This is a genomic window from Azospirillum thermophilum (assembly GCF_003130795.1).
Lineage (GTDB): Bacteria > Pseudomonadota > Alphaproteobacteria > Azospirillales > Azospirillaceae > Azospirillum > Azospirillum thermophilum.
Genome location: NZ_CP029352.1, coordinates 1,113,946 through 1,226,536 on the forward strand (window position 1 = coordinate 1,113,946; position 112,591 = coordinate 1,226,536).

The following is a 112,591-nucleotide window of genomic DNA, read 5'->3' on the forward strand; positions in this document are numbered from 1 at the left end:
CGCAGCCTCCAGCGCCCCCTGGGCGGAACCGAGACGGCATAGCTGGCCGGGTCCATCACCAGCGGCACCGCGGCGGTCAGGCTGATCCGGCCGGAGTTGGTGGTGGTCGCGGCATCGCCGTCGACCGACAGGCGGCGGTCGCGCCACTGCGCCCGGACGGTGGCGTTGACTCCGGGAACGCCGGCGCGGGACGCCTCCTGCGCGTGCAGGCCGGCGACGCGCAGCGTGGCGTCCGCCTGGGGGTTGCGCACGGTGCCGCCCAGCGTCGCCTGGGCGTTCAGCGTGCCGTCGAGCCGCAGCGCCGGGCTGGCGAGCCGCGCCAGCGCCATCGGCACCTGATCGAGGCGGATCTCCCCCCTCAGCCGCTCGCCGGTGAGGCCGAGGTCGGCGGCGAGCCGGGCGCCGCCGCTGACGATCTGCAGCCCGGCGACCTCGTAGCGGCGGTCGCCGAGGGTGATGGTGGCGGGGCCGGTGGCGCGGAAGGTCTCGTCCTGGTAGCGGCCCTGGAACCGCTCGATGCGGATGCGGGTGAGCGATGCGTCGCCGCTCAGGGTGCCGGCGAGGTCGAGCGCCAGCGGGCTCTGCCCGGCCCCGGTGGCGGCGGCCTGGAAGCCCGCCCTGGCAAGGCTGCCGTCCAGGCTGGCGGTGACGCCGGCCAGCGCGTTGCCGGCGGCGGAGCCGTCCGCCAGTTCCAGCCGCGCCTTGCCCGAGGGGGTGCCCAGCGCGTCGGCGACGTCGGCGCTCGCGGTCAGGCGGCGGGCGGTCAGCAGCGGTCCGCCCTCCCCCTCCACCCGCAGGTTGGTGGCGTCGGCGCTCAGGCTGGCGGCCTGCCTGCCGCCGCGGCCGTCGAGCGACACGGTGAAGCCGGCAGCGCCGTCGAGCGGCAGGCCCGCCAGCTCCGACAGGCCCTTCAGGTCGGGCAGCGCGCCCTCCAGCCGGCCGGTCGCCAGCAGCGTGTCGAGCGCCACCGTCACGGCACCGGTCACCCGGTTGCCGCCGCTGGCGACCGCGAGGTCGGAGAGACGGAGCGTGTTCCGCCCGTCGAGCGCGTAGGCGCCGTCCAGCGACAGGCCGGCGCCGGCCATCTGGGTGCGGGCGCGCAGGCGGCCGGTCGGGGCGGCCGGCAGCTTGGCGGCGGTGACGGTCACCTCGGTGGCGCCGAAGCGGCGGTCGGCGACGGCGAGGTCGCGGCCGGTCAGCGTGGCCTCCGCCTCCAGCCCGTCGAGCGGACCGCGAGCCGTGGTGTCGAGCGGACCGCGAGCCGTGGCGTCGAGGGCGAGCGAGCCCGCCATCGGCGTGCCGACCGCCTCGCCCACCGGGTCGAGCTTCGCGATCTCCAGCCTGGATCTGGCATCGACCCGGCCGCCGGCCAGCGCGGCGCTGGCGGTGAGGCGGCCGTTGCGGCCGTCGACCTCCAGGCGGTCGAGCCGCATCGCCCCGTCCGGCGCCATGGCGGCGACCGCCTTCAGCGTCGCGCGGTCGCCCAGCACGGCATCGGCCGGGGTGCCGGTGGACAGGTCGCGCGCCTCGCCCGACAGTTCGGCCGAGAGCGCGCCGTCGCCCCCCGGCGCACCGGCCCCTTCAGCGACAAGGCACCGCCCAGCGGCCGGCCGGCCAGGGCGGAGAGTTTGGACAGGTCGTCGGCGACCAGCGACAGCGCCAGATCGGCCGTCTGTCCCCAGCCGCCGACCTGCCCCTCGGCGCCGGCCTTCGCCCCGGCGGCGTCGAGCGCCAGCCGGCCGATCCGGACGTCGCCCTTGCCGGTGTCCATGCGGCTGCGCAGTTCCAGCCTCACCTCCGGCCCGGCGACCGGGGAGAGGGCGGCATCGCCGGCCGCCACGTCGCGCAGGACGGCGGTGAGCGCCACGGCGAGGTCGTCGAGCGTGCCCTCGACCGATCCGCTCGCCATCCCCTCGCGCCAGGACAGGCCGGAGGTCATGCCGTGGAGCGCGGAGTCCGGGCCGGCGGCGGCCTCCCAGGTCAGGGCGAGCCTCTTGTGGTCGGCGGAGACGGTCCCGGTCAGCGAGGCGGTGCCGGCGGCGGCGCGCAGGGCGACCGGGCGCAGCGCCAGCCCGCCGTCCGGCGCGACGACGACCGTGGCGTTCAGCGCCGGGTCCGGCCCGACCAGCGCCGCGGAGGACCCGGCGAGCACCGCCGGCAGGTCGCCCCCGGCGGTCAGGGTGACGGCATGGCCATCCGCGATGCGGCGGACGGCGGCGTCGGCGGTCAGCCTGCCGCGCCCCTGCGCCTCGGCCACCAGGGCGCCCTTCCAGTCGTCGAGCGGTCCGGCGCCGTCGAGCGTCACCGTCACCGGCGGCAGGCCGGGGATGGAGAGCGTGCGGGCGATCACCCCGCCCTCCGGCTCCGACGCCTTGAGGTCGAGGTCGAGCCTGTTCCTCGCCGGGTCGAAGGCCGCGGCCAGCACCGCCTGCCCCGGCTTGTCGTCGATGCGGTCGACGCGCAGGTGGCTGTCGAGCCCGCCGCCGCCGCGCTCCAGCCGGGCGTCGCCGCCGATCCGCAGCACCGCCGGCTCGCCGAGCAGCGCCTCGCCCAGCCGCAGCTCGTCCACCGCCAGCCGCCTGACCTCGATCCCGACCGGAAGCTGGGGAAGCAGGGAGGCCGACTGTCGCTCGTCCGCCGGCTCCGGCTGCGGCGGCCGGGTGCCGACCGGCGCGCGCACCACCTCGATCCTCGCGGCCTCCAGCGCCTCCAGCGAGACGCGGCGGGCCAGCAGGGCGCCGGGCGACAGGCGGATGTGCAGCCCCTGCAGCGACAGCCAGCGGCCCTGGCTGTCGGCGACCTCGGCGCTGGCGACGGTGAGGTCGAAGGGGATGCCGCCCTCGATCGCGCCGAGGGTGAGCGTCATGTCCGGCCCGGACGCCGCCCCCTCGATGGTGGAGGCGAGCCACTGGCGCCCGCCGGCGCTCTGCAGCCAGGCATAGCCGGCGGCAACGCCCGCCAGCAGCAGGACGACGAGCCCCGCCAGACCGATCAACCCGTACCGTACCGCCTTCACGCCAACGTCCTTTCCCAGCCTCGCATCCCTGTTCAACCGGCATACCGCCCGACCCTCCCGCCCGAATAGGGCGAAAGGATGGTCAGAAGGCCTGCCCCAGGCTGAGGTAGAGCTGCCAGCGGGCATCGCCGCCGGCCGCGTTCAGCGGCACGCCGACATCGACCCGCAGCGGGCCGAAGTCGGTGTAGTAGCGCAGGCCGACGCCGGTGCCGACCCGCAGCGGCTCGCTGAAGTCGGGAAAGGCGCGGTCGTAGACGGTGCCGGCATCGACGAAGGGCACGACGCCGATGCTGTCCGTCACCTTGATGCGCAGCTCCGCCCCGATCTCGAACAGCGACCGGCCGCCGGAGGGGTCGTCGAAGCGGTCGCGCGGCCCGGCCTTCTGGAAGCCGTAGCCGCGCACCGAGCCGCCGCCGCCGGCATAGAAGCGGTGGTCCGGCGGGATCTGGTCGAGCGTCGCCCCGACGATGCTGCCGAGCCCGATCCGGCCGGCAGCGACATAGCGCCCGTCGCCGGCGATGTCGTGGTAGACCGAGCCGTTCAGCAGGGTCGAGGTGAAGGGCCGGTCGGTGTCGCCGCCGGCCGGGAACCAGGGCGTCACCTGGGCCGAAAGGCGATAGCCCCTGGTCGGGTTCAGCAGGTCGTCGGTGCCGTTCCAGGCGGCGGCCAGCGGCACGCCGACGAAGGCGGTCTGGTAGGTCCGCTCCTGCGTGCGCACCCTTCCCCGCTCGCCGCTGACGCCGTAGGACAGCGTCAGCCGGTCGGTCGCCTGCCATTCCAGCGATCCGCTGAGAACGGTCGCCACCCGGTCGTAGGCCGGCGGCTGGTCGGACACCACCTGGAAGTTCAGGACCAGCGACTGCTTCAGCAGCAGGAAGTCCGGCTTGCGGAAATTCACGTTGAAGCGCAGGTCCGGCAGGTTGTCGGCCGTCGAGGCCTTGCCGCCGGAGGAGCCGGCCACCCGCCCGACATCGACGCCGACGCGGAGCTGCTCCGCCCCGCCGAACAGGTTGCGGTGGCCCCAGTAGGCGTTGGCGCCGATGCCCTCCTCGGTCGAATAGGTGACGCCGGCGCCGATGAATCGCCGCTTGCGCTCGACCACGTTGACCTCCACCGGGGTGACGCCGTCGGGGCCGGGCTGGTCGGCCAGCCGCACGCGCACCGTGTCGAACACCTCCAGCTTCGCGATGTCCTGGCGGGCCTTGTCGGTCTGGGCCGGGACATAGACCTCGCCCGGCTTCCAGGGCAGCCGGCCGCGGACCAGATCCTCGTCCACCCCCTCCAGCCCGGTGATCCGCGTCTCGCCGTAGCGCACCAGCGGGCCGGGATCGACCGTGTAGGCGACGTCCATCGTGCGGTCGGAGTGGTCGACCACCACCCGCCGGTCCGGCACCTTGGCGTAGCCGTAGCCGCGCTGGACCAGCCGGCCGACCAAGGCCCCCTCGGCGTCGAGGACGAGCTGGCCGCGCGCCGGCTCTCCGGCCTTCAGCCCGAACTCCGCCGGGTCGATGGCGTCGCCCGGCAGCGGCGCCCCGCCGGCGGTGGCGGCGGTGACCGTCTTGATGCGGTAGAGCGGCCCCGGCTCCACCGCGACCGTCACCTTGACCGGCTGGGCATCGGCCGGCCGGGCGTCGCCGTCGATGCGGATGTCGAGCCGGGCATCGTAGTAGCCGGCGGAGCGCAGCGCCGCCTGCAGCCGGTCGCGGTCCGACTCGGCGCGGCGCTCCAGCCCGATCAGCGAGGGCGGCGGATCGTCCTTCAGCTCCACCAGCGAGGAGCTGGCCCGCAGCAGATCGTTCAGGTCGCCCTCGACGCCGGTCAGCTCGACCTCGTAGGGCAGGCGGCCGGCGGCCGGCTCTTCCCCGGCCTGGGCGTCGGGCGCGGCCGGGGGAGCGGCGGGCGGGGCCGTGGCGTCCTGCGCGAAGCCGGCCGCCGCCGGCACGGCGAGCAGCGCTGCGGCGATCAGGGCGGACGGCAGAAGGGGAGCGGAGGCGGAACGGTTCATCGAACCAATAGGTAGACCGCGGCGCTGCCGAAGCAAAAGGACTTGCAACGCTGCCACGACGGAATTTCGCACTAGACCGGACGGCCAGTGCTTGCCTTTCCGGCGAGGATCATTATATTGCGCCGCAACAGTTTCCCCGACGAGCCCTCCGAACTCCCTTCGGCGGGCCTTTTGTTGTGCGTTTGGCAGTCGCTGCGCGAGCGGGTCGGGGGTGCCATTGCGAGACCAAGGCTCCATGAATCTCCGAAACGTCGCCATCATCGCTCACGTCGACCACGGCAAGACCACGCTGGTCGACCAGCTCCTCAAGCAGTCCGGCTCCTTCCGCGAGAACCAGCAGGTCGCGGAACGCGCCATGGACTCCAACGACCTGGAGCGCGAGCGCGGCATCACCATCCTCGCCAAGTGCACGTCGGTCCTGTGGAACGACCTGCGCATCAACATCGTCGACACCCCCGGCCACGCCGACTTCGGCGGCGAGGTCGAGCGCATCCTGACCATGGTCGACGGCGTGGTCCTGCTGTGCGACGCGGCCGAGGGCCCGCTGCCGCAGACCAAGTTCGTCCTGGGCAAGGCGCTGAAGCTGGGCCTGCGCCCGATCGTCGTCATCAACAAGGTCGACCGCTCCGACGCCCGTCCGCACGAGGTGCATGACGAGGTGTTCGACCTGTTCGCCTCGCTGGACGCCAGCAACGAGCAGCTCGACTTCCCGACCCTGTTCGCCTCGGGCCGCAACGGCTGGGCGACCACGGACCTGGAGAACGGCGCCCGCGAGACGCTGACCCCGCTGTTCGAGCTGATCCGCGACCACGTCCCGGCGCCCAGGGTGGAGGAGGACGCCCCCTTCCGCATGCTGGCCACCACGCTGGAGGCGAACCCGTATCTGGGCCGCATCCTGACCGGCCGCATCCAGTCGGGCACGGTGAAGCCCAACATGGCGATCAAGTCGCTGACCCGCGACGGCAAGCTGATCGAGCAGGGCCGCATCACCAAGGTGCTGGCCTTCCGCGGCCTGGAGCGCGTTCCGGTGGACGAGGCGGTGGCGGGCGACATCGTCGCGCTGGCCGGCCTGACCCAGACCACCGTCGCCGACACCATCTGCGTGCCGGAAGTGAACGAGGCGCTGCCCGCCCAGCCGATCGACCCGCCGACGCTGGCGATGACCTTCTCGGTCAACGACAGCCCGCTGGCCGGCCGCGAGGGCGACAAGGTCACCAGCCGCATGATCCGCGACCGTCTCTACCGCGAGACGGAAGGCAACGTGGCGCTGCGCGTCACCGACACGGAGGGCGGCGACGCCTTCGAGGTGGCCGGCCGCGGCGAACTGCAGCTCGGCATCCTGATCGAGACGATGCGCCGCGAGGGCTTCGAGCTGTCGATCAGCCGTCCGCGCGTCCTGTTCAAGACCGATCCCCTGAACGGCCAGCGCCTGGAGCCGATCGAGGAGGTCGTCATCGACGTCGACGAGGAGTTCTCGGGCACGGTCGTCCAGAAGATGGCCGAGCGCAAGGGCGAGATGATCGAGATGCGGCCGAGCGGCGGCGACAAGACCCGCATCGTCTTCCATGCCCCGTCGCGCGGCCTGATCGGTTATCAGAGCGAGTTCCTGACCGACACCCGCGGCACCGGCATCATGAACCGGCTGTTCCACGGCTATGCCCCCTACAAGGGTCCCATCGCCGCCCGGCGCACCGGCGTCCTGATCTCCAACAGCGACGGCACCGCGGTGGCCTATGCGCTGTGGAACCTTGAGGACCGCGGGCCGATGCTGATCGACCCGGGCGTCCCGGTCTATCAGGGCATGATCGTCGGCGAGCACACCCGCGGCAACGACCTCGAGGTCAACGTCATCAAGGGCAAGCAGCTCACCAACATCCGCACCACCAGCAAGGACGAGGCGGTCCGCCTGACCCCGCCGATCCAGATGACGCTGGAGAAGGCGCTGTCCTACATCTCCGACGACGAGCTGGTGGAGGTGACGCCCAAGTCGATCCGCCTGCGCAAGCGCTACCTCGACCCGAACGAGCGCAAGCGCCACCAGCGCGCGGCCGAGGCGAGCTGACCCTTGCCTGCCCCGACAGGCCGGTAATACCCTGCAAGCCCCCCGCCCCGACCGGGACGGGGGGCTTGCTTCATTTCCGGACCAGCGCTCCCCGCGTTCCAAGGACCCAGATGGCGACGACCACCGACGACCGAGGCTCCCGTCCCCTTGCGGCCCTGCGCGGCCTGCTGCCGGGCTTCGGGCCGGCCGGCGGGGCGGCGCTGCTGCTGGCGCTGCTGATCGCCGCCCCCATCGTCGCCGTCTTCGCGCAGTCGGTGGCCGACACCGGCGGGCTGTGGCGGCACATGGCGGACACGGTCCTGACGGATTACGTGGTCAACACGCTGATCCTGCTGGGCATCGTCGGCTGCGTCACGCTGGTGGCCGGGGTTGCCGCCGCCTGGACGGTGACGATGCACGCCTTCCCCGGACGCGGCGTGCTGCAATGGGTGCTGCTGCTGCCTCTGGCCATGCCGGCCTATGTGCTGGCCTACACCTACACCGATTTCCTGCAGTTCGCCGGCCCGCTGCAGAGCTGGCTGCGGGCGCTGACCGGATGGCGGCACGGCGACTACTGGTTCCCCGACGTGCAGACCGCCTGGGGGGCCGGCTTCGTCCTGTCCTTCGTGCTCTACCCCTATGTCTACGTGCTGGCCCGCGCCGCCTTCCTGTCGCAGTCGGTCTGCGTGCTGGAGGCGAGCCGGACGCTCGGCTGCACCCCTTCGGGGCCTTCCGGCGGGTCGCCCTGCCGCTCGCCCGGCCTGCGCTGGCCGCCGGGGTCGGCTATGCGCTGATGGAGACGCTGGCCGATTTCGGCGCGGTGCGCTACTTCGGCATCGACACCTTCACGGTCGGCATCTACCGCACCTGGTTCGCGCTGGGCAGCCCGGTGGCCGCCGCCCAGCTCGCCGCGGCGCTGCTGCTGTTCGTCCTGCTGGTGATGGGGCTGGAGCGGCTGTCGCGCGGGCGCATGCGCTTCCACCAGACGACCAACCGCTACCGCAGCCTGCCGGCGCCGCGGCTGTCGCGCCGGGGCACGGCGGTGGCCTGGGGCGTCTGCCTGACCCCGCCGCTGTTCGGCTTCTTCCTGCCGGCCGGGATCCTGCTGTGGATGATCGGCCGCGGCGGCACCGAGATCACCGCCGCCCGCTTCCTGGAGCTGACCGCCAACACCGTCCTGCTGGGGGTCTGCGGCGCGGTGCTGGTGGTGGGGACCGCCCTGCTGGTGATCCATGGCGTGCGCCACGACCGCAGCCGCATGGCGGCCCAGGCGGTCAAGCTCGCCTCGCTCGGCTATGCCACGCCGGGCACGGTGATCGCGGTCGGCATCCTGATCGTCATGGGAGCGGCCAACCAGTGGCTCGGCCTGTCGGCCGGCGCGCTGCTCGGCGGCACCATCCTCGGCATCCTCTACGGCTACCTGATCCGCTTCTTCGTGGTGGCCTACGGGCCGCTGGAGGCCGGCTTCGCCAAGATCAGTCCCAATCTGGAAGGGGCGGCGCGCTCGCTCGGCCACAGCCCGCTGCAGGTGCTGCGCCGGGTGCATCTGCCGCTGCTGCGCCCCAGCCTGCTGAGCGCCGCCATGCTGGTCTTCGTCGACGTGGCGAAGGAGCTGCCGGCGACGATGATCCTGCGCCCGTTCAACTTCGACACGCTGGCGATCGAAGCCTTCCGCATGGCCTCGACCGAGCGGCTGGACGACGCCGCCCTGCCCGCCCTGGTCATCGTTCTCGCCGGCCTGCTGCCGGTGATCTACCTCAGCCGGACCATCGCCGCGTCGCGGCCGGGGCAGCGGTGACGCGGCGGTCACAAAAGTACCGGTCCGCATCGCATTTATTCTAAATCGCTTTTAATGCCGCGCGGCATCCTGACCGCTGGACAGATCCCGATGCGATTGATATTCACTCTCCCTATCAGTGAGAACAATTCGCATTCCCAGGAGTCCATTGATGCCCGTGACGAAGATCGCCGCCGGCCTGACCTTCACCGTGGCCGCCCTGCTGTCGGCCAGTGCCGCCGCGCAGGAGGTGAATGTCTACAACTCGCGCCACTACAATACCGACCGGGTGATCTACGAGGAGTTCACCAAGGCGACGGGCATCAAGGTCAACATCATCGAGGGCAACCACGACGAGCTGATCCAGCGCATGAAGTCGGAAGGGGCCAACAGCCCGGCCGACCTGTTCATCACCGTGGACGCCGGCCGTCTGGCCGCCGCGGCCAAGGAAGGCCTGCTGGCCCCGGTGACGTCGCCCGCCCTGGCGGCGGTCCCGGCCACCCTGCGCGCCCCGGACGGCGCCTGGTACGGCCTGTCCAGCCGCGCCCGCGTCATCGTCTATGCCCGCGACCGGGTGAAGCCGGAGCAGGTCAAGGACTATGAGGATCTCGCCAAGCCGGAGTGGAAGGGCAAGGTCCTGACCCGCAGCGGCACCCACCCCTACAGCCTGGCGCTGACCGCCTCGATGATCGAGGCGCAGGGCGAGGAGAAGACGGAAGCCTGGGTGAAGGGCCTCGTCGCCAATCTGGCCCGCCCGCCGAAGGGCGGCGACACCGACCAGATCAAGGCGGTCGCCGCCGGCGAGGGCGACCTCGCCATCGCCAACACCTACTACGTCGGCAAGCTGATGGTCTCCGAGAAGCCGGAGGACCGGGCGGTGGCCGAGAAGATCGGCGTGATCTTCCCCAACCAGGGCAACCGCGGCACCCACGTCAACCTCAGCGGCGCCGGCGTCGTCAAGACCGCCCCGCACCCGGAGGCCGCCCGCAAGCTGCTGGAGCATCTGCTGAGCCCCGAGGCGCAGCGCGTCTTCGCCGACGGCAACATGGAGTTCCCGGTCAACCCGGCCGTGAAGCCCCACCCGAAGCTCGTCGAGCTGGGCAGCTTCAAGCAGGCCGAGGTGAACGCCGCCTCCTTCGCGCAGTATACCCCGGCCGCCCTGCGCATCATGGACCGCGCCGGCTGGAAGTGACCGCCGGCTGAGACCGGAGCCCGCCCCCGGTGCCGCCTCGGCGCGCCGGGGGTTGCGCTTTGGAGGGGCCTGCCCCCAAATGGACCGTGCCAGAACGGGTGAACGATGACCACTCCCCCTGCCTCCCCGACCACGACCGGCCGCGTCTCCATCACCGACGTTTCGCACCATTACGGCCGCCATCAGGTGCTGGCCGGCGTGTCGCTGACGGTCGAGCCGCAGGAGGTGGTGTGCATCCTGGGACCGTCCGGCTGCGGCAAATCCACGCTGCTGCGCCTGGTGAGCGGGCTGGAGACCCTGCAGGCGGGCAGCATCGCCGTGGGGGACACCCTGCTGGCGGAGGCGGGGTACGGGCTGCCGCCGGAGCGCCGGCCGGTCGGCATGATGTTCCAGGACTTCGCCCTGTTCCCCCACCTGACGGTCGCCGGCAACATCGAGTTCGGCCAGCAGCACCGTCCGCGCGCCGAGCGGCGCCGGCGGACGGAAGAACTGCTGGCGATGGTCAACCTGTCGGACTATGCCGGCAGCTATCCGCACATGCTCTCGGGCGGGCAGCAGCAGCGCGTGGCGCTGGCCCGCGCCATGGCGCGCGACCCGGCGGTTCTGCTGCTGGACGAGCCCTTCTCGGCGCTCGACGAGCAGCTTCGCCGCTCGGTGCGCGAGGAGGTGGTGCGGCTGATCCGCGCCACCGGCGTCGCCACCCTGGTGGTCACCCACGACCCCGAGGAGGCGATGGAGATCGGCAGCCGCGTGGTGGTGATGGCGGACGGCCGCGTCGTGCAGGCCGATACGCCGCGGCAGCTCTACCGCAACCCGGCCAACAGCTTCGTCGCGCGGCTGTTCGGCGAGGTGAACCGCTTCGAGGCGACGGTGGACGGCGGCGAGCTCGCCACCCCTTTCGGCCGCATCCCGGCGCCGGCGCTCTCCTCCGGCACCCGGGTCGAGGTCGCCTGCCGGATCGAGGATCTGGAGCTGGCGCCCGCCAAGCGCGCGCCGGACGGGCTGCGCGTCCGGGTGCGGCACGCCAACTTCCTCGGGGCCTCCACCCGCGTCTGCCTCGACGCCCTCGGCCCGGCGGGGGAGCCGGCGGGCGGCTTCCGGTCGGAGATCCACGCCCGGCTGCCGGGCCTCGTCGAGGTCACCCCCGGCGAGGAGCTGGTCGCCCGCGTCGAGCCGCGCCGGCTGATGGTGTTCCCGGCGGCATGAAGGCGGGGTTGAGCGGAGCCGCCGGCCGTGGCGCCTCGCCCAATGGCAGCGACGGCGCCACGAACCGTGTGTTCAGGTCACGAAGGATGTCTGCCTGAAGGTCGAGCAGATAGCCGGCTCCATCCAGACGGCGGTGGACGTCGAACCGCGCCATCAATAAGGGCGATGCCCCCCGGCATAATCGGGATCAAGGGCAGACGGGATCGCAGGTCCGAAACGAAACGGGCCGGGAGTCGCCCCCCGGCCCTTGCCCGCGGCGCGACCGGTCAGTCGCGTCCGCTCTCGCGCTTGATCTCCGGCCGCTCGCCCATCTCGTCCCATTTCTCCTGCACGGGCTTGTCCGGGTTGCCGGAGGCCTTGCCGGTGTCCTCGATGAGTTCCTCCTCGATCCGCTGGGCGGCGTCGGAGGGGGCGTCGTCCTTGCGGCCGGCGGACATCACTCGTTCCCCCGCAGGACGTCCTTCACCTTGCCCGCCACCTTGTCGACCTTGCCCTCGGCCTTGTCGGCGCGGCCGGAGTTCTTCATCTCCTGGTCGCCGGTCAGGTCGCCGGCCTGCTTCTTGATCTCGCCCTTCAGCTCCTTGCCGGCGCCGGTGATGCGATCGCTGTTCATGTTTCCCTCCTCTTCGTCCGTGAAGCCGGACTGAGGAGACCAACAGCCCGGACCGCGAAGAGTTACGGCCACGGTCCGGCAAGGGCGGCCCGCAGCTGGCCGGCCAGCGCGTCGCGCTCCGCCGGGTCGTAGGGGGCGGCATGGCCGGAGCCCCAGACCGGGCCGGGCCAGGCGGGGTCGCCGCGGGTGCGGCCGATGACGTGGACATGGAGCTGCGGCACCATGTTGCCGAGCGCCCCGACATTCAGCTTGTCGGGGGAGAACAGCCGCTCCACCGCCTCCGACGCCCGGGCGATCTCCTCGATCAGCGTCGCCCGCTCGGCGGCGGGCAGGCGGTGGATCTCCGTCAGGCCGGGGCGCATCGGCACCAGGATCAGCCAGGGCCACACGCGGTTGTCCATCAGGAGCACGCGGCACAGTCCCAGATCCGTCACAGGAACCGTATCGGCGGCAAGCCGTTCATGCAGGCGGAACATGCTTTGTCTCTTTCGCTGGGAGGGGGGAAGGCGGGATAAGCCGTATGGCTGCCCGGTCAAAGGCGGCACTGGTTACCGGCTGTCGGAAGTAGTATAGATCTTCGGCGCGATCCTTGCCGGATGGGTTGGTGCGTCCTGCGAACGACTGCACCGGCGAGGATTGCTCCATGTCGCGACGGGGCGGGCCTTTCCGCAAGCGGCGCGACCGGGGATTGAACGTCCAGGCAGCGGGTTTTTGAAGGGTTCGGTTCGGTCCGAGGGTTCAGGTCGGGGCGGCGATGCCGTCCGCCTGCGCTTCGGGCCTGATCGTGCGGGGTTGGGCCGGCGGGGAAGGAGCCCCGGCGGCCGCAGAGGTGGCGGGAAGCGAGAAGGACACTCATGCGCAAGTCGGCGATCCTGGTGCTGTTCCTGGTGATCCTGGGCAATGTGGGGGCCTGGGCGCTGTTCAACCGCCCGGTGTCCGAGCGGTCCTGGGCGGGGGCGGTCAACGGCGTGTCCTACACCCCTTCCACCCGAACAAGAGCCCGTCGAAGGGCGACAAGGCCTCGGCCGAGGACATCGAGAAGGACATGGCCGCGCTCGACGGCTCGGTGAAGGGGGTCCGCACCTATTCGACCACCGACGGGTCCGAGCTGGTCGCCCCCATCGCCAGGAAGTACGGGCTGCCCGTGACGGCCGGCGCCTGGATCGCCGGCAAACCCGAGATCGACGAGCCGGAAATCTCCGGCCTGATCAAGCTGGCCCGCGCCAACGCCAACGTGAAGCGCGTGCTGGTCGGCAACGAGGCCATCCTGCGCACCGACGTGACCGTCCCGCAGGCCATCGACTACATCAGGCGCGTCAAGAAGAAGGTCAACGTCCCGGTCTCCACCGCCGAGCCGTGGCACGTCTGGCTGGCGCATCCCGAGCTGGTGGAGGCGGTGGACTTCATCGCCGTGCACCTGCTGCCCTACTGGGAAGGGCTGCCGATCGACCAGTCGGTCGACTACGCGATGCTGCGCTACAACGAGCTGAAGACGAAGTATCCCGGCAAGCACATCCTGATCTCGGAAATCGGCTGGCCGGCCGACGGGCCGTGGCGCCGCGGGGCGGAGGCGAGCCAGGTCAACCAGGCGAAGTTCATCCGCAACTTCCTGAACGTCGCGGCGCAGAACAAGCTCGACTACTTCATCATGGAGGCCTTCGACCAGCCCTGGAAGCGCGAGATCGAGGGCACGGCGGGCACGAGCTGGGGCCTGTGGGACGCCAACCGCAACCCGAAGTTCCCGATGATCGGCGGCGTGCAGGAGCTGCGCAACTGGCCGATCATGTGCGGCACCGCCATCGCGCTGGGCTTCCTGCCGCTGGTCTTCTTCCTGTGGCGGCGCGACGACCTGAAGATGGGCGGCCAGCTCTTCTACGGCGCGCTGATCCAGGCGGTGGCCTCGGTGCTGGTCCTGACGGTCAGCGCCGCCTCGGCCGCCGGCCTCGCCGTCACGACCGAGATCGCCTGGGGCCTGCTGATCTTCTGCCAGCTCGTGCTGTTCGCCGTGATGCTGATCGACGGGCTGGAACTGACCGAGGTGGTCTGGCAGGCGCGCTTCAAGCGGCGCTTCCAGCCCTGCTCCGCCGCGCCCGGCCCCAACGCGGCCAAGGTGTCGATCCATGTGCCCTGCTACAACGAGCCGCCGCACATGGTCATCCAGACGCTGGACGCGCTGGCCCGGCTCGACTATCCGAACTACGAGGTGCTGCTGCTCGACAACAACACCAGGGATCCGGAGGTCTGGAAGCCGGTCGAGGCCTATTGCAGGCAGCTCGGGCCCAGGTTCCGCTTCTTCCACCTGGACAACTGGCCGGGCTTCAAGGCCGGCGCGCTGAACTTCGGCCTCGCCCAGACGGCTCCGGACGCCGAGCACATCGCGGTCATCGACAGCGACTACCAGGTCCATCCCGACTGGCTGAAGGCGACCATCCCGCACTTCGACCGGCCGGAGGTCGGCTTCGTCCAGTCGCCGCAGGACTATCGCGAGTGGGACCACGACCTGTTCCAGCGGATGATCAACTGGGAATATGCCGGCTTCTTCCACATCGGCATGATCCAGCGCAACGAGCGCAACGCGATCATCCAGCACGGCACCATGACCATCATCCGCAAGTCGGCGCTGGAGAAGGTCGGCCGCTGGGGCGAGTGGTGCATCACCGAGGACGCCGACCTCGGCCTGCGCCTGTTCGAGCATGGCTATGAGGCCGTCTACATGCCGGAGAGCTACGGCAAGGGCCTCGTCCCCGACAGCTTCTCCGCCTACAAGACGCAGCGCTTCCGCTGGGCCTACGGCGCGGTGCAGATCCTGAAGCACCACTGGCGCGACCTGCTGCCGACCGGCAAGCGGCTGACCGCCGGGCAGAAGTACCATTTCGTGACCGGCTGGCTGCCCTGGTTCGCCGACGCCGCCCACATGATCTTCGGCATCGCCGGCATCCTGTGGTCGGTCGGCCTGCTGGCCTTCCCGAAATATTTCGAGTTCCCGCCCAACGCCTTCATGATCCCGACGCTGAGCGTCTTCGCCTTCAAGGTCGGCGCCAGCCTGTGGCTCTACGAGGCGCGGGTGAAGTGCGGCTTCTGGGACAAGGTCGGCGCCGCCATCGCCGGCATGGCGCTGACCCATACGGTGGGCCGCGCCATGTGGCTCGGCATCTTCACCTCCGGCCGCCCCTTCGTCCGCACGCCGAAGTGCGAGAACCAGCCGGCGCTGATGCAGGCCTTCCTGATGGCGCGCGAGGAACTGGTCCTGCTGGTGTCGCTGTGGGGGGCCGCGACCGCCATCGTCATGGTCTTCGGCCATGAGAACCGCGACGCCTTCATGTGGTCGGGCCTGCTGGTGGTGCAGTCGCTGCCCTACCTGTCGGCCTTCATCACGGCGCTGATCAACGTCTTCCCCAACCTGAACCTGGGCAACCGCCGGCCCCAGCCGGCCGGCGACCAGACCGCCGGCGACAAGGCGGCGGGCGGCACGGTGGGCGCCGGGGCGGACTGATCCGCCCCTTCCCACCCCGCAGAAAACGCAAAAGCGGCGCCGGAGACTTTCCGGCGCCGCTTTCGTTCGTGAGGCGGCAGGCGGTCAGGCGACCGACAGCGTCACGTCGATGTTGCCGCGGGTGGCGTGCGAGTAGGGGCACACGATGTGGGCCTTCTGCACCAGCTCCTCCGCCTTCGCCCGGTCGACGCCCGGCAGCGCGATGGTGAGCGCGACCTCCAGCCCGAAGCCGGTGCCGTCGTCGCGCGGACCGATGCCGACCGCGGCGGAGACCGAGGCGTCGGCCGGGATGGTCGCCTTCTCCTTGCCGGCGACGAACTTCAGGGCGCCGAGGAAGCAGGCGGAATAGCCGGCGGCGAAGAGCTGTTCCGGATTGGTGCCGTCGCCGTTGCCGCCGAGCTCCTTCGGCGGGTTCAGCCGGACCGACAGCTTGCCGTCGTCGCTGGAGGCGCTGCCGTCACGCCCGCCGGTCGCCGTCGCCTTGGCGGTGTAGAGAATGGCCATGGTTCTTTCCCTCCTGTTCGGCCGCCGCAGCGGTCCGCTGTGTTCGTGGCGCCATATATCGCACGCTATTTGATAGCGCGCAATATGTTTTTGCGCGAGCAACCTGGATTCCTGATATGGTGGGTTTGCCGGTGTTCTGCCGACCGCATGCGGGCCGGCGCCCCGTGCCGTTTTCCTGGATGCTCCAATGACCGAACCGTCCGATCGTTCCCTCTCCCTCGACGCCCAGCTCTGCTTCGCCCTGCATTCGGCGACGCTCGCCTTCAACCGGCGCTACAAGCCGCTGCTGGACGAGCTTGGCCTGACCTATCCGCAATATCTCGTGATGCTGGTCCTGTGGGAGCGGGACGGGGTGACGGTCACCGAGATCGGCAGCCGGCTGTTCCTCGATTCCGCGACGCTGACCCCCCTGCTGAAGCGGCTGGAGGCCGCCGGGATGGTCACCCGCGAGCGCGACCCCGAGGACGAGCGGCGGGTGCGCATCCGGCTGACCGCCCAAGGGCGCAGCCTGCGGGAGCGGGCGCGGTGCATTCCGCACGGCATGGCGGCGGCGACCGGCCTGTCGCTCGACGACCTCGTCCGGCTGCGCGACGAGCTGGTGCGGCTGCGCGACGCCATGGGCACCTGAGCGGCGGCGACCGGCCGTACAGGACCGTATCGTATACGACTGTTCTTGACTCGCGGACGGTCTCTGCCACACTCGAAGGTGGGCACGTACCCCTTCCGCGCGGAGGCCGGCCATGGCGGACAGCATCGTCAGGCGACCCGAGATGCGACCGGAATTCCAGGTCCGCACCGCAGCCGGTGTGGAGCGGACCGGCAATGCGACCGACAACCGCAAGCAGCGCAACCCCCGCCAGGACCGCCGCAACCAGCAGCCGCCCAATCCCGCCCGCCGCCGCGTCTACGACCTGCTGTTCGATGAGGTCGACCGGATCGACGACCTGCAGCCGCAACAGCGGGCGCGGATCAAGGACAATCTGCGCGCCCAGCTCACCGCCCGCAAACCGCCGGACGAGGCGACGGCCCCTCCCCCGGCCGAGCAGGACGAAGGGGCGCTGGCCGATGCGCTTCTCCGGAACCCCCAGTCGGTCCCGGTCGATCACGACCATATCGTCGGGCTCGCCGCCCCGACCCATGGGGAGCTGCCGCCCGACCTCGCGGCGGAGAACGCCCAACTGGCGCAGCAACTCCGCGACTGCCTGTCGCGCCATACCGAACGCGCCCGGCGGGTGGCGGTCTACCTGCACCTGCTGCTGAGCATCGACGGCGCCTTCCGCCCCCACACGATCCTCGACGTGTAGCGCCGCTCCTGGCCGGATTTCATAGGCGAGGCAATACCTTAGGTTGGTTGTCCGCACAGGCTTGCGCTGTCACGATGCGCCGCGACGGCGTAACCCGCGACGGTGCAGCATGGATCCCATTCTCCAGTCCCTGACGACCCTGCCATCCTACCTGCTGTTCACGGTGACGATGCTGGGGTTCCTGCTGCTGTTCATCGCCGCCTATACCGCCGTGACGCCCTACCGCGAGCTGGCGCTGGTCCGGCAGGGGAACACGACGGCGGCGGTCAGCCTGGGCGGCGCCATGATCGGCTTCGCCCTGCCGCTGATGAGCGTCGCGTCCCACACCACCAGCCTGCTCGACCTGGCGGTCTGGGGGTGATCGCGCTGGTGTCGCAGATCGTCGCCTACGTCATCGTGTCGCGCGTCCTGCTGCCGGGCTTCCGCGCCGGGGTGGAGGCGGACCGCATCGCCTACGGCGTGCTGCTGGGCAGCCTGTCGGTGGCGGTGGGGCTGCTGAACTATGGCTCCCTGACCTATTGAGCGGAAAGGACAGCCGGCGATGAAGCGTTCCCGAACCGTGGCCGCCCTGCTGCTGGGTGGCGTCAGCCCCCTGCTGGTCTCCTGCGGCGACGATGCGCCGGAGGAGGCGAAGGTCTATCCCTCCGTCGAGGTCTGCGCCCGGGACCTGCCGGCCGAGGACTGCACCCGGGCCTTCGCCGCCGCAGCCGACGCCCACCGGCAGGACGTCCCCCGCTTCGCCTCCCTCGACGCCTGCGAGGCGGAGATGGGTGAGGGCGCCTGCCAGCGGCAGGCCGACGGCCGCAGCCTGCTCGGCGGGGTCTTCGTCCCGGCCATGGTCGGCTTCATGGTCGGCCGCAGCCTCTCCGGCAGCTTCGCCCAGCCCGTCTATTTCGACCGCCAGGGCTTCGCCCGCAGCGGCGCGGACCGCATCGGGCAACTGCCGCCGCGGCGGGAGGATGATCGCGGCAGCGGGTCGTCCGGCGGTTCAGCGGGCGGAACCAGCTCCGCCTACTATCGCGGCTGGGCCAACAGCGGCCGGCCGATGACCATCACCACCGCAGGCACCACCGCAGGCACCACCGCAGGCAGCACGGCGGGACGCAGCGCCGGCTTCGGCTCGACCGGCTCCGCCCGCGGCTTCTCGGGAAGCTGACGCGATGGACCGCGTCGTCACCACGCCGCGGCCGGACTGGCAGTCCCGGCTGGAGGAGATCGGCTTTCCCTTCCACACCGACGCGGACGGCACGCTCTATTGGGACGAGAGCGCCTATTGGCGCTTCTCCCTCGCCGAGATCGAAACGCTGGAGGACGCGGCGGAAGAGGTCTACCGGCTGTGCGAGCAGGCGGTCGGCCATGTCGTCGCCAACCGCCTTTACGACGCGGTCGGCCTTCCGCCGGAGGCCGCCCCGGCGGTGGAGGCGAGCTGGGCCGGCCGCGACGACCGCGACATGGCGCTCTACGCCCGCTTCGACTTCGCCTGGGACGGCACGGGCGGCCCGCCGAAAATGCTGGAGCTGAACGCCGAAACGCCGACCTCGCTCTATGAGTCGGCGGTGGCGCAATGGTGCTGGCTTCAGGACCGCTTCCCGGAGGCCGACCAGTTCAACAGCCTGGAGGAGGCGCTGGTCGCCCGCTGGGAGCGGCGGCGGGATGCCTGCCCCACCCTCGCCGCCGGGCAGGAGGCGGTGCATTTCGCCTGCCTGATGCCGCACCCCGAGGACGAGGCGACCATCGCCTACCTGCAGACCCTGGCGCTGAAGGCCGGGCTGACCACCAAGGCCATCCCGATCCAGTCGATCCGCTATCACGACGCCACCGGCGGGTTCCTCGACGAGTCCGGCCAGCCGATCCGCCACCTGATGAAGCTCTACCCCTGGGACTGGATGGTGCACGAGCAGGCCGGGCGCGAGCTGGTCGCCGCCGCGGCCGCCGGCCGCATCCGGGTGATCGAGCCGGCCTGGAAGATGGTGATGGCGTCGAAGGGGCTGCTCGCCCTGCTGTGGCACCTGTTCCCCGGCCACCCGAACCTGCTGCCCGCCTTCCTCGACCGCAGCCGCTTCGCCGCGGGGAGCACGGTGGTGGCGAAACCCCTGCTGGGACGCGAAGGCAGCAACATCAGCATCGCCACGCTGGACGGCGCCGGACAGCCGGCCGGGGCGCCGCTGGCCGAAACCGCCGGCCCCTATGACGAGGCCGGCTGGGTCTACCAGTCCTACGCGCCGCTGGCCGAATCCGGCGGCAACCATGCGGTCCTCGGCGTCTGGATGGCCGGCGGCCAGGCCTGCGGCCTGGGGATCCGCGAAGACCGCAGCCTGATCACGGGCAATTCCAGCCGGTTCGTGCCTCACCTGTTCTTGTCGGGCGCGCAGTAAAGCCGGAACAGTCCGGCCGGATCGGCAAGTGAAGCGGCAGCGTCGGCTTGGCCGTTTGCCGATCGTTGGGCAGACACATCTATCACCTTGGGCGGGGCTGACCTTTAGATGTGGGTTCTGCCACCGATGCGTGCGCCTTCCGATAACAATGTTGGAGCACACTGTGGAAAACATTCAGGACCGGAGGTTACGCCCGTGGCCGACACTCATCTCGTCAACCCGCCCCACAGCACCGGTCCCGCCCTGCGCCAGTCGCTGACCACCCGGTTCCAGAAGGCGCGCGCCCGCACCGGCGAACTGGCGGCGCCGCTGTCGCCCGAGGACCTGATGGTCCAGTCGGTGCCGGACGGCGCCCCCGTCAAATGGCATCTGGCCCACACCACCTGGCTGTTCGAGACCAGCGTGCTGATCCCCTTCAGCCAGGGCTACCGGCCGTTCGACCCCACGCTGCTGACCCTGTTCGCGGCACGGGACGAGCGGTCGGACGGCCCGCCGCTGCCCAGCCACTCGCTGCGCCTGCTGTCCCGCCCGCCGGCCTCGGAGATCATGCGCTACCGCGACCATGTCAACGGCGCGGTGCTGCACCTGATCGACCGCGTTCCCGACGACCGGCTGGAGATGGTGGCGGCACTGATCGAGACGGCCATCGCGCACGAGCGGCGGCACCAGGAACGGCTGATGATCCACATCAAGCACGCCTTCTGGTGCAACCCGCTGCGCCCGGCCTACGAGCCGCCCCCGGCACAGCAGCCGGCCGGCGCCCCGGAGATGGGCTGGATCGACCATGCGGGCGGGCTGGTGGAGATCGGCCGCAGCGTCCCGGTGCCCGGCTTCGACCATGAGGGGCCGCGCCACCGCAGCTATCTGCGTCCGTTCCGGCTCGCCACCCGGCCGGTCACCTGCGGCGAATATCTCGCCTTCATCGAGGAGGGCGGCTATGCGATCCGTTCCCTCTGGCAGGCCGACGGCTGGCAGGCCGCGAAGGCGGGGGGCTGGACGGCCCCGCTCTACTGGGAGCGCCGGGAGGGCAACTGGCAGATCTTCACGCTCTACGGCCAGCGCCCGCTCAACCCCGACGAGCCGGCCTGCCATGTGAGCTGGTACGAGGCCGACGCCTATGCCCGCTGGGCCGGCAGGCGCCTGCCCGACGAGGCGGAGTGGGAGGCGGTGGCCGCCCGCTGCGACAGCCTGGGCAACCTGCTGGGCACCGGCTACCGCCACCCGCGGCCGAACCCCTGCCATGGCGACGGGCCGTGGCAGATGTACGGCGACGTCTGGGAATGGACGCGCAGCGCCTTCGGCCCCTACCCCGGCTACCGCCAGCCGGACGGCGAGGACGAGGCGGTGATCGGTCGCTTCATGACCAACCGGATGGTGCTGCGGGGCGGAAGCTGCGTCACCGCCTTCGACCATGCCGGTCCCTGCACCCGCCACTTCCTGCGGCCGGACGACCGGCTGTCCTTCTCCGGCATCCGGCTGGCCGAGGATCTGTAGGCGCGGACCGGCCGCCCCGGGGGTTCCGGCCGATCCCCGCGGGGGCCGGCCGGGTCCGCGGGGTCAGCGGCGGAACAGGAACTCGCGGCCGACCTTCACGCGGCGCTCGCCGTCATACTGGATGATGTCGGCGGTCGCGTAGGTCTCGGTCCAGCGCTCCGGCAGATAGCTGCCGGTGCCGATGATGTCCACCGGGGCGTTGGCCTCGGCCATCAGGCGGCATTTGGCCGGGCCGAAGCCCGAGCTGGCGACGATCTTGACCGCCGGGAACCCCGCCTCGTCCAGCTTCTCGCGCACGTAATGGATCGCCGCCGCGGACACGCCGGTGCCGATGAGGTAGCGGAGCTGCGTCTCGTCGCGATAGCCGCGGATGGAGTGCGGCGCGTGCCGCTCCAGCACCGCGTAGGAGCCGGGCGGGTCCAGCCCCTCGACGAAGCGGCCGCCCGCGGTGTCGAGCCGCACCGCCAGCTTGCCCTGCGCGGCGAGGTCGGGGAAGCGGCGGCAGACCGCCAGGGAGTCCGTGATCTCGCGCCCGAAATAATCGACCAGCACGGTCAGCGCCAGGTCGGGGAAGGTCTCGTGGAACATCTCCGCCGCGCGGACGGTGGAACCGGCATAGCCGATCAGCGCGTGCGGCATGGTGCCCATGCCCTTGGCCTGCCCGAAATAGCGGGCGGTGGCGTCGGTGGCGTTGCCGATGAAGCCCTTGGCCCCGACCTTGCGCTTGGCGCGGTCCGACCCGACGGAGGCGGCATAGGCCATCATCTCCGCCATCTCCGTCCCGGCGCAGTGGCGGGCGTCCATGGCGAGGAAGGCGACCTTCGGCAGGTCGGCGCACATGGTGAAGGCGTTGTAGGCGGCGACGCAGGCGGGGCCGAGCTTCTGCAGAAGCAGCGTCTCGGTGTCCACCAGATGGTAGAAGGAGCCGGTGATGTACAGGATCGGCTCGCCGGCGCCGACCCATTTGCCTTCCGGATAGTTCAACTCGACATTGAACTCGGTGTTGCGCTCCGCGGCGACCGCCTGCAGCCATTCGAGCGCCAGGCGCGGAGCGCAGACCACCGGGCGGCGCATGAAGATGGCGTAGGTGACCTGCTTGTCGCCGAACTTGCCGACCGCCTCCTTGGTGCGGCGGAAATAGGTGTCGGTCCAGTCCGGCAGCGCCGAGGCCGAGGGATGGACGGCCGACGGCCGTTTGCTGGTGTCGTCCATGGCTGTTCCCTTGTCTCCCGACCTTCCTCTGCTGCGACCTGTCATGTGCCGGCCCCGCCGGGGTTCGCTGAAACCTGCGAGCGCAGCATTATACGGCCCGGCCCGGCGGGGGAAGGGCCTTTCGCCATTCTCAACCCCCGCCGACCGGCAAGGTTGCGCGCACCGCAAGGCGGCCACCGCAAGGCAGCACTTCGCACAGCATAAGAAATGAATTTTAGGCAATCGCCGGACGTTCCGGAAATTCCGCCGTCGGTTCGTCTTTTCGACCAAACAGAATAAAATACCGACATTTGACCATCCTCCATCGCCGTCTTACCCTACCACTATCGATCTGACCGAGGAGACCGACCGTGGCGGCAAGGAAAGGCATGGAGCCGGCGACGCCGCCCCGAATCGACGGGCGGATCTTCCTCATCCTGTCGGCCCTGCTGATCGCGCTGGCCGGTGCCGGGACCGGCGGCATGCTGATCCTGAAGCCGGCGACCGCCCACACCGCCCGGCAGGCCGACCGTGCGGTCACCGGGGTCGCGACCTATATCCCGCTGCCGGCGATGAGCGTGTCGTTCAACGACGGGATGCGCCAGCGCGACCTGCAGCTCCGCCTCGTGCTGGAGATGGACCCGGGCGTGCAGGCCAAGCTGGTGGAGCCGCTGATCCCGCGCATCGCCGATGCCGTCAGCGTCCGCATGCAGGAGTTCGAGGCGGCAGAGCTGCGCGGCAGCGACGGGCCGCTCTTCATCAAGGACGCCGTGCGCTACACCGCGGGCAAGGTGCTGCGCCCGCTGCCGGTGCGCCAGGTGCTGATCCAGGACATGCTGATGCGCTGAGGGCCCGGCCCCTCCCTCCCACTCGTCCGTCCCGGCCACGCCTCCCATATCCTGTCGATCCCCTCGACAGGGCTGCCGGAATGCGGAACATTCCGGTGTCCCCGCCGTCCCGCGGCGGAGGACGGCAAATGCGGACCGGAAGGAGACGGCTGTGGCCGAGTTCGATTTCGACCTCTTCACCATCGGTGCCGGTTCGGGCGGCGTCGCCGCCAGCCGGCGGGCGGCCTCCTATGGCGCCAGGGTGGCGATCTGCGAAGGAAGCCGGGTCGGCGGCACCTGCGTGATCCGCGGCTGCGTGCCGAAGAAGCTGCTGGTCTACGCCGCCCAGTTCCGCGACGGATTCGAGGATTCCTGCGGCTACGGCTGGTCGCACCATGCCGCCGCCTTCGACTGGGGCGCGCTGATCGCCCGCAAGGACGCCGAGATCGACCGGCTGAACGGCCTCTACATCAAGATGCTGGAGACCTCCGGCGTCCGGCTCTTCACCGGCTTCGGCCGCATCGTCGACCGCCATACGGTGGAGGTCGACGGCAAGCGCTACACCGCCCGCAACATCCTGATCGCCACCGGCGGCTGGCCGACCAGGCTGGACATCCCGGGGATCGAGCACACCATCACCTCGAACGAGGCGCTGGACCTCAAGACGCTGCCGCATTCGATCATCATCATCGGCGGCGGCTACATCGCGGTGGAGTTCGCCGGCATCTTCCGCGGACTGGGCGCCGAGGTCACGCTGATGATCCGCGGCGACGAGCTGCTGAACGGCTTCGACGACGACATCCGCATCGCGCTGGCGCAGGAGCTGCGCAAGCGCGGCATCACCATCGTCAACCGCGCCCGGCCGGTGAAGATCGAGCATGGCCCCGGCGGCTGCACGGTCACCGACCATCTCGGGCGGGAGCATTCGGCCGGCCTCGTCATGTCGGCCACCGGCCGGCGGCCCAACACCAGCGGGCTGGGGCTGGAGTCGGTCGGCATCACGGTGAACGAGGCGGGCGCCATTCCGGTGGACGAATGGTCGCGCACCAGCGTGGACAGCATCTACGCCATCGGCGACGTCACCGACCGCATGGCGCTGACGCCGATCGCCATCGCCGAGGGGCGGGCGCTGGCCGAGACGCTGTTCAACGACACCCCCTCCACCATCAGCTACGACAATGTGCCGACCGCGGTCTTCTCGCTGCCGCCGCTCGGCACGGTCGGACTGACGGAGGCGGAGGCCCGCCGGCGCCATGCCAAGGTGGACATCTACAAGGCCGGCTTCCGCCCGATGAAGCACACGCTGTCCGGCCGGGACGAGCGGGTGCTGATGAAGCTGGTGGTCGACGGCGAGAGCCAGCGGGTGCTGGGCTGCCACATGATGGGCATGGATGCGCCGGAGATCGTGCAGGCGCTGGGCATCGCCCTGAATTGCGGCGCCACCAAGCGCGACTTCGACCGCACCATCGCGCTGCACCCCTCCACCGCGGAGGAGTTCGTGCTGATGCGGGAGAAGGTGCCGGATCCGACCGCCAAGGACCTTTGACGGATCCCTGCCTCATTTCGTCATAGCCATAGGACAATAACGAGTAATCCGCCCCGGTTTTCCGGAACGTGCGGCAGGCCCCCCGGTTGACGGGAACGACCGGGGGCAGCCGGGCCTCGGCTGCCTCCCCAGGAACCCGACCAGACCGAGGGGACCCGCAAGCATGTTCATGCACAACAAGAACCTGATGTACACCGTCCGGGTGTCGGAGCCCGACCCGAAGCTCGCCGCCCTGATGCTGGAGCAGTTCGGCGGCCCGCAGGGAGAGCTGGCGGCGGCCATGCGCTATTTCACGCAGGGCATCGCCGACGAGGATCCGGGCCGCAAGGACATGCTGATCGACATCGCGACCGAGGAGCTGAGCCACCTGGAGGTGATCGGCTCGATCGTCGCCATGCTGACCAAGGGCGTAAAGGGCAAGCTGGCCGAGGCGGCGGAGGAGACGACCGACCTGCTGGCCAACATCACCCAGGGCAACGGCAGCCACACCCTGTCGCTGCTCTATGGCGGCGGGCCGGCGCTGACCAACTCCGCCGGGCAGCTCTGGAACGCCGGCTACATCGACTCCATCGGCGAGCCGACGGCCGACCTGCGCTCCAACATCGCCGCCGAGGCGCGCGCCAAGATCATCTATGAGCGGCTGATCAACGTCACCCCCGATCCGGGCGTGAAGGAGGCGCTGGGCTTCCTGATGACCCGCGAAGTGGCGCACCAGAAGATGTTCGAGAAGGCGCTCTACTCCATCGACAACAACTTCCCGCCGGGCAAGATGCCGGGCATGCCGCAGTACACCGACAAGTACTACAACATGAGCCAGGGCGACGGCGACGCCCGCGGCCCGTGGAACCAGGGCGAGCAGTGGGAGTTCGTCGACGTCGCGTTCGGCCAGGGCCCGGTCAGCGGCGGCGAAGGCAAGCCGACCGTGCGGCTGGCCGCCGAGGAGCTGGCGGCCGTCGAGCAGACCGCCGCCCGCACCAAGTCGCGCACCGACGTCAACCCGGTGACGGGCGCCGACCTCGGCGCCGGGCCGGGTGCCGGCAAGACCACGACCACCGCCGGCAAGGTCTGAGGCCCCACCACCCTCCCGCCCTTCGGGGCGGGAGGGCTCACTCCGCCGGCTTCAGGGCCGCCCCGCTGCGCTCCAGCCCCATCAGGCGGGTGAGCAGCAGCAGCGCCGGGATGGCGCCGGCCATCGACAGCAGGAAGAAGCTGCTCCAGTCCATCCGGTCGGCCAGCCAGCCGGAGGAGGCGCCGAACAGGTCGCCCCCCAGCTTGTAGAAACTCGACAGCAGAGCATACTGCGTCGCCGTGTAGGCCACGTTGCACAGGCCCGAGAGATAGGCCACGAAGGCCGCCGTGGCGATGCCGCCGCAGACATTCTCCACCGCGACCGTGACCGCCAGCGCCGAGACGTCGTGCCCGGCCCAGGCCAGGAAGACGAAGCCGAGGTTGGAGACCATCTGCATCAGCCCGCCGACCAGCAGCCCGCGCAGCACCCCGACGCGCCCGACCAGCAGCCCGCCCACCAGCCCGCCGATGATGGTGGCCCACAGGCCGAAGACCTTGGAGACGGTGGCGATCTCCGACTTCTCGAAGCCGAGGTCGACATAGAAGGGCGAGGCCATCTGGCCGGCCAGCACGTCGCCCAGCTTGTAGGTGGCGATGAACAGCAGGATCACGACCCAGCCGCGCCGCGTCATGAACTGCGCGAAGGGCGCCACCACCGCGCCGTAGAGCCAGGACAGCAGGTCGGCCTGCCAGCCGCTCAGATGCGGGCGCGCCGCCAGCCAGTCGGCCACCCGCTTCTCCCGCGCGGCCGAGTCCGCGCTCGCCGCCACCTTCGGCTCGCGGTTCAGCAGGATGGTGATCATCCCGACCCCCATCAGCGCCGCCATCGAATAATAGGCGACGTGCCAGCCGAAGAACTCCGCGAGGTACAGGGCACCGGCCCCCGCCGCCAGCAGGCCGAAGCGGTAGCCCAGCACCAGCACCGCGGCGCCCGCCGCCTGCTCGTTCTCCTCCAGTATTTCGACGCGGTAGGCGTCGATGACGATGTCCTGGCTGGCCGAGCAGAAGGAGACGACCACCGCCAGGACCGCCGTCCACCAGAGATCCTCCACCGGATTGGTCGAGCCGAGCCCGACCAGGGCGGCGGCCAGCGCCACCTGCGTCACCAGCGCCCAGCCCCGCCGCCGCCCGAACAGCCGCGTCACCACCGGCAGCCGCAGCCGGTCGATCAGCGGCGCCCAGGCGAATTTCAGCGCATAGGGCATGGTGACGAGCGCGAACAGTCCGATCGCCGTCTTGCTGACCCCGCCCTCGCGCAGCCAGACCGACAGGGTGGCTCCGGTCAGCGCCAGCGGCAGCCCTTCGGAAAATCCCAGGAACAGGATCGCCAGAACCCGGCGGTCGAGGTAGAGCGACGCGGCTTCGCGCCAGGACGACGGTTTCACGGACACCGACCTTCTTTGGGACCAGCTCATCCGTTTGTGTATAAGCGCGCCATCCGTCCCGTGCCAGTGGCGAGATTCGGCCCCTGTCCGGAACGCAGATTGCCGCAATGCCCCCTGAAATGGTGGAAAAGTTTCCGGGACTCGGGCTATAGAGGGGATCCCGCGGGCCGCGGCCCGGCCGAACGGCAACGGTCCGGCGGGGCAGTCCCTTCTGTCATAGAGAGAGCAGGCGCGTCATGGTGGAGCGTTGGTCACCCGACAGCTGGAGGTCGAAGCCGGCGAAGCAGCTGCCGACCTATCCGGACCCCTCCAAGGTCGAAGCGGTGGAGCAGCGCCTTGCCTCCTATCCCCCGCTGGTCTTCGCCGGCGAGGCGCGGCGGCTGAAGTCGATGCTGGCCAACGTGGCCGCCGGCAACGCCTTCCTGCTGCAGGGCGGTGACTGCGCCGAGAGCTTCGCCGAGTTCCACCCGAACAACATCCGCGACACCTTCCGCGTCCTGCTGCAGATGGCCGTCGTGCTGACCTTCGGCGCCGCCATCCCGGTGGTCAAGGTCGGCCGCATGGCCGGCCAGTTCGCCAAGCCGCGCTCGGCCGATACCGAGGTGATCGAGGGGGTCGAGCTGCCCTCCTACCGCGGTGACATCATCAACGGCTTCGACTTCACCGGCGAGGCCCGCGTTCCCGATCCGGAGCGCATGATGCAGGCCTACACCCAGGCCGCCTCGACGCTGAACCTGCTGCGCGCCTTCGCCCAGGGCGGCTATGCCGACCTGCACAAGGTTCACCAGTGGACGCTCGGCTTCGTCGAGCGCTCGCCGGCCGGGGAGCATTTCCAGGAGCTGGCGAACCGCCTGGACGAGGCGCTCGCCTTCATGGCCGCCTGCGGCATCACGGCGGACACCACGCCGCAGATCCGCGAGACCGACTTCTTCACCAGCCATGAAGCCCTGCTGCTGCCCTTCGAGCAGGCGCTGACCCGCGTCGACAGCACCACCGGCGACTGGTACGACGTCTCGGCGCACATGCTGTGGATCGGCGACCGCACCCGCCAGCCGGACGGCGCGCATGTCGAGTTCCTGCGCGGGGTGAAGAACCCGATCGGCCTGAAGTGCGGCCCGTCCACCGACCCGGACGAGCTGATCCGCCTGATCGACATCCTGAACCCGACCAACGAGCCGGGGCGCCTGACCCTGATCGTGCGGATGGGCTCGGACAAGGTGGCCGACAAGTTCCCGCCGCTGCTGCGCCGGGTCCAGCGCGAGGGCCGCACGGTGGTGTGGTCCTGCGACCCGATGCACGGCAACACCGTCAAGGCCTCCAACGGCTTCAAGACCCGCCCGTTCGAACGGGTGCTGGCCGAGGCCAAGGCCTTCTTCGCCGTGCATCAGGCCGAGGGCACCCATGCCGGCGGCGTCCATTTCGAGCTGACCGGCCAGGACGTGACGGAGTGCACCGGCGGCGCCCAGGCGATCACCGACCACAAGCTGGCGCTGCGCTACCACACCGCCTGCGACCCGCGCCTGAACGCCAGCCAGTCGCTGGAGCTGGCCTTCCTGCTCGCCGAAGAGCTGAAGCGTGCCCGCAACCAGCGCGACGCCGCCCGCCGCGCCGCCGCGGCCGAGTGATCGCCTGGCTGTGACGGCCCGACGGTGACCGTCTGAAGAGCCCTGAAGAGCAAGGCCCTTCCTCCACCGCCGGAGGAAGGGCCTTCTTCATTGGCCTGGCTGCGGGGGACCGGTTCCAGGGGGCCGGTTCGAGGGAGGCTCGTTTTCAGGAGTCCGGCCGGAAGCCCGGATGGTCGGGGATCCAGGGCCGGGCCGGCTCGCGGATGCTGAGGGCGCTGCAGTCGCCGGACTGCGTCAGGTCCAGCAGCGTCGCGCCGGCGTCGCGATAGACCTCGCGCGACAGCACGCGGCCGAGATTGGCCGCCGCGAACTCGAACAGGCGGATCTCGTCCACGCCGGACAGGGCCGTCCTGTGCGACCACACGAACCACACGCGGTGGCCGCAGATCCTGCGGAAGTCGGACAGCATGTAGTTCCAGTCCGCCCGCGGGTCCCGTCCGTAGACGACCGGCCCGTCGGCCGCGCGGGTCAGCGGCTCGCCATAGAAGCGGAAGGCCGGGACCGCGGCGTAATAGACATAGACGGCATCGCCCGGCTGCCGCCGCGCCGCGACATGGGCGACGCTCTTGTTCAGCTCCTCCCGGCCGAAGGCGGGGGTGCGCTTGAACTGCCAGGCGGCTTCCAGCGTCACCAGCCCGATCACCAGCACCCCGCAGAACAGGATGGGGATGCGCAGGCTGGGCGCGGCGGACGAGGCGGCGGCCAACCCGGCGGCCATCAGGTAGATGGCGGCGGGCGCCAGGAACAGGATGAAGCGCCCGGTCATCGGGTAGAACTGGAGCATCGAGGCCAGCGACGCCCCGGCCAGGATCGTCACGAAGAAGACCGCGAGGATCGGCGTCCGCCTCCAGGTCCGGATGAAGCCGATCATCGACAACAGCACGATCAGCGTGACGCTGGAGGGCGGGAAGCCCCACCCTTCCGGCAGGCGCAGCAGGATCTTGACCGCGTCGGCGAAGTGGGACGGGTTCCACAGGTCGAGCGGGAGGAACCACTCGCTCCAGTATTTGCGCATGGCGGCGATCAGCGCGCCGGAATCGCTGGCCACCAGCTTCAGCGTCCCGGCGAACACCGCCAGCCAGACCAGCCCGATCACCGCCGCCACGGCCATGCCGCGGCGGTCGCGCTCGACGGCGGCGCGGATGAACAGGCTGCCGCCGACGCCGAGCAGGACGAAGGTCGCCGCATGGCTGAACAGCACGGCCGCCACCCCAAGCCCCAGCAGCGTCGCGATCCCCCTCCCGCTGCGCAGCAGCGCCGTGCCGTGGTCCAGCAGCAGCCCCATGAACAGCACGGTGACGAGGACATCGACCGAATACTGCTTCAATTCCCCGGAGTAGTAGACCAGGGAGTTGAGGACGCTGAACAGGAAGATCGCCGCCGCCGCGCCGAACAGGCTGAGATGGCGGTAGGCCAGCAGCGAGAACAGCAGCAGCGACGACACCCCGCAGGCGAAGGGCAGAAGACGCAGCGCGATCTCGCCGTGCCCGAATATGTCGGTGACCGCCTTGCTGACCAGCAGCCACAGGAAAGGAGCCGACTGGTCGTACTTCAGCGGAAGCAGAAGCCCGGAGTAAGGACGGTCGATGATGTTCAGCGCGATCATCGCCTCGTCCAGCCACAGGGGCCGCGACTGCAGCAGATGAAACGTGCGGAGCGCGATCCCCAGGAGAACCAGGGAGACCAGAATATATCTGGTATTGGACCCATTGACCCCGACAAATGTGCGCGCGTTCATTGTGCACCCATTTGTAACAATTGGCGGGTGGTGGCGGCATTACCGGCCCTGCACCCGATCGCTACAGGGACGGTTCCTCCTGATAATTCCGTCTTCGCAAATGCGGCAATGGGAATTAAGAGCAGCGGTTTAACACCGACGACACCGCGCTACCCGACGGGCTGAGGGACGCTGTCCGAAATCCGCCCCGGCGCTCAGTCGTCCCCGGAGCAGCCGTCGCGCAGCGACTCCCAGATGCGGGCGAACTCGTCCTGGTTCTGCACGAGCAGCGACAGCAGACGCGGGTCGAAGTGACGCTCCGGGGTGATGCGGTCGTCGCCCTGCGTCAGGATCGCCATGGTCCGCTCGTGCGGGAAGGCCGGCTTGTAGGGCCGCTTGCTGCGCAGGGCGTCGTAGCAGTCGGCGACGGCGACGATGCGCGCCGACAGGGGAATCGCCTCCCCGGCGAGGCCGTTGGGGTAGCCGGTGCCGGCCCATTGCTCGTGATGGCAGAGCGCGATGTCGGCGGCCATCTTCAGCCGGTCCGACGCGATCAGGATCTCGTGGCCGTAGACCGGATGGCGCTTCATCTCCGCCATCTCGCGCTCGTCCAGCCGGCCCTTCTTGCGCAGGATGGCCTGATCGACGCTCATCTTGCCGACGTCGTGCAGAGCGGCGGAAAAGCGGATCTCGGCGCAGAACTCCTCCGGGCAGCCGGCCCAGCGGGCCAGCGCGTAGGAGTATTCGTTGACGCGCAGGATGTGGTTGCCGGTGTCCTCGTCATGCAGTTCCGCCGCCTTGGCGAGCAGATGGACGGACACCATGAAGGCGCGCTCCGTCTCCTCCTGCAGTTCGGCGACCCGCCGCCGCTCCTTCGCCAGGGCGCGGTTGCGCTCCCTCAGCCGCTCGGTCGTCGCCGCCCGCTCCAGCGCCCGCCCCACCAGATGGTTGACCGGGGCGATCATCTCCTCATGCTCACGCAGGAAGGGCAGCGGGTCGGGGCAGCCGGGCAGCCGCCGGTTGATGAGCTGGACCACCCCGATCGACCGGCCGCCCACCCCCTTCAGCGCGAAGGTGAGGATCGAGCGGGTGCGGAAGCCGGTGTGCCGGTCGAAGGAGGGGTTGAAGCGGTAGGGCCGGTCCTTCGGGATCGCGTAGGCGTCCTCGATGAACACGGTGTCGCCGGTCAGCGCCACATAGCCGGCGATGGAGAAGAGGTCGGCCGGCAGACTGAAGGCCCGGCCGGGCGCCCGCACCACGTCGTTCTGCACGCTGACCGCCGTCAGCTCGCGCGCCCGGCCCCGGCGATGCAGCATGAAGACGCTGCCGGCCTCCGCCCCGGTCAGCTCCCGGCACTTGTGCAGCACACGCTGGCTGACGGCCCGCACGGACTGGTCCGGCGACTCCTCGATGAACTCCAGGAACTGCTGCACCACGCTCACGCGACGAACCCCCTGCAGGCTGTGCGCGAAGAGGGTACCGCAGCGCAGCAGCCGGAAGAAGAGGAAGAGCCGGTTTCGCCTCAGATCGTCATCCAGCCGCCCCACCACAGCCACAGGGCGGCAAACCCCATGGACAGGATCGCCATCGGAATGCCGCAGCGCGCATGCTCGGCGAAGCCCAGCCGCACGCCGGAGGCCGCCGCCCGCTCCGCCACGATGATGTTGGCGAGGCTGCCCGGCAGCAGGAGGTTGCCGGCAAGCGTCGAGAGCAGGGCGAGGCCGTACAGCGCCCCGACCGGCGGCGACGGCCAGGCGGACAGCAGCAGGATCACCGCCGGGACATTGCCGATGCTGTTGCTGCCGGCCAGCGCCAGCGGCGCCATCACCGCCAGCCGGTCGGGCAGCCAGCCGGCCGCCTCCAGGTCATGGACGAGCGCCGCCGGCAGCCCCGTCAGGCCCAGCGCATGGTTGATGGCGAACAGCGCGCCGAACAGCACCAGCAGATGCCAGTCCACCATCCCCAGCATGTCGCGGCTCGCCATCCGCCGGCTGATCATGACGAAGCCGGCGACCAGCAGCACGCTGGTCTCCTGCGGCAGGGGCGAGGCGAAGAGGGCGAGCAGAACCAGCGTCGCCGCCACCGCCTTGCCGAGCTGCCAGCGGTCGAGCGTCACCGGCCCGACCTCGCGGTCGCCGTCCGGCAGGCCGAAACGGCCGCGCCAAGCCAGCCACACCACGGCATAGACGATGCCCAGCGCCACCAGCGCCGGCACGCCGCACACGCCGATGAAATGCCAGAAGTCGAGATGCCCGACCTGCCCGATCAGGATGTTCTGCGGGTTGCCGATCATCGTCGCGGCCGACCCGGCATTCGCCGCCCCCGCCAGCCCGATCAGGTAGGGCCGCGCGTCCAGCCCGCGGGCGGTCAGCCCGACGCACAGCATGGGCGTCATGGCGAAGACCACCACGTCGTTGGCCAGGACCGCCGACAGCCCGCCGGCCACCGCGACCACCACGGCCAGCAGCCGGGCGGGCGAGCGCGCCGCCCGCGCCACCCGCAGGGCGCACCAGTCGTAGAAGCCGCTGCCGGCATACTGGGCCGACAGGATCATCAGCCCCAGCAGGATGAACAGGGTCGGGAAGTCGACCGCCTCCACCACCTGCCGGCTGTCCAGCGCGCCCACCGCCAGCAGCAGGATCGCCGCGACCAGCGCGATGCCGGTCCGGTCGATGCGCAGGCCGGGAAAGCGCCCGACCGCCATGCCGAGATAGGTGACGGCGAACAGGACGACGATGGTTGCGGTCATGGGGATGGCGGTCATGGGAGCGCGATCCGCGGCTGCCGGGAAAGGGCACCCTCTATAGCTCACTCCAGCGTGATCGTCGTCCCTCGCGCGCGGCGAAGCAGTCGGGGAACTCGGCCCTGGCCTGCGCCTCGATCTGGTCCATCGTGGCGTCGTCATGGTCGGGGTCGTGGTGGAACAGGCAGAGCCGCTTGACGTTGCCCGCCCGCGCGATGCGCACCGCCTCGGTCCAGGTGGAATGGCCCCAGCCGACGCGGGCCTCCCACTCCTGGTCGGTGTAGCTCGAATCGTAGATCAGCAGGTCGGTGCCGTCGACGAGGTTCAGGATGTTGCGGTCGGGATGGTCCGGCACATGCTCGGTATCCGTCACATAGGTCAGGGAGTGGCCCTGGTACTCGATGCGGTAGCCGGTGGCGCCGTCCGGATGGTTCAGCGGGGCCGTGTGGATGCGGACGCCGCCTTCCAGCTTGAAACTGTGGCCGGCCGGCACCTCCAGGAAGCTGAGGCTGCCGCCCATGGTGCGCAGCGGCACCGGGAACAGCGGCCGTTCCATCTGGCGGGCCATCACCGCCTCGATGTTCGGGCTGCCCGTCAGGTGGCCGGAGATGATGCGCAGGCTGAAGCCCTTGGTGTAGGCGGGGGCGAAGAAGGGAAAGCCGCTGATGTGGTCGAGGTGGGTGTGGCTGAGCAGCAGCGTGGCGGACGTCGTTCCCTCCGCCAGCAGCTTGCGGCCCAGCAGGCGCAGCCCCGTTCCGGCATCGATGATGATGCACTGCGCGCCGGCCCGGACCTCCAGGCAGGAGGTGTTGCCGCCATAGCGCAGATGCGACGCCAGCGGGCATGGGATGGTGCCGCGCACGCCCCAGAACGTGACCGAAAAACCCATCGACACTCCTCACCCCCAACCGCCGGCGACGCAAAGGTCCCCCGCAAGCGGCAGCGAGAGTGTAGCGCGAATCCCGGCGGCTTACACCTTGTAGGCCAGACGCAGGCCGCCCCAGTGACGGCCGCGGACGAAAATGGGGGCCGATACGTCCTTCATCAACACATAATTTCCACCGCCCATGTCGCGCCGGTAGGTCTGCAGCAGGAACCGCTTGGTGTTGCGGCCGGCGGCCAGCCCGACCCGGTCGTTGAACAGGCGGCGGTTGCGGCAATGGGCGGCGTTCCAAACCGGATCCGTGCCCTGCGGCTGGCTGAAGGCGCGGTTGTGGGTCGGCAGATAGCCGTTCTGGTCGACCGCGACGCAGAAGACGATGCGGTCGCTGCTGGCCAGCGCCGGCTCCTGCACGGCGGGGAGCACGCGGTCGCAGAAGCCGGTGAAGCGCGCCATGAGCTGCTGCGGGTCGGTTCCCGGGATCGGCTGGTAGCTGCGGTCGAACAGGTCGCTCTCCGAGACCTCGCCGCGGGCGACGGCATCCTCGAAACCGGCCGACACGCGGTTGGCCGCGTCGATCACCAGCTTGATGAAGGGGGTGTCGACCGTCTCGATGTCGAGCTCGGCGGTGATGCCGATCAGCCGCTCGCTCATCCCGACCAGATTGTTCACCCGGTCGCGCGCCTGGGCGAGGTTCTCGCTCGACAGCCTGACCCCGACCGCGAGGTCGGCGATCTCGCTTTCCAGCGCGTCGCAGTTCTCGCCGATCTCGCTGGAGGCATGCTCGATCTTGTCGGTCTCCTGGTTCAGGTCGCGCATCGCGCGGCCGACCGTCTCGATCACCTGCCCGATCGCCACCGTGCCTTCGCTGACCGCGCGCGCCTTGGCGGCACTGGCGGCGCTCTCGCCCATCAGGCGCTGGGCCTGCTCGTTCAGCGATTTCAGCGTCGCGTCGATCTCCGTCGTCGCCTCGCTGGTCTTGCGCGACAGGGCCTTCACCTCGTTGGCGACGACGGCGAAGCCGCGCCCGGCCTCCCCCGCCCGCGCCGCCTCGATGGTGGCGTTCAGCGCCAGCAGGTTGGTCTGCTTGGCGATGGTGAAGATCTCCCTGGCGACGCGGGCGACGCGGTCCAGCGCCTCGCGCAGGCCGACGATCTGCCCTTCCATCCCGCCGACCGCGGTGACCAGGGCGTGGATGTCGGACAGCGAGCGTTCGACCCGGTCCTGGGAGGAGGCGACCTCCTGCTGTGCCGCCTGGGTCACCGTGCGGGCGACGGCGGAGGCCTCGGCGATCCGGTGCGTGCTCTGGGACATCCGGGTGCCGGTGTCGCGAAGCTGGGCGAAGACCGTGGACTGGCGCGTCACCCGCGCATTCACGTCCTCGATATGGCCGGCGATGTCGGCGATCTCGATCCCGAGGTTGCCGGCTTCAGTCGCGATGTCCGCAATCAGCTGCGGGCGGACGCCGAACCCACTGTCCATGTTTCTTCCGCCGTTCTTGTATAATCGACGCTTCCCCCGCGCACGATTATTGCAATTTCCTGTCAGACCCGCAATCCTCCGGGACCCGGAAGATCAGCGGACACCCCTATACATTGGTCGAATAGGCCACCCGGGATAACAGACGGGGATAGCAGATCTGCAGTTGTGACGCAGTGACCTTCCGCGGACAATCAGGGGCACCCCGAGGGCGGGGTCGCGGCATGCGGGCGGAAGTCAGGCCTTCGCTCCCCTTATCCGGTCGTCGAGACGCTCGTCCTTCAGACCGGCCGGTTCCTGGTGGATCATGACCTCGCAGTTGGCGAAGGTCCGGCGCAGCAGCGCCTCCACCCCGTCGGTGATGTCGTGGGCCTGATCGACGGTCAGCCTGGAATCCAGTTCCAGGTGAAGCTCGACGAAGCTGCCGGTGCCGGAGCTGCGGGTCCGCAGGTCGTGCATGCCCTCCACGCCCGGATAGTCGGTGACCAGCTCCACGATGCGGGCGCGCTCGCCCTCCGGAAGCTCGCGGTCCATCAGCACGTTCAGGGCTTCCCGCGCCACGCCGCGGGCGCCGTTCAGCAGGAACAGCGCGATCCCGATGCCGAACAGCGGGTCGAAGGCCGCGATCCCGGTCCATCCCGTCAGCAGGATGGCCAGGATGACCGTCGCGTTCATCAGCAGGTCGCCGGAATAATGCAGCCGGTCGGCCCCGATGGCGACGGAGCCGGTCGCCGCCTGCACCCGCCGCTGGAAGGCGATCAGCCCTGCGGTCAGCAGGATGGACAGCAGCATCACCGCGATGCCGACGGTCCCTTCCGAGATCGCCTCGGGCCGGATCAGCCGGCGGACCGCCTCGACGCTCAGCAGCACGGCGGACCCGCCGATGAAGGCCGCCTGGGCGAGCGCGGCCAGCGCCTCCGCCTTGCCGTGGCCGAAGCGGTGGGCCTCGTCCGGCGGCCGCAGGGCGTGACGCACGCCCAGCAGCGTGACGATGGAGGCCATCAGGTCGGTGCTCGAGTCGATCAGCGACGACAGGATGCTGACCGACTCCGTCATCAGATAGGCGACCAGCTTGGCGGCGATCAGCGTCCCGGCCACCGACACGCTGGCATAGGTCGCGTAGCGGCGCAGGCGGTCTGCTTCGGTCTCGGTCACGGCCTTCGGGCTCCAGGCGGCTGGCCGGGCCGCGCCCGCGATCCGGTGGGCGGCCCGTCGCCGGAGGTTTTAGGGGTAAAGCCGCTCGGTCGTCCACCCCGTCGTCCCGCCGGCCTCGTCCTGCACGCGCAGGTAGACCAGCCGTTCATGCAGGCGGAAGGGCTTGTCCTGCCAGAACTCGATGCGGCGCGGCACGATGCGGCAGCCGGTCCAGTAGGGCGGGCGCGGGATGTGGCCGATGGCGAACTTCGCGGCGTACTGCGCCACGCGCTTCTCCAGCTCCCAGCGGCCCTCCAGCGGGCGCGACTGCTGCGAGGCCCAGGCGCCGATGCGGCTTTCGCGCGGGCGGCTGTCGAAATAGGCGTCGGCCTCGGCGTCGCTGACCTGCTCCACCGCCCCTTCCACCCGCACCGAACGGCGCAGCGACTTCCAGTGGAAGCACAGCGCGGCGCTGGGGTTGGCGAGGAGCTGCCGGCCCTTGCGGCTTTCCATGTTGGTGTAGAAGACGAATCCCCGCTCGTCGACGCCCTTCAGCAGCACCATCCGCACCGAAGGGATGCCGTCGGAGTCGGCGGTGGCCAGCGCCATCGCGTTGGGATCGTTCGGCTCGCTCCGGCCGGCCTCGTCCAGCCAGTCGGCGAACAGCTCGTAGGGATTGCGGTCCGCGTCGGTCATCGCTCGCTGTCCTGTTTATTCCGGTTTGCCTTGCCGTGCGTCCTGTGCGATCTGGTCACAGCTTCGTCGCAATTCACACAGAGCATAGGCTCGCATATATCAGTGTCCATCGCGGCGCCACCCCAAAAGGCGCCGCAAGCCCCCAACCTATCGAGGCAACGCGATGTTCTTGAAGAAGCTCGTCCCTGCGGTCATGGCCGTGGCCCTGCTGGCCGGCTGCGCCAGCAGCGGGACGAAGGAGACCGCCGGCACCGTCGGCGGCGCCGTGGCCGGCGGACTGATCGGATCCCGCTTCGGCGGCGGCTCCGGCAAGCTGGTCGCGACGGGCGTCGGCACGCTCCTCGGCGCCTTCCTCGGCAAGGAGGTCGGCGCCTCCCTCGACAAGGCCGATGCCGGCTATGCCGAGACGGCGGCCCGCCGCGCCTATGCGGCACCGGTGGGCGAGCGCATCACCTGGAACAACCCGCAGTCGGGCAACGCCGGCGCCATCACCACGACGCGCGAGGGCTACAACACCGCCGGCAACTACTGCCGCGAGTTCCAGCAGACCGTGGTCGTCGGCGGCCGGACCGAGATGGCGTACGGAACCGCTTGCAAACAAGCCGACGGTACGTGGAAAATCGTCCCCAACCAGTAATCTTTCGACCCCGCACGGGCGGGGCGGGACCGCTTGCACAAGGCTTCCATGCGCGACCCCTACAGTATCCTCGGCATCGGCCGATCCGCCAGCACCGAGGACATCAAGAAAGCGTACCGCAAGCTCGCCAAGCAGTACCACCCCGACCTGAAACCGGGCGACGCCGCGAACGAGGAGCGCTTCAAGGAAATCTCGGCGGCCTATACGCTGCTGTCCGATCCGGAGAAGCGCGCCCGCTATGACCGGGGCGAGATCGACGGCTCCGGCCAGGACCGCCATGCCGGGTTCGGGGCCCGCGGCGGCGGCGGACGCGGCCGGGCCTACAGCGGGGCCGGGCGCGGCGGCGACGACTCCTTCTTCTCCTCCGACGACTGGTTCTCCGACCTGTTCGGCGGCGGGCGGCGGCGCCCCGGCGGCGGGGCGGGCGCGGGCGCCGGCGGCGGCACCGGCGGTTCGTCCGGGCCGAAGGCGCGCGGCAGCGACATCGCCTATTCCGTCACCGTCCCCTTCCTGGAGGCGGCGACCGGCACCAAGCGGCGCATCAACCTGTCCAACGGCAAGAGCATCGACGTCACCGTGCCGGCCGGCACGGAGGACCAGCAGAAGCTGCGCCTGAAGGGCCAGGGGCTGCCCGGACTGGGCGGCATGCCGGCCGGCGACGCCATCGTCGAGGTCCATGTCGAAGCCCACCCCTTCTTCACCCGCCAGAACAGCGACATCCATGTCGAACTGCCGATCACGCTGAACGAGGCGGTGCTGGGCGCCACCATCCGCGTGCCGACGGTCAGCGGCCCGGTCGCGCTGAAGGTGCCGCCGGGCAGCAACACCGGCTCCGTCCTGCGCCTGCGCGGCAGGGGCGTGATGAACCAGCAGACCCGGGAGCCGGGCGACCAGTATGTGAAGCTTAAGGTGGTCCTTCCCGACCCGCCGGACGCCGAGCTGGTGCGCTTCATGGAGCAGTGGGCGAAGACCCGCAGCTATGACGTCCGCAGGAAGGCGGGGCTGGAGTAGGCGGGCGGGCGGCTCCCCGCCGACCGCCTCACGACTTCACCGCCCGGAACGGGACCGCGGCCCGTGCCGTTCCCGCGGGGCCGTTCCCGGCCGGCCCCATTCCCGCAGGCTGGTCGCTGTCCGGCAGGTCGGCGAGCAGGACCTTCAGCGGCACGTTCAGCAGATCCCGCTGCTGCGTCTCCGCCTGCTCCAGCAGCGTGGCGGTACGGTCCTGCCAGGGCAGCTCCAGCCCGCCGAGCCCGTGGACCGAACCGCGCAGCCCGATCCCCAGGGCCTTCATCAGGTCGTAGAGCGTCGATTCGCCGAGGTCGCGCGTCACCACCCAGGCGTTGCCGGTGGTGTGCGCCACCCAGTGGACGTCGCGAAGCTGCTCCAGGATGCCGTCGATCAGCACCGTCCCCACCGGGACCCGGCCGACCAGCGTGCGGCGCCGCAGGCCCACCCCCAGCCGGCTGGCGTCCATCAGCTCGTGCAGCACCGCCAGCGCCAGGGCCAGCCGCTGGGCGGGCAGCAGCCCCTCCGGCCCGCCCTTGGTGATCTTGCCGGCGCGCCATTCCGGCAGCGAGGCGGCGACCACCGCGCCGAACAGCACGGTGGACCAGGCGATGTAGAGCCAGAACAGGAAGATCGGCACCGTCGCCAGCGCGCCGTAGATCGTCTGGTAGGCCGGATATTCGCGCATGTACCAGGCGAAGATGGCCTTCGACGCCTCCAGCAGGATGGCCCCCACCGCCCCGCCGGCGAAGGCGTCGAGCCAGTAGACGTCGCGGTTGGGAATGATCAGGTAGAGAAGCGTGCAGCCGATGAGCTGCAGCACGAAGGGCAGCACCGCCCCGAAGCCGGCCAGCGGGTTGACGTAGCCTTCCAGGTGGGCGATCTCCAGCACACCCCACAGCGAACTGGACAGCGACAGGCTGGCGCCGGCGAACAGCGGGGTCAGCGACACCACCGCCCAGAAGGACAGGATGCGGGTGATGTAGGAGCGCGGCTCCCGCACGCGCCAGACGGTGGCGAAGGAGCCCTCGATCGTCCAGATCAGCAGCACGGCCGAGATGGCGAGGCCGACGACGCCGAAGATCGGCATCTGGCCGGCGTTGGCCATGAAGCGGCTCATGTACTCGATGATCGCGTCGCCGATCTCCGGCACCAGATTGCGGAAGATTGCCGTCTGCACCCGCACCTGGAGCGCGCTGAAGGCCGGGAAGGCGGAGAAGATGGCAAAGCCGATGGTCATCATCGGCACGATCGCCAGCAGCGTCGTGTAGGTCAGCGACGCGGCGGTCTGGAAGCAGTTGTCGTTGTAGAAGCGCATGGCGGCATGGGCGACGAAGCCGCCGATCTCGCGAAGCGGCGCCTTGATGCCGCGCGGATTGCGATGTCCCCCCCGGTCTTCCGGTTCACGTCCCGGCACCGCTGACCTCCTGCCCACGTTTGACCGGCCAGTGCTTTCGTGTAGGATGCGCCGCACTTTTTACCGCAATGCAGTGCTTCACGAGGTCCCGATGTCCAATCCGAAGCCGCTCATGGACGGCAAGCGCGGCCTGATCATGGGCGTGGCCAACGACCGCTCCATCGCGTGGGGAATCGCGTCCACGCTCGCCCAGCACGGGGCGGAGCTGGCCTTCACCTACCAGGGCGACGCGCTGGCCAAGCGCGTGAAGCCGCTGGCCGATCAGGTCGGCTCCAAGCTCGTGCTGCCCTGCGACGTCACCGACGAGGCCAGCATCGACGCGACCTTCGCTGCGATCGAAAAGGAATGGGGCAAGCTGGACTTCGTGGTTCATGCGATTGCTTTTTCCGACAAGAGCGAACTCGACGGCCTCTACCTCAACACGACGCGGAGCAATTTCCTCCGCACGATGGACATCTCCTGCTACTCCTTCACCGCGGTGGCGCAGCGCGCCGTGCCGCTGATGAAGGATGGCGGCAGCCTCCTCACTCTATCCTATTACGGCGCCGAACGTGTAATGCCGCATTACAACGTCATGGGCGTCGCCAAGGCGGCGCTGGAGGCGAGCGTGCGGTACCTGGCCGTTGATCTGGGCGGACAGGGCATCCGCGTCAATGCGATCTCGGCCGGGCCGATCAAGACGCTGGCCGCCAGCGGCATCGGCGACTTCCGCTATATCCTGAAGTGGAACGAGCTGAACGCCCCGCTGAAGCGCAACGTGACGATCGGCGAGGTCGGCGGCGCCGGCCTGTTCCTGCTGAGCGACCTCGGCACCGGCGTGACCGGCGAGGTCATGCACGTCGACGCCGGCTACCACACGGTGGGCATGGTCGCGGTCGACGCCGCGTCGGAGGTGGCGCAGCTCCTCGGCTCGCTCGGCGGGCAAAAGGCCTGACGCGCCAAGCCACTCCTGACGTCATATGCGCGGGGGAGTCGGCCGGTCTCCGGCCGGTTCCCCCTTTGCCGTTGCCGCATGCGCGACTATGCTGCGGCAGCTTTCCTACCGGTTCGGGTTGTTTTGATGCGCGCAAGGCGGAATACGGACTCGGTCTCGCCGATCCTGGAGCAGATCCTTCACGGCGGCTCCAGCGTCTCGATGAACCTCATCTCCATCACGCGCGACATTCCGGAGGACAAGCGGCTCTTCAAGACCCAGGGTCTGAACAGCTGCATCCTCTTCAAGTATCCGAACTTCGACGACCGCGACGAGGCGGCCGACCCCATCGCCGAGGACGAGGACCTGGAATCCGCCGAGCGGCCGGTGGAGACGGGCATCTACGTCCCGCACAACGCCAAGGCGCCGGAGGCCGGCGGCGTCGCCATCTACCTGCGCGGCCGCAACAGCGCGGCGCTGATCGAGGAACAGTTCGGCACCACCGTCACCGCCACCCCGGCGGACAGCGCCACGGTGTCCGACATGAAGCTGCTGTCGATGATCGACGAGGTGCCGTCGCTCGACGCCTTCCTGCTGAAAACCTGTTTCGAGGCCGAAAAGGTCACGGTCGACCCGCGGCATTTCCTGATCAGCAACGAAGAGGACCATCAGCTCCGGCGATTGATCCGGCAGCGTATCGAGCCCATCGTGCGCAAGGCGCTGGCCGGCAGCCAGAGCGGCGCGCAGAACATCGACCGGTTCCTGGACGCCATCTGGAACCCGAACCTGGAGGAGGCCGGCCTGTTCGTCTCCGCCTTCGGGATCGAGCGGGCCGAGGCCGACAGCATCTTCAGCGCCTGGAAGGGCACGACCTTCTACGAATACCAGCTCCGCCGCATCGCGCCGCGGGCCCGCACCATCCTGACCTGGCTGAAGTCGCGGGAGTGCATTCCGATCGACATCCGCATGCACAAGCCCTACGAGACGCAGCTTCTGATGCATATCGAGAAGGTGGGCAAGCTGCTGGAGGCCACGCTGCTGGACATCCGCACCATCCTCTCGGACTACGAGACCGCCTTCAGCGCCTTCATGAACGGCCAGCCGGAGCCGTTCCGCGACTATCTGCGCGGCATCCGCACCCGCTACTGGCTGCTCGGCTACTGCGTGTCGGCGCTGACCAGCGTGGCGCATCTCGACGGCCGCGCGATGAAGAACAATCCCGGCCGCAAGCTGTATTTCGAGGCGATGCAGAAGCTGCTGCGCCAGTTCGACGTCGCTCTCGACCGCCGCCGCGAACAGAAGGGCGCGTTCTGAGCGGACGGGAACAGGGACCACCCCCATCTCCCTTGACGCGCGTGCGCAAAAAGCCGCAAAAGGCAGCGTCCGATCAGGGGAGTTCCGACGATGGCCGGCAACAGCTTCGGCACGCTTTTCCGCTTCACCACCTGGGGCGAGAGCCATGGGCCGGCAATCGGCGTGGTGATCGACGGCTGCCCGTCCCTGATCGCGCTGGACGCCGCCCGCGACATCCAGCCCTGGATGGAGAAGCGGCGGCCCGGCCAGTCGCGCTATACGACGCAGCGCCAGGAGCCGGACGAGGTGAAGATCCTCTCCGGCGTGTTCGAGGGCAAGACCACCGGCACGCCGATCTCGCTGCTGATCGAGAACACCGACCAGCGCTCCAAGGACTACAGCGAGATCGCCGCCAAGTTCCGGCCGGGCCACGCCGACTACACCTATTTCAAGAAGTACGGCATCCGCGACTATCGCGGCGGCGGCCGGTCCTCGGCGCGGGAGACCGCCTGCCGGGTCGCCGCCGGTGCGGTGGCGCGCAAGGTGCTGGGCCATGGCGTCTCCGTCCGCGGCGCCCTCGTCCAGATCGGCCCGCACAAGGTCGACCGCAGCCGCTGGGACTGGGCGGAGGTGGAGCGCAACCCCTTCTTCTGCCCCGACCCGGTGGCCGCCGCCCGATGGGCCGACTATCTCGACGGCATCCGCAAGTCCGGCTCCTCGATCGGCGCGGTGGTCGAGGTGGTGGCCTCGGGCGTGCCGGTCGGGCTGGGCGACCCGCTCTACGACAAGCTCGACAGCGATCTCGCCTGCGCGATGATGACCATCAACGCGGTGAAGGGCGTCGAGATCGGCAACGGCTTCGAGGCCGCCGCCCTGACCGGCGAGCAGAACGCCGACGAGATGCGCGCCGGCCCGAACGGCGAGCCGGAGTTCCTGTCGAACAACGCCGGCGGCATCCTCGGCGGCATCTCCACCGGCCAGGACATCGTCGTCCGCTTCGCGGTGAAGCCGACCAGCTCCATCCTGACGCCGCGCCACACCGTGGACTTGCAGGGCAACGACACGGACATCATGACCAAGGGCCGCCACGACCCCTGCGTCGGCATCCGCGCCGTTCCGGTCGGCGAGGCGATGATGGCCTGCGTGCTGGCCGACCACCTGCTGCGCCGCCGCGCCGAGGAGCGCTGACCGGAGTAGCCCGGGCGGCGGCCCGGCGCATTGCCCCGGCCTGCCGAATCCCTTACGGTGGCGTAAGCGTGGCGAAACCGATCGGGAGCCGGAACGAATGGCGCGGCAATGGCGCTCGGCGCGGCGTTTTGGTTTGCTTCTTGCCGGACTGACGGGGCTGTGGACAGCCGGTGCGGCGGCCCAGGGCGCCGCACCCTTCCAGGACTATTCCGAAACCTTCAAGGACTGGAAGCTCTACTGCCAGGTCTGGCCGGCGACCCGGCGGGTGGAATGCGAGCTGACGGCCCGCGGAGCCAACGACCGCTCGGCCCGGCTGGTCTGGCTGCGCTCCACCGAACGGTGGCTGGAGGGGCTGCGCTTCCGGGTGGAGCCCGGCGCGCTGGACATCGACAGGCCGGTCCGCGTCTGGGTCGACAACGGCCTGTTCCGCCCGGAATTCCCCTGCCGGCGCTTTGCGCTGGAGACCAACACCTGCGCCGTGCAGGATCCCGAGCTGAACCGCAGGCTGGTGGAGAAGCTGTCCGGCGGCGATCAGGTTTCCGCCGTCGGCCAGACCCCGGCCGGGGCCAAGTCGGAGATCCGCTTCTCGCTGAAGGGCTTCAAGGCGGCGGTGGAGCGCAGCGAGCAGATCCGCGCCTCCGTCGGCACGCCCTGGATGTAGGCCGGCCGGAACGACCCGCCGCAAGGGGGGCTTTCCCGCGCTGCGGCACCCGGCTACCCTGGCGCCTCCCGGCCCGCCGCAACCGGCAGGGGCCGCAAGAAGCGAGAGGAAACGCGATCGCCATGCCGCAGCCCGACCACATCATGGCCCTGCCCGTCCCCGACCCGTCGACGCTCGACGACGACATGCGGGCGCTGTTCGACAAATGCACTGAGAAGCTGGGCTTCGTGCCCAACGTCCTGCAGGCCTACAGCCTGCGCCAGAAGAAGCTGCGCACCTTCAGCCAGCTCTACAACGAGCTGATGCTGGGCGAGAGCGGGCTCAGCAAGCTGGAGCGGGAGATGATCGCGGTCGTCGTCTCCTCCGCCAACCACTGCTATTACTGCCTCGTCGCCCACGGGCAGGCGGTGCGCCGGCTGTCCGGCGATCCGGAGCTGGGCGAGATGCTGGTCGCCAACTACCGCGTCGCCCCGCTGGAACCGCGCCAGCGCGCCATGCTCGACTTCGCCTGGACGCTGACGAAGGAGCCCTGGACGGTGGGCGACAGCCACCGCGAGGCACTGCGCGCCGCCGGCTTCTCGGCCGAGGAGATCTTCGACATCGCCGACACCGTCGGCTTCTACAACATGTCGAACCGTGTCGCGACGGCGGTGGACATGCTGCCCAACCGCGAATACCACAAGCTGGACCGCTGACCCGTCCTTTCCGACCGGAGCTGCCCGGATGCTGAGGTTCTTCGTCCGCCTGTTCGCCTTCATCGGCTTCCTGATCGTCGCCCTCGTGGTTGCCGGGGTGGTGGTGGCCGTCCGCTACAAGCCGACCCTGCCAGACACGATGGTGCTGGAGCTCGACCTGACCGAACCGCTGAGCGAAGGGGCCACCGACGCGCTGGGCGGCTTCCTCGGCCACGAGGCCAGCCTGCGGGACGTACTGGACGCGCTGGAGCGCGGACGGCGCGATCCGCGGGTGAAGGGGCTGCTCGTCCGCTTCGGCAGCGACCGGCTGGGCTTCGCCCAGGCGCAGGAGCTGCGGGCGGCGGTGAGCCGCTTCCGCGACTCCGGCCGCTTCGCCGTCGCCTATGCCGAAGGGTTCGGCGAGGGCGGGGCCGGCAACCGCGCCTATCTGCTGGCCAGCGCCTTCGACGAGGTGTGGATGCAGCCGCTCGGCCTGCTGGGCGTCACCGGCCTATCGGCGCAGGTGCCCTTCGCGCGGGCGGCACTCGACCAGCTCGGCGTCGATCCGCAGCTCATGCAGCGGGAGGAATACAAGAGCTTCGCCGAAACCTTCACCAGGACCGACTTCACGCCGGCCCACCGGGAGATGATGGAGGCGCTGCTGCGCAACCTGACCGACCAGATGGTCAACGGCATCGCCGCCAGCCGGCGCCTCGCCCCGGCCGCCGTGCGCGCCGCCATCGACCGGTCGCCGCTGCTCGACCGCGAGGCGCTGGAGGCCAAGCTGATCGACCGCATCGGCTATGCCGACGAGGCGAAGGACGCCGCCCTGCGCCGCGCCACCGGGGCGGAGCTGGTCGATCTCGCCGACTACCGCTCCATCGCCGGCCCCGCCAACAGCAGCGGCCCGACCGTCGCGCTGATCCATGCGGTGGGCACCATCACCGGCGGCAAGAGCGAGCGGCCCGGCCTGGGCGACGTCACCGCCGGGTCGGAGACCATCGTGGAGGCCATCGAGGAGGCGGTGGAGGATCCGGACGTCCGCGCCATCCTGTTCCGCATCGACAGCGGCGGCGGCTCCGTCTCGGCGTCGGAGGCGATCCGCCGGGCGCTGGTCAAGGCGCGGGAGAAGGGCAAGCCCGTCATCGCCAGCATGGGCGACACCGCGGCGTCGGGCGGCTATTGGATCGCGCTCGCCGCCGACAAGATCGTCGCCTCCCCCGCCACCCTCACCGGCTCCATCGGCGTCGTCGCCGGCAAGATGGCGGCCGGCGGCCTGTCGGAGAAGCTGGGCGTCCATTGGGGAGAGGTGAAGGCGTCGCGCAACGCCGGCATGTGGTCGCCGCTGCGCCCCTTCTCCGCCTCGGAGGAGGAGCGGATGACCGCCATCATCGACCGCTCCTACGCGACCTTCCTGGAGCGGGTGGCCGAGGCCCGGCGCATGTCGCCGGAACAGGCGCGGGAAGTCGCCAAAGGCCGCGTCTGGACCGGCGAGCAGGCCCGCGAGATCGGCCTCGTCGATGCGCTGGGCGGCGAGGACGAGGCGCTGTCCCTGGCCCGCCAGGCCATCGGGCTCGCCGCCGACGCCGCCGTCACCCTGACGCCCTACCCGCCGCCCAAGAGCCTGCTGGAGCAGGTGGCGGAGCTGATGTCCGGCCGCGGCGAGCTGGTGGAGGCCGCCGCGGCGATGGCCGAACTCCGCCCGCTGCTGGCCCGGCTCGCCCCGCTGGTCGACGCGGCGCGCAGCGGCGGCCTGCAGACGGTGATGCCGCCGGTCGGCCTGTCCCGCTGATCCCACCGCCGCGCCCTCCCGGAAGCCCCCGCGCGGGACTGCCTGCGCGGGGGCTTTTTGCGCCAAAGTCATAGCGCTACCGGAGGGGTGGAAGAAATCATCGCCGGCCGGTACGTTATGTTAAGGGTGTATTCAAATTGTTGTCGCACCTTCCGCGGCCGACATACCCCAGCGCTTTCGTTGGTTCTATCACTTGCGCAAAGACTAGGCACAGGCATCCGAAAGAATAAGCGGTTCGATCAGACGGATCACCGCATCGAGTCGCTACTTTATTAGTTATGTTGACCGGTCGGACGGCTTCCTATATAGCCGAAAATCCCATTGCGATGGGTCTCCGCAGCCGCAGCAGTCGATTACCGTGCTTCCAGAAGACCGTGAAACACCGCAGGACGCCGCGGCTCCCCTGCCAAGCCAGCCGGACGATCCGGCCGGCGCGCCGGAAGCCGGCTCCGCAGGCGCGGCCGATCCGCAACCCTGCTGCATCGTCGGCATCGGCGCCTCGGCCGGCGGGCTGGAGGCGCTGCAGCGCTTCTTCGACGCGGTCCCCGGCGACAGCGACCTCGCCTATGTCGTGGTCCAGCACCTGTCGCCCGTCCACAAGAGCCTGATGGTCGACCTGCTGTCCAAGCACACGGACATGGAGGTGGTGCAGGCGACCGACGGCGTGCGGGTGGAGCGCAACACCGTCTATCTCCTGCCGCCGGGCAAGCACCTCACCATCGAGAACGGCGCCCTGCGCCTGACGACCAAGGATGCCGGCAGCGGGATGAGCCTGCCGATCGACATCTTCCTGATGGCGCTGGCGAACGACCAGGGGCCGCTCGCCATGGGGGTGATCCTGTCGGGGACCGGTTCGGACGGGACGCGGGGGGTTCTGGCGATCAAGTCGGCCGGCGGCTTCACGGCGGCGCAGGAGCCGGAGACCGCCCAGTTCGACGGCATGCCGCGCAGCGCCATCGCCACCGGGCAGGTGGACCTCGTCCTGCCGCCCCAGGACCTGCCGGCGAAGCTGATCGAGCTGGCCCGCAAGGTGCTGGCGAAGGCCCGCCCCACCCCGCCCGCCCGCCCGCGCGACGGCGCCGCCGATCCGCTGGCCCAGATCGTCGCGGCCATCCGCTCCGTCACCGGTGTCGATTTCACCCACTACAAGCTCGCCACGCTGCTGCGCCGGATCGAGCGGCGGATGCACGCCGCCGGGATCGACTCGATGGACGAGTATGCGGCCCTGCTGCGCCGCAGCAGCGCCGAGGCGGTCAGCCTGTACAAGGAGATGCTGATCGGCGTCACCCGCTTCTTCCGCGACGAGGCGGCCTTCAAGGCGCTGGCGGACAAGGCGGTGCCGGCGCTGCTGGCCAACCGCAGCCCGACCGACATGCTGCGCGTCTGGGTCTGCGGCTGCGCCACCGGCGAGGAGGCCTACTCCATCGCCATCCTGTTCGCCGAGGCGCAGGAGCGGCTGGGCCGCAGCTTCGACGTCAAGATCTTCGCCACCGACATCGATCAGGACAGCATCGAAACGGCCAGCCTCGGCGAGTATCCGCGCTCCATCGCGGAGGACGTCTCGCAGGACCGCCTCGCCCGCTTCTTCACGCAGCGCGGCGAAACCTATGTCGTCTCGCGCGATATCCGCCGCATGGTGGTGTTCGCCGTCCACAACATCATGCGGGATCCGCCCTTCACCAAGATCGACCTGGTGAGCTGCCGCAACCTGCTGATCTACATGGACCAGCCGTTGCAGCGAAAGGTGCTGAGCCTGTTCCAGTACGCGCTGCGCCAGAGCGGATTCCTGTTCCTCGGCACCAGCGAGACGCTGGGCGACCTGCAGCCGGAATTCCACACGCTGGACGGCCGCAACAAGCTGTTCCAGAGCCTGCGCACCGGATCCTACCGGCTGTCCCGGCTGCTGGTCCCGACCGTCGCCGCCCCGCTCGCCCGGCACGGCGACGAGGGCTCCAACGCGGCGATGGAGGAAGGGGCGGCGATCGACGAGGCGATCGCCGCCCTGCTGAAGGCCTATGTCCCGCCGGCCCTGCTGGTCAACGAGCAGTTCAACATCATGCATGTCTTCGGCGACGCCTCCAGCCTGCTGAAGGTGCCGGCCGGCGACGCCACGCTCAGCGTGCTGAAGCTGCTGCCCTCCTCGGTCGCCATGGTGACGGGCACCGCGCTCAACCGCGCCTTCCGGTCGGGGGAGGAGTTCACCCTGTCCAGCATCCCGGTGAAGGACCGCGAGGGCGTCTCGACCATCAGCCTGCGCGTCAAGCCGGTGGTCGCCCGCAAGACCGGCCGCCGCTTCGCCCTGGTCGTGCTGGATTCGGCGAACGCGCCGCTGCTGCTGCCGGAGTCCGACTTCGACCTGAACGCCGACGCCGCCGAGCGCATCCGCGGGCTGGAGCAGGAGCTGGTGTCGCGCGGCGAGAACCTGCAGGCGACGATCGAGGAGCTGGAGACCGCCAACGAGGAGCTGCAGGCGACCAACGAGGAGCTGCTGGCCTCCAACGAGGAGTTGCAGAGCACCAACGAGGAGCTGCAGTCGGTCAACGAGGAGCTCTACTCGGTCAACACCGAGTATCAGGCCAAGGTCGAAGAGCTGACGGAGATCACCAACGACCTCGACAACCTGCTGCGCTCGACCGAGATCGGGACGATCTTCCTCGACAGCGATTTCGTCATCCGCCGCTTCACGCCGGCGGCGGCCGGCTTCATCAACATCATCCCGCGCGACGTCGGCCGGTCGATCAGCCATCTGTCGACCAACATCGACTACCCGTCCTTCCTCGACGACATCCGCGGCGTGTTCGACAGCCACCTGCCGATCGAGCGCCACGTCCGGGTGCGCGACGGCCGCTGGATCCTGACCCGCATCCTCCCCTACCTGACCGACAAGAACCAGGTATCGGGGGTCGTCGTCACCTTCGTCGACGTCACCGCCACCAAGGAGGCGGAGCAGACGCTGCAGAGCGTGCTCGACAGCCTGCCGGAGCATATCGCCGTCATCGACCGGGACGGGCGGATCGTCACGGTCAACGCGGCCTGGCGGTCCTTCGGCACGCTGAACGGCGCGCCGGCGCTGGAGCGCTGCGGCGTCGGGACCAACTACCTGGGGGCCTGCGACGTCACCGAAGGGGTGGAGGGCGAGGAGATCGCCCGCGCCGCCCACGACGGGCTGACCCGCATCCTGCGGGGCGAGATGTCCAGCTTCACCATCGAGTACCCCTGCCATTCCGCCACGGAGCATCGCTGGTTCCTGATGCATGCGGTGCGGCTGAACGATCCGCAGGGCGGCGTCGTGGTCAGCCACATCGACATCACCAACCGCAAGCTGATGGAGAACCGGCTGGCGACCGCGAGGACCGGCAGCGGCGCGGCGGCCGAACCGGCCGATGCCGCCAGCCTGGTCGAGGAGGCGCCGTGACCGAGGATCTGCCCGGCCGGCTGCGCCGGCGCGCCGAAACCATCCTGAACGACGGCCTGTTCGAAGGCGCCGAACCGACGGCCACCACCCTGAGGGAGGTGGTGCACGAGCTGTACGTCCATCAGGCCGAGCTGGAAATCCAGAACGAGGAGCTGCGCACCGCCCAGCAGGCGCTGGAGGCCTCGCGCATCCAGTATCTCCAGCTCTTCCAGTCCATCCCGGTGGCCTGCCTGACGGTGACCGCCGCCGGTATCGTCGGCGAGGCGAACGCCGCGGCGGAGCGGCAGTTCGGCCTGCCGATGCGCCGGCTGACCGGGCGCCCGCTGACCCTGCTGGTCGATCCGGCGGACCACGGCCGCCTCTTCACCGCCCTCACCCGGCTGCGCGAGACCGGCAAGTGGGTCCGGCAGGAATATGCCTATCTCGGCGGCCAGGGGGCGATGATCGACGGGCTGACCGACGCCCGCCCGGTGGCGCTGGAGGACGGCGAGAAGGGCGACGTCCTGCTGACCATCACCGACCTGACCGAGCGGAACATCTGGCTGCGCGAGATCCAGCACACCCGCGACGAGGCGGAACGGGCGCGCGCCGCCTACCACCACATCCTGCAGGCGGTGGCCGACGGCATCTTCGGGCTCGACCCGCAGGGCCGCATCCGCTTCGCCAACGCCGCCGCCCTGGCGATCACCGGCTTCCACGAGGCCGATCTGGTCGGGCGGACGCTGGAGGAGCTGCTGCCCGCGGACGGACCGGACGGGGTGCGCAGCGCGCTCGCGGCCCTGGCCGGGGAGGACGGGCGGCAGCGGACGATCGCGGCGGCCCGCCTCTACCGCCGCGACGGCACCCTCTTCACCGCGGAGATGAAGCTCTCGCCGATCCGTGAGCAGGGGCGGATCGAGGGGGCCATCGAGGGAGCCGTCGTCGCCTTCCGCGACGTCACCGCCCAGCGCGCCGCCGAGGAGGCGCTGAGCCTGAGCGAGCGGCGGCACCGCGTCCTCGTCCAGTCGCTGCACGAGGGGCTCGCCATGCTGTCGGCGGACGGCACGGTGCAGGTCGCCAACGCCATGGCGGAGCGGCTGCTGCAGGGGCCGGCGGCCATCCTGCTCGACCCCAAGGCGCAGGAGCTGGGCGGGCCGCGACGGCCGGGCGACCACCGGGCCTCCACCGCCGGCCGGCGCATCGTGGATGCCGACGGGGTCCGGCTGACCGGCCTGCCGCCGGCCGCCCGCGCCGCCCGCAGCGGCAAGCCGGTGGTCGAGCAGATCCTCGGCATCGCCGAGGGCGACGGGGCCGCCGCGCCGGTTCGCTGGCTGCGGGTGTCCAGCCACCCGGTCTGCGGGCCGGACGGCGCGGTCCAGGCGGTGGTCTCCAGCGTCACCGACATCACCGCCATGAAGGCGCTGGAGCGCGAGCTGAACGTCGCGCTCGACGCCAAGGAACGCTTCATGGCCTCGGCCAGCCACGACCTGCGCCAGCCGGTCCAGGCGCTGATGCTGCTGTCCGGCCTGCTGCTGCGCGAACCGCTGCCCGACACCGCCCGCACCCTGGCCGACCAGCTCCGCGTCTCGGTCGGGTCGCTGGGCAGCCTGCTCGACTGCATGCTGGACATCTCCAAGCTGGAGGCCGGGCTGGTGTCGCCCGACGTCGCGCCGGTCGACCTCGGCGAGCTGTTCGGGCGGCTCGACCGCGAGTTCCAGCCGGTGGCGGCCTCGCAGGGCATCCGGCTGCGCTCCGTCGTCCCCCGGCTGACCGTCCACACCGACGGGGCGCTGATGGAGCGGGTGCTGCGCAACCTGCTGGCCAACGCCATCCGCTATACGCAGCGGGGCCGCGTCCTGGTCGGCGTCCGCCGCCGCCGGGACCGGCTGCGGCTGGAGGTCTGGGACACCGGCATCGGCATCGCGGAGAACCAGCTCGACCGCATCTTCCAGGACTTCTACCAGGTCGGCAACGCCGCCCGCGACCGGCGGGAGGGGCTGGGCATGGGGCTCAGCATCGCCAAGCGCCTCGTCGCCATGCTGGGCGGCACCATCGAGGTGACCTCGCAGCTCGGCCGCGGCTCCTGCTTCTGCGTCTGCCTGCCGCTGCCGCAGAGCGGACCGCAGGCGCCGGACGGGCAGGACGGCACGCTCGGCGCTGCCGCCGGCGACGGGACGGACGGCGCGGCGGACGGCGGCGACGCGCTGGTCCTGCTGGTGGAGGACGACGCGGTCATCCGCATGGCCCTCTCGCTGATGCTGGAGGGCTGGGGCTATCAGGTCGTCGACGCCGGCACGGTCGGCGAGGCCTACGGCCATCTCGACGAGGGGCTGTCGCCCGACCTGATCCTGGCCGACTACCGCCTGCCCGACGGGGCGACCGGGCTGATGGTCATGGACACGGTGCGCCGCCGGCTGGGCCGCGACATACCGGGGGTGCTGCTGACCGGCGACACCTCGTCCGACCGGCTGCGCGAGGCGACGGGCGCCCAGTGCGCCCTGCTGCACAAGCCGATCCAGCCCCACGCCCTGCACAGCACGGTCCGCACCGCGCTCGGCCAGCAGTAAGGCGACGCCGGGCGGCGCCAGCCATCAGCGCCGCGCGCCGCCCAGCCGGTCGAGCCTCAGCCGGTGGCGGGCGTCGGTCAGCCGGCGCACCGCCCCCAGCGTGGCGGCGAGCACGCCGAGCCCGGTGGCGCCGCTGATCAGGAACATGATGAGGATCTGGTACTTCACCGCCTCCCCCGGGTCGGAGCCCGCGAGAATCTGGCCGGTCATCATGCCGGGCAGCGAGACGAGGCCGGTCACCGCCATCGCGTTGATCGTCGGCATCAGCCCGGTGCGCAGCGCGTGGCGCAGCAGGGGCTGCATCGCCTCCCACCGGGTGCCGCCGAGCGCCAGCCGCGCCTCGATGGCCGCCCGCTCGCGCACCGCCGCGGCGGTCAGGGTGTTGAGGGCGAGGCTGACGCCGCTCAGCGCGTTGCCCAGCACCATGCCCAGCAGCGGGATGGCATAGCGGGCGTCCCACCAGGGGGCGGGGCGGATGGCGGTCAGCAGGGCGAGCAGCATGACAAGGCTGGTCGCGCCGCCGATCGCCCCGGTGCCGAGCCCGTAGGACCAGCCGCCGGCCAGCCGCCGCTCCTGCCGCGCCAGCGCCTCGTGGCCGGCGAACAGCACCATGACCAGCGCCGCCGCCAGCGTCAGCCAGGGCGACTGGAGCGCGAAGAGCTGCTTCAGCACCAGCCCGACGAGCGAGAGCTGCGCCACCATCCGCGCGGCGGCGAGGACCAGCGTGCGCTCCAGCCCCAGGCTGAGCGCCACCGACAGGCCGCCGTTGATCAGCAGGAGCAGCCCGGCGACGGCGAGGTCGCCGACGGTCAGCGGGATCGGCGGCATCTCAGGCGGCCTCCCGCACGGCGCCGTCCTCGACCAGCAGCCGCCGCGCGGCGAGCCGGTCGGCCTGCGCCGCCGCATGGGTGACGATCAGGATGGCGCAGCCGCGCCCCTGTTCGCGCCGCAACCGCGCCTCGACCAGCGCCGTCGCCTCCGGATCGAGGGCGGAGGTCGGCTCGTCGAGCAGCAGGACGCGGGGGTGCAGCAGCAGCGCCCGCACCAGCGCGATCCGCTGCCGCTCGCCGGTCGACAGGCGCAGCACCGGCCAGTCGAGCGCCGCGGCCGGCAGGCCGAGCTCTGAGAAGATCGGCACCGCCGCGGTGGGATCGGGGAAATGGCCGGCGACCGTCTCGCTCCACCAGCCGGATTCGGCCGCCACATAGGTGACGCTGCGGCGCCAGCGCGGGGCCGGCATCGATTCCCGCGGCCGGCCGTCCAGCGCCACCTCCCCCGCCGCCGGGTCGAGGTCGGCGATGGCGCGCAGCAGGACCGACTTGCCGGCGCCCGACGGCCCCTGGACGGCGACGCAGGTCCCCGACGCCACGGCGAAGCTGGCCGGCTTCAGGACCCGGCTGGACAGGTTGCGGACGGTGAGCATGGCAGGCGGCACCCGGCGATACGGCTCTTGGCAGGACGGCGCATTCTAGCAGGCCCTCCAGGCGAAGCCTTGCGCGGAACGCCGCGCCGGCTATGGTGGGGCCGCATTGCAGCACCGACCGCCGTCCACCAGTCACCGACCGCCAGTCACCGACCAGAGAAAAGACGCCGCGCGATGACCGACAGCACCCCCGCCCCCGCTGCCTTCACCCACCGGGAGATCCTGAAGGTGTTTAGCGGCGTGGCGCTCGCCATGCTGATGGCCGCGATGGACCAGACCATCGTGGCGACGGCCCTGCCCACCATGGCGGCCGACCTCGGCCGGCTGGAGGATCTGCCCTGGGTGGTCACCGCCTATATGCTGGCCTCCACCTCGACGACGCCGATCTACGGCAAGCTGTCGGACCTCTACGGGCGCAAGCGGGTTCTGCAGGCGGCGATCCTGCTGTTCCTCGCCGGGTCGGCGCTGTGCGCCGTGGCGCAGACCATGACTCAGCTCATCCTCTTCCGCGGCGTGCAGGGGCTGGGCGGCGGCGGTCTGATGACGCTGGCCTTCACGGTGATCGGCGACGTGGTGGCCCCGCGCGAGCGCGGCCGCTACCAGGGCATGATCGGCGGCGTCTTCGCGCTGTCGAGCGTGGCCGGGCCGCTGCTGGGCGGCGTCTTCACCGAGATGCTGAGCTGGCACTGGATCTTCCTGATCAACATCCCCATCGGCATCGGCGCCTTCGCGATGACCAGCCGGGCGCTCGGCCGCCTGCCGGCGGGGCAGTCGCAGCCGACCATCGACTATCTCGGCGCCGTGCTGCTGATGGGGGCGGTCACCAGCCTGCTGCTGGTGGTCACCCGCGGCGGCACCGCCCTGCCCTGGGACTCCCCGGCGATCCTCGGGCTGGCGGCGCTGGGCGTCGTGCTGCTGGCCGCCTTCCTCTGGCACGAGCGGCGCACCAGGGAGCCGATCCTGCCGCTGCACCTGTTCCGCCTGCCGATCGTCGCGGTCGCCAACCCGGTGGTGGCGGTGTCGGCCATGGTGCTGTTCGCCGGGATCGTCTTCCTGCCGCTGCACCTGCAGCTCGTGCTCGGCACCGGGGCGACCGCGTCGGGGATGCTGCTGCTGCCGATGGTGCTGGGCATGACCTTCGGGGCGGTCGGCGGCGGCCGTCTGATCGCCCGCAGCGGCAGGTACAAGATATTCCCCGTGGTGGGGCTCAGCCTGTCGGCGGTGATGTATCTGCTGCTGGGCCTGCTGCCGGGGGTGGCGGAGCATGCGCTGTGGTCGACGCTGATCCTGGTCCCGCTGGGCATCGGGCTGGGACTGGTCATGCCGGTGATGACGGTCGCCGTGCAGAACGCGGTGGAGCGGCGGGACCTCGGGGCGGCGACCGCCTCTGTCGGCTTCTTCCGCTCGCTCGGCGGGTCGGTCGGGGTGGCGGTGTTCGGCGCCGCCTTCAACATGGTGGTGTCGAGCGGCTTCAACGCGGCCGGGCTGCCGGGCATCAGCGGGCGCGACGTGCTCGACCACGGCATGGCGGCGCTGGACCATCTCCCGGCCGCCTCGCGCGCCACGGCGCTCGGCGTTCTGGAGCACGGCTTCGCCTCGCTGTTCCTGCTGGCCGCCGGTCTGGCCGTCGTCTCGCTGGTGATGACCCTGTTCCTGAAGGAAATCCCGCTGCGCTCCGCCCACGGCGCCAAGGCGGCGCCGACCGGGGCCGACTGAACACGGTCAGCCCTTCCCCTCCGGCTCGGCGGGGAAGCGGCGCTCCTCGCCCAGCTTGTCCTCGATGTAGAGCAGGTTGACGAGGACCAGCGCCACCACCGCCATCGGCGTCGCCAGGAACATGCCGAGCAGGCCGAACAGCACCCCGCCGGCGGCGATGGCCCCGATGGTGATCACCGGCGGCAGGTCGACCACCCGCTTCTGCAGCAGCGGGGTGATGATGTTGCCCTCCAACTGCTGCACCACGAGGTAGAGCCCGGCGACCCAGATCGCGAGCTCCGGCGACTGGGCGAAGGCGATCATCACCGCCGGCACGGCGGCCAGGAACGGGCCGACCAGCGGCATGAACTCCAGCAGGCCGGCCAGCACGCCGAGCGCCGGCGCGGTCGGGACGCCGAGCGCGAGCAGGCCGGCGGTGGTCAGCACCCCGACCGCGGCCATGGCGGCGAACTGGCCGAGCAGCCACTTCCACAGCGACTCGCCGGCCACGTCCAGGATCTCGTTGGCGCGGTCATGGCCGCGCCGCGGCACCAGCAGCACCACGCCGCGCCGGTAGACTCCGGGCGAGGCCGCGAGATAGACGGCGGCGAAGATCACCACCACCGCGTCGCCGATGAAGAAGGCGACGCCGGAGGCGACGGTCTGCAGGCGGCTGAACACCGACCAGTCCTTCGCCTGCTCCATCACCCGGTCATGCACCGCCGGGGGAAGCTGGCCGAAGGCGCGGGTGATCTGCTCGCTGAACTGGCTGGCCTGGGCGGCGACCGACTGGCCGAGCAGCCAGGAGCCGCCGACCGCCAGCGCCAGCAGGGCAAGCAGCACGGCCGACAACGCCAGCCCCTGCGACAGGCCGGTGAAGCGGCGGACGAAACCGGCGAGCCGCTGCAGCAGGATGGCGAACAGCACCCCGGTGAAGATCAGCAGCAGCGCGTCGGCGACACGCCAGACGAACAGGGCCAGCGCCGCGACCCCGACCGCGATCAGCACCTTCCAGGTGAACAGCGTCAGCTCCCCCTGGACGAGGCGGCGGCCCTGCTCGGCCCGGGGGTCGCCCTCCGGCGCCTGATCCAGCCGCGCCGCCGCCTCGGCCGCCGTGCGCGTGGTCTCCATTGCCTGCCCTCCTCGACCGCAACCGCAAAGGTAACGGTCGAAAAGCGCAAGGGTTGCGCAGGAGCGGTCCTCATCCGTCCGTACTAAGACGGATATCGGGATGTGCGCGACCCCAACGGCACCCCATATCCAGCGGGACGCCAAGGAGTCATTCTCGCTGATGTCACCTTAGAAGCCCGCTACCCCGGCGGGCTTTCTTTTTGGCCCGGCCTCCCGTCGTCGGACGCCCCGTCGGCCGGTCATCGGGCCGGCGGCTGGAAGCCGTGGCGCCGCAGGATCTCCTGGCCGGCCGGGGCCAGCAGATACTCGACGAAGGACTGCCCGCGCGCCGTGTCGCCGCGCGTCAGCACCGCCACGCCGTAGTCCGCCCCGACGGCCAGCGGCTCCGGCACCGCGACGATCTTCAGGGACGCGACCTCCTGCTGCGCCAGGCGGGCGTTGGTGCAATAGGTCAGGATCAGGTCCGCGGCGTCCTGCTGCATCAGCCATGCGTAGGTGTTGCGTCCCTCCGGCGCCTGCGGAGCCTGCGGCCCGCCGGTGACCTTCAGCGCCTTCGCCTCCAGCGCCGCGGTGCTGCCCGGCCGCAGCGCCTCCGCCTTGCCGAACAGCGCCCAGGCGTAGTCGCCGGCCGGGTCGTTCTTCGGAGTCGAGGTGCCGACCCGCACCCCCGGATCCAGCATCCGGTCGAGCAGCGTGCCGGAGGTGACGTCCAGGCCGCCCTTCGCGAGCGCGCACAGGCTGTTGCGCGCGAAGGACCGCACCGGCCCGGCGACGCCCGCCCGGCTCAGCGCCTGGGGATGGTCCATGTTGGCGGAGGCGAAGACGTCCGCCGCCTCGCCGGTCTCCAGCCGCTCCTTCAGAAGGCCGGAGGCGCCGAAGGTTCCGGCGACCGGCACGCCCGTCGCCGCCTCGTAGGATCTGGCGATCTCGGTCAGGACCGCCCGCAGGCTTCCGGCGGCATGGATCCGCACGGGGTCGGCGGCAGCGGCCGGCAAGGCGGCCAGGGCGGGCAGGATGGCGGTGGCCGCGAGCAGGGCGCGGCGGGTGCGGGACGGCATGATCGGTCCCTCCTCTTCGTTATGATCATTACATCATAGCGAAGCGGGGACGGCTGTCACCTCTACCAGGTCGGGAACATGGTGATGAGCAGGACGATGGCCGCGAAGGCCGCGAGAATCCACCACATGACGCCTCTGCCGAGCCCGCGGGAGGTGCCGGCGCGGGGGATGTTGCTGCCAACCTTGTTCGACTCGTTCGCCATCGACGGGGCCTTCGATTGTCTGTCGTTCCCGTTCCAACAGTCCGGTCAAGCCGGAGTTTCACGAAGGACGGACGAAAGCACGGGGCGCGGCGCGCCGTTTCGCCCCGTCCGGCTGTTGCCAGGGGATCAGTCCGCAGCGAACCGGTCGCCCATGGTCCAGCTTCCGCACAATCGGGAACTCCACGTCGAACGGCCGCAGCCGGCCTCCCGCCTGCAGGGGCTGGTCCGCTACGGCACGGGCCTGCTGATCCTGGCGCTGCTCGGGGGCGCCCTGCTGATCCTCGACCGCTGGCTGGAGCAGACGAGCATCGCCGACATCCGGCAGGCGATCGGGCGGATCGACCGGGAGCAACTGCTGCTGGCGGCGGGGACCGCGGCGGTCAGCTACTGGCTGCTGACCCTCTACGACGTCCTGGCTCTGCGCCACCTGCGCCGGTCGCTGCCCTACCGCTGGGTCGCCTTCACCGCCTTCACCAGCTATGCCTTCAGCCACAGCCTGGGCTTCGCCAGCATCATCGGCGCCACCGTCCGCTACCGGCTCTACGCCCCGCGCGGCCTGGGCGCCCTCGACGTCGCCCAGATCACGCTGTTCGTCGTCACCACCTTCATGCTGGGGCTGGCGACGGTGCTGCCGGTGGTGATGCTGATCGATCCCGGGGCGCTGAAGGCGCTGCACGTCCCGCCGGAAAGCGCCACCCTGCTCGGCCTCTCGGCGCTCGGGTTGCTGGTCGCCTACGCGCTGGCGGGCTTCTGGCTGCGGCGGCCCCTGCGCCTCTTCGGCTACGACATCGCCTTTCCCCGCCCGCCGATCGCGACGGGGCAGCTCCTGCTCGGGCTGTGCGACCTGTCGCTGGCCTCGGCCGTCCTCTACCTCTGCCTGCCGGCGACGGAGGCGGTGAGCTACATGGACGTGGTGGTGGCCTTCGGCCTGGCGCTGGTCGCCGGCATCATCAGCCATGTGCCGGGCGGGCTCGGCGTGTTCGACGCCATCGTCCTGGTCAGCCTGACGCCGGAGATGGCAGGCAACGACGTCATGGCCGGGCTGCTGGTCTTCCGCCTGATCTACTACCTCGCCCCGCTGATCCTCGCCGGGCTGATGTTCGGCGTGCTGGAGGCCTTCCAGGCGCGCCACCGCATCTCCAGCGCGTCGCGCGGCCTGTCCGCGGCGATCAGTCCGGCGGTTCCCCTGGTCCTGGCGGCCTGCACCTTCATCACCGGCGCCTTCCTGCTGTTCTCCCGCGCCACGCCGGAGGAGACGCTGCCGGCGCCCTTCGACGCGGCGGCGCTGCCGCTGGTCGAGATGTCCCACTTCACCGGCAGCATCGTCGGCGTGCTGCTGATCCTGCTGGCCCACGCGATCCAGCGCCGGCTGCATGCGGCCTGGGTGCTGTCGCTGGTGCTGCTGGCGATGGGCACGGCGGCCTCGCTGCTGAAGGGAGGAGACTGGCAGGAGGCCATCGTGCCAGCGCTGATCTTCCTCGCCCTGCTGCCGGCGCGCGGCGAGTTCCACCGGCGCGGCGCCATCCTGCACCACCCGCTGCCGTCCAGCTGGTTCGTCGCGACCGGCGTGGCGCTGGCCAGCGCCTTCTGGCTGGGGCTGTTCTCGTACAAGCGGGTCGCCTTCAGCGACGACCTCTGGTGGCACTTCGCCCTGCATGGCGACGCCTCGCGCTTCCTGCGCGCCTCGGTCGCCGTGGGCGTGATCGCGCTGGCTGCGGCGGTGGTGCATCTGGTCGCGGCGGCCTCGCGCCTGCGCCAGCAGGAGCCGGCGGCCGGGAGGCATCCCAGGAAGGAGCGGTTCGTGGTGGAGCAGCCGCCGAGGCCCGGCGCCCGGACGCGCAGACGCGCCTGACGGGCCGGGGTCCGGCCGCCGGTCAGGCCATCGTCGCGAGGTCCGGGGCGAGGCGCCGGGCGTCGGTGATCAGCGCCGCGGTCAGCGGCGGCTGCGGGTCGCGCCGCGCCACCACCAGGCCGATGAGGGTCGAGACCTCCGGCGCCACGATGGGGATAGCGCGGATGGTCGGCGGCAGCATCAGCGAATCGGCCATGATCCGCGGCATGATGGTGGACCACATGCCGGTGCACAGGTGGTTCGACAGCACGACGATGGAGTTCGACTCGAGCATCGGCTCGGCGCGCACTCCGGCCTCCGAGAACGCCCGGTCGATGATCCGCCGGTTCTGCATGTTGGAGTTCAGCAGGCAGAGCGGCAGGCTCCCCGCCTCTTCCCAGGTGACGGTGTCGCGTGCGCCAAGCGGACCCTCGGCCGAGGTGATCAGGTGGTAGCGCTCGCGGTAGAGCGGCACCTCGTCGACATTGCCGACCGGCTCGTTGTCGAGATAGGTGATCCCCGCCTCGGCCTCCAGATTCTCGATCCGCGACAGGATCTCGGTGGAGCTGTGCGAGGAGATGATGATCTTGATGCCGGGATGCAGCGACCAGAAGGTCGAGGTCAGCCGCTGCACCAGCGGCAGCGCGGTCGGCACCACGGCCAGCCGCAGCGTCCCCGTCAGGCCGCACTTCATCGTCTCGACGTCGGCGCGCATCGCCTTGAAGTCGCCGACGATCCGGCGCGCCCACTCCAGCACCCGCTCCCCCTCGGCGGTGAAGCCGATGAAGCGCGCGCCGCGGTCGACCAGCGGCACGCCGAGCGTCGCCTCGAGCTGCTTGATCGCCGCCGACAGGTTGGGCTGCGACACCCCGCAGACCTGCGCCGCCCGCCCGAAATGCTTCTCGGTCGCGAGCGCGATCAGAAATTCCAGCTTCTCCTGCATGCCGGGGTTCCTCCCGCCTCACCAGACCATGTCAGCGGACGCGGCGGCCCATCGCCGGCAAGGCTGGGGACCCGCGGCCGGTACGGGCAAGACCCGGGTCCCGGCCGTCGGGCCGCGACCAGCCGCCGATGATGACCATTGTATGCCGTCGCGTGGATGTGACCTTCGGTCGCCCACCCGCGCCACAGCCGCGTCCGTCACGGGACCTCCGGACCCGCGCAAGACGTTTTCTGTCTTTGTCTCGGCAACATCATTGATCCGGATCATACTTTTATTCCCTGGCGTCCAGGACGGGGCGGGGAAGCGTCAAAGCGCCGCATCCTTCGCAGGCCAACGGTCCGTGGCGGGGGCCGGGGCCGGACGCGCCGCCGGTCATGCGACTTCCATCTCGATGAAGCGATAGCTCTCGCCGCCCTCGAACCGCAGGCGGCGGCTGGCGCAGGCCGGACAGCGGGGGATCCGCGACTCGACTGCCGACTCGGCGCCGCAGTCGCCGCAGACCGCCTGCACCGGCGGACGGTCGATTTCGAGGACGGCGCCCTCCAGGAAGGTGTCGCGGCTGAGGAGGTCGAAGGCGACCTGCAGCGCGTCGGGCTCGACCCGGCTCAGGCGGCCGACGGCGAGCCGGACGCTGACCACCCGGTCGAAGGGCTGGGCGACCCGCGCCCGCATGGCCTGTTCGAGCAGGGATTGGCAGACGGCGATTTCGTGCATGGACAGGCCTCCATGAAGAAGAATGGAAACGGCCGCCCCGAAAAGCGGATGGGCGGCCGTTTCCACCGTTACGCTACAGGCGGACGGTCAGGCGTAGGCCGGGGCCTTCCTGGCCGCCCGGGTCACGGCGTTGCTGAGGCCGCCCTTCAGCTTCGCGTATTCCTGCTGGACGTAGTTCTCCGCCCACACCTGGTCGGCGATCGCCTCCACCTTGACGGCGGCGTACTTGTATTCCGGCGTCTTGGCGATGGGATCGACGGCGTGGATGGTCAGCTCGTTGCAGGCGCCGATCCACCACTGGTAGGTCATGTAGACGGCCCCCTGGTTGGTGCGGTCGGTGACGCTGGCCCGGGTGATGACCTTGCCGCGGCGCGAGGAGACCCAGACCAGCTCCTGGTCGCGGATGCCCAGCGCCTTGGCGTCCTTCGGGTTGATCGTCACATAGCCCGGCTCGTCGGCCAGCGTCTGCAGGGCGGCGCAGTTGCCGGTCATCGAGCGGCAGGAGTAATGGCCGACCTCGCGCACCGTGCAGAGGATCAGCGGGAACTCCTCGGTCAGCTGGTCCTGCGGCGGACGCCACTCGGTGGCGAACAGCAGGCCCTTGCCGCCGGGGCGCTGGAAGACGTTGCCCTCGTAGAGATACTTGGAGCCCGGCGAGTCGAGCTCGCGGCACGGCCACTGGACGGCGCCCAGCCCCTCCATCTTCTCGTAGGTGACGCCGTAGTAGATCGGGCACAGCTCGCGCAGCTCGTCCCAGATCTCCTTGGTGTTGTTGTAGTGCATGGGATAGCCCATCGCCGTGGCGATCAGGCTGATGATCTCCCAGTCGTGCTTGACGTCGCCCTTGGCGTCCACCGCCTTGGTGAAGCGCTGGAAGCTGCGGTCGGCGGCGCTGAACACGCCCTCATGCTCGCCCCAGGAGGTGGCCGGCAGGATCAGGTCGGCGAACATCGCCGTCTTCGTCATGAAGATGTCCTGGACGATGATGAACTCCATCGCCTCGAAGCCCTTGCGCACCAGCGCCAGGTCCGGCTCGGTCTGGGCCGGGTCCTCGCCCATGATGTACATGGCCTTCAGCTTGCCGGTCTCCGCCAGGTGCGGAACGTCGGTCAGGCGGCAGCCGATCTGGTCGGGAAGCGACTCGACGCCCCAGGCCTTGGCGAACTTCGCGCGCACCTTCGCGTCGGTGACCTTCTGGTAGCCGGGGAACTCGGTCGGCAGCACGCCCATGTCGCAGCTGCCCTGCACGTTGTTCTGGCCGCGCACCGGGCCGACACCGACATTGGGACGGCCGAGGTTGCCGGTCAGCAGCGCCAGTCCGGACAGCCCCTTCACCACGTCGACGCCCTGGCCCCACTGGGTGACGCCCATGCCCCACAGGATGGTGGCGGACGGTGCCGCGGCATAGATGCGCATCGCCTCGCGGATGTCGGCGGCCGAGAGGCCGGTGATCGACTCGACGTATTCGGGCGTGTATTTGTCGACGATCTTCTTGTACTCGTCGAAGCCCTCGGTGTGGTTGGCGACGTAGTCCTTGTTGTAGAGCCCTTCGTTGATCAGGACGTTGGCGAAGGCATTGACCAGCGCCATGTTCGAGCCGTTCCTCAGCGGCAGCCACAGGTCGGCCAGGCGCGCCGTCTCGATCTTGCGCGGATCGCAGACGATGATCTTGGCGCCGCGCTCCTTGGCCTTGAGGATGCGCTTGGCGATCACCGGATGGCTGTCGGCGACGTTGTAGCCGAACACCAGGACGCATTTGGTGTGCTCGATCTCGGGGATCGAGTTGCTCATGGCGCCGTTGCCCAGCGTCACCTGCAGGCCGGCGACCGACGGGCCGTGGCAGACACGCGCGCAGTTGTCGACGTTGTTGGTGCCGAGCACCGCGCGGGTGAACTTCTGCATCACATAGTTGGTCTCGTTGCCGGTACCGCGCGACGAGCCCGTGGTCATGATCGAGTCGGGACCGTACTTCGCCTTGATCTCCGACAGCCGGGTGGCGGCGTACTTGATCGCCTCGTCCCAGGACACCGCCTCGAACTCGGCGTCGCGGCTGCGGCGCAGCATCGGGTTGCGCAGGCGCGGCGTCAGCAGCTTGGTGTCGTTGATGAAGTCGAAACCGAAATAGCCTTTGAGGCAGAGCTCTCCTTCATTGGTGACGCCGTTCAGGGGTTCGGCACCGACGACCTTCCCACCCTCGACCAGCAGATTGAGCTTGCACCCCGTACCGCAGTAGGGGCAGACGGCCATGTGCTTTTCCATCTTTCGAACCTCGATTGTCCTGGCGTATGTGGTCAGGCCGCGACTTCGGCAGCCTCGATCGCCGCGCGCTCGCGGCGCTGGCGCAGGGTCTCGTCCATCAGTTCACGGTCCATCAGCGTCAGCGCCTTGGTCGGGCACACCGACACGCAGGCCGGACCGCCCTCGTGCTCGACGCAGAGGTCGCACTTGTGCGCCTGCGCCTTCACGCCGAGGCTGAGCGTCATTCCGCCGAACTGCTTGACCGCCGGCACCGTGATCACGTCCATGGCGCCGAAGGGGCAGGCCATCACGCAGTTCTTGCAGCCGAGGCAGCGTTCCTGCAGCACCTGCACGCTGTTCTGACGATAGACGATCGCGTTGTTCGGGCAGGCGTTGACGCAGGGCGCGTCCTCGCAGTGATGGCACATCACGGCGGTGCTGACGTTGGCCGTCTTCACCATGCGGATGCGCGGCTTGAAGGTCTCGGGCGCAAGGTTCTCGACACCCGCGCCGTCTGAATGGGCAAGTACACAGGCGACCTCGCATGTGCGGCAACCGATGCACTTGCTCGGGTTGGCAGCGACGAATCTGTTCATTCCTGTTGTCCTCGTTCTTGTCCGGGCCGGTCGACGGACCGGCCGGAGCGCCGTTGACTGCTGCGCCCTCCGTCCGGCCCCCCGGATCCGTCCCAGGGTCGCTTCATGGGGCCCTGACGTTTCGCGCCGCTCCGCCGGGCTGGAGACTGGTGTTTTGACTGGTCCTTTCAGGGCTGATCGAAATCGCTTATTGCCCGATTAGCCAAAGTAATCGACTTCGATAAGCCTGCCTTCTTTAGTAATTGCTATTCTTGATCGGTGTTGGCTGGGCCGCTTGCGGCAGATGACAAAGCCGTGTCACCTCGTGAATTTATGCGTGGCACCTTATACCCACTTTTTTTATGTGTCTAGTTGACATGTGATGACTGAGGCGACTAGCGTAGTGGCGAGCGACGGCAAACGCTGATGCGATCGCCTCGCAAAAGAGATTCGAAATCCATGGCTCTCCGTTTGCCACATCGCTGGGGAAAACTGGCGATCACAAGGGCGTGCGCGAGCCAATACTGTCTTCTTATTGGGCGATCAGGATTTCTTATCAAAGGATCGGCCAATCGGAAGATTTTGACCGATTAGACGCACCCGCCCGGGAAGCCGGAGGTCAGGACATGAATCGCTTCGTTATCGCGGAACCGAGAAAGTGCATCGGGTGCAACACCTGCATGGCGGCTTGCTCCGAGGCACATAAGAAACAGGGGCTGCAGTCGCACCCGCGTCTGACCGTGACGCGGACCGGCGACGACACGGCCCCCGTCCTCTGCCACCAGTGCGAGGACGCCCCCTGCGCCCGGGTCTGCCCGGTCAACGCCATCACGCATGCCGCCGACGCCATCGTCCTCGACGAGAAGGTCTGCATCGGCTGCAAGATGTGCGCCCTGGCCTGCCCCTTCGGCGCCATCACGCCGAGCGGCACCGGCATCGCCGGGGTGGCCGGCTTCGGCACCGCAGCCCCCACCCACTCGGCGGCGCTCGATCCGCTGCTGGCGTGGGACATTGGGGTGAAGAGCGTCGCCGTGAAATGCGACCTCTGCGCCTTTTCCGGAGACGGTCCGGCCTGCGTGAACGTATGCCCGACCGCCGCCCTCTACGCCGTGGACAACGCCGCCGTCGGGCAGGCCGCCGCGACCAAACGCACGCTCGCCGCGGCGGCGCCGGTCGGCCTGGAACGGACGCTCGCCTCCCTGGAGGGGCTGGACCCATGATTCCCATCTCCCTTCTCATCATGTCGCTGCTGCTCTCGGCAGGCGGCGGCATCATCAGCCTCCTCCTGAAAAGCCGGGAGGGGGATGTCCGTCTTTCCACCAGCGTCATCGGCGCCGCCGCGGCGCTTGCCGGGCTGGGTTCCGGCCTGTCGGCGATCGCCGGGCCGACGCAGGTGCTGGACGCGGCGGGGCCCTACCCCTTCGCGCATTTCGTCCTGCGGCTCGACCCGCTGGCCGGCCTGATGATCACGGTCATCTCGCTTTTGTCGCTGGTCGCCTGGATCTACGGCTTCGCCTATGTGCGCGAATATGCCGGGCGCGGAATCGGTGCGATGGGCTTCTTCATGAACGCCTTCATCGCCTCGATGATGCTGGTGGTGGCGGCCGACAACGCCTTCTGGTTCCTCATCTTCTTCGAGATGATGTCGCTCGCCTCCTACTTCCTGGTGATCTTCGACCAGGAGGACGAGGCGGTCGGCGCCGGCTTCCTCTATTTCTTCGTCGCGCACGCCGGATCGGTGCTGATCATGGCGGCCTTCTTCCTGATGGCGAACCAGGCGGGCAGCTTCGACTTCGCCGCCTTCCGCGCCCATCCGCTGGCGGCCCCGATGGACAGCATCGTCTTCCTGCTGGCCTTCCTCGGCTTCGGGGCCAAGGCCGGCATGATCCGCTGCACATCTGGCTGCCGCGCGCCCACCCGGCCGCGCCGTCGCACGCCTCGTCGCTGATGTCCGGCGTGATGATCAAGATCGGCGTCTTCGGCATCGTGAAGGTCGGCATCGACCTGCTGGGCGCCAGCGCCGGGCCGTCGATGCTGGGCTGGGGCCTGCTGGTGCTGGCCTTCGGCGCGGTCTCGTCGGTGCTGGGCGTCGTCTACGCGCTGGCCGAGCACGACATCAAGAAGCTGCTGGCCTACCACTCGGTCGAGAATATCGGGATCATCCTGCTGGGTGTCGGCACCGGCATGATCGGCATGGCGATGCACCAGCCGGTGCTGGCGGTGCTGGGCCTGATGGCCGGCCTCTACCACCTGCTGAACCACGCGGTGTTCAAGGGGCTGCTGTTCCTCGGCGCCGGCTCGGCCATCTTCCGCATGCACACCAAGGACATGGAGGAGATGGGCGGCCTTGCCCGGACCATGCCCTGGACGGCGCTCTCCTTCCTCGTCGGCGCGCTCGCCATCTCGGCCATTCCGCCGCTGAACGGCTTCGTGTCCGAGTGGTACACCTACCAGGCGCTGTTCGCCGCGGCCCTCGACGGGACGCCGCTGGTGAAGTTCGCCGCCCCGATCGCCGCGGTGATGCTGGCGCTGACCGGCGCGCTGGCCGTCATGTGCTTCGTCAAGGCCTACGGCATCATGTTCGCCGGCGCGCCGCGCAGCCATCATGCCGAGGAGGCCCGCGAGGCCCCCGCCGCCATGGTCGCCGGCATGGCCATCCTGGCCGTGGCCTGCGTCGTGCTGGGCCTCTGCGCCCCGGTCGTCGCCCCGGTCATGGGCCGCATCGCCGCCGCCACGCTCGGCACCGCTCCGGTGACGCTGGCGACCGGCGCGACGCTGCTGCCGGGCGACCCGCAGCAGGCGACCCTGTCCACCCCGCTCATCGCGATCCTGCTGGTCGCCATGGCGGCCCTGCCGATCGCCATAAAGGCGGCCTTCGCGGCCCGTCGCGGCGGCGACCGCCGGACGGCGGCCCCCTGGGCGGCCGGCTATCTGCCCGACCACCACATGCCGGCCACCGCGGGCAGCTTCGCCCAGCCGATCCGCATGTTCTTCGCTCCGCTCTACGCCATGCGGCAGTCGATCTCCGGCCGCTGGAGCAGCGTCGAGGTGGGCTTCGAGCGGGTGATCACGCTGGCCCGCCGCACCGAGCCGCTGGCCGACCGGAGCGTCATCGCCCCGATCGCCGAGGCGGTCGATGCCGGCGGCAAGTGGCTGCAGGTCATCCAGGGCGGCGATTTCCGGATCTACTGCCTCTACATCGTCGCGGCGCTCATCGCGCTGCTGGCGCTGGCCGTCTGACGGGAGGACGCCATGCTGACCTTCTCACACCTCGTGCTGGGGCTCTTCCAGGCGCTTCTCCTGCTGGCGGCGGCCCCCCTTGTCTCCGGCCTGTCGCGGACGGTGCGGGCGAAGCTCCACACCCGCCGCGGCCCCGGCCTGCTGCAGGACTACCGCGACATCGCCAAGCTGCTGACCCGGCAGGACCTCAATCCGCCGGCCAGCGGGACGGTGTTCCGGATCATGCCGGCGGTGATGCTGACGACGGTGCTGGTCATCGCCATGGGCATCCCCATGCTGACCCGCTTCACGCCGGTGGCGCCGATCGGCGACCTGATCACCGTCATCTACCTGTTCGCGCTCGCCCGCTTCTTCTTCTCGCTCTCGGGCATCGACAGCGGCAGCTCCTTCTCGGGCATCGGCGGCAGCCGCGAGCTGACCATGGGGGTCCTCGTCGAGCCGGTGATGCTGCTGTCGCTGTTCGTCGCGGCGCTGCTGGCGGGCTCGACCAACCTCGGCGCCATCGGGGCCGCGATCGCCGACGGCCATGTGCAGTCGGCCACCGCGACGATCATCGCCGCCCTGTCCTTCGCCTACGCCATCTACATCGAGCTGGGCAAGCTGCCCTACGACATGGCCGAGGCCGAGCAGGAGCTGCAGGAAGGCCCGCTGACCGAATATTCGGGCCCGTCGCTGGCCCTCATCAAGTGGGCGATGGCGCTGAAGCAGACGGTGGTCGTCGCCTGGTTCATCGGCGTCTTCCTGCCCTTCGGCAGCGCCCCGGAGATGTCCTTCTTCGGCCTGCTGTTCGGGCTGGTGGCCTTCGCCATCAAGCTGGTCGCGATCTTCGTGGCCGTCGGCGTGATCGAGAACAGCGTGGCGCGCGTCCGGTTCTGCCTGACCCCGCAGCACAGCTGGATCGGCGTCGGCGCCGCCTCGCTCGCCTTCGTCTTCTACTTGGTCGGCCTGTGAGCCGGCGAGGGGCAGCATCATGATAACCCTACCCACGGAACCACTCGGCGTCCTCGCGCTCGCAGCCATCCTCGTCCCCTTCGCCGGGGCCGCGACGATCGCCGCATCGCAGCAGCCCTCGGCGAAATGGCTCTGCCAGGCCTTCGCGGCGGCGACGCTCGGGATCATCGGCATCCTGGCGGCCTCGCTGTCCGGATCCGCCCATATCGGCGGCACCTACGAACTGATCGCCTTCGGCCCGGTGTCGATCCTCGGCCTGGTGGTCGACGGCGTCAGCGTGCTGATCGCGCTGGCGGTCATCGCCATCGGCCTGCTGGTCGCGGTCTATTCCGCGGCCTACCTGAACGCCGGCAACCGCGAGCATCCCGACACCGGGCGGCGGCGCTTCTACGCCTTCCTGCTGGTGTTCATCGGAGCCATGACCGGCCTGGTGTTCAGCTCCACGGTGGTCGGCCAGCTCGCCTTCTTCGAGCTGACCGGCGCCTGCTCCTGGGCACTGATCGGCTACTACGAGTCGCCGAAGGCCCTGCGCTCCGCCGCCAAGGCGCTGCTGGTCACCCATGTCGCCTCGCTCGGCCTCTATGTCGCGGCGGCGCTGCTGTTCCTGTCGACCGGCACTTTCGCCCTGACGGCGATCGCCGACCTCGGCCCGGCGATGAAGGCGGCGGTGCTGCTGTCGATCCTGGTCGCCGCCTGGGGCAAGTCCGCCCAGCTTCCCTTCCACATGTGGCTGCCCGACGCCATGGAGGCCCCGACCCCGGTCAGCGCCTACCTGCATGCCGCCTCGATGGTGAAGGTCGGCGTCTACATCTTCGCCCGCGGCCTGATGTCGTCCGGCGGCGCGCCGGAGATCGTCGGCTGGGTCGGCTCGGTGATGGCCGTCGTCACGCTGGTCTACGGCTTCTTCATGTATCTGCCGCAGGTCGACCTGAAGCGCCTGCTGGCCTATTCGACCATCACGCAGCTCGCCTACATCCTGCTGGCGCTGTCGCTGTCGGTCTTCGGCTCCGACCTCGCCTTCAAGGGCGCCATCGCCCACATCTTCAACCACGCCTTCGCCAAGACCCTGTTCTTCCTGGTCGCCGGTGCGCTGAGCTACACCGCCGGCACCCGCCTGCTGCCGTCGCTGCGCGGCATCGTCACCAAGTCGCCGCTGCTCGGCGTCGCCTTCGTCTGCGCCGCCCTGGCGATCACCGGCGTGCCGCCCTTCAACGGCTTCTTCAGCAAGTTCGCGATCTTCGCCGGCGGCTTCGAGGTCGGGGCGCAGCATTGGGCGCTGCTCCTGCTCGTCGTCATCGCGCTCGCCGAGTCGGTCGGGTCCTTCGCGTGGTTTCTCAAATGGCTGGGCCATTCGGTGCCCGGCAAGCCGTCCGCCACGATGGCGGCGGCATCGCCCCTGCCGGCCGGCATGAAGTTCGTCCTGGTGGCGCTCGTCGTCATGACGGTCTGCTCCAGCTCCATCGCCGCCTCGTGGCTCGGTTGAGGGAGGAACGGTCATGAACGGATTTCTCATCGTCAACGGTCTGTCGGGTCTCCTGATCGTCACCTCCCTGCTGGTCACGCTGGCCGGCAAGCCGGCGAACTCGGCCCGCTTCTACGCGCTGCAGTCCTTCGTCCTGGTCATGCTGTTCGTGGCGCTGGCCGGGGCCACCGGGTCGGGCGAGCTCTACCTCTGGTCCTTCACCGCCTTCTTCACGAAGGTCGTGCTGGTCCCGGTCATCATGTACCGCACCTTCAGCAAGCTGAGCGACCCGGCGGTCGGCTCGGGGGCGGTGATGCCGACGGCGCTGTCGATCGTCGGCGCCGCGGCGGTGGTGATCCTCTGCTTCGGCGTGGCGTCCAAGGTGACGCTGCCCGCGGCCGACGCCATCAAGCCGGCGCTCGCCGTCTCGCTCGCCCTGTTCTTCGTCGGGCTCGGCTGCATCGTGGCGCAGCGCAACATCCTGAAGCAGGTGTTCGGCTACTGCCTGATGGAGAACGGTTCGCACCTGACCCTGGCCCTGCTCGCCCCAACGCCCCGGAGCTGGTGGAGATCGGCATCGCCACCGACGCCATCTTCGCGGTGGTGGTGATGGCGGCGCTGGGGTCCCGGATCTTCGCCACGCTGCACACGCTCGACGCGCGCCAGCTCACGACCCTGAAGGGATGACCGCCATGGTACCCTCGATCCTTCCCCCCCTGCTGCTGCTCGGTCCGCTGGCCGTCGCGGTGTTCCTTCTGGCGCTGCCCCACTTCCGCGACTCCCTGCCCGAGGCGATGGCTTCCGACCGGACGAGCGTCAGGCTGCTGGAGCGCATCCATGTGGGCTCCATCACCTACGTCTTCCTGCTCAGCCTGGCGGCGCTGGCCCAGGTGATCTCCGGCAGCGCGCTGGCCGCCTTCGGCGACTGGCTGTTCATCGACTCGCTCGGCGCCATCTTCATGATGCTGATCGGCGTGGTGGGCCTGCTCACCGGCCTCTATTCCATCGGCTACATCCGGCACGACCTGGAGGCCGGGCTGATCGACGCCGGCAAGGTGCGCATCTACTACGGCTTCTTCAGCCTGTTCCTGTTCACCATGCTGCTGGCCGTCACCGCCAACAACATCATCATGATGTGGGCGGCGATCGAGGCGACGACGCTGGGCTCCGCCTTCCTGGTCGGGCTCTACGGGCAGAAGTCCTCGCTGGAGGCGGCCTGGAAATACGTCATCATCTGCACGGTCGGCGTCGCCTTCGGCCTCTACGGCACGGTGCTGGTCTTCTCGAACGCCGCCGACGTGCTGGCCGATCCGCACCAGGCGGTGCTGTGGACGGCGCTGGTCGGCCATGCCGGCGAACTCGACCCGATGCTGGTCAAGCTGGCCTTCGTCTTCGCGCTGATCGGCTTCGGCACCAAGGCCGGCATCTTCCCGATGCACGCCTGGCTGCCCGACGCCCATTCCGAGGCGCCGAGCCCGGTGTCCGGCCTGCTGTCGGGCGTGCTGCTGAAATGCGCCCTGCTGATCGTCATCCGCTTCTACGTCATCACCGTCGGCACGGTCGGCGTCGACTTCCCGCAGATGCTGCTGCTGACGCTGGGCGTGCTGTCGGTCGGCGTTTCCTCCCTGCTGTTCTTCGTGCAGCAGGATCTGAAGCGCAAGCTGGCCTACTCCAGCATCGAGAATGTCGGGCTGATCGTCGTGGCGCTGGGCGTCGGCGGCCCGCTCGGCATCGCCGCGGCGCTGCTGCACTCGATCAACCACAGCTTCACCAAGGCGCTGTTCTTCTGCAGCTCGGGCAACGTGCTGATGAAGTACGGCACCCGCGACCTGCGCGCGGTCAAGGGCGTGCTGCGGGTGGCGCCCGCCACCGGGCTGCTGATGATGGGCTGCGCGCTGGCGCTGGCCGGCTTCCCGCCCTTCAACATCTTCGTCAGCGAGTTCATGGTCTTCATGGCCGGGCTGAACGAGGGCTACTTCTGGCTGATGATGCTGTGCGCCCTGTTCCTGTGCATCACCATCGCCGGGCTGGTGAAGATCGTCGCCGACAGCGTGCTGGGCAAGAGCCCGGAGACGATGGCGAAGGGTGATGTCGGCTGGCGCGCCCTGGCCCCGCTGGCGGTGCTGTTCGTCCTGGTGCTGACCATGGGCTTCGCGGTGCCGCAGCCGGTGGCGAACCTGGTCCAGCAGGCGACCGCGGTGGTCATGAACGGCGACACCCGGCCGGTCGTCGCCGCTCCCTGGCAGACATACGACACGGTGCGCGCCGGAACCGCCGGCGCCGTGGTGGCCGGCCGCCTCCCGCAGACGGAGATCTCGAAATGAACCTCATCACTCCGGACCGGGTCGGGAGCGGCTACATCGCCGCGCTGCGCGAGAGCCTCCCCCACGCCATCCTCGACGAATCCTGGCAGACCGACGCCCAGGTCACCATCACGGTCAAGACGCAGTCCCTGCCGGATGTCGTCGCCTCGCTCTACTACGACCAGGGCGGCTGGCTGTCGGTGATCGTCGGCAACGACGAACGGCCGCTCAACGGCGCCTATGCGGTCTACTACGTGCTGTCCATGGAGGGCGGCGAGCGCTGCCACGTCGTCGTCCGCGCCGAGGTGCCGGCCGACACGCTGGAATACCCCTCGGTCACGCCGCGGGTGCCGGCCTGCGTATGGGGCGAGCGCGAGGTGCGCGACATGTTCGGCCTGCGCCCGGTCGGGCTGCCCGACGAACGGCGCCTCGTCCTGCCGGACGACTGGCCGGACGAGCTCTATCCGCTGCGCAAGGACTCGATGGACTACCGGCTGCGGCCGGCGCCGACCACCGACGACGAGACCTACCAGTTCATCAACGAAGCCAAGCAGGAGACCCGCGTCGTCCCGCTGGGTCCGCTGCACATCACCTCCGACGAGCCGGGCCACTTCCGCCTGTTCGTCGACGGCGAGGACATCATCGACGCCGACTACCGCATGTTCTACGTCCACCGCGGCATGGAGAAGGTGGCCGAGACGCGGATGGGCTACAACGAGGTGACCTTCCTCGCCGACCGCGTCTGCGGCATCTGCGGCTATGCCCACAGCGTCGCCTACGCCAGCTCCGTCGAGAATGCGCTGGGCATCAAGGTGCCGCCGCGCGCCCAGGCCATCCGCTCCATCCTGCTGGAGACGGAGCGGATGCACAGCCATCTGCTGAACCTCGGGCTGGTCTGCCACTTCATCGGCTTCGACACCGGCTTCATGCAGTTCTTCCGCGTCCGCGAGAAGGCGATGACGCTGGCCGAGCTGCTGACCGGCGCCCGCAAGACCTACGCGCTGAACCTGATCGGCGGCGTGCGCCGCGACATCCTGGGCGACCAGCAGGCCAGGACCCGCGAACTGATCGCCGAGCTGCGCGACGACGTGACCCGGCTGGTCGAGGTGCTGCTGTCCACCGCCAACGTCAGCGGCCGCGTCAAGGGCGTCGGGCGGCTCGACCCGCAGATCGCCCGCGACTACAGCCCGGTCGGCCCGGTGGTGCGGGGCAGCGGCCATCGCCGCGACACCCGCGCCGACCATGCCTTCGCCGGCTACAAGCTTCTCGATATGCCGGTGCATGTCGAGGAGGGCTGCGACGTGCTGTCCCGCACGCTGATCCGCGTGGCGGAGTTCTTCGACAGCCTGTGGATCATCGAGCAGCTTCTGGACAAGGCCCCCGGCGGCCCGGTGCTGACCGAGGACTTCACCTATGTCCCGCACAAGTTCGCCCTGGGCTTCACCGAAGCACCGCGCGGCGAGGACATCCACTGGTCGATGACCGGCGACAACCAGAAGCTCTACCGCTGGCGCTGCCGCGCCTCGACCTACAACAACTGGCCGGTGCTGCGCTACATGCTGCGCGGCAACACGGTGTCGGACGCCCCGCTGATCGTGGGCAGCATCGACCCCTGCTACTCCTGCACCGACCGCGTGACCGTCGTCGACGTTCGCAAGAAGCGCGCGAAGACCATCGCCTACAAGGAGATGGAGCGCTACTGCCGCGAACGCACGGATTCACCGCTGAAGTAAGGGGGCGACCGATGCTCAAGCTTCTCAAGGAAATCCTCCGCTCGGGCGAAGCGACGGTCCAGTACCCCTTCGCGCCGCTGGAGGTGTGCAAGGACTTCCGCGGCAAGCCCGAACACGATGCGGAACTCTGCATCGCCTGCGCGGCCTGCACGGTCGCCTGCCCGCCCAACGCGATCCAGATGGAGACCGACACGGCGGCGGGGACCCGGACCTGGTCGATCAATTACGGGCGCTGCGTCTTCTGCGGCCGCTGCGAGGAATCCTGTCCGACCGGCGCCATCCGCCTGTCGGCCGATTTCGAGCTGGCGGTGGGCAACAAGGCCGACCTGACGCGCAAGGCGGTGTTCACGCTGGCCGAATGCGCCTGCTGCGGCAAGGCCTTCGCCCCGGCCAAGGAGGTCGATTACGTCGCCCGGCTGCTCGGCCAGTCGGCGCGCAACCAGGAGGAGGCGGACCGCCTGCGGCTGACCGTCTCCACCTGCCCCGAGTGCAAGCGCAAGCAGGATGCCCATCAGGTCGCCCGGATGGAGATCGACCGCCAGTTGGGCCGCCAGTTGGAGACGACGCCATGAACCTCCCGGTCAATCCCAGAACCCTGACGGCGGAGCTGCCGACCATCTCCGTCTCCGATCAGATCGCCACGATGAAGAAGGCGCTGCTGAAGAACATCCAGCGGTCGGCCTACGTCTACCGGGTGGACTGCGGCGGCTGCAACGGCTGCGAGATCGAGATCTTCTCCTCCATCACCCCCGTCTTCGACGCGGAGCGCTTCGGCATCAAGGTCGTCGCCTCGCCGCGCCACGCCGACATCCTGCTGTTCACCGGGGCGGTGACCCGCGCCATGCGCTCGCCCGCCCTGCGCGCCTACGAGGCGGCCCCCGACCCCAAGATCGTCGTGTCCTACGGCGCCTGCGGCTGCACCGGCGGCATCTTCCACGACCTCTACTGCGTGTGGGGCGGCACCGACAACATCGTGCCGGTGGACGTCTACATCCCCGGCTGCCCGCCGACGCCGGCCGCGACCATCCACGGCTTCGCCGTGGCGCTCGGCCTGCTGGATCAGAAGCTGAAGGCCGAGACCCATGTCGAGGCCGAAGGCGAGACCGCCCCCCTGCCGCACCCGGACATCCCCTACGCCCTGCGCGTCCAACTGGAGCGCGAGGCGCGGCGGATGGCCGGCTACCGCCAGGGCCGCGACATCGTCGAGGAGTTCCTGTCCCTGCTGGAGGCCCAGGCGAAGGCCCCGGCCGCCGTGGCGCTGCCCGAGCGGATGCGCGCCTTCATCGCCGGCGAGGGCGACCCTCGCCGCGCCGAGATCCTCACCCGCCTGTCCGACCTGGTCGGCGGCACCGTCCGGGGGGCCACGCCATGACGGACCCGATGCAGGCCGGCCCCGCCTCGGCGGCGGGGCTGCGCGCCGCCCGCGGGGCGACGCCCGAGGTGGTGTTCTACCAGCTCAACGCCAAGGTTCTGGAGCGGGCGGAGGACATCCCCGAGGACGCCAAGCAGGTGGTCTACTATTCGCTCGCCATCGGGCACCACATCGGCGTCTTCGATTGCTTCAAGCCGGCCTTCCGCTGCTCCACCGCGGTCTACGACCGCGTGCTGGAGGCGCTGAGCGGCAGCGGCGAGGCGCACCGCAAGCTGTCCGGCCTGCTGCGCTTCGGCGAGATCACCGTGGATTCCAGCCACGTCAAGCCGCTGATCGCGGCCATCGAGGAGGCCCTGCCGGCCGCCGCCCCCGACGTGGCGGCCTGGCTCGACCGGCTGCGCAGCTCGCTCGACGCCATCCGGCGCGAGCCGGCGATCTATCTGATGGGGAGGCGGCTGTCATGACCGATGTCGTATTCACCGTAGGCAACGTGCTGCGCGGCGACGACGGCGCCGGCCCGCTGCTGGCCCAGCTTCTCGACGAGGAGCCGGCGCCGGGCTGGACGGTGGTCGACGGGGCGGACGTCCCGGAGAACCACACCCACCACATCCGCGCGCTCGCCCCGCGGCGGCTGCTGATCGTCGACGCCGCCGACATGGAGCTGGCGCCCGGCGAGGTGCGGCTGATCGATCAGGACAGCGTCGCCGAGCAGTTCCTGGTGACCACCCACGCGATCCCGCTGAACTTCCTGATCGACAGCCTGCGGGAGACGGTGCCCGAGGTGCTGTTCCTCGGCATCCAGCCGCAGGACACCAGCTTCTACGCGCCGGTGACGACCATGGTGCGCGAGGCCGTGGAGGCGGTCCACGACCGGCTCGTCCGCGGCGAAGGGTTCGAGGTCTATCAAAACGCGGGCTGACCCGCGTCGCCGCCCGCCTCGCCGGCCCCCGCCGCCCCATCGCATAGGGGCGGGGTGGTCCGAGGTCGGCCGTTCACAGCGCTGCGACGCGGTTCCTCCGCGCCCGACGCACCACGACCAGACGCCGACCGCGTCGCCGATCGGCGCCTTCTGCAAGCCGGTCGCCCCCACCCGACCGCGGACGGTCCGACGACCGGCCGGCGGGCCCAGGGACAGACCACGTCCGGAACAGTTCCAAGAACGGGGGAACTCCGTCATGGCAACGGATTCTGCATCGAAAGACTCGCCTGTACTCGGCATGGACGCCTATTCGCCCGCCGAAATCCAGGACAAGGTTGAAAAGCTCGGCGTGAAGAAGGCGACGATGCCCTTCATCCCCAGCTTCATGCTGGCGGTCGTCGCCGGCGGCGGCATCGGCCTCGGCGGCATGTTCTTCTGCATCGTGCTGGCCGACCCGGCCCTGTCCTTCGCGGTCCAGCGGGTGCTGGGCGGCCTCGTCTTCTCGCTCGGCCTGTCGCTCGTCATGGTGGGCGGCGCCGAGCTCTTCACCGGCAACTGCCTGATCGTGATGGCGCGGGCCAACGGCCAGATCAGCACGTCGCAGGTCCTGCGCAACTGGGCGACGATCTGGATCGGCAACGCGGTGGGCGCCTTCGGCCTCGTCTTCCTGATCTACATGTCGCACCACACCGAACTCAACAACGGCGCGGTCGGCGCGGCCGTCCTGAAGCTCGCCATCGGCAAGATCGCTCCCGATTCCGTGACGATCTTCTTCAAGGGCATCATGTGCAACCTGCTGGTCTGCCTGGCGGTGTGGCTCGCCTATGCCGGCCGCACGGTGACCGACAAGATCGTGGCGCTGACCCTGCCGGTCGCCGCCTTCGTCGCCGCCGGCTTCGAGCACTGCATCGCCAACCTGTACTTCCTGCCGCTCGCCTATGTGCTGAAGGTGACGGAGCATGTGCCGGCCGGGATGGACGTGTCGATGATCACGGCCGGCGGCATCCTGCACAACCTGCTGTTCGCCACGCTGGGCAACATCGTCGGCGGTTCCGTCTTCGTCGGCGGCGTCTACTGGCTGATCTACCGCAAGGGCCTGGGCGGCCTGACCCCCCTTCCCTCGCGCAAGGCGGTGCCGGCGATGGGGCAGCCGGCGGTGAACCACTGAGCCGCCGGTCACCCCACCGGTTCCATCGACCCGAGGTTCCCCGGACGGGCGGCCCGGCACACCCGCCGCGCCGCCCCCCGCGGGCCTCCCTGCCAGAGCGACCATCATGACAGACGAAAGCCCCTCGGACACCGGCGCCGCGCCGGAAACTCCCCCGCGCAAGGGGCTGGTCGACCGGCACGGCCGGACGATCGACTATCTGCGCGTTTCGGTCACCGACCGCTGCAACTACCGCTGCGTCTATTGCATGGGTTCCGACACCACCTTCCTCCCGCGCGAGGAGGTGCTGCGGCTCGACGAGATCGACCGGCTCTGCTCCATCTTCATCGGGCGGGGCGTGCGCAAGCTCCGGCTGACCGGCGGCGAGCCGCTGGTGCGGCGCAACATCCTGGTGCTGATCCAGTCGCTGTCCCGCCATCTGCGCTCCGGCGCGCTGGAGGAGCTGACGCTGACCACCAACGGGTCGCAGCTCGCCCGCCTCGCCCCGGCGCTGCGGGCGGCGGGAGTGCGCCGGATCAACCTGTCGCTCGACACGCTGGACCCCGACAGCTTCGCCGGCCTGACCCGGCGCGGCCGCCTCGCCGACGTGCTGGACGGCATCGACGCCGCCTTGGCGCTGGGCTTCGCGCTGAAGCTGAACATGGTGGTGATGCGCGGGGTCAACGACGGCGAGATCGAGCCGCTGATGCTGTTCGCCCACGAGCGCGGCATGGACCTGACGTTGATCGAGGTGATGCCGCTGGGCGGCGCCGACGGCGGGCGCAGCGCGCAGTTCCTGCCGCTCACCGAGGCGCGCGCGAGGCTGGCCGAACGCTACACCCTGATCGACGTCGCCGACCGCACCTGCGGCCCGGCGCGCTATGTCCGCGTGACGGAAACCGGTGGCCGCGTCGGCTTCGTCACGCCGATGACCCACAGCTTCTGCGGCACCTGCAACCGGCTGCGGCTGACCTGCACGGGCCAGCTCGCGCTGTGCCTGGGGCGGGAGGGCATGGTCGATCTGCGCACGCCGCTGCGCCTGTCCGACGATGACGAGGCGATCCACCGCGCCATCGACGGGGCGATGCTGCGCAAGCCGAAGGGCCACGACTTCGCCGCCGTGCCGCCCGGCCGGCCGGCGCTCGCCCGCCCCATGAGCATGACGGGAGGATGAGGCCGGGGCGCATGAGGAAAGGCCGGACCGCAAGCGGCCCGGCCTTCCGGTTTTCCGGTCCGGGTCTCAGTCCAGCGTGGCGACGCGCGAGGGAACCGCATAGACGGTGAAGCGCCCCTCGCGGACGAAGGCGACGACCCCCACCCCCACCGTCCCGGCGAAGCCGACGCAGAGCGAGGTCGGGGCGGAGATGGCGGCGATCAGCGGGATGCCGGCGGCGGCCGTCTTGTGGACCATCTCGAAGGAACAGCGGCTCGACACCACGACGAAGCCGCCGGTCGGGTCGACCCCCTCGCGCGCCAGATGGCCGATCAGCTTGTCGAGCGCGTTGTGCCGGCCGACATCCTCGCGCACCGCGACCAGTTGGCCGTCGGCACGGGCGAAGCCGGCGGCATGGACGGCCCCGGTCTCGCGGTTCAGGCTTTGCCGCGACGGCAGGGCGGCCATGGCGCGGCGGATGGCGTCCGGCGCGATGCGCGCGGTGGAGCGGATCGGGTCGAGCGGGCGCAGCGTCTCGGCGAAGCTGTCGGTGCCGCAGCGGCCGCAGCCGGAGCCGCCCATCAGGTTGCGCTTGCGGCGCAGCAGGGCGGCCAGCCGCTCGACCGGCAGCTCCATGCGGATGCGCACGCCGTCGGCCAGCTCGTCGATGCTGGTGATCGACAGCTCCTCGGCGCTGCCGACGATGCCCTCGCTGAGGGAGAACCCCGTGGCGAAGTCCTCCAGGTCGGTCGGCGTCGCGAGCATCACCGCGAAGAGGTCGCCGGCATAAACCAGCCCCACCGGCACCTCGTCGACGATCTTCTCCTCCCGGCCGGACACGGCCGGGCCGTTGCAGACGGTCGCCGGCACGCGGCGAACCCCCCGGTTGGCGAGGGGGTGCGCCGGGGTGAGGCGGGCGGGGGCCGCGGCGGCACAGGCGGTTGCATGGTCCATGGTTCAGCCGAAACCCTGTCTCGTGGGAAAGGCGCGGGATCGAGGATGGTCCGGATCGTCGGGGAACCGGCGTCGGCCGGACGCTCCCCTCGGGCGCATCACCGCGAGACCGCGCCGGACTCCTGCGACCCCGGCCGACGGTCATGCTGCGACTCTGCGCCCATGGGCCGGAAAACGACATGCGACATTCTGGCTCACCATCAATATTCATGCGGTCGTCATGAAATAAAATCCGGTTATCGGTCCATAGAAATCACTTATCGCCGCTTATAATGAAATGCATCCGGCCAAGAAAACGGGATTTGCGGTTTGCCATCTTCTTTCTTCAGTGATATATCCTGAGACAGTCATCTTTTTGAAGCGCCCTACCCGCAAGCGGACACTGCGGCCGTCTCAAGGGATGACCGCCGACAACGGGCCTGCGACTCCGACATCTGGCGCGGCCGGCCCGACCCGGGCGGAGACCGACGATGCACGAGCTATCCCTGTGCGAGCACCTGCTGGACCTGCTGCAGGACGAAGCCCGCCGCCACGAGTTCAGCCGCGTCACGCGGATCCGGCTGGCGGTCGGGCAGTTCGCCTGCGTCGATCCCGACGCGCTGCGCTTCGCCTTCGACGTCATCCGGCGCGACACGCTCGCGGCCGGGGCGGCGGTGGAGATCGACCGGCCGCCGGGCCGCGTCTGGTGCGACGACTGCGCCCGCGAGGTGGAGGTGCCGACGCGGCTCGCCCCCTGCCCTTCCTGCGGCGGCCTGCGGCTGAGCCCGCGCGGCGGCGGCGACCTGACCCTGGTTGAACTGGAGGTGGCGTGATGTGCACGACCTGCGGATGTGGAGGCGACCACCTGTCGCTGGATGGCGAGGCCCTGCACCACCATCATCCTCACGACCATGACCATGACCATGATCATGACCACGATCATGCCCACCACCATCATGCGACGCACACCGTCCGGCTGGAGCGCGACATCCTCGCGGAGAACGACCGCTATGCCGCGCGCAACCGCGGCCGGTTCGCCGCCATGGGCACGCTGGCGCTGAACCTCGTCTCCAGCCCCGGCGCCGGCAAGACGACGCTGCTGGTGCGCACCGTCCAGGCGCTGATGCGCTCGGTGCCGGTCGCGGTGATCGAGGGGGACCAGCAAACCTCGGCCGATGCCGACCGCATCCGCGCCACCGGCGCCCCGGCCCTGCAGATCAACACCGGCAAGGGCTGCCACCTCGACGCCCACATGGTCGGCCACGCGCTCGACCGCCTGCCGCCGCCCCAGGGCGGCGTCCTGTTCATCGAGAATGTCGGCAACCTGGTCTGCCCGGCCGGCTTCGACCTCGGCGAAGCGGCCAAGGTCGCCATCGTCTCGATCACCGAGGGCGAGGACAAGCCGTTGAAATATCCGGATATCTTCGCCGCCGCCGGGCTGGTGCTGGTCAACAAGACCGATCTGGCGCCGCATCTCGACGCCGACATCGGCCTGCTGGCCGCCAACATCCGGCGCGTCAGCCCGCAGGCCGACATCCTCCTCCTCTCCGCCCGCACCGGGGAGGGCTTCCCGGCCTGGCTCGACTGGCTGGAGGCCCGTCGCCGCCGCGCCGCCGCCTGATCCGTCCCCCCAGCGAGAAGGAACCGCCCCATGTGCCTCGGGGTACCGGCCAGGATCGTGGCCATCGCGGACGCCGGGCGCATGCTCGCCGTCGCCGACATCCTGGGCGTCCGGCGGGAGGTGAACATCTCCTGCATCGCCGACCCGGACGCACCGCTGACCGACGAGATCGGCCGCTGGGTCCTCGTCCATGTCGGCTTCGCCGTCTCCCGCGTCGACGAGGCGGAGGCGCAGGCCACCCTCGACATGCTGCACCAGATCGGCGAGGCGGAGGGCGAGCGGGGGCACCTGAGGGCCTCGCTGCTCGCCTGACCCCGTTGCCCTGAGCCCATTGCCGTGAGCCCGATGAAAAGACCGGCCGGAAGGACATCGCCATGAAGTTCGTCGACGAATTCCGCGACCCGGCCCAGGTGCGCGCCCTCCTCGCCCGCATCGGGCGGCTGGTCGACCGCATCGGCGGCACGCGCGACCGGCCCGTCACCATCATGGAGATCTGCGGCGGCCATACCCACGCCATCTTCCGGTTCGGCCTGCACCGCCTGACGCCGGAGGGGCTGGAGTTCGTCCACGGCCCCGGCTGCCCGGTCTGCGTGCTGCCGATGGCGCGGGTGGACGACTGCGTCGAGCTGGCGCAGCGGCCCGGCGTCCTGCTGACCACCTTCGGCGACGCCGTGCGCGTGCCGGGCACCCGCGGCAGCCTGCTGCAGGCCAAGGCCGACGGGGCGGACGTGCGGATCGTCTATTCGCCGCTCGACGCGCTGGAGCTCGCCCGCCGCACGCCCGGCCGCGAGGTGGTCTTCTTCGCGCTGGGCTTCGAGACGACGATGCCGGCCACCGCCGCCGCCGTCCTGCAGGCCGAGCGCGAGGGCATCGCCAACTTCACCCTGTTCTGCAACCACATCACCGTGCCGCCGCCGCTGCGCGCCCTGCTGCAGGATCCGGACATGCGGCTCGACGGCTTCGTCGGGCCGGGGCACGTCAGCATGGTGATCGGCACGGAGCCCTACCGCTTCATCGCCGAGGAGTTCCACCGCCCGGTCGTCGTCTCCGGCTTCGAGCCGGCCGACCTGCTGCAGTCGGTCGCCATGGTTCTGGAGCAGATCGCGCAGGGCCGCGCCGCGGTGGAGAACCAGTATGCCCGCGTCGTGCGGCCGGAGGGCAATCCCCGCGCGCTGGCCCTGATGGACCGGGTGTTCGAGCCGCGCGACCGCTTCGAGTGGCGCGGACTGGGCGAGATCGACAGCTCCGGCATGCGGATGCGCGAGCGCTACGCCGCCTTCGATGCCGAGCGGAAGTTCGGCGTCGGCTACGGCGCCGGCCGGGCGCGCCCGGCCCCGGAGTCGGACGGCTGCCGCTGCGGCGACGTCGTCAAGGGCGCCATGAAGCCGCCGGCCTGCCCGCTGTTCGGCACGGCCTGCACGCCGCAATCGCCGGTCGGCGCCCTGATGGTGTCGTCGGAAGGATCCTGCGCCGCCTACCACCAGTATGCCGGCCTGCGCGAGGCGGCGGAGTGAGGAGGACGCCATGAGCACCGTCATCGCCACCGATCCCGGCGCCGGCCACCTGGCGCCACCGGCGCACCGCACCATCACCATGGCGCACGGCGGCGGCGGGCGCGCGATGCGCGACCTCGTGGCCGACCTGTTCCTGCCCGCCTTCGACAACCCGGCGCTGGCCGTGCTGGAGGATCAGGCGCAGCTCGATCCCGGCGGGCTGGCCGTACCCGGCGCCCGGCTGGCCTTCACCACCGACGGCTTCGTCGTCCGCCCCCTGGTCTTCCCCGGCGGCGACATCGGCAAGCTGGCGGTCTGCGGCACGGTCAACGACCTCGCGGTCGGCGGGGCGACGCCCCTGGCGCTGTCCTGCGCGGTGGTGATCGAGGAGGGGTTCGACCTCGTGCTGCTCGCCGGCATCGTCGCCTCCATGCGCGCGGCGGCGGCGGAGGCCGGCGTCTCCATCGTCACCGGCGACACCAAGGTGGTGGAGCGCGGGGCGGCGGACGGTCTGTTCATCACCACGGCCGGGGTCGGCGTCGTGGCCCCCGGCGTGGCGCTCTCCGCCGCCGCGGCGCGGCCGGGCGACGCGGTGCTGGTCAACGGCCCGCTCGGCGACCATGGCGCGACGATCCTGGTGGCCCGCGGCGACCTCGCGCTGGAGACGGAGCTGCAGAGCGACTGCCGGCCGCTCAACGGCCTGATGCAGGCGCTGCTGCGCGCCGCCCCCGGCACGCGCTGCGCCCGCGACGCCACCCGCGGCGGGGTCGCCGCCGTCCTCAACGAGATCGCCGGGTCGGCGTCGGTCGGCATCCGGCTGGTGGAGGAGACGGTTCCCGTCCGCCCCGCCGTGCGCGGCGTCTGCGAGATCCTCGGGCTCGACCCGCTCCACCTCGCCAACGAGGGCACCGCCGTCGCCATCGTCCCGGCGGACGAGGCCGGCGCGGCGCTCGCCGCCTGGCGCGCCCATCCCTACGGCGCCGGCGCCCGCATCATCGGCTCGGTCGCCGAGGCCCCGCGCGGACGGGTGACCCTGCGCACCAGCCTGGGCGGCGAACGGCTGCTCGATCTGCCGCTCGGCGACCCGCTGCCGAGGATCTGCTGACCTTCACAGGAGACTGTTCCAATGACCAGGATGCTACCCGCCGGACTTGCCGGCGCCCTCGCCTTGACGCTCGCCCTGCCCGCCGCGGCCCATACCGGCCATGCCGGGGACGCCATGTTCCTGCAGGGCTTTCTGCATCCGCTGGGCGGCATCGACCATCTGATGGCAATGGTGGCGGTCGGCATCTGGGCCGCGCAGAACGGCGGCCGGGCCATCTGGCTGCTGCCGGCCGCCTTCGTCGGCATGCTGGCCGGCGGCGCCGTGCTGGGCATGGCGGGCGTCGAGCTTCCGGCGGTCGAGGCGGGCATCGCCGCCTCGGTGGCGGTGCTGGGACTGCTGGTCGTGCTGAAGAAGCGGATCCCCGTGCTGGCCGGCATGGTCCTGGTCGGCGCCTTCGCCGTGCTGCACGGCCACGCCCACGGTGCCGAGATGCCGGAGGCGGCCCAGCCGCTGCTCTACGCCCTGGGCTTCGTCCTCTCGACCGTCCTGCTGCACGGCGTCGGCATCGCCATCGGGCTCATCACCAACAGCCTGCGCCTGCCCGCCCTGCGCCGGGCCGCCCGCTGACCCGGCCGCCCGCCGACCCGGCCGCGACGGAAAAGGAACGGTTCCTTTTCCTCGTTGGTTGTTCGTACGGCAGCACCCGCATCGGCTTTGCCGTGGGCCGCTGCCGTACGGACAACCAATCCCGGGAGCCATCATGATCGAGCCTCCGAAGAACCCGGACGAGCGGGCGCAGAAGCTTCTGCCGCCGGGCTTCGACCCGGCCTATGTCGAGGGCGCGGTGAAGCCCTTCCTGCTGAGCGGCATCTATCAGGGCGACGTGCCGTCGGTGCCGATGATCGACCTTGCCTTCAGCAAGGAGAAGGCGATCCCCGCGCACATCTGGGGCATGCTGTATGACGGCTGGCTGCCGAACATGGAGGAGGACGGCCTGTCGGTCTTCCTTCAGGGCTACGAGAACCGGGGTCCGGAGAACGAGCGCAAGAAGATCTACTTCTCCGCCCTGACGCCCGACCTCTATGAACCGATGTACGCCGCCAGGATCCGCGGCTTCTTCGACCGGCTGTTCGATCCCGCCAACGAGTCGAAGCCCTTGATGCACCAGTATTACCAGGGCTACTTCGACCTGTACTGGGACCTGCACCTGGGGGTCAGCGGCGAGGCCGTTCCGGCCGAGGTCCGGCAGTTCGGGACCAGCTTCAATGCCGTGATCGGCTTCTGGTTCCCGACGCTGGAGGTCGTCTACGAGAACTACATGCAGGTTCGCAAGCTGCGCCAACCGCTGAAGGACTGGGTGGACGCCCGCGTCCAGGACATCCTGGACGGCAAGGTGCCGGAGCCCGGGAAGACCTTCGTCCATTACTGGCTGAAGAATGGCGGGATGGGCGAGACCTTCCGGCGGAAGGACATCGTCTTCGAATGCTTCCACAACTTCCTGGCCTTCAGCCAGTGGGGCAACACCTTCTACAACATCATGGCGCGGCTCAGCGGCGACCGCGGCGACGAGGCCGTCCGCTCCTGGTTCGAGCGCACCATGTCCGGCCGCCCGGACGAGACGGACGGCGGCGCCTTCACCCCGCTCGACCGCTTCGCGATGGAACTGATGCGGGTGATCTCGCCGAACGGCGGCAGCTTCTCCAGCCTGACGACGCGGCAGGGTTTCCTCGGCTCCGGCTACGCCGGCATCCTGCATCCCCATCCCGACGCCAGCCGCGACCCGCGCCACTGGCCCGATCCCGACGCCTTCAACCCCGACCGCTACAAGGATGCGCCGACCAGCGACCAGACCGATGACGAGCGGGCACGGCGCATGGGCCTCGCCCGCTGCCCGTTCGGCCGCCACGGCTTCGCCGTGAAGGACGGCCGCGACGCGCAGATCGCCAACAGCGGTTTCGGCGCCGTCCATGGCGTGGTGGACGGGCGGACGCAGCCGGTCTGCGACAGCGCCGGCTACGCTCCCTTCGGCTTCGGCTACCGCCGCTGCGCCGGGGAGTTCCTGACGATCTTCGCGATCAAGGACTTCCTGCGCACGGTGTGGCGGGAGAAGATCGCCTTCAGCCACCTGCAGCTCGACCGGGCGGAGATGCTGCCGGTCGGCCCGGGCACGGTGGTGCAGGACGACATCGGCTTCCGGCGCGGGTAGGCGGGACGCCGGCCGGGGCGCGCGGCGGCGGCTCAGCGCGATCCCCGGCACCCGTGCAGGAACAGCCGGACCCCGCTGCGGATGATGCGGGCCAGCGCCTCTTCCCCCAGCGCCTCGCCGAGCAGGGAGCGTTCGCGCACCTCGCTCTGCGTCAGGCGGGAGAACTGGCGCGCGGCCAGCGCCACGTCGTCGACGGCAAGCCGGCCCCGCCGGCGCTGGGCCTCCAGATAGCCTTCCAGCAAGGCGACATAGGGGCCGATCCCGTCGCGGTAGATCGCGACCAGTTCGGGGAAGCGGGGGCTCTCGCCGACCACCAGCCGGTACAGCCCGACCTCCGCCGGGGCGACCCAGTGGCGGGCGGCATGCAGGGCGAAGGCGGTCAGCACCTCTTCCGGATCGGCATCGAGGTCGGCGACCGACTGTTCCAGCGCCGCGGCCGACGCGGCGACCAGCCGCTGCACCACCGCGACCAGCAGGTCGCCCTTGCCGGCGAAGCGGGCGTAGATCGTCTTGGTCGAGGCCTGCGCCCGCCGGGCGATGCGCGCCATGCTCGCCCCGCCATAGCCCTGCTCCAGGAACTCCGCGGTCGCCGCCTCCAGCAGATGGTCGTTGCGGCTTTCCAGTTCCACGGCGGGTGGCCGGCCGGGGCTTCTCTTCGGGAGAATGGACGTCATGGGGCGGGGCGTGCGTCCTTCGCGGTCGGGGCTGCCGGGCCAAAAGGGTCGGACCGCCGGAGGGGGCTTGCCAGGGAAGGCCGGCGACCTCCCCGGACACGGAAGGCCTTTAGGTAGGGCGTCCCCGGTCCGCGGCCAGCCCGACCATGCCCGACCGCCTCCCCCGGATCACTCCCCCGGCATCGGAAGGCTTTTCCAAATTTTGGAGTAAGATTAGAAGATCATTCCAAGCATGGCGGAAAATGGTTCGCAAAAAGTAAAAAATTGTCCGTTCGATCCTGTAAATTATTCCTCGTCGGACCGATGACGGTCGATCTGCCGGCAGCGGCAAGGAAAACCGTCATCCGTCAGACCTTGACGTAGGAAAGAGGGACCTCCGTGGTCGACTTCATCTCCTCCATGGCGAACATCGACGAGACGTCCTGAAGCTCGATGCGCTCGATCAATTTGCGATAAAAGGCGTCGTACGCCTTGATGTCGGGAATGACGACGCGCAGCAGATAGTCGATCTCGCCGCTGAGGCGGTAGAAATCGACCACTTCCGGAATGTCGGCCACCACCCGGCGGAATTCCTCCAGCCACTCGGCCGAGTGCTTGCTGGTGCGGACCGCCACGAAGACGGTGACGTCGACGTTCAGCTTCGCCCGATCCAGCAGGGCGACGCGGCGGCGGATATAGCCTTCCTGCTCAAGCCGTTGCACGCGGCGCCAGCAGGGCGTGGCGGACAGCCCGACCTGCCGGCCGAGCTCGGCCAGCGACAGGGTGGCGTCCGACTGCAGGGCCGCCAGGATCTTCCGGTCGATGGCGTCGATGGTCATGGGTGATGGTCCTCGGATCCGGCCCTGCGTCTCGAAGGATTTTGCCCGGCAGCGGGCTGGAAGGGAAAGCCTTTTCAGGATGACGACCATGCATGCCGCGACGCAGGCCCTGTCGGCCCCTCTCCCCCGTACCGGCCAGCCGCTCTGCCTGGACTTCACGCCGCTGCCCGGCCGGGCCCGCTGCCGCTGGATCGAGCGGGCCATCGGCATCCTGGAAAGCGACGCCGCCTGTCCGTCCGATACGCCGCTCCGGAAGCTGGAGGTTCCGGCGCTCTCCGGCATCGACATCTACCTGAAGGACGAATCGGTCCACCCCACCGGCAGCCTGAAGCACCGGGTCGCCCGGTCGCTCCTGCTGTTCGCCATCTGCAACGGCCGGATCGCCGAGGGCACGCCGGTGATCGAGGCCTCGTCCGGTTCCACCGCCGTGTCGGAGGCCTATTTCTGCCGCCTGCTCGGCCTGCCCTTCTTCGCCGTGATGCCGCGCGCCACCTCGGCGGAGAAGGTCGCGGCCATCGCGCTCTATGGCGGCCAGTGCCATTTCGTCGATTCGCCGCAGGAGATCTATGCCGAGGCGGCCGGTCTCGCGGCGCGGCTGGGCGGCGTCTATCTCGACCAGTTCACCTATGCGGAGCGGGCGACCGACTGGCGCACCGGCAACATCGCCCAGTCGATCTTCGAGCAGATGCGCCGCGAGCGGCATCCGGTGCCGGAGTGGATCGTGATGAGCGCCGGTACCGGCGGCACCGCCTCCACCATCGGGCGCTACATCCGCTACCGCCACCTGCAGACCCGCCTGTGCGTGCCCGACGCCGAGCATTCCGCCTTCTACGACGGCTTCGTCCGCCATTGCCCGACGGCGACCTGCCGGCGCGGCTCGCGGATCGAAGGGATCGGCCGTCCGCGCGTCGAGCCTTCCTTCATCGCCGATGTGGTCGACCACATGATCAAGGTGCCCGACGTCTCCTCGCTGGCGGCGATGAAGGTGCTGTCGCGCCGGCTGGGCCGGCCGGTCGGCGGCTCCACCGGCACCAACTTCTTCGGCCTGTGCTGGCTCGCCGCCCGCATGCGCGAGGCCGGCCAGACCGGCTCCCTCGTCACGCTGATCTGCGATTCCGGCGAGCGCTACCGCAACACCTATTACGACGAGGGCTGGATGCGGCAGGCCGGCTTCGACACCGGCCCGCAAGAGGCGGCGATCGAGGCGTTCCTGCAGGGCCGGGCGACGCTGTAGCCGGCGCCTCCGCGCAGGCGGTGCGTCACGCTCCGCGACAGGCGGGCCGTGAGGGTCGCCGCTCCCGTCTGTTCCACAGGGACCAGGCAGGAGGATGCCATGCCCCGCACGCCCGAAAGCGAGAACCGCGAGACCGAGGACCGCCAGTCCGGCCAGGGCCGGGTGCCGAAGCCGCCGTCCGGCAAGGAGGTCGAGGAGATCAGCCGCGCCCAGGGCTACCTCACCGACGACTGGACCGGCGACGGCGGCCAGCCGGGGGATACCGCTCCGGAGGACACCGCCCGCAAGTAGGCGGACGCGAAAAGCCGGCCCCCGGCGCGGTTTTCCCGCCCGCCTTGCCTGCTCCCCGGGCCCTGCGCTAGGTTGGGACCGTCACCGCCATCCTTGCGCCTGCACGCCGTACCGCTCCGGCATTCGCCTGCTTCCGTTGTGCAGTCCCCGCACAACGGAAGCAGGCGAATGGAGCGCCGCAAGCTTCTGATTTTGCTTACGAAACCGGACCTGGGACGCATTGTGCACCGGAAACACGCTGCACAATGCGCACACCGGCGCCCGTGCGGCGCAGTCCGGGATTGGACTTGACGGCCCCGGATCGCCTCGCTGTCTGTTACCCCTGCAGTCGGCCGCCGCGGAGGGCGGCGGGGGAACGGGAGTCGGCGCGTGAGCACGGGATTGATCGCACTGCTTGATGACGTGGTGGGGTTGGCGAAGGTCGCCGCCGCGTCGCTCGACGATACGGCGACGCAGGCGGCGCGTGCCGGAGCGAAGGCGGCGGGCGTCGTGGTGGACGATGCGGCGGTCACGCCACGCTACGTGGTCGGCTTCTCCCCCGCGCGGGAACTGCCGATCATCGGCCGGATCGCGCTCGGCTCCCTGCGCAACAAGCTGATCCTGCTGCTGCCGGCGGCGCTGGTCCTCAGCCTCGTGGCGCCCTGGGCGATCACGCCGCTGCTGATGCTGGGCGGCGCCTTCCTCTGTTACGAGGGGGCGGAGAAGGTGTACGAGGCGCTCCGGCCCCATGCCGGGCAGCACGGCCACGGCGGCGAGATCGAAGGAACCGTCCAGTCCGCCAGCCAGTTCGAGGACGCCAAGGTGCGCGGCGCCATCCAGACCGACCTGATCCTGTCGGCGGAGATCATGGCCATCACCCTGTCGACCGTCGCGGAGGAGACCTCCTCCTTCTGGGCGCAGGCGGTCATCCTCGGCATGGTCGGCACCGGCATCACCGTCGGGGTCTACGGGGTGGTCGCCATCATCGTGAAGGCCGACGACGTCGGCCTGTCGCTGGCGCAGAACGGACGGCCGGCGACCAGCCTGCTCGGCCTGCGCAAGCCGGGAGCCGGCACGCCCGGCGGCGTCGACCGGGCGCTGCGGCCGGTGACGCAGGCGATCGGGCGGGGGCTCGTCCACGGCATGCCGGTGTTCCTCAAGCTGCTCGCGCTGGTCGGCACCGCCGCCATGCTGTGGGTCGGCGGCGGCATCCTCGTCCACGGGCTGGAGGTCTTCGGGCTGCCGGCCGTCGGCCACGCGATCCACGAGGTCGCGGTGAAGGCCGCCCATGCCGTCCCGGCCGCCCAGCCGGCCGTCGAGTGGCTGGTGTCGGCCGCGGGCTCCGGCATCGTCGGGCTCGCCGCCGGAGCGGTGCTGATCCCGCTGGTCCACAAGCTGGCCGTCCCCTGCTGGCGCGGCTGAAGGGGCGCGGCCGATAGGGCGCCCCAGCGACTCGGCCTTGCGGCGGAGCCCGGCCATCGGCTCCGGCGGGATCATCCGGACGACCAGCAGGATGCCGAGCGGAACCGGGACCACGTCGTCGAGGTACCCCGGCACGGGGACCATGGCGGGAACCGGGGCGGAAATCGGGGCGACAGAGCCCGGCGCGCAGACCGCCGCCGTCGCGGCCAAAGCCTTGGCATGCCAGGGAATCCGCGGGTCGCCGGCCGTCGGCGCCGGCGCCGCCGCGGTGCGCTTCAGTGCCCGCGCCCGCTCCTTCAGCCGCCGTTCGACCGTCCTGCCGCCGCCGATCCGCCCGCTCCCTCCCCGGAACCCGCCGCGGGGTACCGCCGTTCCTGCCGCGACCGGCCGTCCCGGGCCGGCACGCCGCAGTCCGGAGGATACCGCCATGCCCCGCTTGCCCGCCCCCCTTCTCTGCGCCGCCCTGCTGCCCCTGCTTGCCGCCTGCGCCGGCAGCGAGCCGATCACGACGGCCGAGGTCCAGTGCCGCAACCGGGCCGACGAGGCGGCGACCGACCTCTACCGCGACTACGTCAACCGCCAGGTCTCCCAGGGCCTGTCGGGCAGCCTGGGCTGGATCCACTTCCGCGCGACCCAGCCCGACTGCTGAGCGACCGTCGTGCGAACACCGCTCCACCGTTCGCGCACTGTTGCATCTCGACCGGCGTAGTGCTTCCATCGGGGACCGTCAGCCTGACGTCCTGCCGAGCCGGGGGCATGTCCAACGATTTCCTGTTCGCCGCCGAAGACGAGTCCTTGCCGGCGCCACCGCCCGTCCCGGCGGAGGAGGCGGAGCCCTGGCTCGTCCTCGTCGTCGACGATGAGCCGGAGGTGCATGCCGTCACCCGGCTCGCGCTCTCCAAGCTGCGCTTCCAGGGCAGGCGGCTCCGCCTGATATCCGCCGCCTCGGCGGAAGAGGCGACGGAGATCCTGCGCTGCGTCGACGACATCGCCATCGTCCTGCTCGACGTGGTGATGGAGACGGGGGACGCCGGGCTGCAGCTCGTCCGGACCATCCGCGAGGATCTGGGCAACCAGACCGTCCGCATCATCCTGCGCACCGGCCAGCCCGGCCAGGCTCCGGAAGAGGACATCATCCTCGCCTACGACATCAACGACTACAAATCCAAGACCGATCTGACGGCGAAGAAGCTGTTCACCACCGTGGTCACCGCGCTGCGCAGCTATGCGGGCCTGCGCGAGCTGGAGGCGAGCCGCCGCGGGCTGCAGCAGATCATCCGCTCCGCCGACACGCTGTTCGAGCTGCGCTCCATGCCGGCCTTCGCCGCCGGGGTACTGGACCAGCTCTCGCGGCTGCTGCGGGCGCGGCCGGACGCCGTGCTCTACGCCCAGCGCGGCGGCTGCGACGGGTGCGGCGACGATCCGGCCGCGGGCTCCGCATGCGTGCTGGCCGGGGCCGGGCGCTATGCCGGGATCAGCGGCGATCCCGCCCTCCTCCTGCCGCCCCCGGTCGCCGAAAGCCTCGCCCGGACCTTCACCGAGCGGCGCAGCGTCTTCGGGCCGGAGACCGCCAGCCTTCACATCCGTGTGCCCGAGGGGCCGGAGGTCGCGGCCCTGATCCACACCGAGCGGCCGCTCGACCCGGTGGACCGGGCGCTGATGGAGGTCTTCGCCGCCAAGATCGCCGTCGGCTTCGTCAACATCCGCCTCTACGAGCGGCTGCGCGAGGCGAACGAGACGCTGGAGGCCCGCGTCGCCGAGCGGACCCGCGCGCTGGAGGAGGCGAACGCCAAGCTCAACCGGCTGGCCACCCAGGACCCGCTGACCGGCGTCCTGAACCGCCGCCGCTTCCTGGAGCTGGCGCGGATGGAGATGCGGCGGGCCAAGCGGCACCGGCGGGCGCTCAGCCTCTTCCTGCTCGACCTCGACCGTTTCAAGCAGGTCAACGACACCCACGGCCACGCCGCGGGGGACGAGGTGTTGTGCACCGTGGTCGCCCGCGCCCGCGCCGTTCTGCGCGACGCCGACCAGGTCGCCCGCTTCGGCGGGGAGGAGTTCGTCGTCCTGCTGCCCGAGACGGACGAGGACGGGGCGCTCGCCGTGGCGGAGCGGCTGCGCCGCGCCATCGCCGGCCTGCCGGTCGATGTCGACGGGCTGCCGGTACAGGTGACCGCCAGCATCGGCGTCGCCTCCTGGGCCGCTGCCGAACCGTCGCTGGAGCATACGCTGCGCCGGGCCGACGCCGCCCTCTACGAGGCCAAGCAGGCCGGCCGCAACCGGGTGTGCCGGGCCGCCGCGGTCTGACCGGGCCGTCGCTTTTTGTGGAACTCATCCTTTTGAATTTCGCGCGCGGCTGAGTTATCACCTTCCCCTGAGACGAATCCGGGAGAAGGGGCCGGACCGTCCACCCCTCCAGCATCTGTCGTCCGAGCGGGCGCACGTCCATGTGGCAAGACTATTCCAACGCTCTCTTCTCGGCGCTCGGCCTGTCCGGCCTCGCCTTCGCCATCGGCAAGCTGGTGGTGGCGACCGGCGAGCGGATGATCGAGAAGCGCCACGGTACCGGCAACGTCCGCGAGACGATCACCCGCCGCGCCAAGCTGGAGACCGGGCTGGAGGCCCGCAAGGGCGAGCGGGCGGCCCAGATCAAGGAGGCGGACGGCGCGGTGCAGGACATGCTCCGCCGCCGCTCGGTCCTGGAGCGCCAGTTGAAGGACGCCCAGCAGACCAGCGAGATGCTGGTCCGCCAGATCGGGGAGGAGCTGGCCGGCACCCCCTGCTATCTGGCGATGGTGGTGAACAAGTATGTCGGCAACGCCGCCTTCCAGCAGAAGCAGCATGCCTTCATCGACTCCTCCTGGTCGCAGCCGCAGATGATCGAGGTCTGGGCCCGCTCGATGGCGGAGGCGCGGGCGGAGATCGAGCGGCGCTACCCGCCCGCCTTCGGCTATGTCGTGACCCGGCTGCAGGACATGGACAAACCCGTCGCCAAGGCGGGCTGAGGCCGGGGAACACTGAGGGAGGGTCCGGACATGGCCTATGTCTTCGCCGGTCTCGTCGGCTTCAGCGCCCTGGTGGTGTCGCTGCTGCTGGCCTTGCGCCGGCTGAAGACGGCGGAGGAACGGATCGCCAACGCCGTCTCGCGCAAGCAGGCCCAGGTGGACCGCATCCGCCGCGCCGCCCGCGTCACGCTGCAGATGGGCCGCGACCTGCGCGACGCCCGCCGCCGCCGCAACGCCATCGAGCTGGCCTGCGAGGACCTGGAGCAGAGGCTGAAGGCGGCCGGGGCGAACGACCGCCGGCTCTATGTCCTGGACGACCGGCGGACCCAGGTGGACGCCGGCTGGGTGGTGCGGGTGGCCAATCCCGATTATGCGGCGAGGGTGAACGCGACCCTCGACCCCTTCGCGCTGGAAAGCTGGAAGCGCGGGCGCCGCTTCGTCGTGTGGGCGCTCGACGAGAAGAAGGCGCGGGAGAAGGTGACCGCCCGCTTCCCGGAGCACAAGGGCTTCGCCCTCACCGCCATCGAGCCCTATTCCGGTTGAGCAACGCCGGAAACCGGCGGAGCGGGCATCGACGGCGGGGCACCTCCATCCGGGTACCCCCGCGGCAGCCATTTGCCGGGCGTGCGGTTGCCATCGCCTCTTTTCGCTACCATGTCAGTTTTGAATCGTTCACGATGACATGACATCAGCAGGGCCAGACGGCAGAGAGGCGATAGATGGACCTCGTTCTCCTCGGTGGTGCAATGGCGGCGGTTCTGGCTGGCCTGGTGGCGGCCATGCCGACGCCGAAACCGGTTCCCATCCGGACGCGCAACCGGCGCCGCAACCGCTGAACCGCAACCGCTGAACCATGGTCGCTGAACCGCGACCGCCTTGCGCAGCCGCCCGCGCCGGTCCTCGCGCGGGTAGCGCGAAGCAGGTCGGCACGATCGGTCTAGCGATCCAGATCGCGGATCGCCCGGTTCAGTTCGAACTCCTTGGACGCCACATAGGCTTCCAGGCCGGCGACGCGCTTATCGAAGTCGCGGAAGCGCTGGGTCAGGCCGGCAAGGCTGCGGTCGGGCTTGGTCGATACCGTTCGCCAGAAGACCTCCTCCTCCGGCGTGCGGTAGAGCTGCGGCGGCTTGACCGGCAGCGCCATGACAGCGATCACATATCCCAGGATCACCGGCGGCGCGAAGAAGAACAGTGCCACCACCATGGCAAGCCGGACCAGGGCCGGCTGGACACCGAAGTAGTCGGCGATGCCCGCGCACACCCCGCCGGCGATCCCGCGGTCGGGAATGCGGTAGAGCCGGTGCGGGTTGGGGGACTCGAAAAGCGACGAGCGGTCCATCACGGTCTCCGCGGTTTCAGATCTTGTTGCGCCAGTTGGGCGCCTCCGCGTCCAGCACGCGCTCCAGCGTGTGGATGCGGGTTTCCAGCCGGTTGGCGATCTCCCACAGCTCGGCCAGCATCCGCTCGTCCTGAGCCGACAGGCCGCGCTGGGACCGCCATTTGGTGATGTAGTGAAAGACGATCCAGACCGGTGCCACCAACACCATGAACAGAACCGCCAGGACGAAAACAACACTCATCAAGGCTCAGGCCCTTTCCTGCTCGTAAGGCCCGTGCGGTGTCCCCCTCCCCGGTGACCGGGAAGGGGGACGACGGCACACGGAGGTCAGCGCCGCAACGTCACGAGCCGCGCCGGCCGGCGATGCGGGCCTTCAGAGCGGCCAGTTCCTCGTCCACCTTGTGGGTGGCTTCGAGCTCGGCAATCTCCTCGGCCAGGCTCTTGGTGCGGCCGACGTCGAAGGCCTCCACGCGGCCCTCCATCTCGTCCAGGTTACGCTCCACCTGCTCGAAGCGGGCAAGCGCGTCGTTGATCCGCTCGTCATGCAGCGTGCTGCGCACCCGCACGCGGTTGGCCGCGGTCTTGGTGCGGGCGACCAGCGCCTTCTCGCGCGTCTTGGCGTCGTTCAGCTTGGCCTGCAGGCGGCCGATGTCCTCGTTCGCCTTGGACAGGGCCTCCTCGACATGGACGAGCTGCTGGGCCAGGGCGTCCGCCTCCTCCGCCACCCTGGACTTGGCGAGGAGCGCGCCCTTCGCCAGATCCTCGCGATCGCGGGTCAGCGCGATCTCGGCCTTGCGGTCCCACTCGTCGCGCTCGCGCTGCAGGTCGGCGGCGCGCCGTTCGATCTCCTTCTTCTCCGCGATGATCTTGACGGTGGAGGAGCGGACTTCGACCAGCGTGTCCTCCATCTCCTGGATGATCAGGCGGATCAGCTTCTCCGGCTCCTCGGCGCGGTCGAGCAGGGAATTGAGGTTCGACTGCACGATGTCGGTCAGGCGCGAAAAGATGCTCATGGTCGTCCAGTTCCTGTTGGGTCAGCCGAGGATGGCGCCGACGACGATGCCGGCGAAGAAGAACAGCCAGCTCTCGGACCGGCGGGTGAGGAGATAGGTGCGCAGGCGCTCGACGGTGCTGCGCTCAGCCGCGTAGCGGCGGCGGAAATCGGAAAATTCGGTCATCGTCGGGTCCTCCTTGCTGACCCTGCATATCGCAAGGGCCGTGCCAAGCTTGGCCGGCCGTGCCGGAGGCCTTGTGCCGGTTCGCTTTCACGGGGACGGGCGGCTTCGAACGCAGCACTCCCCACTTGGCGAAATCTGTCATATGATCGCCTTTCCGACCAACTGTTCGCCAATACTGAGATGCTTCCGACTCCTCCCCCGCTGCTCGGCCAGTCCCCGGCCTTCCTGGCGACGCTTGCCCATGTCTCGCGGGTGGCGCCGCTGGAGCGGCCGGTCCTGGTGATCGGAGAGCGCGGCACGGGCAAGGAACTGATCGCCGCCCGGCTGCATTACCTGTCGCGCCGCTGGGACCGCCCCTTCGTCAAGGTCAACTGCGCCGCCCTGCCGGAGACGCTGCTGGATTCCGAGCTGTTCGGCCATGAGGCCGGGGCCTTCACCGGGGCCACCCGCCGGCAGACCGGCCGGATCGAGCAGGCCGACACCGGGACCCTCTTCCTCGACGAGATCGCCACCTCCAGTCCCGCCGTGCAGGAGAAGCTGCTGCGGGCGGTGGAGTATGGCGAGATCGAGCGGGTCGGCGGGCGCACCCGTATCGTCGACACCCGCGTCGTCGGCGCGACCAACGCCGACCTGCCGGCGCTGGCCGAGGCCGGGCGCTTCCGCGCCGACCTGCTGGACCGGCTGGCCTTCGACGTGGTGATGCTGCCGCCGCTGCGGGCCCGGCGCGAGGACATTCCCCTGCTGGCCGAGCATTTCGCGCTGGGCATGGTGCGCGAGCTCGGCCGCCCCTATTTCCCCGGCTTCGGCCCCGCGGCCCTCGACCAGCTCCGCTCCCACCCCTGGCCAGGCAACGTGCGGGAGCTGCGCAACGCGGTCGAGCGCTCCGTCGCCGCCAGCGATCCCGAGGCGCCGGTGGAGGAGATCATCCTGAACCCCTTCGCCCGCCGCTGGGAGGAGCCGCCGAGGCCGTCCGGCGGTGCCCCCGTAATGGAGCCGCCGCCCGCAGCAACCCCGACCGCCCCCCTGCTGGAGGAGGTGCGGGCCTTCGAGGCCGACCGGCTGCGCGCGGCGCTGGAGCGCAACCGCTTCAACCAGCGCCAGACCGCCCGCGCCCTCGGCCTCGGCTACCACCAGCTCCGCGGGCTCCTGAAGAAGCACGGGCTGATCGGTGGCCGGGCGGAGGGGGAGGACGGGTAGACGGCGGCGCTCAGCTCTTCTTTTCCAGCATCAGGGTACCCTGGCGCTGCACGCGGTCCTTGATCTTGTTGGCCAGCAGGCCGAGCGCCCAGGGAAGCTGCACCTCCATCTCCACCCGGTCGTCCAGCACGTCGATGCGGCCGCTCACCGCCTGGGCCAGGGCGACGAGGTGGAAGTCCAGCCGGTCGCCGGTCCACTGCTCCTCGATCCGGCTCGCCACCGTCTCCAGGTAGCCGCGGGCCTGCCCGATCCCGGTGACCAGGCGGCGCTTGGCCTCCTCCCGGCCGAGCTGGTGGGGAATGGTCACGGTCAGGGGCTTGTTCATCGCTGCGGACTCCATCGGCTTCTCACGGTCAAGGAAACAAGGCCGCGGCCCCGGCGGTTCACCGCCCACCGTCATCCATCGGCCACGGTCCCGGAACAAATCTCGGCTGCCGCCCATGCACCCTTTCGTGGAGCCGGGCGGGCGCGTATATGACGCAAGTGTCCTTACGGACTGTATAGGACCTCAGCAGGGGGCAGTGAGCGCACCGTGACCGGCGACCGACCGAACCAGCTTTTTCCCGGGCCGCGCCCCGTGCGCACCCGCGAGGAGCGCTCGGCCCCCCTGCGCTTCCCCTCGCCGCCCAGGCTGTCCCTGCCGCGCTTCCGGCTCCCCGGATATCACTGCTCCGGATATCACTGCCCCGGATTTCGCTCTCCAAGGTCGCGCTGCCCAAGCTGCCGCGCCGGGCGCCGAAGCCGGCCCGCGCCCCCCGTGCCGCCCAGCCGCCGCTGCAGCCCCCCGGCCACCGAAGGGGCCGGCCCCGCGCAGGGGCGGCGGACCGCCCAGGCGGCGCGGCGTGCTGCGCACGCTGGCGACCTGGACGCTGGTCGCGGCGATCTGGGTTGGCATCGGCGTCGGCGCCCTGCTCGCCTGGTTCGCGCTCGACCTGCCGGACATCTCCAAGGTGGCACAGTACGAGCGGCGCGCCTCGGTCGTCGTGCTGGCGGCCGACGGGACGGAGTTCGCCCGCTTCGGCGACCTGCACGGCACGACGCTGGGCGTCAAGGACCTGCCGCCGCATCTGGTGAACGCGGTGCTGGCGATCGAGGACCGCCGCTTCTACTCCCATTTCGGCGTCGATCCGATCGGCCTCGCCCGTGCCGTCTACGTCAACTGGCGGTCCGGCCGGGCGGTCCAGGGCGGCTCCACCATCACCCAGCAGCTCGCCAAGAACCTGTTCCTGACGCCCGAGAAGTCGCTGAAGCGCAAGATCCAGGAGGCCATGCTGGCGCTCTGGCTGGAGCACCGCTTCACCAAGGACCAGATCCTCACCGCCTATCTCAACCGCGTCTATCTCGGCGCCGGCACCTTCGGCGTCGATGCGGCGGCGCGGACCTATTTCGGCAAGCCCGCCACCCAGGTGGACCTGCGCGAGGCGGCGATCATCGCCGGGCTTCTCAAGGCCCCCTCGCGCTACGCCCCGACCTCCAACCCCGACGAGGCGGCGGAGCGCGCCCGCGTCGTCATGGCGGCGATGGTCGATGCCGGCTACGTCACCCAGCAGCAGCTCGACGCCGCGCGCAGCACGCCCCCCGCCCCGCGGCGCAAGCCCGGCGGCGACGGCCGCTATTTCGCCGACTGGGTCACCGACCTCGTCTCCGGCTTCGCCGGCCCCGATCATGGCGACGTCATCGTCCGCACCACGCTGGACCTGAAGATCCAGCGCGCCGCCGAGCAGCGGATGGAGCAGATCCTGTCCGGCCCCGGCCAGACGGCCAATGTCCGCCAGGGCGCGCTGGTCGCCATGGCGCCGGACGGGGCCGTGCGGGCGCTGGTCGGCGGCCGCGACTACGACAGCAGCGAGTTCAACCGCGCCACCCAGGCGCTGCGCCAGCCAGGATCCTCCTTCAAGCCCTTCGTCTACCTCGCCGCACTGGAGGCCGGCTGGGCTCCCGACAGCCCGATCGACGACGCTCCCGTCCAGATCGGCAATTGGAGCCCCGGCAACTATGACGGCAAGTACCGCGGCACCATCACGCTGGCGACGGCGCTCGCCCATTCCTCGAACACCGCGACGGTGCGGCTGGTCGAGCGGGTCGGCACCGACCCGGTCCGCCGCATCGCCTCGTCGCTCGGCATCACCACGCCGCTGACGCGCGACCTGTCGCTGGCGCTCGGCACCGGCGAGGTGACGCTGCTCGACATGGTCCGCGCCTATGCCGGCATCGCCAACCGCGGCACCCCCGTCTGGGCCTACGCGATCACCGAGATCACCGACCGCCAGGGCACCGTCCTCTACCGGCGCCAGGGCGGCGGCGGCGCCCCGGTGGTCGACCCGCTCCACGCCGCCCAACTCACCCGGATGATGACGGGCGTGATCGAGTTCGGCACCGGCCGCAGCGCCAGGCTCGACCGGCCGGCCGCCGCCAAGACCGGCACCACCCAGGAGTACCGCGACGCCTGGTTCGTCGGCTTCACCGCCGATCTGGTGGCCGGCGTCTGGCTGGGCAACGACAACAACGAAGAGATGAAGAAGGTCACCGGCGGAACCCTGCCGGCCAAGCTGTGGCAGGGCTTCATGATGGACGCCCATGCCGGCAAGCCGCCCCGCCCGCTGCCGAGCCTGGAGGCTCCGCCGGCCTATGCCGCGGCGTCCGGCCTGCCGGGCGATCCGCTGCGTCAGGCGGCCCTGCCCGCCGGCGCGGTCCAGCCGGCGCGGGCAGCGGCGCCGGCCGCCCCGACGGCCGCCGCCCCGGCCGCCACGGGCAGCGGCATCGGCGGGCTGATCGAGCGGCTGACCGGTGCCGGCTCCGCCCCCCGGGTTCAGTACGACTACGGCGACGCGAGGCGCTGAGCCGCCGCCGGGCGGATCTCAGGCCCGCCGCGCCAGCGCGCCGCCGCAGACGATGCAGCCGAGCCCGGCCAGCGACAGGCCGGTCAGCACGTCGCCGAACAGCACCGCCGCGAGCAGGACCCCGAAGCCGGTCCCCCAATAGCCGATCTGGCTGAACACCACCGGGCCACCGATCTGCTGCAACCGGAAGTTCAGCACCTGCGAGAGGGCGGAGACGCCGATCAGGACGGCCAGCCAGCCCAGCCCCGGCAGGGTGGCGAAGGGCCACTCCGCCGGGCTTTCGATGGCCGGGGCGAGCACCGCCATCATCAGGGCCGAGGTGAAGAGCGCCGCGGCGGAGAAGGCCAGCACCGAGGTCCCCCGCGGCCACCAGGCGGAGCGGATGATGTTGCCCGTCGCAACGCTGGCGGGGATCGTCAGGCCGAGCATCACCCAGATCGGGTCGCCGAGGTCGAACTGCATCACCTGCTGCCGGACCAGCAGGACCATGCCGGCGAAGCCGACGACGATCCCGACGAAGCGGCGCAGGAACATCCGCTCCACCCCCAGCCCGGCGGCGAAGCTCATCGTCAGCAGCGGGGACAGCGAATAGACGGTCGAGGCGTAGGCCGGCCCCACCCGCTCCACCACCAGGTTGGAGAGCACGGTCGGATAGGCGTAGGTGACGACACCGAGCGCCGCGTAGAGCGCCAGATGGCGCCGCCCCAGCGGGATGCGGTCGCCCGAGGCCAGCAGCCAGGGCAGCAGCGCCAGCCCCGCCCCGAGGTTGCCGACGACGCCGAGCTGCACCGGCATCATCCCGACCGACAGCGCCGCCTTGGCGACCATGAACCTGCTCGCGAACAGGAATCCGCAGACGATCAGCAGGCCGAAGGCGGAGGTGGAGACAACCCTGGCGCAGGCTGCGATCATCGGTCGCTCCTTCTGTTGCGGGTGGCCGGCTGTTGCGGACGGCCGGAATAAATTATCTTAGCACTAAGATAAATAAGCGGGGCCCAGCGATGTCAAGTGCCATCCCGGACGACGTGCCTTCCCGGACCGACGGCGTGGATGACCGCCGTGCCCAATGGGCTGCCGAACTGCCGGAGGTGGACACCCGCGGCATGGCGATCCTGGGCCGGGCGCGCTGGATCACCATCGCCGCCCGCGGCCCGATCGAGGCGGTGTTCGAGCGGCACGGCATCGACACCGGCGAGGCCGACGTGCTGTTCACCCTGCTGCGCTCCGGCCCGCCCTACCGGCTGCGGCCGACCGAGCTCTACCGCTCGCTGATGATCACGTCGGGCGGCCTGACCTTCCGGCTGAACCGGCTGGAGAAGGCCGGGCTGGTCCGCCGCGTCGCCGCCGAGGGCGACGGCCGCAGCCTGCCGGTCGAACTGACCGGCGAGGGCATCGCCCGCGCCCGCGCCGCCTTCCGCGAGGACATGGCGGTGGAGGCCGACCTGCTCTCCGCCCTGTCGGAGGAGGAGCAGCGCGCCCTGTCCGCCCTGCTGCGCACGCTGATGCTGTCGCTTGCCGACCGCGACGCGGGGAAATGAGGTCCGCCGGGCGCCGTTCAGCGCATTGTGCAGCACCCACGTCGCGCACAACGGCGCGGAGAGGCCGTTTCCGCTGCGCCGTCAACGGGTTACCACGATCCGTTCGCAGGCGTTCATTGTGCGGCCGGCGCCCAATCGGCCGAAGCGGTGCGTGCCACTCGGGGCCACGACAGGGGGTCGAGTTGCGGAAAATCACAGTCGATGCGTTGATACGGAAACGCTAACGCACGGGCGCAGGTAGTGCAAGAGCGGGGCGAAACGGCGAGTGGCACTCGCCAAACGCTACCCCAGCCACCCGCTGATCCCCCGCCCCGCCGCGACGCCCATGGCGAAACAGCCCTGCAGCAGGTAGCCGCCGGTCGGCGCCTCCCAGTCGAGCATCTCGCCGGCGACGAAGGTGCCGGGCAGACGCGTCAGCATCAGCGAGTCGTCGACCTCCGACAGGCGGATGCCGCCGGCGGTGGAGATGGCGCGGTCGATCGGGCGCACGCCGGTCAGCACCATCGACAGGCCCTTGATCTGGCGGGCCAGCGCCGCCGGGTCGCCGAGGTCGGCCTGCGGGGCGAACTCGCGCAGAAGGGCGGCACGCGGGCCGGTCAGCGACAGCGACTTCTTGAGGAAGGTGGCCAGCGACTCCGAGCCGCGGCGGCGCAGACGGTGCCGCAGCTCGGCCTCCGGCAGGTCGGGCAGCAGGTCGATGGTCAGGGTCGCCCAGCCCTCCTGTTCGATGGCGTCGCGCAGGGGGGCGCTGAGGGCGTAGACGGCGCCGCCCTCGATGCCGGTCGCGGTGATGACGAACTCGCCCTTCAGCCGCCGGCCGGCGAAGGACAGGGCGACGCTCTTCACCGGCTGGCCGGCGAAACGCTCGCGCAGATGGTCGGACCAGGGAACCTCGAAGCCGACGTTGGACGGGCGCAGCGGAGCGATCTCCACCCCGCGGGCGGCCAGCAGCCCGGTCCAGCGCCCGTCGGAGCCGGTGCGCGGCCAACTCGCTCCGCCCAGCGCCAGCAGCGTGGCGCGCGGGGCGACCGTCACCGCCTCTCCGTCGCCGCGGACGAAGGTCAGGGCGCCGCCGGCATCCCAGCCGGTCCAGCGGTGGCGGGCATGGAGCGTGACGCCCAGCCCCTCCAGCCGGCGCAGCCAGGCCCGCACCAGGGTGGAGGCCTTCATCTGCACGGGGAAGACACGCCCGCTGGTGCCGACGAAGGTCTCGATCCCCAGCCCGGCGGCCCAGTCGCGCAGCGCTGTCGGGGAGAAGCCGTCGAGCAGCCGGGCGAACAGGGCGGCCTGCCCGCCGTAGCGCGGCAGGAAGCGGTCCAGCGGCTCGGAATGGGTGAGGTTCAGCCCGCCGCGGCCGGCCAGCAGCAGCTTGCGCGCCGGGGTCGGCATCTGGTCGTAGACGGCGACGGCGAGGCCGCGGCCGGCCATCACCTCCGCGGCCATCAGCCCGGCCGGGCCGGCGCCGACCACGGCGACGTCGGGGGTGTCCGGCCGGGTGTCCATGCTGGCGGCCTCCCCTTACTCGTCGCCGTCCTGGGCGACTTCCTCGGCCAGATCGGCGGCCTGGTCGGCGAAATAGCCGGCATCGACCGGGACGCCGTTGGCCTCGCAGATGCGCATGAAGATGCGGTAGGCGTGCAGGATCGCCACGTCGAGGACGGCCAGATCGCCATCCTCGCTGTGACGGTCCTCGACCCCCCGCTCCTGCAGCGTGGCGACGATGTCGTGCGCGGCGGCTTGCAGCACCGCGTCCATGGCGGTCTTGTGGAGGTTCGACATCGCGAGGCTTCCTTCATCCAGGTGGTCCGCGGCGGCCGGGCAGTCCCGGCAGCCGCGCGAAAACGGGGCGACGTCATAGCAGCTTCGCCGCGTTTCGACACGCTGAAACGCCGCCCGCGCCCGCCACTATACAGCGGAACGGAGCGGCCTTCTCCAGTCCGCAATCGTTTCCGGCGCGCGGGGAGGCGGAGGGGCGGGGAACGCCCGCCCGGTCAGTCCTCGACCTTCAGGGAGACAGCCTCCGGCCCCTTGTCGCGCTGGCGGATGGTGACGCGCACCCGCTGCCCGTCGTCCAGCCGCGACAGGCCGGAACGCTCCAGCGCCGAGGCATGGACGAAGACGTCGCGGCTGCCGTCCTCCGGCCCGACGAAGCCGAAGCCCTTGGTGGAGTTGAACCACTTGACCGTGCCGACGATCTCGCTGGTCGGCTCGTTCCCCACCGGGGCCGCCGGGCGGCGCGGCCGGTCCTGGAACCCGCGCTCCCCCCGATCCTGGAAGCCACGATCCTGGAAGCCGCGCTCCCCACGGTCGCGGAAGCCGCCACGGTCCTGGTGGCCGCGGTCGCCGCGATCCTGGAAGCCCCTGTCCTGGAAGCCCCTGTCCTGGAAGCCCCTGTCCTGGAACCCGCGATCACCGCGGTCCTGGAAGTTCCGCTTGGGACGGGCCGGCGCCGCGGTGGAGAGATCGACGGAATGCAGGACGCTGACCTGGGTGCCCTTGCGCCCCTCCACGATGTCCACCACGACGGTGGCGCCTTCCGGCAGCGACTGGTGGCCGGCCGGGGCGACGATGGCGGCGGGCAGCAGCGCGTCCGGCGCCCCGTCCCTCTGGACGAAGCCGAAGCCGCGCACCGGATCGTACCACTTGACGGTGGCCTGGACCTCGGTGGCGATGACGGTGGGCTGGCGATAGACGTGTGCGCGGGGCGGCTGGTGATACATGGCGACCTGAACTCCGGAGAACGCAACCGGCACCCGCCGGCGGACCGGCGGATGCACATCCCCCACACATCGCCCGTCCACCGCCCGAAGGCAAGATGTCAGCGTCGCCGTTTCACGTCCGCCGGTCGATTTCCCCGCCGGAGGCCAGACGGTCGGGCAGCGGCGGCGGCTCCTGCGGCGGCACCGGGATGGCGTCCGGCGGCTCGTCGATCGGCGGGCGGGACGGGTCGCCGGGAACGTCGGGGATCGGCGGCGGCATCGGGGTCTCGCCCGGCGGCGGGGCCGGCGGATAGGGACCGAGGCTGGTCATGGCGACGGCGTCCCTCATGGCGTCAACCGCCGCTGCCGCCGGCGGGGCCGCTCTGCAGCAGGCGCCGCGCCTCGCCCAGGCTTTGCATGCAGCGCTCCTCGTCGCCGCTGCGCGCGGCGCTGCGTGCGGCGGTGACCAGCGATTCGAGCTGGGCGTTCCGCGCCGCCTGACCCATGGTGGCACCGGTGCCGCCGGCCTGCGGCGCCCGGTCGGGACCGGCGCCGGCATCGGGACGCAAGGCCGGCGCGGTCGGCATGGTGCTGCCGGTGGACGGCGGCTCGATCACGCCGCGGTCGCCCACCGCGGGCGGAGACACCAGCCCGCCGGACTGGGCCAGCCGGTCCGACGTGACGGAGCCGCCGCCATTCTCCGCCATCGCGGAGGAGCCGGCGCCCCCGGGGCGGACGGCGCCGCGGTCGGCGGCGGGCTGGCGGTCAGCCCGTGGTCGGCCGCGAACTGCTCCAGCAGGGAGCTGCAGCCCTGAGCCCAGGCCCCCGGCGCCGCCAGGAGCAGGCTTGCGGCCAGCGCCGCGGCCCCCGTCAAACCGATCCGTGCCATGCGAAGCGCCCTCCCTCGCCACAACCGCATTCGTCCCTCCTCCAACGCCGGCAGGGCCGGGACGGTTCCCGGAGGCGGCACCGCCGGGGTGCCGGGGCGGGCGGGCGGTGCCCTTTTGCCGGCCCCGGCTGTTGTCGGGGCAAGGACAACGCCCGGCAGCCGAGCCGACCGGCCGGGCAGAAGGGAGATGTTCATGACCGACCCCCGCGAGGGCAACGCCACCGTCTCACCGGAGGCGGAGGCCTTCTATACCGAGAGCCTGAAGCTGCTGACCGAGTCCGGCATCCCCTTCCTGCTCGGCGGGACCTATGCGGTCAGCGCCTATACCGGCATCACCCGCCCGACCAAGGACATCGACGTCTTCTGCCGCGGCGGCGACTTCCCGCGCATCCTGAGCTTCTTCCAGGAGCGCGGCTTCGGCACGGAGATCGAGGACGAGCGCTGGATCGGCAAGGTCAAGCACGGCGAGCTGTTCTTCGACGTGATCTTCAACTCGGCCGTCGCCATCAACCCGGTCACCGACCGCTGGTTCGAGGAGGAGCACCGCGCGCTGGTCTGCGGCACCGAGGTGCGCCTGGTCGCGCCGACCGAGATGGTCTTCTCCAAGTCCTTCGTGCAGATGCGCCACAAGTTCGACGGCCCGGACGTCGCCCACCTGATCCTGAAGCAGAACGGCAGGATCGACTGGAAGCGGCTGCTCGGCCACATGGAGCAGTACTGGGAGGTGCTGCTGATCCATCTGCTGACCTTCCGCTTCATCTATCCGACCGAACGTGCCTGCGTGCCCGACTGGCTGTTGGACGAGCTGCTGACGCGGCTGGCGGAGCGCAGCAGACTGCCGGTGGCGCAGACGCGCATCTGCCGCGGCCGGCTGTTCTCGCGCGAGGATTATCTGATCGACGTCACCGACTGGGGCTTCGCCGACGTCGTGGGAGAGGAGGGAAAGCATGGCTGACGGGACGCTGACGGTCGCCGCCATCGGGGACATCCATGTGGGCGAGACCTCGGCCCACCCCTACCGCGACCTGTTCCAGGAGATCGCGGGCCGCGCCGACGTGCTGGCGCTGTGCGGCGACCTGACCAACCACGGCAAGCCGCGCGAGGCGGAGGTGCTGGCCGAGGACCTGCGGGCCATCGGCATCCCGGTCGTCGCGGTGTTCGGCAACCACGACCATGAATGCGGCCATGTCGAGGAGGTCCAGCGCATCCTGGAACAGGCCGGCGTGCGTTTCCTCGACGGGTCGCCGCTGGAGATCCGCGGGGTCGGCTTCGCCGGGGTGAAGGGCTTCGGCGGCGGCTTCGGCAACCTGATGCTCGACAGCTTCGGCGAGCCGGTCATCAAGCAGTTCGTCCACGAGGCGGTTGGCGAGGCGATGCGGCTGGAAAGCGCCTTGCGCCAGTTGGAGACCGAGCGGGTCTTCGTCGTCCTGCACTATGCCCCGATCGCCGCGACGGTGGAGGGGGAGCCGCGCGAGATCTTCCCCTTCCTGGGCTCCTCCCGGCTGGCCGAGACGATCGACCGCTTCGAGACGGTGCGCGCCGTCGCCCACGGCCACGCCCACCACGGCACCTACCGCGGCGAGACCCTGCGCGGCACGCCGGTCTACAACGTCGCCCAGACCATCCCGAAGGAGGGTGGCCGGCCCTATGCGCTGATCGAGCTGTAGGAGCCCGGGCTGCGGCGGAACGTCCCACCGGCGGGCCGGGCGCAGGGGCGTGCTTGACCCGCGGCCGGGGCCGGCAGAACATGCGGATAAACGCATAAGCGGTTCGACGCATGGAAACCCATCTGGACACCGAAGCGGTCACCGCCCTGATGGCGGCGCTGTCCGACCCGACGCGCCTCGGCGCGCTGCGCCTGCTGTGGGACGGGCGGGAGCATTGCGTGTGCGAACTGATGGAGCGGCTGTCCGCCACCCAGTCGCGCATGTCCCGCCACATGGCGGCACTGAAGGGTGTCGGGCTGGTGGTGGACCGGCGCGAGGCGCAATGGGTGCGCTATCGCCGCAACCCGGCGCTGGCCCCGGCGGTGACCGCCATCGTCGACGCCGTGCTCGCCGCCCTTCCTGCCGGGAAAACGGCCGGCGGATTGGCCGGCGGATTGGAGGCGGCATGACCATCGGACCCTCCCTCACCTCGCGGCCGGACCCGCCCCGCTCCGGCGATCTGCCGTGGATCGCCGGCACCGCCGCCTTCCTCCTGGCCTGGGCCGGCGCCTACAGCCAGCTCGTGCCCGTCTCCGAGTGGGTGGTCTCGCAGCTCCCGCTGGAGCGCCGCACCCCGCTGGGGGAGGCGGTGGCCTTCTTCGTCTACGACACGCCCAAGGTGCTGATGCTGCTGACCCTGGTGGTGTTCGCCATGGGGATCGTGCGCAGCTTCTTCTCGCCGGAGCGGACCCGCGCCCTGCTGGCCGGGCGGCGCGAGGGGCTGGGCAACGTCGCGGCGGCCGGGCTGGGCGTCGTCACGCCCTTCTGCTCCTGCTCCGCGGTGCCGCTGTTCATCGGCTTCGTCTCGGCGGGCGTGCCGCTGGGGGTGACCTTCTCCTTCCTGATCGCCGCCCCGATGGTGAACGAGGTGGCGCTGGGCCTGCTGTTCGTCCTGCTGGGCTGGAAGGTGGCGCTGACCTATCTCGCCTTCGGGCTCGGCGTGGCGGTCGTCGCCGGCTGGGTGATCGGGCGGCTGCATCTGGAGGGCTGGCTGGAGGAGTGGGTGCGCACCCTGCGCAGCACCGCGGCCGAGCTGCCGCCGGAGGAGCTCACCGTCGCCGACCGCATCCGTGCCGGCGTCGAGGCGGTGCGGGAGATCGTCGGCCGGGTCTGGCCCTGGATCATCGCCGGCATCGCCGCCGGGGCCTTCATCCACGGCTACGCCCCCGCCGATCTGCTGGCCGGCATCATGGGCAGGCAGGCCTGGTGGTCGGTGCCGGCCGCCGTGCTGGTCGGGATCCCGATGTACTCGAACGCCGCCGGCATCATCCCGGTGGTGGAGGCCCTGATCGGCAAGGGCGCGGCGCTGGGCACCGTGCTGGCCTTCATGATGTCGGTGATCGCGCTGTCGCTGCCGGAAATGATCATCCTGCGCAAGGTGCTGACGGTCCGCCTGATCGCCGTGTTCATCGGCGTGGTGGGGCTGGGCATCCTGGCGGTGGGCTTCCTGTTCAACCTGCTTTTCGCCTGACCCTGGAAAGAGGAGAACGGCCATGAAGGACGTGAAGGTGCTCGGCCCCGGCTGCAAGCGCTGCCAGACGACCGAGGAGATGGTGCGGGCCGAGGCGCAGCGGCTCGGCGTGCCCGTCCACGTGGAGAAGGTCACCGACTACGCCGCCATCGCCGGCTACGGCATCGCCGCCACCCCCGGCATCGTGATCGACGGCAAGGTCGTCCATGCCGGCGGCCTGCCGAAGGCGGAGGATCTGGCAAAGTGGTTGTCCGACTGACAGTCGAAACGCTAAACGAATGACCTCGATCAAGGAGAGGGGGCGCCGGTCGCGGTAAGGATCGGTTAACGGGCTCGGCGCAGTCCGCGTACCGAAGCAGCAGGGAGAAGACCATGACCATCCGGAAGATCATCGCGACGGCGCTCGGGCCGCGCTGTTCGGCGCCGCCACCATCGTCGGATCGGTCGTGGTGGCCGGCAGCTTCGCCTCCGCCCCGGCGGCGGCGGCGGAGCAGATGGCCGGCAAGACGGTCGAGGTGTGGAAGTCGCCCTCCTGCGGCTGCTGCGGCGGCTGGGTCACCCACATGCGCGAGGCCGGCTTCCAGGTGACGGTCCACGAGGTGGACGACGTGGATCCGGTGAAGGCGCAGCAGGGCGTCCCGGCGCCGCTGCACTCCTGCCACACCGCGCTGGTCGACGGCTATGTGCTGGAGGGGCATGTCCCGGCGTCCGACGTGAAGCGGCTGCTGACCGAGCGGCCGAAGGCCCGCGGCCTGTCGGTGCCCGGCATGCCGCAGGACGCCCCGGGCATGGACATGAAGACCGGCACCCCCTACCAGACCGTGCTGTTCGGCACCGCGGACGGCAAGGCCACGGTCTACGCCCGCCACTGAGCCCCCGCCCGGCAGCAGGCGCGAAATCGCTGCGGCGGCCCGGCCAACCGGTGTAGCCTGCCCGGAACCACCACCGGGCAGGAAGCATCCGCGATGGCGACCCTCCAGGAGGCCGTGCTGTTCGCCTTCGACCTCCACCAGCAGGGGCGGCTGGCCGAGGCGGACGAGGTCTACCGGCAAATCCTCGACGCGGTTCCGGACTTCCCGCCGGCCCTGCATCTGCGCGGCTTGGTCTTCGCCCAGTCCGGCCGCGTGGCGGAGGGGGCGGAGCTGATCGGGCGGGCCGTCGCCGCCGACGGCAGCCAGCCCGACTATCGCGCCAACCTCGCCAACCTGCTAGAGGAGCTGGGGCGGCCGGCCGAGGCGGTCGGCCATCTCGCCGCCGCCGTGGCGCTCGATCCCGGCCGCGCCGGCCTGCTCAACAACTTCGCCGTCCGCCGGCTGCGCGAGGGAGCCGCCGGGCTCGCTGCCGAGGCGCTGGGCCATGCGGCCGGGGCCATGCCGCTGGCGGAGGAGGTGCGCTTCAACCTGGGCCTCGCCCTGGCCGGGGCGGGCCGGCCGGAGGCCGCGGCGGCGCAGTACCGGATCGGCCGCCTGCTGTCGCCCGGCGATGCCGGCCTGCAGCGGGCGGAAGGCGAACAGCTCTTCCATCTCGGCAGGGTGGCGGAGGCCGCGGCGGCACTGGCACGCGCCCTGCGCATCGACCCGCTTCAGCCGATGGCCTGGAACCTGCTGGGCTGCGCCCGCCGGGAGGAGGCCCCTGCCGGCACGGTGCAGGCGCTCTACCACCGCGGCCTGTCCCTCGACCCGGCATCGCCGGAGCTGTGGAACAACCTGTCGAGCAGCCGCAAGGCGCTGGACGACCTGCCCGGCGCGGTGACGGCCCTGCGGCGCGCCCTGGCGCTGAAGCCCGGCAGCCCGGAGATTCTCAACAATCTGGCCGATGCGCTCTATCTGCTGGGCCGGACGGCCGAGGCGCTGGCGCTGGCCGGGGAGGCTCTCGCCACCGACCCCGGCCTGGCGGACGCCCGCATCCTGCGCGCCATGGCGCTGCTGTCGCTCGGCCGCTTCGCCGAAGGCTGGCAGGCCTGGGAGGAACGCTGGACCGTGCCCCCGTGGTCGCAGTCGGTCGGCCGCTTCCCCCAGCCGGAATGGCGGGGCCAGCCGCTCGGCGACCGGCGGCTGCTGGTCTGGGGCGAACAGGGGATCGGCGACGAGATCCAGTTCGCCGCTCCGCTGCCCGGTCTGGTGGAAGCCGGTGTCCGCTGCGTCCTGGAGTGCGAGCCGCGGCTGATCCCGCTGCTCGCCCGCTCGCTGCCGGAGGTCGAGCTGGTCGCCCGCCGGACACCGCCCGATCCGCGGCTGTCCGCGGCGGACATCGGCGCGCAGATCCCGTCGGGCAGCCTGCCGCGGCTCCTGCTGACGGACGAAGCGGCCTTCGGCGGGCTGCGCCCCTTCCTGACGGCCGATCCGGCCCGGGTCGCGGCCCTGCGGGCGGCCGACGCGGATCCGGCGGTGCGGCTGCGCATCGGCATCGCCTGGCACACCAGCAACCCGAAATACGGCCGCACCCGCAACATTCCCCTTCCCCTGCTCACCCAGGCCCTGGCCCTTCCCGGCGTCCGGCTGGTGGTGCTGCAGTATGGCGACTGGAGCGGTCCGGTGGCGGAACTGGCCGGGCGCGGCGTCGACATCGTCACTCCGCCGGCCACCGAACGCTGGGACGATCTGGACGGTCTGGCGGCCCGGATCGCCGCGACCGACCTCGTCGTCTCGATCGACAACGTGACCGTCCACATGGCCGGCGCGCTCGGCCATCCGGTCTGGGCGCTGCTGGCCCACGGCCCCGACTGGCGCTGGCTGCGCGACCGGCCGGACGCGCTGTGGTACCCAGCGTCACCCTGTTCCGCCAGCCGGCGCCGAAGGACTGGCAATCGCCCCTGCAGGAGATCCGCCGGCGGCTGGCGGAGCGCCTGTCCCGATAGCATCCGATCCCGGCGCCCGCGCCGCCCGCGGCCGGGTTCACCGGGCGGCGGGCGCTAGTCCTTCGAGCCGGGGGGAGGCGGGAAAGCCCGCACCTCCCGGCGGGATGGCCTGGCCGTCGGAGGACGTGGCGTGAGGGTCGGCGCGCTGGGCCCGCAGGCCGCCGAAGCTGGCGAGCACGAGGCGGATCAGGTTGGCCTGCCGGTGCGTCCCGGTCTTGGAGAAGATCTGCTTCAGATAGGCCCGGATCGTGTGGACGCTGATCCGGAGCTGCTGGGCGCATTCCTCCGGGCTGAGGCCGTTGACCAGGTTGACCACGATCTTCGCTTCCAGCCGGGTCAGGCCGAAGACGACCCGCAGGCTGTCCTCGTGACCGGCCAGCGAGCGCTCGGGATCGCACAGGAACAGGGCGGTGAACGGCCCCTCGGCCGGCTGCCCCCGCGCCCCGCCGGTCACCGGCGCCAGCAGCACCGTGACCGGCAGCGAGGTGTCGCGCGGCAAGGCGAGGGTCGCCGGCCCGCCGGCCGCCACCCGTCCCTGCCCCGCCCCGGCCGGCCCGCGATCCATCAGGCGGCGGACCAGCGAGGCCGCATCCTCGTCCTTGCCGTCGCCACGCTGCAGGGCGCTCTGCAGTATCTCCTCGGCGCTCTGGTTCATCACCAGCACGCCGCCCTGGGGGTTGGCCAGCACGACCCCGACGGTCAGCCGGTCCAGCGTCTCCGCCAAGGCCTGCCAGCGGGCCTGCGCCGCGTCGACCTTCTCGCGCAGCATCACGACGCTGCCGATCAGCGGCATCATGCGGTCGAGCGCCCGGTGGTCGTCCGGCGTGAAGGCCGGTTCCGCCGGCGCGCCCACCAGCACGACGGTGAGCAGGCGGCAGGCGTCCAGCATCATCGTCCGCCGCAGATGGTGGGGCGAGTCCGACTGGCCGTTCAGCAGCTTGACCCAGGCGGCGAGTTCGGCCGGGCTGTGGCAGCCCGGGGAGATCACGCGCATCGCGCCGTCATGGACCCGCCGGAGCCCGACACAGCAGCGCGTCCGGGAGAATGCCCCGCAGAGGAATTGATGGAGCCAGTCCTGCACGTCCTCAGGGTTCGCCGGCATTCCTCCCTGGGCGGAATGGGCGAGGGTGTTCCGCTCCTGCATGTGCGTTTCCTTTGTTTCCGCCGGTGTCCCGGTCTGGCCCGGCAGGTTCCCGTTGGCGCAGTGCGGTTTGGG

The 112,591-nt window shown here is 70.4% G+C and carries 106 protein-coding genes and 2 pseudogenes (1 of these 108 cut by a window edge); 66 read left to right on the forward strand and 42 right to left on the reverse strand.

The annotated features are described in order from the left end of the window. The 3 genes from DEW08_RS32005 to DEW08_RS05035 form a co-directional block, all read right to left on the reverse strand. A protein-coding gene (locus DEW08_RS32005; protein WP_245985971.1) for a translocation/assembly module TamB domain-containing protein crosses the window boundary here: on the reverse strand, positions 1-1,490 show its 5' portion. It extends 139 nt beyond the left edge of the window; only the first 1,490 of its 1,629 coding nucleotides appear in the window; its start codon is at positions 1,488-1,490; its stop codon lies off the left edge, out of view. After that, complete coding sequence (locus tag DEW08_RS32010; protein ID WP_245985973.1) at positions 1,466-3,016, reverse strand: translocation/assembly module TamB domain-containing protein; 1,551 nt, start codon at positions 3,014-3,016, stop codon at positions 1,466-1,468. Before DEW08_RS32010 ends, DEW08_RS32005 begins: the two co-directional genes overlap by 25 nt. A gap of 82 nt (positions 3,017-3,098) precedes the next feature. Then, positions 3,099-5,021 (reverse strand): autotransporter assembly complex protein TamA, encoded by a 1,923-nt coding sequence (locus tag DEW08_RS05035; protein ID WP_245985975.1) that lies wholly within the window; start codon positions 5,019-5,021, stop codon positions 3,099-3,101. A 235-nt stretch (positions 5,022-5,256) separates the two neighbouring features. Between DEW08_RS05035 and typA the strand changes: the two genes are divergently transcribed. The 5 genes from typA (at position 5,257) to DEW08_RS33100 (ending at position 11,237) form a co-directional block, all read left to right on the forward strand. After that, positions 5,257-7,083: a translational GTPase TypA gene (typA, locus tag DEW08_RS05040; RefSeq protein ID WP_109324961.1), complete on the forward strand. Its 1,827-nt coding sequence runs from the start codon at positions 5,257-5,259 to the stop codon at positions 7,081-7,083. Between the two features lie 110 nt (positions 7,084-7,193). Continuing rightward, positions 7,194-7,856: an ABC transporter permease gene (locus tag DEW08_RS32015; protein WP_245985977.1), complete on the forward strand. Its 663-nt coding sequence runs from the start codon at positions 7,194-7,196 to the stop codon at positions 7,854-7,856. Continuing rightward, positions 7,856-8,860: an ABC transporter permease gene (locus DEW08_RS32020; protein WP_245985979.1), complete on the forward strand. Its 1,005-nt coding sequence runs from the start codon at positions 7,856-7,858 to the stop codon at positions 8,858-8,860. Before DEW08_RS32015 ends, DEW08_RS32020 begins: the two co-directional genes overlap by 1 nt. Before the next feature lie 151 nt (positions 8,861-9,011). Then, a complete protein-coding gene (locus DEW08_RS05050; protein ID WP_109324962.1) occupies positions 9,012-10,031 on the forward strand; it encodes a Fe(3+) ABC transporter substrate-binding protein in 1,020 nt (339 codons plus the stop codon). A 105-nt stretch (positions 10,032-10,136) separates the two neighbouring features. Beyond that, entirely contained in the window at positions 10,137-11,237 is a 1,101-nt protein-coding gene (locus tag DEW08_RS33100; RefSeq protein ID WP_109324963.1) for an ABC transporter ATP-binding protein, read from the forward strand. Here the strand turns inward: DEW08_RS33100 and DEW08_RS33105 are convergent. The 4 genes from DEW08_RS33105 to DEW08_RS05070 form a co-directional block, all read right to left on the reverse strand. Then, positions 11,170-11,391: a CcdB family protein gene (locus tag DEW08_RS33105; RefSeq protein ID WP_109324964.1), complete on the reverse strand. Its 222-nt coding sequence runs from the start codon at positions 11,389-11,391 to the stop codon at positions 11,170-11,172. The two genes, DEW08_RS33100 and DEW08_RS33105, sit on opposite strands and share 68 nt — an antisense overlap. Before the next feature lie 112 nt (positions 11,392-11,503). Then, positions 11,504-11,674: a hypothetical protein gene (locus tag DEW08_RS31040; protein ID WP_168220269.1), complete on the reverse strand. Its 171-nt coding sequence runs from the start codon at positions 11,672-11,674 to the stop codon at positions 11,504-11,506. Next, complete coding sequence (locus DEW08_RS05065; protein ID WP_109324976.1) at positions 11,674-11,850, reverse strand: CsbD family protein; 177 nt, start codon at positions 11,848-11,850, stop codon at positions 11,674-11,676. Before DEW08_RS05065 ends, DEW08_RS31040 begins: the two co-directional genes overlap by 1 nt. A gap of 62 nt (positions 11,851-11,912) precedes the next feature. Then, the gene (locus DEW08_RS05070; protein ID WP_109324977.1) at positions 11,913-12,326 is read right to left on the reverse strand and encodes an HIT domain-containing protein; all 414 of its coding nucleotides are present in this window, start codon (positions 12,324-12,326) and stop codon (positions 11,913-11,915) included. A 569-nt stretch (positions 12,327-12,895) separates the two neighbouring features. On the opposite strand from DEW08_RS05070, the gene DEW08_RS05075 reads away from it, so the two are divergent. Continuing rightward, entirely contained in the window at positions 12,896-15,343 is a 2,448-nt protein-coding gene (locus tag DEW08_RS05075; protein ID WP_245985981.1) for a glycosyltransferase family 2 protein, read from the forward strand. An 84-nt stretch (positions 15,344-15,427) separates the two neighbouring features. On the opposite strand, the gene DEW08_RS05080 is transcribed toward DEW08_RS05075, so the two are convergent. Continuing rightward, entirely contained in the window at positions 15,428-15,847 is a 420-nt protein-coding gene (locus DEW08_RS05080) for an organic hydroperoxide resistance protein (RefSeq protein WP_109324978.1), read from the reverse strand. A 187-nt stretch (positions 15,848-16,034) separates the two neighbouring features. Here DEW08_RS05080 and DEW08_RS05085 point away from each other — a divergent pair, with 187 nt between their 5' ends. From DEW08_RS05085 to egtB, 6 genes and pseudogenes are all read left to right on the forward strand, one after another. Beyond that, positions 16,035-16,475, forward strand: coding sequence for a MarR family winged helix-turn-helix transcriptional regulator (locus tag DEW08_RS05085; protein WP_109324979.1), 441 nt, complete (start codon positions 16,035-16,037; stop codon positions 16,473-16,475). Between the two features lie 112 nt (positions 16,476-16,587). Further along, positions 16,588-17,151 (forward strand): hypothetical protein, encoded by a 564-nt coding sequence (locus DEW08_RS05090; protein WP_109324980.1) that lies wholly within the window; start codon positions 16,588-16,590, stop codon positions 17,149-17,151. A gap of 169 nt (positions 17,152-17,320) precedes the next feature. Continuing rightward, positions 17,321-17,673 (forward strand): annotated as a pseudogene (locus DEW08_RS33940) (DUF350 domain-containing protein). A gap of 19 nt (positions 17,674-17,692) precedes the next feature. After that, positions 17,693-18,307: a DUF1190 domain-containing protein gene (locus DEW08_RS05100; RefSeq protein WP_109324984.1), complete on the forward strand. Its 615-nt coding sequence runs from the start codon at positions 17,693-17,695 to the stop codon at positions 18,305-18,307. A 4-nt stretch (positions 18,308-18,311) separates the two neighbouring features. Then, complete coding sequence (locus DEW08_RS05105) at positions 18,312-19,526, forward strand: glutathionylspermidine synthase family protein (protein ID WP_109324985.1); 1,215 nt, start codon at positions 18,312-18,314, stop codon at positions 19,524-19,526. Positions 19,527-19,721: 195 nt separating this feature from the next. Then, on the forward strand, positions 19,722-21,020 hold the full coding sequence (gene egtB, locus DEW08_RS05110) for an ergothioneine biosynthesis protein EgtB (RefSeq protein WP_245985985.1): 1,299 nt from the start codon (positions 19,722-19,724) through the stop codon (positions 21,018-21,020). A 63-nt stretch (positions 21,021-21,083) separates the two neighbouring features. Here the strand turns inward: egtB and DEW08_RS05115 are convergent, their stop codons facing one another. Beyond that, positions 21,084-22,232 carry a nicotinate phosphoribosyltransferase gene (locus DEW08_RS05115; RefSeq protein WP_109324987.1) on the reverse strand — a complete coding sequence of 383 codons (1,149 nt, stop codon included), beginning with the start codon at positions 22,230-22,232 and terminating at the stop codon, positions 21,084-21,086. 350 nt (positions 22,233-22,582) lie between these two features. Between DEW08_RS05115 and DEW08_RS05120 the strand changes: the two genes are divergently transcribed. From DEW08_RS05120 to DEW08_RS05130, 3 genes are all read left to right on the forward strand, one after another. Continuing rightward, complete coding sequence (locus tag DEW08_RS05120) at positions 22,583-23,059, forward strand: flagellar basal body-associated FliL family protein (RefSeq protein ID WP_146214635.1); 477 nt, start codon at positions 22,583-22,585, stop codon at positions 23,057-23,059. A gap of 151 nt (positions 23,060-23,210) precedes the next feature. Continuing rightward, positions 23,211-24,584, forward strand: a complete 1,374-nt coding sequence (gene gor, locus DEW08_RS05125; protein WP_109324996.1) for a glutathione-disulfide reductase — start codon at positions 23,211-23,213, stop codon at positions 24,582-24,584. A gap of 163 nt (positions 24,585-24,747) precedes the next feature. Next, the gene (locus tag DEW08_RS05130; RefSeq protein ID WP_109324997.1) at positions 24,748-25,653 is read left to right on the forward strand and encodes a manganese catalase family protein; all 906 of its coding nucleotides are present in this window, start codon (positions 24,748-24,750) and stop codon (positions 25,651-25,653) included. Positions 25,654-25,690: 37 nt separating this feature from the next. Here DEW08_RS05130 and DEW08_RS05135 read toward each other — a convergent pair whose 3' ends face one another. After that, a complete protein-coding gene (locus tag DEW08_RS05135; RefSeq protein ID WP_245985987.1) occupies positions 25,691-27,037 on the reverse strand; it encodes an AmpG family muropeptide MFS transporter in 1,347 nt (448 codons plus the stop codon). Positions 27,038-27,273: 236 nt separating this feature from the next. Here DEW08_RS05135 and DEW08_RS05140 point away from each other — a divergent pair, with 236 nt between their 5' ends. Next, positions 27,274-28,662, forward strand: coding sequence for a class II 3-deoxy-7-phosphoheptulonate synthase (locus tag DEW08_RS05140; protein ID WP_109325000.1), 1,389 nt, complete (start codon positions 27,274-27,276; stop codon positions 28,660-28,662). A 145-nt stretch (positions 28,663-28,807) separates the two neighbouring features. Here the strand turns inward: DEW08_RS05140 and DEW08_RS05145 are convergent, their stop codons facing one another. The 7 genes from DEW08_RS05145 to pdxH form a co-directional block, all read right to left on the reverse strand. After that, on the reverse strand, positions 28,808-30,268 hold the full coding sequence (locus DEW08_RS05145; RefSeq protein WP_146214636.1) for a hypothetical protein: 1,461 nt from the start codon (positions 30,266-30,268) through the stop codon (positions 28,808-28,810). Between the two features lie 326 nt (positions 30,269-30,594). Beyond that, on the reverse strand, positions 30,595-31,935 hold the full coding sequence (locus tag DEW08_RS05150; protein WP_245985989.1) for a GAF and HD-GYP domain-containing protein: 1,341 nt from the start codon (positions 31,933-31,935) through the stop codon (positions 30,595-30,597). Beyond that, on the reverse strand, positions 31,902-33,128 hold the full coding sequence (locus DEW08_RS05155; protein ID WP_109325289.1) for an SLC13 family permease: 1,227 nt from the start codon (positions 33,126-33,128) through the stop codon (positions 31,902-31,904). The genes DEW08_RS05150 and DEW08_RS05155 overlap by 34 nt, the downstream gene beginning before the upstream one ends. A 52-nt stretch (positions 33,129-33,180) precedes the next feature. Then, positions 33,181-34,011 (reverse strand): MBL fold metallo-hydrolase, encoded by an 831-nt coding sequence (locus DEW08_RS05160; protein ID WP_109325002.1) that lies wholly within the window; start codon positions 34,009-34,011, stop codon positions 33,181-33,183. An 81-nt stretch (positions 34,012-34,092) separates the two neighbouring features. Then, on the reverse strand, positions 34,093-35,484 hold the full coding sequence (locus DEW08_RS05165) for a methyl-accepting chemotaxis protein (RefSeq protein ID WP_109325003.1): 1,392 nt from the start codon (positions 35,482-35,484) through the stop codon (positions 34,093-34,095). Between the two features lie 234 nt (positions 35,485-35,718). Continuing rightward, positions 35,719-36,636 (reverse strand): cation diffusion facilitator family transporter, encoded by a 918-nt coding sequence (locus tag DEW08_RS05170; RefSeq protein ID WP_109325004.1) that lies wholly within the window; start codon positions 36,634-36,636, stop codon positions 35,719-35,721. Between the two features lie 69 nt (positions 36,637-36,705). Beyond that, entirely contained in the window at positions 36,706-37,311 is a 606-nt protein-coding gene (gene pdxH / locus DEW08_RS05175) for a pyridoxamine 5'-phosphate oxidase (RefSeq protein ID WP_109325005.1), read from the reverse strand. 163 nt (positions 37,312-37,474) lie between these two features. Here pdxH and DEW08_RS05180 point away from each other — a divergent pair, with 163 nt between their 5' ends. Further along, positions 37,475-37,948: an RT0821/Lpp0805 family surface protein gene (locus tag DEW08_RS05180; protein WP_181449407.1), complete on the forward strand. Its 474-nt coding sequence runs from the start codon at positions 37,475-37,477 to the stop codon at positions 37,946-37,948. Positions 37,949-37,996: 48 nt separating this feature from the next. Further along, positions 37,997-38,959, forward strand: a complete 963-nt coding sequence (locus tag DEW08_RS05185; protein ID WP_109325006.1) for a DnaJ C-terminal domain-containing protein — start codon at positions 37,997-37,999, stop codon at positions 38,957-38,959. 28 nt (positions 38,960-38,987) lie between these two features. On the opposite strand, the gene DEW08_RS05190 is transcribed toward DEW08_RS05185, so the two are convergent. Next, positions 38,988-40,370 carry a YihY family inner membrane protein gene (locus DEW08_RS05190; RefSeq protein ID WP_245985990.1) on the reverse strand — a complete coding sequence of 461 codons (1,383 nt, stop codon included), beginning with the start codon at positions 40,368-40,370 and terminating at the stop codon, positions 38,988-38,990. Positions 40,371-40,461: 91 nt separating this feature from the next. Between DEW08_RS05190 and fabI the strand changes: the two genes are divergently transcribed. From fabI to DEW08_RS05230, 8 genes are all read left to right on the forward strand, one after another. After that, positions 40,462-41,304 (forward strand): enoyl-ACP reductase FabI, encoded by an 843-nt coding sequence (fabI, locus tag DEW08_RS05195; RefSeq protein ID WP_109325007.1) that lies wholly within the window; start codon positions 40,462-40,464, stop codon positions 41,302-41,304. Positions 41,305-41,430: 126 nt separating this feature from the next. Continuing rightward, complete coding sequence (locus tag DEW08_RS05200; RefSeq protein ID WP_109325008.1) at positions 41,431-42,597, forward strand: hypothetical protein; 1,167 nt, start codon at positions 41,431-41,433, stop codon at positions 42,595-42,597. Positions 42,598-42,687: 90 nt separating this feature from the next. Then, the gene (gene aroC / locus DEW08_RS05205; protein WP_109325009.1) at positions 42,688-43,764 is read left to right on the forward strand and encodes a chorismate synthase; all 1,077 of its coding nucleotides are present in this window, start codon (positions 42,688-42,690) and stop codon (positions 43,762-43,764) included. Between the two features lie 133 nt (positions 43,765-43,897). Then, a complete protein-coding gene (locus DEW08_RS05210) occupies positions 43,898-44,425 on the forward strand; it encodes an invasion associated locus B family protein (RefSeq protein WP_245985991.1) in 528 nt (175 codons plus the stop codon). A 122-nt stretch (positions 44,426-44,547) separates the two neighbouring features. Further along, the gene (locus DEW08_RS05215; RefSeq protein ID WP_109325015.1) at positions 44,548-45,120 is read left to right on the forward strand and encodes a peroxidase-related enzyme; all 573 of its coding nucleotides are present in this window, start codon (positions 44,548-44,550) and stop codon (positions 45,118-45,120) included. Between the two features lie 28 nt (positions 45,121-45,148). Next, positions 45,149-46,891, forward strand: a complete 1,743-nt coding sequence (gene sppA / locus DEW08_RS05220) for a signal peptide peptidase SppA (RefSeq protein ID WP_109325024.1) — start codon at positions 45,149-45,151, stop codon at positions 46,889-46,891. Between the two features lie 358 nt (positions 46,892-47,249). After that, the gene (locus tag DEW08_RS05225; RefSeq protein WP_245985993.1) at positions 47,250-50,306 is read left to right on the forward strand and encodes a chemotaxis protein CheB; all 3,057 of its coding nucleotides are present in this window, start codon (positions 47,250-47,252) and stop codon (positions 50,304-50,306) included. After that, positions 50,303-52,852 (forward strand): hybrid sensor histidine kinase/response regulator, encoded by a 2,550-nt coding sequence (locus tag DEW08_RS05230; protein WP_109325025.1) that lies wholly within the window; start codon positions 50,303-50,305, stop codon positions 52,850-52,852. The genes DEW08_RS05225 and DEW08_RS05230 overlap by 4 nt, the downstream gene beginning before the upstream one ends. A 24-nt stretch (positions 52,853-52,876) precedes the next feature. Here the strand turns inward: DEW08_RS05230 and DEW08_RS05235 are convergent, their stop codons facing one another. Together DEW08_RS05235 and DEW08_RS05240 are read right to left on the reverse strand one after the other, a co-directional pair. Beyond that, positions 52,877-53,680: an ABC transporter permease gene (locus tag DEW08_RS05235; protein ID WP_109325026.1), complete on the reverse strand. Its 804-nt coding sequence runs from the start codon at positions 53,678-53,680 to the stop codon at positions 52,877-52,879. Between the two features lies 1 nt (position 53,681). Continuing rightward, positions 53,682-54,275 carry an ABC transporter ATP-binding protein gene (locus tag DEW08_RS05240; RefSeq protein ID WP_109325027.1) on the reverse strand — a complete coding sequence of 198 codons (594 nt, stop codon included), beginning with the start codon at positions 54,273-54,275 and terminating at the stop codon, positions 53,682-53,684. Between the two features lie 174 nt (positions 54,276-54,449). Here DEW08_RS05240 and DEW08_RS05245 point away from each other — a divergent pair, with 174 nt between their 5' ends. After that, entirely contained in the window at positions 54,450-55,991 is a 1,542-nt protein-coding gene (locus DEW08_RS05245; RefSeq protein WP_109325028.1) for an MDR family MFS transporter, read from the forward strand. Positions 55,992-55,997: 6 nt separating this feature from the next. Here DEW08_RS05245 and DEW08_RS05250 read toward each other — a convergent pair whose 3' ends face one another. From DEW08_RS05250 to DEW08_RS31045, 3 genes are all read right to left on the reverse strand, one after another. Next, positions 55,998-57,101 (reverse strand): AI-2E family transporter, encoded by a 1,104-nt coding sequence (locus DEW08_RS05250; RefSeq protein ID WP_109325029.1) that lies wholly within the window; start codon positions 57,099-57,101, stop codon positions 55,998-56,000. A 239-nt stretch (positions 57,102-57,340) separates the two neighbouring features. Continuing rightward, a complete protein-coding gene (locus tag DEW08_RS05255) occupies positions 57,341-58,159 on the reverse strand; it encodes a molybdate ABC transporter substrate-binding protein (protein ID WP_109325032.1) in 819 nt (272 codons plus the stop codon). Positions 58,160-58,221: 62 nt separating this feature from the next. Beyond that, positions 58,222-58,362, reverse strand: coding sequence for a hypothetical protein (locus DEW08_RS31045; RefSeq protein WP_168220270.1), 141 nt, complete (start codon positions 58,360-58,362; stop codon positions 58,222-58,224). Between the two features lie 151 nt (positions 58,363-58,513). Here DEW08_RS31045 and DEW08_RS05260 point away from each other — a divergent pair, with 151 nt between their 5' ends. Continuing rightward, a complete protein-coding gene (locus tag DEW08_RS05260; protein ID WP_109325033.1) occupies positions 58,514-60,214 on the forward strand; it encodes a putative bifunctional lysylphosphatidylglycerol flippase/synthetase in 1,701 nt (566 codons plus the stop codon). Positions 60,215-60,236: 22 nt separating this feature from the next. Here DEW08_RS05260 and DEW08_RS05265 read toward each other — a convergent pair whose 3' ends face one another. The 4 genes from DEW08_RS05265 to DEW08_RS05280 form a co-directional block, all read right to left on the reverse strand. Continuing rightward, on the reverse strand, positions 60,237-61,136 hold the full coding sequence (locus tag DEW08_RS05265; RefSeq protein WP_109325034.1) for a LysR family transcriptional regulator: 900 nt from the start codon (positions 61,134-61,136) through the stop codon (positions 60,237-60,239). 372 nt (positions 61,137-61,508) lie between these two features. Further along, the gene (locus DEW08_RS05270; protein ID WP_109325036.1) at positions 61,509-61,850 is read right to left on the reverse strand and encodes a hydrogenase maturation nickel metallochaperone HypA/HybF; all 342 of its coding nucleotides are present in this window, start codon (positions 61,848-61,850) and stop codon (positions 61,509-61,511) included. Between the two features lie 87 nt (positions 61,851-61,937). Further along, positions 61,938-64,109 (reverse strand): formate dehydrogenase subunit alpha, encoded by a 2,172-nt coding sequence (gene fdhF / locus DEW08_RS05275; protein WP_109325047.1) that lies wholly within the window; start codon positions 64,107-64,109, stop codon positions 61,938-61,940. Between the two features lie 32 nt (positions 64,110-64,141). Then, complete coding sequence (locus tag DEW08_RS05280; RefSeq protein ID WP_109325048.1) at positions 64,142-64,684, reverse strand: 4Fe-4S dicluster domain-containing protein; 543 nt, start codon at positions 64,682-64,684, stop codon at positions 64,142-64,144. A gap of 719 nt (positions 64,685-65,403) precedes the next feature. Here DEW08_RS05280 and DEW08_RS05285 point away from each other — a divergent pair. From DEW08_RS05285 to moaA, 14 genes and pseudogenes are all read left to right on the forward strand, one after another. Then, positions 65,404-65,883 (forward strand): 4Fe-4S binding protein, encoded by a 480-nt coding sequence (locus DEW08_RS05285; protein ID WP_281262026.1) that lies wholly within the window; start codon positions 65,404-65,406, stop codon positions 65,881-65,883. Between the two features lie 422 nt (positions 65,884-66,305). Then, positions 66,306-67,903 (forward strand): annotated as a pseudogene (gene hyfB / locus DEW08_RS05290) (hydrogenase 4 subunit B). A gap of 12 nt (positions 67,904-67,915) precedes the next feature. Further along, complete coding sequence (locus tag DEW08_RS05295; RefSeq protein WP_109325053.1) at positions 67,916-68,854, forward strand: respiratory chain complex I subunit 1 family protein; 939 nt, start codon at positions 67,916-67,918, stop codon at positions 68,852-68,854. Positions 68,855-68,873: 19 nt separating this feature from the next. Continuing rightward, positions 68,874-70,337 carry a hydrogenase 4 subunit D gene (locus DEW08_RS05300; protein WP_109325055.1) on the forward strand — a complete coding sequence of 488 codons (1,464 nt, stop codon included), beginning with the start codon at positions 68,874-68,876 and terminating at the stop codon, positions 70,335-70,337. Between the two features lie 13 nt (positions 70,338-70,350). Next, a complete protein-coding gene (hyfE, locus tag DEW08_RS05305; RefSeq protein WP_245985994.1) occupies positions 70,351-70,926 on the forward strand; it encodes a hydrogenase 4 membrane subunit in 576 nt (191 codons plus the stop codon). Then, entirely contained in the window at positions 70,881-71,003 is a 123-nt protein-coding gene (locus DEW08_RS33110) for a hypothetical protein (protein WP_281262027.1), read from the forward strand. Before hyfE ends, DEW08_RS33110 begins: the two co-directional genes overlap by 46 nt. Continuing rightward, the gene (locus tag DEW08_RS05310; RefSeq protein WP_109325056.1) at positions 71,000-72,640 is read left to right on the forward strand and encodes a hydrogenase 4 subunit F; all 1,641 of its coding nucleotides are present in this window, start codon (positions 71,000-71,002) and stop codon (positions 72,638-72,640) included. Before DEW08_RS33110 ends, DEW08_RS05310 begins: the two co-directional genes overlap by 4 nt. Further along, positions 72,637-74,352: a hydrogenase large subunit gene (locus DEW08_RS05315; RefSeq protein ID WP_109325057.1), complete on the forward strand. Its 1,716-nt coding sequence runs from the start codon at positions 72,637-72,639 to the stop codon at positions 74,350-74,352. The genes DEW08_RS05310 and DEW08_RS05315 overlap by 4 nt, the downstream gene beginning before the upstream one ends. 11 nt (positions 74,353-74,363) lie before the next feature. After that, a complete protein-coding gene (locus tag DEW08_RS05320) occupies positions 74,364-74,924 on the forward strand; it encodes a formate hydrogenlyase complex iron-sulfur subunit (RefSeq protein ID WP_109325058.1) in 561 nt (186 codons plus the stop codon). Further along, a complete protein-coding gene (locus tag DEW08_RS05325) occupies positions 74,921-75,724 on the forward strand; it encodes an NADH-quinone oxidoreductase subunit B family protein (RefSeq protein ID WP_109325061.1) in 804 nt (267 codons plus the stop codon). The genes DEW08_RS05320 and DEW08_RS05325 overlap by 4 nt, the downstream gene beginning before the upstream one ends. Continuing rightward, positions 75,721-76,188 (forward strand): formate hydrogenlyase maturation HycH family protein, encoded by a 468-nt coding sequence (locus DEW08_RS05330; RefSeq protein ID WP_109325062.1) that lies wholly within the window; start codon positions 75,721-75,723, stop codon positions 76,186-76,188. Before DEW08_RS05325 ends, DEW08_RS05330 begins: the two co-directional genes overlap by 4 nt. Next, positions 76,185-76,643 (forward strand): hydrogenase maturation peptidase HycI, encoded by a 459-nt coding sequence (gene hycI, locus DEW08_RS05335; protein WP_109325063.1) that lies wholly within the window; start codon positions 76,185-76,187, stop codon positions 76,641-76,643. The genes DEW08_RS05330 and hycI overlap by 4 nt, the downstream gene beginning before the upstream one ends. Positions 76,644-76,941: 298 nt before the next feature. Next, a complete protein-coding gene (locus DEW08_RS05340) occupies positions 76,942-77,811 on the forward strand; it encodes a formate/nitrite transporter family protein (protein WP_109325064.1) in 870 nt (289 codons plus the stop codon). 106 nt (positions 77,812-77,917) lie between these two features. Then, positions 77,918-78,964, forward strand: a complete 1,047-nt coding sequence (gene moaA, locus DEW08_RS05345) for a GTP 3',8-cyclase MoaA (protein WP_109325065.1) — start codon at positions 77,918-77,920, stop codon at positions 78,962-78,964. 66 nt (positions 78,965-79,030) lie between these two features. On the opposite strand, the gene fdhD is transcribed toward moaA, so the two are convergent. Continuing rightward, positions 79,031-79,897, reverse strand: a complete 867-nt coding sequence (gene fdhD / locus DEW08_RS05350; RefSeq protein WP_109325067.1) for a formate dehydrogenase accessory sulfurtransferase FdhD — start codon at positions 79,895-79,897, stop codon at positions 79,031-79,033. Positions 79,898-80,367: 470 nt separating this feature from the next. Here fdhD and hypA point away from each other — a divergent pair, with 470 nt between their 5' ends. The 7 genes from hypA (at position 80,368) to DEW08_RS05385 (ending at position 86,241) form a co-directional block, all read left to right on the forward strand. After that, complete coding sequence (gene hypA / locus DEW08_RS05355) at positions 80,368-80,709, forward strand: hydrogenase maturation nickel metallochaperone HypA (protein WP_109325068.1); 342 nt, start codon at positions 80,368-80,370, stop codon at positions 80,707-80,709. Next, on the forward strand, positions 80,709-81,497 hold the full coding sequence (hypB, locus tag DEW08_RS05360; protein WP_109325071.1) for a hydrogenase nickel incorporation protein HypB: 789 nt from the start codon (positions 80,709-80,711) through the stop codon (positions 81,495-81,497). Before hypA ends, hypB begins: the two co-directional genes overlap by 1 nt. Positions 81,498-81,527: 30 nt before the next feature. Beyond that, positions 81,528-81,809 (forward strand): HypC/HybG/HupF family hydrogenase formation chaperone, encoded by a 282-nt coding sequence (locus DEW08_RS05365; RefSeq protein ID WP_109325072.1) that lies wholly within the window; start codon positions 81,528-81,530, stop codon positions 81,807-81,809. A gap of 62 nt (positions 81,810-81,871) precedes the next feature. Beyond that, positions 81,872-83,011, forward strand: a complete 1,140-nt coding sequence (gene hypD, locus DEW08_RS05370) for a hydrogenase formation protein HypD (RefSeq protein WP_109325082.1) — start codon at positions 81,872-81,874, stop codon at positions 83,009-83,011. Positions 83,012-83,021: 10 nt separating this feature from the next. Then, the gene (hypE, locus tag DEW08_RS05375; protein WP_109325293.1) at positions 83,022-84,095 is read left to right on the forward strand and encodes a hydrogenase expression/formation protein HypE; all 1,074 of its coding nucleotides are present in this window, start codon (positions 83,022-83,024) and stop codon (positions 84,093-84,095) included. Between the two features lie 21 nt (positions 84,096-84,116). Beyond that, complete coding sequence (locus tag DEW08_RS05380) at positions 84,117-84,662, forward strand: HupE/UreJ family protein (protein ID WP_109325083.1); 546 nt, start codon at positions 84,117-84,119, stop codon at positions 84,660-84,662. A gap of 133 nt (positions 84,663-84,795) precedes the next feature. Beyond that, positions 84,796-86,241, forward strand: a complete 1,446-nt coding sequence (locus DEW08_RS05385; RefSeq protein ID WP_109325086.1) for a cytochrome P450 family protein — start codon at positions 84,796-84,798, stop codon at positions 86,239-86,241. A gap of 32 nt (positions 86,242-86,273) precedes the next feature. Here DEW08_RS05385 and DEW08_RS05390 read toward each other — a convergent pair whose 3' ends face one another. Both DEW08_RS05390 and DEW08_RS05395 read right to left on the reverse strand, forming a co-directional pair. Further along, positions 86,274-86,915 carry a TetR/AcrR family transcriptional regulator gene (locus tag DEW08_RS05390; RefSeq protein WP_109325087.1) on the reverse strand — a complete coding sequence of 214 codons (642 nt, stop codon included), beginning with the start codon at positions 86,913-86,915 and terminating at the stop codon, positions 86,274-86,276. Positions 86,916-87,262: 347 nt separating this feature from the next. Further along, positions 87,263-87,733 (reverse strand): Lrp/AsnC family transcriptional regulator, encoded by a 471-nt coding sequence (locus tag DEW08_RS05395; protein ID WP_109325088.1) that lies wholly within the window; start codon positions 87,731-87,733, stop codon positions 87,263-87,265. Between the two features lie 79 nt (positions 87,734-87,812). On the opposite strand from DEW08_RS05395, the gene DEW08_RS05400 reads away from it, so the two are divergent. The 7 genes from DEW08_RS05400 to DEW08_RS05430 all read left to right on the forward strand — a co-directional run bounded on the left by DEW08_RS05400 (position 87,813) and on the right by DEW08_RS05430 (position 94,204). Next, positions 87,813-88,967: a PLP-dependent cysteine synthase family protein gene (locus tag DEW08_RS05400; RefSeq protein WP_281262028.1), complete on the forward strand. Its 1,155-nt coding sequence runs from the start codon at positions 87,813-87,815 to the stop codon at positions 88,965-88,967. A 99-nt stretch (positions 88,968-89,066) separates the two neighbouring features. Then, positions 89,067-89,258 carry a hypothetical protein gene (locus tag DEW08_RS05405; RefSeq protein ID WP_109325089.1) on the forward strand — a complete coding sequence of 64 codons (192 nt, stop codon included), beginning with the start codon at positions 89,067-89,069 and terminating at the stop codon, positions 89,256-89,258. A 369-nt stretch (positions 89,259-89,627) separates the two neighbouring features. Next, entirely contained in the window at positions 89,628-90,659 is a 1,032-nt protein-coding gene (locus DEW08_RS05410) for a DUF808 domain-containing protein (RefSeq protein WP_109325090.1), read from the forward strand. 427 nt (positions 90,660-91,086) lie between these two features. Further along, positions 91,087-91,308: a hypothetical protein gene (locus DEW08_RS30615; RefSeq protein WP_146214637.1), complete on the forward strand. Its 222-nt coding sequence runs from the start codon at positions 91,087-91,089 to the stop codon at positions 91,306-91,308. A 107-nt stretch (positions 91,309-91,415) separates the two neighbouring features. After that, positions 91,416-92,963, forward strand: coding sequence for a diguanylate cyclase (locus DEW08_RS05420; protein WP_109325092.1), 1,548 nt, complete (start codon positions 91,416-91,418; stop codon positions 92,961-92,963). Between the two features lie 140 nt (positions 92,964-93,103). Next, a complete protein-coding gene (locus tag DEW08_RS05425; RefSeq protein ID WP_109325093.1) occupies positions 93,104-93,661 on the forward strand; it encodes a hypothetical protein in 558 nt (185 codons plus the stop codon). 30 nt (positions 93,662-93,691) lie between these two features. Beyond that, on the forward strand, positions 93,692-94,204 hold the full coding sequence (locus DEW08_RS05430; RefSeq protein ID WP_109325094.1) for a hypothetical protein: 513 nt from the start codon (positions 93,692-93,694) through the stop codon (positions 94,202-94,204). Between the two features lie 394 nt (positions 94,205-94,598). Here DEW08_RS05430 and pspC read toward each other — a convergent pair whose 3' ends face one another. The 4 genes from pspC to DEW08_RS31050 form a co-directional block, all read right to left on the reverse strand. Then, positions 94,599-95,000, reverse strand: a complete 402-nt coding sequence (gene pspC / locus DEW08_RS05435; RefSeq protein ID WP_109325095.1) for an envelope stress response membrane protein PspC — start codon at positions 94,998-95,000, stop codon at positions 94,599-94,601. A 16-nt stretch (positions 95,001-95,016) separates the two neighbouring features. Continuing rightward, the gene (gene pspB, locus DEW08_RS05440; RefSeq protein ID WP_245986153.1) at positions 95,017-95,241 is read right to left on the reverse strand and encodes an envelope stress response membrane protein PspB; all 225 of its coding nucleotides are present in this window, start codon (positions 95,239-95,241) and stop codon (positions 95,017-95,019) included. 100 nt (positions 95,242-95,341) lie between these two features. After that, positions 95,342-96,013 (reverse strand): phage shock protein PspA, encoded by a 672-nt coding sequence (gene pspA / locus DEW08_RS05445; RefSeq protein WP_109325097.1) that lies wholly within the window; start codon positions 96,011-96,013, stop codon positions 95,342-95,344. Positions 96,014-96,034: 21 nt separating this feature from the next. After that, positions 96,035-96,178 (reverse strand): hypothetical protein, encoded by a 144-nt coding sequence (locus DEW08_RS31050; protein WP_168220272.1) that lies wholly within the window; start codon positions 96,176-96,178, stop codon positions 96,035-96,037. 180 nt (positions 96,179-96,358) lie between these two features. Between DEW08_RS31050 and pspF the strand changes: the two genes are divergently transcribed. Continuing rightward, positions 96,359-97,375, forward strand: a complete 1,017-nt coding sequence (pspF, locus tag DEW08_RS05450) for a phage shock protein operon transcriptional activator (RefSeq protein ID WP_109325098.1) — start codon at positions 96,359-96,361, stop codon at positions 97,373-97,375. A 10-nt stretch (positions 97,376-97,385) separates the two neighbouring features. Here pspF and DEW08_RS05455 read toward each other — a convergent pair whose 3' ends face one another. After that, on the reverse strand, positions 97,386-97,700 hold the full coding sequence (locus tag DEW08_RS05455; RefSeq protein WP_109325099.1) for a polyhydroxyalkanoic acid system family protein: 315 nt from the start codon (positions 97,698-97,700) through the stop codon (positions 97,386-97,388). A 517-nt stretch (positions 97,701-98,217) separates the two neighbouring features. Here DEW08_RS05455 and DEW08_RS05460 point away from each other — a divergent pair. Continuing rightward, positions 98,218-100,215, forward strand: a complete 1,998-nt coding sequence (locus DEW08_RS05460) for a transglycosylase domain-containing protein (RefSeq protein ID WP_109325100.1) — start codon at positions 98,218-98,220, stop codon at positions 100,213-100,215. A gap of 18 nt (positions 100,216-100,233) precedes the next feature. On the opposite strand, the gene DEW08_RS05465 is transcribed toward DEW08_RS05460, so the two are convergent. Then, on the reverse strand, positions 100,234-101,127 hold the full coding sequence (locus tag DEW08_RS05465; protein ID WP_109325101.1) for a DMT family transporter: 894 nt from the start codon (positions 101,125-101,127) through the stop codon (positions 100,234-100,236). Positions 101,128-101,261: 134 nt separating this feature from the next. Between DEW08_RS05465 and DEW08_RS05470 the strand changes: the two genes are divergently transcribed. After that, positions 101,262-101,753, forward strand: coding sequence for a MarR family winged helix-turn-helix transcriptional regulator (locus tag DEW08_RS05470; protein ID WP_245985996.1), 492 nt, complete (start codon positions 101,262-101,264; stop codon positions 101,751-101,753). A gap of 282 nt (positions 101,754-102,035) precedes the next feature. On the opposite strand, the gene DEW08_RS05475 is transcribed toward DEW08_RS05470, so the two are convergent. From DEW08_RS05475 to DEW08_RS05495, 5 genes are all read right to left on the reverse strand, one after another. Further along, positions 102,036-103,256: a BaiN/RdsA family NAD(P)/FAD-dependent oxidoreductase gene (locus DEW08_RS05475; RefSeq protein ID WP_109325103.1), complete on the reverse strand. Its 1,221-nt coding sequence runs from the start codon at positions 103,254-103,256 to the stop codon at positions 102,036-102,038. Positions 103,257-103,271: 15 nt separating this feature from the next. After that, positions 103,272-103,532: a hypothetical protein gene (locus tag DEW08_RS05480; RefSeq protein WP_109325104.1), complete on the reverse strand. Its 261-nt coding sequence runs from the start codon at positions 103,530-103,532 to the stop codon at positions 103,272-103,274. Between the two features lie 212 nt (positions 103,533-103,744). Continuing rightward, positions 103,745-104,473 carry a cold-shock protein gene (locus DEW08_RS33115; RefSeq protein ID WP_109325105.1) on the reverse strand — a complete coding sequence of 243 codons (729 nt, stop codon included), beginning with the start codon at positions 104,471-104,473 and terminating at the stop codon, positions 103,745-103,747. A gap of 112 nt (positions 104,474-104,585) precedes the next feature. After that, entirely contained in the window at positions 104,586-104,783 is a 198-nt protein-coding gene (locus DEW08_RS05490; RefSeq protein ID WP_245985997.1) for a hypothetical protein, read from the reverse strand. A 22-nt stretch (positions 104,784-104,805) separates the two neighbouring features. Further along, positions 104,806-105,159, reverse strand: a complete 354-nt coding sequence (locus DEW08_RS05495) for a hypothetical protein (RefSeq protein WP_109325107.1) — start codon at positions 105,157-105,159, stop codon at positions 104,806-104,808. Between the two features lie 375 nt (positions 105,160-105,534). Between DEW08_RS05495 and DEW08_RS05500 the strand changes: the two genes are divergently transcribed. The 7 genes from DEW08_RS05500 to DEW08_RS05530 all read left to right on the forward strand — a co-directional run bounded on the left by DEW08_RS05500 (position 105,535) and on the right by DEW08_RS05530 (position 111,433). Further along, positions 105,535-106,296 carry a nucleotidyltransferase family protein gene (locus tag DEW08_RS05500; RefSeq protein WP_109325295.1) on the forward strand — a complete coding sequence of 254 codons (762 nt, stop codon included), beginning with the start codon at positions 105,535-105,537 and terminating at the stop codon, positions 106,294-106,296. Continuing rightward, a complete protein-coding gene (locus tag DEW08_RS05505; RefSeq protein WP_109325108.1) occupies positions 106,289-107,008 on the forward strand; it encodes a metallophosphoesterase family protein in 720 nt (239 codons plus the stop codon). The genes DEW08_RS05500 and DEW08_RS05505 overlap by 8 nt, the downstream gene beginning before the upstream one ends. 110 nt (positions 107,009-107,118) lie before the next feature. After that, a complete protein-coding gene (locus DEW08_RS05510) occupies positions 107,119-107,457 on the forward strand; it encodes an ArsR/SmtB family transcription factor (RefSeq protein WP_109325109.1) in 339 nt (112 codons plus the stop codon). Next, positions 107,454-108,518 carry a permease gene (locus tag DEW08_RS05515; protein ID WP_109325110.1) on the forward strand — a complete coding sequence of 355 codons (1,065 nt, stop codon included), beginning with the start codon at positions 107,454-107,456 and terminating at the stop codon, positions 108,516-108,518. Before DEW08_RS05510 ends, DEW08_RS05515 begins: the two co-directional genes overlap by 4 nt. 22 nt (positions 108,519-108,540) lie before the next feature. Further along, complete coding sequence (locus DEW08_RS05520) at positions 108,541-108,777, forward strand: thioredoxin family protein (RefSeq protein ID WP_109325111.1); 237 nt, start codon at positions 108,541-108,543, stop codon at positions 108,775-108,777. 190 nt (positions 108,778-108,967) lie between these two features. Next, on the forward strand, positions 108,968-109,390 hold the full coding sequence (locus tag DEW08_RS05525) for a DUF411 domain-containing protein (protein WP_245985999.1): 423 nt from the start codon (positions 108,968-108,970) through the stop codon (positions 109,388-109,390). A 93-nt stretch (positions 109,391-109,483) separates the two neighbouring features. Then, entirely contained in the window at positions 109,484-111,433 is a 1,950-nt protein-coding gene (locus tag DEW08_RS05530) for a tetratricopeptide repeat protein (protein ID WP_245986000.1), read from the forward strand. Here the strand turns inward: DEW08_RS05530 and DEW08_RS05535 are convergent. Then, positions 111,413-112,369, reverse strand: a complete 957-nt coding sequence (locus tag DEW08_RS05535) for a helix-turn-helix transcriptional regulator (RefSeq protein WP_168220273.1) — start codon at positions 112,367-112,369, stop codon at positions 111,413-111,415. The genes DEW08_RS05530 and DEW08_RS05535 overlap by 21 nt on opposite strands. Positions 112,370-112,591 lie beyond the last annotated feature (222 nt).

Bases quoted from the DNA above. Each gene is read 5' to 3' on its own strand.
- DEW08_RS05035 (WP_245985975.1), bottom strand. From the start codon at position 5,021: ATGAACCGTTCCGCCTCCGCTCCCCTTCTGCCGTCCGCCCTGATCGCC.
- typA (WP_109324961.1), top strand. From the start codon at position 5,257: ATGAATCTCCGAAACGTCGCCATCATCGCTCACGTCGACCACGGCAAG.
- DEW08_RS32015 (WP_245985977.1), top strand. From the start codon at position 7,194: ATGGCGACGACCACCGACGACCGAGGCTCCCGTCCCCTTGCGGCCCTG.
- DEW08_RS32020 (WP_245985979.1), top strand. From the start codon at position 7,856: ATGGAGACGCTGGCCGATTTCGGCGCGGTGCGCTACTTCGGCATCGAC.
- DEW08_RS05050 (WP_109324962.1), top strand. From the start codon at position 9,012: ATGCCCGTGACGAAGATCGCCGCCGGCCTGACCTTCACCGTGGCCGCC.
- DEW08_RS33100 (WP_109324963.1), top strand. From the start codon at position 10,137: ATGACCACTCCCCCTGCCTCCCCGACCACGACCGGCCGCGTCTCCATC.
- DEW08_RS33105 (WP_109324964.1), bottom strand. From the start codon at position 11,391: ATGGCGCGGTTCGACGTCCACCGCCGTCTGGATGGAGCCGGCTATCTG.
- DEW08_RS31040 (WP_168220269.1), bottom strand. From the start codon at position 11,674: ATGTCCGCCGGCCGCAAGGACGACGCCCCCTCCGACGCCGCCCAGCGG.
- DEW08_RS05065 (WP_109324976.1), bottom strand. From the start codon at position 11,850: ATGAACAGCGATCGCATCACCGGCGCCGGCAAGGAGCTGAAGGGCGAG.
- DEW08_RS05070 (WP_109324977.1), bottom strand. From the start codon at position 12,326: ATGTTCCGCCTGCATGAACGGCTTGCCGCCGATACGGTTCCTGTGACG.
- DEW08_RS05075 (WP_245985981.1), top strand. From the start codon at position 12,896: ATGGCCGCGCTCGACGGCTCGGTGAAGGGGGTCCGCACCTATTCGACC.
- DEW08_RS05080 (WP_109324978.1), bottom strand. From the start codon at position 15,847: ATGGCCATTCTCTACACCGCCAAGGCGACGGCGACCGGCGGGCGTGAC.
- DEW08_RS05085 (WP_109324979.1), top strand. From the start codon at position 16,035: ATGACCGAACCGTCCGATCGTTCCCTCTCCCTCGACGCCCAGCTCTGC.
- DEW08_RS05090 (WP_109324980.1), top strand. From the start codon at position 16,588: ATGGCGGACAGCATCGTCAGGCGACCCGAGATGCGACCGGAATTCCAG.
- DEW08_RS05100 (WP_109324984.1), top strand. From the start codon at position 17,693: ATGAAGCGTTCCCGAACCGTGGCCGCCCTGCTGCTGGGTGGCGTCAGC.
- DEW08_RS05105 (WP_109324985.1), top strand. From the start codon at position 18,312: ATGGACCGCGTCGTCACCACGCCGCGGCCGGACTGGCAGTCCCGGCTG.
- DEW08_RS05115 (WP_109324987.1), bottom strand. From the start codon at position 22,232: ATGGACGACACCAGCAAACGGCCGTCGGCCGTCCATCCCTCGGCCTCG.
- DEW08_RS05130 (WP_109324997.1), top strand. From the start codon at position 24,748: ATGTTCATGCACAACAAGAACCTGATGTACACCGTCCGGGTGTCGGAG.
- DEW08_RS05140 (WP_109325000.1), top strand. From the start codon at position 27,274: ATGGTGGAGCGTTGGTCACCCGACAGCTGGAGGTCGAAGCCGGCGAAG.
- DEW08_RS05145 (WP_146214636.1), bottom strand. From the start codon at position 30,268: ATGATCGCGCTGAACATCATCGACCGTCCTTACTCCGGGCTTCTGCTT.
- DEW08_RS05155 (WP_109325289.1), bottom strand. From the start codon at position 33,128: ATGACCGCAACCATCGTCGTCCTGTTCGCCGTCACCTATCTCGGCATG.
- DEW08_RS05160 (WP_109325002.1), bottom strand. From the start codon at position 34,011: ATGGGTTTTTCGGTCACGTTCTGGGGCGTGCGCGGCACCATCCCATGC.
- DEW08_RS05165 (WP_109325003.1), bottom strand. From the start codon at position 35,484: ATGGACAGTGGGTTCGGCGTCCGCCCGCAGCTGATTGCGGACATCGCG.
- pdxH (WP_109325005.1), bottom strand. From the start codon at position 37,311: ATGACCGACGCGGACCGCAATCCCTACGAGCTGTTCGCCGACTGGCTG.
- DEW08_RS05180 (WP_181449407.1), top strand. From the start codon at position 37,475: ATGTTCTTGAAGAAGCTCGTCCCTGCGGTCATGGCCGTGGCCCTGCTG.
- DEW08_RS05185 (WP_109325006.1), top strand. From the start codon at position 37,997: ATGCGCGACCCCTACAGTATCCTCGGCATCGGCCGATCCGCCAGCACC.
- fabI (WP_109325007.1), top strand. From the start codon at position 40,462: ATGTCCAATCCGAAGCCGCTCATGGACGGCAAGCGCGGCCTGATCATG.
- DEW08_RS05200 (WP_109325008.1), top strand. From the start codon at position 41,431: ATGCGCGCAAGGCGGAATACGGACTCGGTCTCGCCGATCCTGGAGCAG.
- aroC (WP_109325009.1), top strand. From the start codon at position 42,688: ATGGCCGGCAACAGCTTCGGCACGCTTTTCCGCTTCACCACCTGGGGC.
- DEW08_RS05215 (WP_109325015.1), top strand. From the start codon at position 44,548: ATGCCGCAGCCCGACCACATCATGGCCCTGCCCGTCCCCGACCCGTCG.
- sppA (WP_109325024.1), top strand. From the start codon at position 45,149: ATGCTGAGGTTCTTCGTCCGCCTGTTCGCCTTCATCGGCTTCCTGATC.
- DEW08_RS05235 (WP_109325026.1), bottom strand. From the start codon at position 53,680: ATGCCGCCGATCCCGCTGACCGTCGGCGACCTCGCCGTCGCCGGGCTG.
- DEW08_RS05240 (WP_109325027.1), bottom strand. From the start codon at position 54,275: ATGCTCACCGTCCGCAACCTGTCCAGCCGGGTCCTGAAGCCGGCCAGC.
- DEW08_RS05245 (WP_109325028.1), top strand. From the start codon at position 54,450: ATGACCGACAGCACCCCCGCCCCCGCTGCCTTCACCCACCGGGAGATC.
- DEW08_RS05250 (WP_109325029.1), bottom strand. From the start codon at position 57,101: ATGGAGACCACGCGCACGGCGGCCGAGGCGGCGGCGCGGCTGGATCAG.
- DEW08_RS05255 (WP_109325032.1), bottom strand. From the start codon at position 58,159: ATGCCGTCCCGCACCCGCCGCGCCCTGCTCGCGGCCACCGCCATCCTG.
- DEW08_RS31045 (WP_168220270.1), bottom strand. From the start codon at position 58,362: ATGGCGAACGAGTCGAACAAGGTTGGCAGCAACATCCCCCGCGCCGGC.
- DEW08_RS05260 (WP_109325033.1), top strand. From the start codon at position 58,514: ATGGTCCAGCTTCCGCACAATCGGGAACTCCACGTCGAACGGCCGCAG.
- DEW08_RS05265 (WP_109325034.1), bottom strand. From the start codon at position 61,136: ATGCAGGAGAAGCTGGAATTTCTGATCGCGCTCGCGACCGAGAAGCAT.
- DEW08_RS05270 (WP_109325036.1), bottom strand. From the start codon at position 61,850: ATGCACGAAATCGCCGTCTGCCAATCCCTGCTCGAACAGGCCATGCGG.
- fdhF (WP_109325047.1), bottom strand. From the start codon at position 64,109: ATGGAAAAGCACATGGCCGTCTGCCCCTACTGCGGTACGGGGTGCAAG.
- DEW08_RS05280 (WP_109325048.1), bottom strand. From the start codon at position 64,684: ATGAACAGATTCGTCGCTGCCAACCCGAGCAAGTGCATCGGTTGCCGC.
- DEW08_RS05295 (WP_109325053.1), top strand. From the start codon at position 67,916: ATGCTGACCTTCTCACACCTCGTGCTGGGGCTCTTCCAGGCGCTTCTC.
- DEW08_RS05300 (WP_109325055.1), top strand. From the start codon at position 68,874: ATGATAACCCTACCCACGGAACCACTCGGCGTCCTCGCGCTCGCAGCC.
- hyfE (WP_245985994.1), top strand. From the start codon at position 70,351: ATGAACGGATTTCTCATCGTCAACGGTCTGTCGGGTCTCCTGATCGTC.
- DEW08_RS05310 (WP_109325056.1), top strand. From the start codon at position 71,000: ATGACCGCCATGGTACCCTCGATCCTTCCCCCCCTGCTGCTGCTCGGT.
- DEW08_RS05315 (WP_109325057.1), top strand. From the start codon at position 72,637: ATGAACCTCATCACTCCGGACCGGGTCGGGAGCGGCTACATCGCCGCG.
- DEW08_RS05320 (WP_109325058.1), top strand. From the start codon at position 74,364: ATGCTCAAGCTTCTCAAGGAAATCCTCCGCTCGGGCGAAGCGACGGTC.
- DEW08_RS05325 (WP_109325061.1), top strand. From the start codon at position 74,921: ATGAACCTCCCGGTCAATCCCAGAACCCTGACGGCGGAGCTGCCGACC.
- DEW08_RS05330 (WP_109325062.1), top strand. From the start codon at position 75,721: ATGACGGACCCGATGCAGGCCGGCCCCGCCTCGGCGGCGGGGCTGCGC.
- hycI (WP_109325063.1), top strand. From the start codon at position 76,185: ATGACCGATGTCGTATTCACCGTAGGCAACGTGCTGCGCGGCGACGAC.
- DEW08_RS05340 (WP_109325064.1), top strand. From the start codon at position 76,942: ATGGACGCCTATTCGCCCGCCGAAATCCAGGACAAGGTTGAAAAGCTC.
- moaA (WP_109325065.1), top strand. From the start codon at position 77,918: ATGACAGACGAAAGCCCCTCGGACACCGGCGCCGCGCCGGAAACTCCC.
- fdhD (WP_109325067.1), bottom strand. From the start codon at position 79,897: ATGGACCATGCAACCGCCTGTGCCGCCGCGGCCCCCGCCCGCCTCACC.
- hypA (WP_109325068.1), top strand. From the start codon at position 80,368: ATGCACGAGCTATCCCTGTGCGAGCACCTGCTGGACCTGCTGCAGGAC.
- hypB (WP_109325071.1), top strand. From the start codon at position 80,709: ATGTGCACGACCTGCGGATGTGGAGGCGACCACCTGTCGCTGGATGGC.
- DEW08_RS05365 (WP_109325072.1), top strand. From the start codon at position 81,528: ATGTGCCTCGGGGTACCGGCCAGGATCGTGGCCATCGCGGACGCCGGG.
- hypD (WP_109325082.1), top strand. From the start codon at position 81,872: ATGAAGTTCGTCGACGAATTCCGCGACCCGGCCCAGGTGCGCGCCCTC.
- hypE (WP_109325293.1), top strand. From the start codon at position 83,022: ATGAGCACCGTCATCGCCACCGATCCCGGCGCCGGCCACCTGGCGCCA.
- DEW08_RS05380 (WP_109325083.1), top strand. From the start codon at position 84,117: ATGACCAGGATGCTACCCGCCGGACTTGCCGGCGCCCTCGCCTTGACG.
- DEW08_RS05385 (WP_109325086.1), top strand. From the start codon at position 84,796: ATGATCGAGCCTCCGAAGAACCCGGACGAGCGGGCGCAGAAGCTTCTG.
- DEW08_RS05390 (WP_109325087.1), bottom strand. From the start codon at position 86,915: ATGACGTCCATTCTCCCGAAGAGAAGCCCCGGCCGGCCACCCGCCGTG.
- DEW08_RS05395 (WP_109325088.1), bottom strand. From the start codon at position 87,733: ATGACCATCGACGCCATCGACCGGAAGATCCTGGCGGCCCTGCAGTCG.
- DEW08_RS05400 (WP_281262028.1), top strand. From the start codon at position 87,813: ATGACGACCATGCATGCCGCGACGCAGGCCCTGTCGGCCCCTCTCCCC.
- DEW08_RS05405 (WP_109325089.1), top strand. From the start codon at position 89,067: ATGCCCCGCACGCCCGAAAGCGAGAACCGCGAGACCGAGGACCGCCAG.
- DEW08_RS30615 (WP_146214637.1), top strand. From the start codon at position 91,087: ATGCCCCGCTTGCCCGCCCCCCTTCTCTGCGCCGCCCTGCTGCCCCTG.
- DEW08_RS05420 (WP_109325092.1), top strand. From the start codon at position 91,416: ATGTCCAACGATTTCCTGTTCGCCGCCGAAGACGAGTCCTTGCCGGCG.
- DEW08_RS05425 (WP_109325093.1), top strand. From the start codon at position 93,104: ATGTGGCAAGACTATTCCAACGCTCTCTTCTCGGCGCTCGGCCTGTCC.
- DEW08_RS05430 (WP_109325094.1), top strand. From the start codon at position 93,692: ATGGCCTATGTCTTCGCCGGTCTCGTCGGCTTCAGCGCCCTGGTGGTG.
- pspC (WP_109325095.1), bottom strand. From the start codon at position 95,000: ATGGACCGCTCGTCGCTTTTCGAGTCCCCCAACCCGCACCGGCTCTAC.
- pspB (WP_245986153.1), bottom strand. From the start codon at position 95,241: ATGAGTGTTGTTTTCGTCCTGGCGGTTCTGTTCATGGTGTTGGTGGCA.
- pspA (WP_109325097.1), bottom strand. From the start codon at position 96,013: ATGAGCATCTTTTCGCGCCTGACCGACATCGTGCAGTCGAACCTCAAT.
- DEW08_RS31050 (WP_168220272.1), bottom strand. From the start codon at position 96,178: ATGACCGAATTTTCCGATTTCCGCCGCCGCTACGCGGCTGAGCGCAGC.
- pspF (WP_109325098.1), top strand. From the start codon at position 96,359: ATGCTTCCGACTCCTCCCCCGCTGCTCGGCCAGTCCCCGGCCTTCCTG.
- DEW08_RS05455 (WP_109325099.1), bottom strand. From the start codon at position 97,700: ATGAACAAGCCCCTGACCGTGACCATTCCCCACCAGCTCGGCCGGGAG.
- DEW08_RS05465 (WP_109325101.1), bottom strand. From the start codon at position 101,127: ATGATCGCAGCCTGCGCCAGGGTTGTCTCCACCTCCGCCTTCGGCCTG.
- DEW08_RS05475 (WP_109325103.1), bottom strand. From the start codon at position 103,256: ATGGACACCCGGCCGGACACCCCCGACGTCGCCGTGGTCGGCGCCGGC.
- DEW08_RS05480 (WP_109325104.1), bottom strand. From the start codon at position 103,532: ATGTCGAACCTCCACAAGACCGCCATGGACGCGGTGCTGCAAGCCGCC.
- DEW08_RS33115 (WP_109325105.1), bottom strand. From the start codon at position 104,473: ATGTATCACCAGCCGCCCCGCGCACACGTCTATCGCCAGCCCACCGTC.
- DEW08_RS05490 (WP_245985997.1), bottom strand. From the start codon at position 104,783: ATGACCAGCCTCGGTCCCTATCCGCCGGCCCCGCCGCCGGGCGAGACC.
- DEW08_RS05495 (WP_109325107.1), bottom strand. From the start codon at position 105,159: ATGGCGGAGAATGGCGGCGGCTCCGTCACGTCGGACCGGCTGGCCCAG.
- DEW08_RS05500 (WP_109325295.1), top strand. From the start codon at position 105,535: ATGACCGACCCCCGCGAGGGCAACGCCACCGTCTCACCGGAGGCGGAG.
- DEW08_RS05505 (WP_109325108.1), top strand. From the start codon at position 106,289: ATGGCTGACGGGACGCTGACGGTCGCCGCCATCGGGGACATCCATGTG.
- DEW08_RS05510 (WP_109325109.1), top strand. From the start codon at position 107,119: ATGGAAACCCATCTGGACACCGAAGCGGTCACCGCCCTGATGGCGGCG.
- DEW08_RS05515 (WP_109325110.1), top strand. From the start codon at position 107,454: ATGACCATCGGACCCTCCCTCACCTCGCGGCCGGACCCGCCCCGCTCC.
- DEW08_RS05520 (WP_109325111.1), top strand. From the start codon at position 108,541: ATGAAGGACGTGAAGGTGCTCGGCCCCGGCTGCAAGCGCTGCCAGACG.
- DEW08_RS05530 (WP_245986000.1), top strand. From the start codon at position 109,484: ATGGCGACCCTCCAGGAGGCCGTGCTGTTCGCCTTCGACCTCCACCAG.
- DEW08_RS05535 (WP_168220273.1), bottom strand. From the start codon at position 112,369: ATGCGCGTGATCTCCCCGGGCTGCCACAGCCCGGCCGAACTCGCCGCC.